The organism is Mycoplasma tullyi, assembly GCF_014068355.1.
Taxonomy (GTDB): domain Bacteria; phylum Bacillota_I; class Bacilli_A; order Mycoplasmatales; family Mycoplasmoidaceae; genus Mycoplasmoides; species Mycoplasmoides tullyi.
Genome location: NZ_CP059674.1, coordinates 692,059 through 807,401 on the forward strand (window position 1 = coordinate 692,059; position 115,343 = coordinate 807,401).

The window sequence follows — 115,343 nt, forward strand, 5'->3', positions numbered from 1 at the left end:
GTGTTGGTTGTTTAATTCAAACTTATCGTTTTGATAAACGATCATTTGGTTTTCAACTTCTTTAGCTGGAGATAATAATGGACTTGCTTTAGGAACAAAGTTGTTAAGTGTGATTAACTCGTTAGGTTTAGTAGTTTCTTGTTGAGCTTTAACTACTTCTTCTTTAATCTTAGCTACTTCTTGATCTTTTAATTTAGCTGACTCAAGGATTGCTTGTTGAGCCTTAGCTAGTTCTAATTCAAGTTCATGAATTCGTTGCTTTTGTAATTCATCTTCAATTAGTTTTTCAGATTTCTTAGTTGATGACTGATCTGGTACGAATTGATCATTTTCATCAAAGTAACCATTTCAAATTCAAACATTCTTATCATTGTAATATCCGAATTGTTCATTACCAATGAATTTGTTGAAGAATGGTTCACTAGCTTTTTCAGGTTCAACTGATTTAGCTTCAACTTCTTGAGATTCTTGAGGTTTAGAGCTTTCTTCTTGCTTACTGAATTCTTCGATTACTTCTTCAGATTTTGTAACTGAAGATTGATCTGGAACGAATTGATCATTTTCATCGAAGTAACCATTTCAAACTCAAACGTTCTTATCGTTGTAATAACCGTAATCTTCATTACCTATGAACTTATTGAAGAATGGTTCTTCTTCAACTAAAGTTACTTTGTCTTCTTTTTCGACTACAACTTCTTGAGATTCTTGAGATTTATTGATTTCTTCTTGTTTAGTGAATTCTTCAATTAGTAGATCAACTTTTTGAGTTTGAGTTTCTTTGTCTGAGACAAAATTATTTTCGTCATCGAAATAACCATTTCAAACTCAAACGTTCTTATCGTTGTAATAACCGTATTCTTCGTTACCAATGAACTTGTTGAAGAATGGTTCTTCCTCAACTAAAGTTACTTTGTCTTCTTTTTCAACTAAAACTTCTTCAACAGTTGGTTTAGGTGAATCGAATTCAACGATTTCTTTAACTGGTTGAGCATCAACGTCTATTACAGTAACTTGAAGACCTGTTTCAAATTTAGGTTCGTTTTCTGGTAAGTCTAGAGTTATAGTTTCAACTGGTTTAGCTTCAACATCAACTAAAGTAACAGTATCAACAGGTTGAGGTTCAACATCAACTACACTAACTTGAAGGTCGGTTTCAACTTTTACTTCATCTTTAGGTAGTTCTAAATTAACAACTTCAACTGGTTTAGTTTTTAAGATGTTGTTGATATCAAAATCAGAAACTTCATTAATTGTTGGAGTTACTTGAACAATTGTGTCAGTATCAAATGTTGGTTCATCAACTACATTAACACTTACAGGTAGCGTTTCATCAATATATGTTGGTTGTTGAATAGTTGAAACTGGTTTAGTAACAACTTCTGGCTGTTCAAAGATTTGAAGATCAATCTTTTCAGCTACTGGTTCAACGAATTCGATCTTCTTAACTTCTTCAACAGGTTTTTTAATAAAGAAATCTAATTTAGAAGCTTGAGATTCAACTTCTAAAGAAGGATTAATGTTAATTGGTTGAACATCAACATCAGATGATGCAACATTAACATCTACCTTGATTTCATCAGTTAGATGAGTAATCTGATCATATTTAGGTTGACTAATAATTGGCTGAATTACATCCTGTTGTACTAAATTGAATTGGTCTAGATTTATTGGTGTAGGAGCAAATGCTTGTTGAGATGCTTCTGGAACAAAGCTGTTTGTATCAACACTAATTACATCATCTGCTACAGCATCTTCTAAAACAACTGGAGCTTGAGCTAGTAATTGATCAGAGTCACTACGTTTTGAGAAATCAAATACTTGTTCTTGAGGTTGAAGATTAACTTCATTACCAGCAACTGGTAAGCTCAGTTTTTCTTCTTCAAAAACAGGTGTAATTTTTAGTTCTTCTGGTTGAGCTGGAGTAGCTGCAGGGTTTAATAAACCACGGATTTCAAATTCTTCACCAACATCGATCTGACTATCATCAATTTGTTGAATGATGTTTTCAGCATATTCTTCTGATTCAACAACAACTAAAGCGTTTTGAGAAGGATCAGTTGATTTTGGTACATCTCCTGGTAAAACACCTTGTTCTGGGGTGTAAATTAAATTACCATCGAAGTCATAGAAGTTACCTGCTTCGTCAAAGTGACCAGTTCAGATTCATTCAGATGATTCATCATAGTAACCAAAGTCAATGTTACCAATGAATTGTTGAATATCGAATCCAAATGACGGTTCTACAGTAGAACCATCGTCAATAACTGCTGGTAAAGCAGGTTCAACTGATTCAGATTCAACTTCCTCGTATTGAACAAACTCATCATCTGTAGCTGATTCTCCAACTACATCTTCTAGAGCTTGTTCAGCCATTTGTTCTACAGCTTGTTCATCTAATGATACCGAGTCGGTGTAATCTTCTTGTTGAGGAATGAACATTCCATATTCATTAAAGTACCCTCTTCAAACTCATTCATCGTCTTCGTTGTAGTATCCATAATACTCATCACCAACGTAGTGACTTCAGTTGATTTCATCACCTGAAACAACATCATCAGTTTGAATCAATCCTTTATCAATACCTTCGTCTTCAACGTGAGTGAATTCATCGTAGAACTGATTATCAGTATCGACCATAACATCTTCTGGATGTTGGTCGTATTGTTCAGCAAGAACTTCTTCGGGTTGTTGTTCTTCGTATTGAACTTCTTCTTCGTACTGTTCAGGTTGAGTTTCTTCGTATTGTTCAACTTGAACTTCTTCTGGCTGCTGATCGTATTCTTCAACAGCAACTTCTTCAGGTTGTTCCTCAGCCTGAGCTTCTTCGTATTCTTCTGCTTGAACTTCTTCAGCTTCAGGTTGTTGTTCGTATTCCTCGGCTACAGCTTCTTCAGATGCAACTTCAACTTGTTCTTCAGGCGCAGATTCTTCTACAACTTCTTGAGGTTGTTCAGTTGCTTCTTCAGCTACAACTTCTTCAGGTTGTTGTTCAACTACTGGTTGTTCAACAGCTTCTTCAGATTCAGCCTCTTGAGGTTGTTCTTCAACTTGAACTTCTTCTTCGTACTGTTCAGGTTGAGCTTCTTCTGGTTGTTGTTCAACTACTGGTTCTTCAACAACTTCTTCTGGTTGAGCAGGTTCTTCTACTGGTTGCTCTTCACTAGCAGCTACTTGTTCTTCACTTACAGGTTCAGCGTATTGTTCTTCACTAACTGGTTGACCTGATTCGTCATAGTATTCTGGAACGAAGTTGTTGTTTTCATCAAAGTAACCAGCTCAAACTCATTCATTGTTCTCGTCGTAGTAACCGTATCCTTCAACACCAATGAATTGTTCTCAGTATTCTCCTGATTCTGGTTGAGCTTGCTCAGGTTGTTGTTCGTATTGTTCAGCTGGAACTTCTTCAGGTGCAACTTCAACTTCTTCTTGAGGTGAAGATTCTTCAACAACTTCTTCAGGTTGTTCTTCAACTTCTTGAGCTTGAACTTCTTCTTCAACAGGTTGTTCTTCAGCAACAGGTTCTTCTACTGGTTGTTCTTCACTAGCAGCTACTTGTTCTTCACTTACAGGTTCAGCGTATTGTTCTTCACTAACTGGTTGACCTGATTCGTCATAGTATTCTGGAACGAAGTTGTTGTTTTCATCAAAGTAACCAGCTCAAACTCATTCATTGTTCTCGTCGTAGTATCCATATCCTTCAACACCAATGAATTGTTCTCAGTATTCACCTGATTCTGCTTGATCAGCTTCTTGCTCGTATTCTTCAGCTGGAACTTCTTCAGGTGCAGCTTCAACTTCTTCTTCAACAACTTCTTCAGGTTGTTCTTCAGCTTCAACTTGAACTTCCTCTTCTGGTTGTTCTTCTTCAGCAGGTTCTTCAACAACTTCTTCTGGCTGTTCTTCAGCTTCAGCTTCAACTTGTTCTTCTTCTTGTGACTCTTCTTCGACAACTTCTTCTGGTTGTTCTTCTTCTTGTGCTGCTTCTACTTCTTCTTCTACAGCCTCATCATCAACAACTTCATCTTCATTAGGGATAAAGTTATTATCTTCATCGAAGTAACCAGATCAAACTCATTCTTCGTTTTCATCGTAGTATCCATAACCTTCAACACCAATGAATTGTTCTCAGTATTCACCTGATTCTTCTTCTGCTTCAGCGCCTTCTACGTAATAATTGGCAAAGAAATCAAAAGGATTACCTTCTGCATCATATAAAGCAGATGCATCTAGTTCATACTTTTCATATGGCTCAATGAAAATTTCGTTCTCAGGATCATATGAAATATAATAAGCATTATCATCTGCATCAAAAGCTACCTGAATTGAACCATCTTCAGGTAATTGGCCGTTTTCATAGGCTAATGAAGCAGGTAAAACTTCTTCAGCACCGTCATAGAGGTTACCAAATATCGCTTCTGATTCTTCTTCGTTAATGCTTTCAGTAGTATCTATATCATCTTCGAAGTTGTCTTTTTTCTTATTTTTAGTCTTTTTAGCCACAATAAATTCCCTGCCTTATGTCATTTTAGGCAAAACGTTTAATATTATTATAATCTACTAAAATATTCGCTTAACCTAATTCTTGGATTGGTTTTTCTTTTTAAATATAAGATTTAAAAGATTTGAGTAAGAAAATTGGTTTGACTTGCTTGTTGTGATCAAGTCAACTGTTAAAGAAGTACAAGCTTAAACCTGCTAATACTATACCTATTAAAATGTATGAGATTACAGTATTAGATTTAACAAAGTCTGTAGAAATCTTATCTCTTATAAAGGTTGTAAAGAAGTTAGCTGATGTAATTGCAATCGATGCCATTGTTTGGTTAATTCCAATCGGGGTGATTTTATTCTTCTTAAAACCATATGATAGTGCATGAGCAATTAATAAGTTATATAAAACACCATAACCAAAACCTGAGATACCTTGAATTCCTAAATAGATTCCACCTTTAGTTAATGTTGGAACTGAAGTTGAATTAATTAACAAGATCATTGAAGTATTGTATAGAACAAAGAATAAACTACCAATTAGTGCTACCATTCATTTGTCGAAGTATTTAACACCAACAACACCCATTAATACCCCACCAAGTAATTGCGCAGCACTAAATACACTTGATAAATAACCTTCGTATGGGGCGCTATTACCATTACCTACAAGTTGTTGTAAAGTAATTTGGGCAATCCCATCAGCTATAGCAAATCTAGTAAAGATTACGATTCCTGCAAATAAGATAACTACAACAAAGCTATATATCTTCTTTGGAGAGCCATCTATAATGTCTTTTGGGTCTTCTTTTTTTAGACCAACAAATTGCGGATTTTCCCGTAAAAATCATCAAAAAACGATGTTCATTAAGATTACAATTACACCTATTAATCAAAGGTATTTTGTAATGTTTACATCTGCTGTTTTTTGATCTGTAATTGCTAGTGTTCTAACTAATGATTGAACAGGAGAAGCAACAAAATCAGCAATCAATGGCGGAATTGATAAGATTGAAATCGCTAAAAACGGTTTTTCTTTAGCGTGTTGCTCATTAAATCATAGTGAAAAAGACCCAATACACGATGCTGCAATTCCTACACCAATTGTTTGAATTAAATTAGTCGCAAAACTAGGCTTGATAATAATCGGTATGAAAGTTGCTAATTGTAATAAAAGCGCGGCAAAAACGACCTTTTTTCGCGATTTAAATTTAATACCTAAATAGTCAAATAATGGTCTGAAAAATATACCTACAAAACCATATAAACTTAATGGTAAAAATAATAAGCTTCGTTCGATTCCCAAATCGTTATGTAATGTTCCGCGATAACTGCGAACTAAAAAGATTGGTACTCAAAAAATCGAATAAAAAACAAAGAGTTTCTTATAACCTTTGTTTTCGAATTTAATTTTCCAGAAAAAGATGATACTTATACTTAATGCAAGCAAAAATAAAACCGCATTAATGATTAATGAGATCTTATACCTTTCTGATAAAACTATGCTTGCTTGATTAGTTAATTGTACTAATCATCAATCTATTTGATTATTCATCGTCTTGTAATAATTTTGAAAATGTTTCTTGTGGGATCTGCACTGATCCAATCGCTTTAAGGCGTTTTTTACCTTCTTTTTGTTGTTCTAAAAGTTTTTTCTTTCTAGAAACGTCACCACCATAACATTTAGCTAAAACGTTTTTACGCATTGCTTTAATTGTTTCTCTAGAGATTATCTTAGAACCAACTGCAGCTTGAATCGGGATTTCAAATAAGTGTCTTGGAATCAGATCTTTTAATTTTTCAACAATCTTCTTTGCTTTTTGATAAACAAACTGAGTGTGACTAATAAACGATAAAGCATCAACTTTTTGTCCATTTAATAAGATATCAACTTTTACTAAATTTGAATCTCGATAACCAATGAGTTCATAATCTAAAGATGCATAACCTTTAGTAACAGATTTAAGTTTATCAAAGAACGAATAGATAATTTCAGCTAAAGGGATCTCATAAACCAGGATCTTTCTAGAACTGTCAATCTCAGATAAATCCATGTATTCTCCGCGGAAATTTTGACATAATTCCATGATTGGTCCAATGAATTCATCAGGTGTTGAAATCTTTAATTTAACGTATGGTTCAAGCATACTTTTGATCCGGTTACGTTCAGGCATGTTTGCTGGATTATCAACTTTGATTTCTTGTCCATCAGTTAAAAAACATTTATACATAACTGATGGTGCTAATAGGATTAATGGAATATTGTATTCACGAACAATTCTTTCACGAATAACGTCCATATGCAATAAACCTAGAAAACCACAGCGCACCCCAAAGCCTAGAGCATTAGAAGTTTCATATTCATATTCTAGTGCAGCATCAGTTAAGACAATCTTTTCCATTGCTACCTTTAGATTTTGATAATCTGCAGTATCAACTGGATATAGACCAGCATAAACCATTGGACTTACTTTACGATATCCAGCTAATGGTTTATCACACGGATTGTTAGCGTTCGTAATCGTATCACCAACATGTACGTCTCGGATTGTTTTAATTGAAGCAGTTACATAACCTACTTCACCAGCTTCTAGATAATCTCGACTTTTCATGTTAGGGTTTTTAATCCCAACTTCGGTAACAATGTATTTCACATTGTTAGCCATAAATAAGATCTCATCACCAACCTTTAATTTACCATCAAAGATCCGAATAAAACATACAACTCCTTTGTGAGGATCGTAGTAACTATCAAATATTAATGCTTTTAGTGGATCATCATCATTTGCATTTTTAGGTGGTGGAACCTTATTAATAATTGCATCTAAAACTTGATCAATATTTAAACCAGTTTTAGCTGAAATCAACGGCACATCTGAACAATCAATTCCGATTTTGGTTTCGATCTCTCGCTTAACTCGATCAACATCAGCCGAAGGTAGATCAACCTTGTTAATAACTGGGATGATTTCAAGATTATTTTCAAGTGCTAGATAAACATTTGATAATGTTTGAGCTTGTACACCTTGAGTGGCATCAACAACTAATAAAGCAGCTTCACAAGCTGCTAAACTTCGTGAAACCTCATAAGTAAAGTCGACATGACCAGGTGTGTCAATTAAATGAAAAGTATAATCTTGATCGTTTCTTTTAAACTTTAGTTGAACTGCATTAAGCTTGATCGTGATCCCACGTTCACGTTCAAGTTCCATGCTATCTAAAAGTTGATTTTTCATCTCTCTTTTAGATACAGTTTCAGTAATCTCAATTAGTCTATCAGATAGGGTTGATTTACCGTGATCAATATGCGCAATAATACTAAAATTACGTATGTTTTTTTTATCCATATCTGTTAGCTAATAGATTATTTGTTAAATTCAAATTTAATGAATTGAATTGATTTCTTTCTTAATGATGCAGGGTTGTCTATATATTTCTTAGAGATTCTTACATAAGCAATTCAAACTGCAAAATAACTTAATGGGAAATAACCACACAATAATCCAATGATTGCAGCTCATGCAATCTTTGGATTATTAATTACATTAGTAACTCCACCATAAACTGAGTACACTGTACGATCAACAGTTTTATAAACATAAGGAACTGTGATTACATAGATTACATAGATAATTGGATAGATAATTCCTGGAATCAAGTAAGTATGAAACTTACCAATATTTCTAGCTGGTGAATATACAAAAGCTAAGAATCCCGCAATAATGAAAGCTACTGGATTAAATAAGTGAACAGTTAACCCTCTTGCTAATCTAATCGGATTGGTAATATGTTTATAACCCAAACTACCAAATTGTAAGATGACATTATAACCAAAAAAGGTAAATAAGATATAAACTATACTTGCTACTAAAAACTTATCTCTTTTAAGAAAACTATGTTTTGGTAAGAAAACATAGAAAAATGAAAAGACTACTAAGATAAAGTTACTTTGATTAGTAAACTTATCAAACGTTCTAAAAGCATCAGTAAAGCCCTTCATCGTATCAGAGTTTGATAATAGTTCAGCAACAACTCCTTCAACAATGAAGATTGCTGTAGCTAAATTTAACCAAAACACAAAAAAGAAGATCTTTTGTGCTGTAGTTAATTCGTATTTAAATCAATGACTAATACTTTTGGGTTTTTTATCAATTAAATTCATACTATCTTATCCTTTTTAAATTAGTTATGTGGATTGATCACCACTTGGTTTTGTTCATATTTCTTAGAGATCTTCCTAGCTCCAAACCAAGTGAGATAGGTCGTGACAGGAACTAAAACAAATAATAAGAACATAATAGCAGGGTAAGCAAATTGCGGATAATCCTTCGTATTTGTTGCCACATTATAAACCGAATACGTCATACCATTTGGTCGGTTGTATACAAACGGAGCCATAATCACATAAACACAATAAATGGCTGGATAGATCATTATTGGTAGTAGATAACTACTTAGTTTTTTTAATTTCAAGTTTGGATCATAAACAAACTTGAAGAAACCACAAACAATAAAAACGATCGGATTGATTAAGTGTTTAAATAGATCGATGAACAATAAAAAAGCAGTTGCTTTTGAACCATAACCAATCTTTGAATAACTAAAAGCTAAGATTGATTTAGGCGCAACGATTACTGCTATTGCATTAGATATACTTACCAAGTTATAAACAAAAAAAGTGATGAAAATATAAGTGATGCAGGCGATTAAAAACTTATCGTTTTTAAGAAAACTGTGTTTGGGAAAAAACACATAAAACAACGAAAAGAAAAAGATTAAAATGTTCGTTTGATTCGTAAACTTATCAAGCGATAAAAATCCATCACGACCTCTGAATAAAAGTGAAAAAAGACCGTGAAGTACTAATAAAACACTAATTGCATTAACAATAAAAGCAAATAGAAAAATTCTTTGCGACTTATTTAATTGGTTCTTGTATCAACTCCTAACGCTGATCTTTTTCAGTTCTAATCGATTCATCAGTTCTTATCAACTTTATGCATTCAGTTTGGCTTTTCTTTGAGCAATTTGGAAGTAATGATTATTTGTCTTTTTAATCAAGAAGATAATTAAGATAAACGATGCAGGGAAATATAAGAATGTCATTAACATACCAACTGTAATTGCCATATTACGATTGGTAACTACATTTGTGTAATTTCCATAAACTGAATAAATGGTATGATCTGGGGTTTTATAAATCAATGGAATGGTTAATACGTAGATCAGATAAATGATCGGATAGATCATTCCAGGTAAGATAAACTTCGAATAATTTTGAATCTTTTCAATTGGATTAAAGATGAATCTTAAATATCCAGCAAAAATGAAAACGATTGGGTTAATGATTTGTAAATAAATCCCAGAAGCTAAATAGCTTTGTGAAAAACTAGCACGGTTATTGGCTTGATCTACTAAATCTTTAAAGATTCCCCCTGTAAAAAATGTAAACAGGGTATACACCATACAAAAGACTAAGAATCTTTCATTTTTAAGTACGCTGTTATTTGGATAAAAAACAAAGAAAAATGAAAAGAAGAATAATAACACACTACTTTGGTTGGTAAAATTACCAATTGCGGTAAAACCATTGATAAATGGTGAACCAAAGTAATTAATATCTATACTAGAGTAGAAATTATAGATAACAAAACCTAAACCGATAATGTTAAATAAGAAGACTGTTAAAAACAGTCTTTGAGATTTTGTTAACGTTTGGTGATATCAATTTCTTAAACAGAATCTTTGTTTTGTATTAACCATATTTTATTACGACAACTTTCTACCAAAGATGGTTCCTAAAGCATTGTACAAGCGTTGATCAAATACAGTTAATTTATTATTAGCTGTTAAATGATTAATTGCTTGGATTTGTACTGTTGAATTACTTGCAGTCATCGCAATTACTGTTAATAATTCAGATGGGCTTAAACCTAATGCTTTAGTTGGATCATTTAATCAACCAGCTCCAAGATTGGTTAAATCGTTGTAACTTACTTGTTTAACATAAGCAGCCACTCTTCTTAAACTACCTTGTAGGAATAAACTGTGGTTTAATTCAAAGTTCTCTGATTTAGTTGTTCCGATATAACCAACATATCGTTCAAACGCTTGAGCAGGAATCATATCGATCATTTTCTTGATCTCAGTAACTCTTTCATCAAAGCTTAATGGTTTACCATCACTATTATTACCAAAGTAAGTATTGTTTGGTACTCTAGTTTCATTAGTAATTGAACGAGCCAGTTCATCTAATTCACGTTCAGTTTTAATGTTATCAACATAAGTTAATAAATTAGTTTTACTACCAAAACCATAGAAAGCACCTTGTTCACCTGATGAACCATAAGTTGAGAATAATGCTGATTTCAATTCATTACTAATCGGTGCAGATCCGTTTTTGAATACTAATCCAGCAAAACCATATTGAGGCATTGTTGGTGCGTTATTTGAATCTGAAACATTGTAAGTTAATGAACTGTTATCTCAGAAGTTAGCTGGTTTAATTTTCATTGCTTCTGAAGAGATCATGTTCTGTCAGTTAGCTACAGATGAACCTAAAATTCCATTTGGATTTTGATCAAAAGTAATTAATGGGTTTAATGTTTGATTATTAGTTGTTGCATCATCTAAAGGCTGACTATTAGATGCTGTAGTAACATTAGCATTGAAATTAATTGGCAATGATCATGTTGCAAATGCAACATCACCAGGACGCATATTTAACATTGCAATGTTCTTGAAGTTTTGTAAATTATTTCTTAATAATCATTGGAATGTGTATAAGAATCTATAGTAACTAAATGTTAGATCACTAGCTTGCTGAGGGTTTGATATTTGATCAGCTCAAGCTTTATCAACAACCTTGTTGAATGAATTGAAATCAGTATAAATTCCATAAGAAGTTTTGTCATTTAAGCTATTAAATGCACTTAGTTGGAAAACGTTTCTAATTACATTAGTTAATAGATCTTGACTAATTCCTTCAAAACTAGATACTTGGTTATTAGTAGTATTAAAGAATTGTCTGAAATTAGGATTTGATCTAATGTAGTCAATTCTAATTTCATTTGTTAATGTTGATGTTGAAATAATTGATCCAACAGCTAAATTAATTGCTAAATATAAACCATTTCATTGATTTAGATCTTGATCAGTTGAATTAACTTTAACAAAAGTGTTTTGACTTTGGTTATTTAATAATGTTGTTTCAACATTTAATTTAGTTAATAATTTATCAATCTCAGCATTTCTAGCTGCTCTTGTATCAGTTACATATTTATTAATTTCTGCAACTGTACCAGTGCTAGCATTTGTAGCAGTTAAACCATAAAGTGATAAGTAGTATTGTTCTAATCCATTGAATGAACCATCAGTTGCTCTTACATATGGTAATCTAGCTGCAATCCCATTGTTAGCAGTTTGGTTTGTTCTAGCATTATCTTCAAAACCTTTAGCACGGTCATAGATCTTAGCTCTGATGTTTTTAACTTCTGTATCTAAGTTAAGTGCATTTAGATAAGCAACTTGAGTTTTAACTAAATCATTAACTAGATCATAAACTTTTTTAAAGCTAGTTCTAAAACTGAAGTTTGCATTATCTTCAATATTGAAGATGTTGTTCTTATCCATTGGATTTTTCATGGCATCTTCATACATCTTACTTAATGCTAAGTAAAGATTTAGAGTTTGATTCTTAGTGAAATGATTTCTGATCTGAGAATTTAGATCAAAATCATATCTTTCATTCTCAGATAAGTTAACAGATGATCTTAATAATGAACGGTAAGCTAAAAATTGTTTTTGTTTGTTAATATCTCTAGCCATACCACTTTGGTTTAAGTAGTAATCTCCACCATCAATCGCCATTACATGGATACCATCTTTACCACGAGAAAAGATGAACTTGCTAGCGTTCATGTTTTTACTCATGACATTAGTTTTCATATTAGTTGATTCTGAAGAATCAACTGTTTCCATCCCGTTTCATTCAAAAATTTCGTGGATGTCTTTAGTTCCAGCAGCTAAATCTGCATAAGCATTATAGTATGGATCAGTAGTTCGACCCGCTTCACCAGTTTTTAATAATGAATTATTGTTAATCTTTTGTGAGAAAGTGTTGGTTGCTGTAGTCTCGTTATCACCTGCACCTGTACCAGTAGCTTTAGCTCTAATAAAGTTATTGATCAGATTAACATCATCAATATCAGATTGAACCATACCAACATTATCACGGTTGGTATTATTAGTTTGCTTTAGATATTGTTGAACATAAGCAGCACTAAATGATACGTCAAAACTATTAAACATATCAGAAGCAGTCATTAACAACTTACCACCAGAATCTGCTGAGAAGTTATTAGGAATATCAATTCCTTTAGTTGTATTATTTACATAACTATCCAACCCTCTAGTAATGAATTGGTTATAAGCTCTCATTCCCTTGTTTTCATCAAACGGTTGGTCTTTAGGATTTTTGAATGCTTGGAAATTATAACTAGCTACTAGTGCATTTGCACTTACAGTTCGATCATTAAAGATTGAATTAAGTCCATCTTTAGGAATTTCATTGGTAAATACAATTCTAGACACTAAATTAGGATTTTCATCAGTCACTCACTGATTGAAAGCAAACGCTTGGATTTGTGCTAAGAACTCATTATTAGTTTGTTCGTTATTAGATGCACTAAATCCACCATCAGTAAATCTAATGTTAGCTCAGTTAGCTGGATCGTTTAAGATTGCTCTTGAAGGAATCTTAGTTAAATTTGAATAAACAGTAAAACCATCAGCGTCAGTTGACATTGTTGGTGCATAGTTTAAATAAGAATCCTTAAATATCGAATCGAAGAAGTCGTTGCTAATTTTTTGATTAAGTTGGTTTTGAAGATAACTTTCTTTAGTTCCGCCATTAGGATCGAATAATTGAGTTTGGATTAGATCCATGAAGTTATTTCCATAGATCTTCTTATTATCTTCAATTGAAGTATTTAATTGATCATTAACATCATCACTAAAGTTTTGGTACTTATTACTTAAAACTGATGATTTAGAGTTTTTGTAATAGTTAGCTAAACTATCAGCTAATAAAGATGAAAGTAAGCTTTGGAATCCTTGATTGTTTTTAAGTGCAGTTGCAAGTACAGTTTTAGCTTGATCTTTTTGACCACCTAAAATGTTACTACTATCACCGCCAACAAACCCTAGGTTTTGATTATTACCATTGTTACTAAAACCAGTTTGGAATTTGTTCATTAGTAATTGGTTGGCATTATAAGCAGTTCCACAAGAACTTACAAGAACTCCAGCTAAAGAAATTAACGATAAAAATGAGACTTGTTTAACGATTCGATATTTTTTATTTTTACTATGAGACATTAGCTTTTCTCCGTTTAAAATTTTACTACTTTATTTAATTTATGAATTCCTCATCACCCATCTTAATCCCAGTGCATCATATAAGCGTTTATCATTAACATCAATTAAAGATTGCTGATTAATGATCGCTAATTCTGCATTGTTTTGGTAAGAACTATCAAATGCATATCGTGCAACAATTGATAGTAATTCATTAACTGATAAACCTAAACGATTTTCAGGTTTTGTTAATCATGATTCACCACCTAATTCAGCTACTTCTTTAAAGTTGATTTGCTTAATATAAGTCGTTCAGTTTAATAATGACTTAGCTGCTGTAAATGGAACAAAAGTTTCTGGTTGAGTTGTAAAATCAGTTGAAGCAACTTTGTTGTTTCCAACATAACCAACAAACTTCGTATAAACATCAGCTGGCAAGATCTTAGTATCACTTAATTGACTAATTAAGTTAGCTTTTCTTTGTTCAGCACTTAATGCCATTCCATTAGCATCTGTATCAAACAAGTTGATATTAACTTGCGCTCTTCTTAATAATTCAACAAACGCATCCAATTCACGGTTTGTTGTTAATGTGTTTACATAATTAACAACATCTTCAAGTGAACCACCAAATGCGTATAACACCCCGTTTTGACCAGATTGTTCGAAGTTATCAAATAATACAGATTTAACTTCACTGTTTAGATTTGTATTATTAGCATTAGCAATACTTAAACCATTAAATCCATATGCCGTAACATTGTTATCAGTAGTTGAATAATCAATATTATTAGCATTAGAATTAGGATTATTATTAGCTGCTTTATTTAAATTAGCAAAGTTTAAACTTGTTCCTTGTAAATAGTTAGGGTTGGCAATAAAGTTTGTAAAGTTAATCTTATCTTGAGTGCTTGCAATATTACCATTATCATCTAACTTAGTTCCATTAGTTAACGTTCATGAAACATTAGCACTAACACCTCTAGTGATTTGAGTTGATAAGATTCGCTTAAACTCAGCTAAATTATCTTGAATTAAGTATCTAAACGTATTTAGATATCTTAGATAATTTAATCTAGCATCATCATTAAGATTACTGATCATTCTTTCATTATCAAAGTAATTATTTAAGACAGTATCATACTCAGCTTTAGTAGTTCAAGAACCATACTTAACTTTATTAGTTTGACTTGCTCACGTACTTTGAATGAAATAGAAGTTGACAACACTTTTAATCTGATCAGCAGTTAAACCTTCAAAGTCTTTAAACTGATTGGTTTTAGGATCATAGAAGTTGGTAAAACGTTGATCATTTAGATAAAACTGACGTTTGAAATCATTTGTTGATGTAGGTAATGCGATTGTTGTGTTGATTGCTAGATTAGCTGCCAAACTATATTGCGGATCATATCTTGAATCAACAAAGACATTTTGTGAGAACTGATAAGAAGCTACACCATTTAGTAATAATCCTTCAGCTGCAACTTTAGCTGCTTGGAAATACTTAGTCTTAGTATCATTAACAACTTGATCAAATAATTTACTTAATCCTTGATCTTTAGTTGTTAATGTATCAGCTGGTAATAACTTATTCTCAATTAATAGATCTTTATAATAACTTTCAATTCCCACATAAGAACCATCTGCAGCTGCTGGGTGAGGTAACTTGCCTGCAATTCCAACTTCTGGGGTCTTATTATTTTTAATTAAGTTATCAAACATCCCCGCTCTTTCAATGATCTTTTCTCTAGCATTGATCGCATCGTTTCTTACTTTAAGAGCATAATCATAATCAACTTTAGATTTAACTAAATCTTTAAGAATTGATGAAGCTTTAGTTAAAGATGCTAATAAAGCTTCGTTTCCTGGTTTGTGTAAAAATGAATCTTTATTATCAATTGCATTTAATAAGAATTCAATTGTTAAAGTAACATTATGATCTTCATAGTATTTCTTAATTGGATCTAAGATGTTAAATTGGTAAGATTTTTCACTAAAGAATTTAGAGAAGTCGGGATTTTTAACTAATTGATTTCTAAATAATAAGAACTCTTTTTGCTTATCAACGTTTCTAGCATTACCAGTTAGATAGTAATTAGCCCCATCGATTGCCATGATGTGAATCCCATCTTTTCCACGAGATAAGATGAATTGTTTTTCGATATTATTTGCATCTGCATCAGATGAAGTTGGTCTGATGTATTCGTGAAGGCTAGCTTTACCTTCTGCGTATTGTTTGTATATGTCGTAGTAACTGTTATCAGCAATTTTATCAACTAAGATACTTGATTTAACTTTTTCTGAAAGTTCTTTTAATTGTGGATCATTAGAAGTTAAATCTAATGTCGTTGAATAAGCAGAATTTGCATCAGTTGAATTAGCAAAAATGAAATTCTTCATGATGTTGTTAGGATCTAATGTAACTGAAACAACCCCATTATCCTTATCAACATTATTAGTTAAATCTTGATATTGTTGAACATAAGCCGTGGTGAAAGCAACATCAAATGTGTTGAACATTTCACTTGCGCTCATTAACAACTTACCACCAGAGTCTGATGAAAATTGATTTAAGAAGTCAACAGTGAAGTTATCTTTGTTGTAATAGTTAACTAAACCATTGTTAGCTACTAATTGTCTAAATCCAGTTGATAGTTTAGGTGATGTTTGATCAACTACATCTTTAGGATCTGTAAATGCTTGGAAACTATAACTAGGTTTTAGTTCATCACCTAAAACTTTTTTATCAAAAATCTGATCTAAACCACCTTTGATATTTTCATTAGTAAATACGATCCGAGAAACTAAGTTCGGATTTTCTTTTTTAACTCATTGATCAAAAACGTATGCTTGGAAATCTGCAAACATTTGGTTATCGTTTAGAACTGATCTTCTATCAACATAACCTTCTGAATAAAACTTAAAGTTTTTTCAATTTTCAGGTTTACTGATTACATCAATTAAAGGGTTATCAACCTTTTTATTTTTGTCATCGAAATAACCTAAGTAGTTGTTTTGGAAAACCATTGATGAAAAATCAGTAAACACGTTAGTTAAAACTTGTCTACGTTTGTAACTATCAGCAGTTCCACCATTAGGGTCAAAAAGATCTGTTTGTCTTCTGATTTCAAAATTTCTTCTAAACTGATTTCTTAGTGAAGTTGTTTCAGATTCAAGTTTAGTTTCAGCATCTTTTTCTCAATCGCGATATTTTTGCATAATGCTGTTTGAAGCATTATTGCTGTATCAATCTGCTAGTGAGTTGGCGATTAGAAATCTAGCAAAATCATTGAAACCTTGATCAGTTTCTAATGAATTTTGCAAAACAGCATTAAACGAGCCTGCACTAGAGTTGCTAAAATTTTCGGGATGTTGTTTGGTTTTAAATAAACCTTCAACAACCGGATTGTTAGCAGCAACAGAACAACTACTAGCCACCATACTTATTACAGTTACACCACTTAATAAGAAGGAAGCTGCAAGAATTTTGTGTTTTTTGTTTTTAAACATAAAACTAGTTATCTACATATACAAATAAATGAAGAAACGCCAAGGATCCTTCAACTATATGCTTATAATTATACTACAATGCTTATTTTAAATGGATTTATCAACGTAAACGCGATAGGTTGAAAAAGTTCTGTAAATAAGGTTCTGAGATCTTAATTAGTGCAATCACACAGATAATTAAGATTGGTAATCTTAATGTCTCTTTAATTACTCTTGGAATTAAAAAGGCACTTAGAATAAAGTCTCTTGTTTTAGGTTTTTGGTGCACGACATTAATCAAGTATTCGTTAATAGCAATTGTTCCTAATACTAATGAATACAAGATCGATAAAGTTATCATCATCGTTGAAACATACAAGAACAACTTAATGGACTCTTTTGTTTTCCGGTTTTTTAGATATAGCAATCAACTTGTTATTTCTGAAAAAACAAAAAACAAAGCCATGAAAACCATACTTAAAGTGGTTCCAAATGAATTGTTTCTAACTAAGAAACGATTGGTTTCAGGATTGTTATATAAAGATAAGAAGATAAATCCAACTACACAAAAACCCAGGATTAAGATTTGTTGGAAAACAAAATCCCAGAAGTTTGAAGCATAGTTTCTTCTAATTCTATAAATCGAACCAAACAAGCCAGCTGTAAAAATAATCATCGGTTCTTGAATGGCAAACAATCAATACCAAACATCACCACCGCCTAAAAAGAACGATAATGCGTCAGTTAAAAAACCAATCGGTATGGCTGCTACTATCCCAAAAATCCAACCTATTAAAGCCAATCCAACTCAAGAAATCCCCAAACTAATTGTTGGTCCAATACGAACGACAAAAAGTCCTAAGATAACTTTAAGAGCAATAAAAATTGCTAAAAAAGAAATTAGGTAAATGTTGTATCTTAACTTAAGTGGTCAAAACGGTAAAAAAAACTTGATGATCGCTGTTTTGTTGATTGACTTTTTAGCGACACCTAGTTCTTCTTGCAATCTTATTTTTTGCAAATCTAGAAAACTCCTGATTTAGATGTATCTGTTGTACTTCCTTGATCAAATATAGAAGTAAAGTCGTTGGTAGCTTTTTTAATTTCTTCTGCGTATCTATTAGTTGTTTCTTCTAATCTTTCGTTATCAATTTTAGGTTTAAAGAAGAATGACATAACAATTAATAAAAGGATTGCAAAAGGCAATGTGATTAATGAAATTCAGATAACTTCAGTGATCTTGCTAACGATCTCTGGATTGATTGTTGCAGTTGTAACAAAATCAATTCGAGGAGGAACACTATGCAAACTAATAATTCCTTGAACTAATGAACCACCTGCAAATGGTGTTAAGAATGGTGAGAAAGAATAAACTAGTAAGAATAATAAGAAGAATACTAAAGATCTGATTTTGAAACTATATTTAATGTTGTCATTAATCTGAGGAACTTTAACTTCCTTATTCATATAGGTGCTAATCAAAGCTACTGCATTCTGCACTCTCTTAGGAGGCGTTTTACCTGTTGCTGAATTAATGTAAGAGACTGAAGTTAGCACACTAACACCAATCAAGACCGCAGATGAAACAAAATTAGGTGTTGAAAAGATTGGATATGAATTCTTATCAAATTGCGATATAAATGTTGGTACTGCTTGTCTTTGGAACAAGATGAAGTATCAAATCATCAAACTTGCACCCAATATTGCAAACAACAAACTTACCACAAAAGCTAGATAGTTTAATAACGGCATTAATTTAGATTTTTGTTTATAAAGAAAAATCTTACCGATATCAAGTTCTGATCTAACTACGATACTAGCAAACTGACGGTAATCAGGTTGACCAATAGTTGTAAAGATCTTTTCTAAATTATCTTTTAGATTATTTGCTGAATTAACTCCAACTCCAAAAGGAATAGATCTATTTGATTTAATCTCATCTTCTTCGATATCTGAAACTGTAGGAGTAGCAGCTTGAGCTTTACTATCTACTGAATCTTTAGAATCAGTAGATTTACTAGATGCTTTATCATTCTTAATAATTTCGTCAAAAGACAGATTAAAGGTGTTTAAAATGAAGATATCAAGATAACGAATGTCATCCATTGCGTCATCAACATCAGTATATTTAGCTAATTCATCTACAGTCTTTTTGTCAGACGAATGTTGATTTAATCTTTCTAAAGCTACATCAACATATTCTAAATTTTGTGATGCATTTTCTGTTTGAGTTGCTAAGTATTTATAAGCAGCTACTTGTTTGAACAAAACATCTCTAAAAGCTTTGTTCTTAAGTTCAGTAGCAAATTTCTCACTATTGAAGATAGTGTTGAGCTTATATTTAAGGTTATCTAACGTTGTATTAAGGTCTTTTGACATATTAATGAACACCTTTAATGATAAAGAACTTTAGGGTTTGATACGAATCAGATAAGTTCCTTTTATTATTAATATCTAATTTTAACAAATTAACAATAAAATTCTTGATAACGACTGCAGACCTAACGTAAAGATCTCTATAGGTATATTTTACCCAATAAAGATTAACACCCATTTTTTTAGCTATTTCTTCATCAGATAATTTCATACTTTTTCCCAGCAACATCAAGTAAATTTTGCTAAACATAGTTATTAGCATGGAAATAATCTCGGTGGGTTGTCGTTTATTTTCGATTAGATCTTCATAAATAATCAAGATTTCATCTACTTTGTTATTAATAATCTCTTTAGCAAGGTTGTATATCTTTTTATCTGAGTGATCGATAATGATCTTTTCGATTAATTCACTGTTATATAAAGTTTCTTTATCAACATATTGCAGTTTTTGTATTTCATTCGCTATTAATCTAGCATCTGAATTAGTCTTATCACTTATTAGGTAAACTAATCAATTTGGGTATTCTGTCAATAAATTATCTAATTGTTTTTTAATGAAACCAATTTTATATTCGTTATTTTTATCTAATGGTTTTATCTCATTTTTACCGGCTATTTTTAATAATTTTTCTTTTTTTGAATCATAATTTTTACTAACTAATAGATAAATGTTTTTAGGTGAATTATTGATGCTATTAATGATGATTTTGCTTTCATCTAAGTTGAAATCCTTATAAAGAAAAGTGGGGTTAATAATAGCCAAATCTTTGTTTGAATTGGTATCAAATAAACCAGAACTCAAATATGGAGCTAAATTGGTATTTTCATCATAATTAACTCACACAATGTTTTGTGGATTCAACTGTTGAGTTAAATAATCTTGGGATAAGTAAAAATCATCACAAATAACCAGGTAATTCATTAATTAAACCTTTTGATTCATATATAGCTGATAAATAGATAATAAATTAATAAATAGTAATAAGGTATTCAACTCGATAGTTGTTTAAAACTTATAAGTAGTACGTTTATTTGAAGAACTTTTACTACCTTAATAAATCATTCATGAATAATCGCTAAAAAAGGTCACAAGATACTAAATGGAAATAAAAATAGGTTTATGAAATACATACCTATAATCATTGGGCTTAGAATGATTGATCAAAATATTGTTAATAGATTAATTTTTCCATATCCATTAATTATCAATCCACCTAAAACGAAATTGATAGCTACACTAACTAATAAGGACTTCACAAAGTTATTTAGTTTTTTGATTTGAAAAATAGCATAAATCACCAAAATACTTAAATAGCTCAAGATATATGAATAGTTTCTAAAAGCATAAGGATTTAATAACAATAGGATGATTCCAGAACTAGCTATACTTATTAACCTATAGTTCTTGTTTCTTAAATACCTTTTGAAGATTAAGTTTAAAACTAAACATAATAAAACTCTGAGTACACCATAACTAAAACTTAATAGATAAGAATAAAATAATAAACATAAAAAAGCTACAAAATTACCGGCGATTTTGTAATTTTTAAATATTTTTAGGATTAATAAATTTATTAAAGATAAATGTAATCCACTAATTACTAATAGGTGTGCAACAGACAAGTTTAGGAACTGATTATATAGTGAACGGTTATCGCTGTTCTTAATATTAAATAACGTTAATAATAACAATCCTCTAGACTGCTTATTGGGATTAGATTTCAAATAATTTACTATGATAGCTCTTAAATCATATTGCTTGGGAATCTTATCTAGTAAATTCTTAATGTTAATCCCTTCAAGTCGAAAATATCCATAAACAAAGTAATAGATTACAAAAAGCAGAAAGACTAGAATAATAGGTACACTAATCCTGTAACTGAATAAGAACAGGTTTATGCCACAAAAGACAGCACCTAAAACTAATACTAGAATTAATTGCTGTCTAACAAAAACATATCCTAATAACCATATGGAAATTAAACAAAATAACAGAGCTAATCCGTAATTTTGTTTAATGCTTTCTTTTAAAGTCTGCTCCATATACAAGATATGGCAAAACTTCTTATTTTAAAGAATTTAGTTTATCTTGTTTTAGTTTAAGTTCTTCTTGATAATTACTTAACTTCTTTAATTCAGCTTCGTATTTTTCTTTTGGAGCTTTATTTTTAAAGTTCTCGTTGTTAACGATATTTAAGCTTCTTTCAACTTCTTTTTCGAGTTTAGATATTTCAAGAACTAACTTATCAATAATCTTAGTTTTATCTTGAGTATATACAACATAATACTCATTATCTTCAGATGAAATTAAGAATAGATCATCAAGTTTTTGATCAGATACTTTAATTAAGTTCACATTCTCAGCTTTTAAGTATTTAGTTAAATCTTTGATATAACTAACATCATTTTTATAAAGTAAATCTAAAGCATCTTTATTCTTAAGATCAAAACTTTGTTTAAAGTTTCTTATCTTGATAATAAGATTAAAGATCTGATCGAAATCAGTAGAACTAATCTCGGCCATAATTAAACTTGGTCATTGTTCAAGAATGATTGAAGGTTTAGGATCGTCAAACTCAAAAGTGTTGTAGATCTGTTCTGTAATAAATGGAACAGAAGGATGTAGCATGATTAAAAGCCTTCTAAAGATTTCGTTAGCTAACTCATACTTAGCTTTTGATCATTGCGCTTTTTTGTTTAGTTCAATATAAACATTAGCAAAATCATCTCAAATGAAATCACTTAATTGTTTGTTTGATAAAGCAAATCTGTATTCTTTTAATTTATCCTGAATTCCCGCATTAACTTCATTAAAACGATTAATGATTCAACGATCTAAACTGTCTAATGGTTCATTTGTTAATTTAGTTTGATCGATTAATTTTAGATATTTAGCTAAGTTTCACAACTTATTTAAGAATGAAGCCGCCGCTTTAATCTTTTCAACATTATATGAAACATCTTCACCAGGTGAAGTGTTTGATGTTAAAAATAATCTTAATGCATCAGCACCATACTCGTCAATGATCTTAATCGGATCAACTCCGTTATTCAAACTCTTAGACATCTTACGATTTTGTTCGTCTAAGATTAATCCGTGTAGCAATAAGTCATGAAATGGAATCGATTTCTTCAATAACCAAGACATGAAGATCATTCTTAAAACTCAGAAGAAAACGATATCATATGCAGTAACCAACAATGAGTTGGGATAATTAGCACTAAATTCTTTTTCATCTAAACCATCATCAAAACAGATTAATGGTCAAAGTGCTGACGAGAATCAAGTATCTAATACATCGCTATCTCTTATATAATCTTCACTAGGTGAGTTGATACTTACTACTAGATCTTCTGGATTGTCTTTATGATATCAAGCTGGAATCTGATGTCCTCAAACTAATTGTCTAGATATACATCAATCTTGATTGTGATCTAATCAGTTATTAATCGTATCTAAAAAACGTTTTGGATAAATCTTGATGTTATCTTCGTTATTAACCAGTTTTTTAATCTCATCAACAAACTTTGTTGTAATTAAAAACCATTGCTTAGATAACAATGGTTGAACGATCGCATTAGATCGATCTGAATAACCGATGTTACTGACAATATCTTCAAATTTAACGTATTTATCTTCGTCTATTAACTTCTTAACGATTAATTCTCTTGCTTCATAAAGATCTAATCCATTAAACTCTAAAGCTAGTTCGTTTAATGTTCCATCAAAGTTAATACAACTTAATTCTTCTAATTGATATTTCTTTGATAACGCATAGTCATTATGATCATGACCGGGAGTACACTTCATTACTGCACTACCAAATTCCATATCAATATATTCATCAACAAGAATAGGAATTAACTTGTTGTTTAATGGATTAATTACCTTCTTGTTGTGATACTTAAGATATCTTTGATCATTTGGATTAACAAAAACTGCAGTATCTGCATAAACCGTTTCAGGACGAGTGGTAGCGATCACTAAATAATCACTACTGTCTTCTAGATAGTACTTGATATAATGCAGTTTTTGTGGGGTTTCTTTATTAATTACCTCGATATTTGAGATTGCTGTATTTAATTTAGTATCTCAATTAACAAGGGTATATTTTTTAACTATATAACCTTGTTGATATAGTTTTACAAATACATCTAAAACGTATTTGTTTGATTGTTGAGATAATGTAAACTTTTCTTTTTTTCAATTAAGTGCTAAACCTAATGATTTGGCTTGATTCTTAATTGTTTTTGAAGATTCTTGTGATCACTCATAGATATTATTAAAGTGCGTAGTTCTATCATCTTTTTTGTAATCGATATTTTTAGCTCTTTGGATTGATTCAAACTTAGTTTGGGTAGCAATCCCAGCATGATCAGTTCCAGGGATCCAATTGACCTTTCCCATTAACAATTTTTGGTAACGAACAATTAAATCTTGAATTGATAAATTTCATGCGTGTCCAATGTGCAAGATTCCTGTTAGATTGGGTGGAGGCATGATAACACTGAAAGGTTTGGTGTTGGGATCACTAAAATCTGAATCTTGATTAGCATAATCAGTAGCTAATCAAAAATCCACCACTCCTTCACTTACAGTTTTATGATCGTATTTTTGATTCAAATCAATCTTTTTTAATTGCTTCATAATTTTTAAAAATATCTAAGAAATCACTTCAGTAATCTTAAGCATTAAATTATTTAAGTTTTGTTTGTTTTTAGCGCTGATTAGAAGAATTTTATCTTCATTAACTTTAAGAGTATCCAAAATCTTTACTTTGTTGTTAGCATAAGTAGATTTAGCGTGTTTATCAATCTTATTGAACACGATATAGTAATCAACATCTAATGTTGTTAATGTACGAGCAACATCAATATCTTGAGCAGTGATCACCCCAAGATCTAGGATTAAGAAAATGCCTGCTAAATTTTCTCGGTGGTTTAAGTAATCGGTTAAAAAAGATGAGATCTCATCTTTTTGTGACTTGTTAATCCGTGCATATCCATAACCAGGTAAATCAACAATTCGTTTATTGTTAATCTCATAAAAGTTAATCGTAACCGTTCTACCTGGTGTTTTAGATGTTTTAGCAATCTTTGTATTCGCTAAACCGTTAATAATTGTTGATTTACCAACATTAGAACGACCGATTAAACACACCTCTTTTTTAGAATCGTTAATGCAGTCTTTTAAATTAGTTGCACTTTTAATAAAACGATTCATGCTCGTTATTTAGTTTCCTTAGTATAAGCACGCATCATTTGTTTAACTTGTGCTTCAGAAGGCTTACGACCCATTTGAGCATATAAGCTACGGATTTGTGCTTCTGTAATCGGTGGATTCTTACGCATTTGACGTTTAAACACTTTCATTGATATGAAATAACCTAAAAACGCCCCTACAATTAAACATAAGGGGATGCTTATACCTAGCGCTAATCCTAATACCATCATTTTTTAACTCCCAATCATTACTTTAATTACCAAATTCACTATGGATTTGATAATTATATTTTTAGATTTTGTGAGCAACTTACATTTATTAAGCTAATGTAGATTTTTGTCCATCTTCTTTAGCTGCATTAAGTTGCTTGTTTGACTCTTCGTCTTTAATTTTATTATCTAATGTTTTAATTTTATTATTAGATTTTCGTGCTCGTCTTGGTTTTCTAACATAAGTCTTATGTTCAGTTGTTTTATGATCGACTTCTGGTCGGTTTTGTGACAAGACATCACCCCAAACTACTTTTTGTGCTCTTGAAATGAAATAGCTAGGCAGATTTTTTAATAATACTGATTTAGAAACCGCATCGATCTGATCAAAATCAGATAATGAGATTACTGAAACTATTCTTGCAGTAACATTATTTTCTAATAATTGTTGACGGAACTCTAATGCTTCAATTAGATCATTACCGGTGGTAACAATATTAACTGTCGAATAACTATCGCAATATAGTTCGTATCCACCAAAATTGATCTTGTCTGCTTTAACGTCAACTAAATCATCAGATGAAGGTAAGATGATGTATGTTTTATCTTTTTTCTTAGATCTAAAATTGCAAAGAGTATATTTTAATTCTTCGTTTGTTCCTGGTTGAAGAACAATCCCATCTTCTTCTGAGATAAGATCAAGAACCTTGTTAATGTAATTGTTAGGAAGTTTATTGCAATTATCCACTAGGTATAAAACATGATTTTGTTTATTATCTAATTTTAATCTATCAATCGCTTTATCAATTAGATTAATATCAAGATTAATTACAGGTAAGTGAATCTTATTATCACTAATTGCTTTGACAATGACAGATGATAACTCAATCCAATTCCCTAATAAAACGATTCGACTAGAATCGATTGCTCCAACTTCATCTTCTAATTGATCATCATGATCACTAACATTTAATAAAACACTATTATGCTGATGTTTGATCAGGTCAGCTTTAAATTTAACCAACGATTGATTAACATCAATTTGTTCTTCAGATAATTCTCAATCCTTAAAAGTAAACAAATAATCAGGTAACACAAGATTATTTTGTTTTAATCGATTAACTTGATCAGCAATTAGTTCTTTTAGTTTAGTGACACGTTCTTTAATATTAGGATAAAGATCATTAGCGCTTTCATAAAGCACCATGAACTCTTCTCCTGTATATTCAAACCGCTTAGTTAATCGATCAAGCTCGTCTTGAGTTAAGAAATTCTTGATTGCTTCTTTAGTTCCAGCTGAATTACATCCATGACCAACAATGGTGTTAATATCAACAAATGCAGGTTTTTTAGAATTTACAGCGTAATGAAAACCAGCATCGACTTTATCAACATTATTCCCGTTAAAGACATTGATATATTTAAAACCCATATCTTTAACTAATGAAGAAAAATCTGTTACTAAATAATCTTGGGTTTCACCTCGTTCTTCAAAATGATTATTATCATAGATAATAATAAGGTTATTTAGTTTTTGGTTAGCTGCTGTTTTTAAAGCTGCTAATCCATAACTAGAATTAAGATCTGCAGCACTAACGATACAATAAATTTTATTGGTAATCGTATCGTGAGATTCTTTATTTGTTAATTTAGCATCAATTGCTAAACCAACTGCGTAAGCTAAATTATATCCAGGTTGATAAGTTGAAAAATCATAAAGATTTCTAATTTGCTTTTCATAAGAAAAGCTCGTTAAGTCTTCAAGTTTAATATCAGGGTGTTTTAATAAATATAAACACGCTCTGATATTCGATCCACCAAGTTGTTTTGATACTACTAACTTATCATTATAATTAGCATCAATATCATCTAGATCCATAACAAAATAGTTACGGAACAATACATAAAGATAAGTAGCTGCACCAAACCCATATGCAGCTGAGCCAACAAAGTTAGTGTTGACTGTATCAAACATTAAAAATCTAAAGTTATTAACGATTGAATTGGAATTTTTAGGAAAGGGTTTATTTTGATAAATCGACTTAATAACCATCTTTAATAATTTAGTAATTATCTAAATAATCGTTTATTTTCACCACTTTTTAGTTTTTCTCTAAGGTTATTTGGCACCTTAAAAATGTAGTTAGAAGCCATATATTGGTTTCTTAGTGGAATGATAATATTGTTCTCAAATTGATCTCTTAAAGATGGAACTAAGCTACGATATTCGATTCTTACTTGATCTATTATACTGGTAATTATACTAGATTTAAAATCGTTCAATTGGTCTTTAATGGGTACGTAATTACTGAACCATTCCATCATTTTTGGGAATTCAAATAAGATGTAGCGATACTTAGCTTCTAAGAACTTAAAACTTTCAAAATCGTAATAATTATCAGACTCAATGAAATTGATCGTTGGCTTTCAGACTACTCTAAAGAAGTCACAGTTAGCTAACATATCGTATTTAATATAGAAGTCAGGAATATGTGGATTCTTGCCATATTTCATGCCTAGAGCTTCAAAGAATTTCTTCTTGATCAACATCCCTTGGGTATAAAAAGAATTACTGAAGATGTAATCGATTGGATTGCGGTCTGAAATTTTCTTGTCATTGGTTGGAATATCATAGATTCCCTTCATCGGGTTAGCGGTATTTCCCACCATCGTTCTACCAACAACAATCTCAGTAAATTGCTCAACTACAGAAACCATATTCTTAATTGCATCTTGATTTAGGGTATTAGGCGTTTCTAAAAACATGAAGAAATGCCCAGATGCATATTTGATCAACTGATCATAAACAGAACCTTTACCCTTTTTAACAGGATTACGATAGATTCTTATATTTTGTTCTAGTGTTTCAAAGCGTTTTAATACTTGATAAGAGTTATCTGTTGAACAATCATCAATACAGATGATTTCAATGTTTTTATAGCTTTGAAACAGAGCTGAACTGACAGTAATTTCTATATTCTTAGCATTATTATATATAGGAATAAGGATAGAAATTAAAGGGTTTTTTACATGATAAAACTCAGAAGATCTAGAATTGGTTTCATTCATACCGCGTTTTTTGGTGTGCTTATTAATTAAATTATAAAAGCAATTTCGTCAGTTTATTAGGATGTGCTAAACAATTTTTCTAATAATTTAATATATATTTAAATTATTGTTTTTGATGGACAGAAAAACGATTTTTCATATCGATTTTGACGCCTTTTTTGCTTCAGTCGAAGAGAATTTTAACCCACATTACCATAACAAACCATTAGTTGTTGGATCCAAATCTAATAGTTCTATCGTATCTAGTGCTAACTATATAGCTAGAAAATTCGGCATTAAGTCTGCAATGCCTATTTTTCAGGCTAAAAAATTATGTCCTTCATTAATCATTGCTGAAGTCGACTACCCTAAATATGAAAGGGTGTCAGCTTATGTTTTTTCTTATCTAAGGGATTTCGTTTCCAATAAAATGGAAGTTGCTTCAATTGACGAATGTTATATGGATGTAACCGACATATTAGAAAAAAATAGTGAGATGTCTGCAAGTGATCTAGCTAAAAAGATTCAAAAACAAATTTATGAATTGACTCAGTTAACTGTATCGATTGGAATAGGCTCAAATTTGTTTTTAGCTAAGATGGCATCTGATCAAAATAAACCGAATGGAGTATATGAAATTTGACCAGATGAAATTGAAGAGAAATTATGACCGATTGAAATCCATAAAATGTATTTAATCGGATCTAAAAAAATACCCATCCTACGTCAATTAAACATTAAAAACATCGGTAATTTCGCACAATTTGATAACAGAGAATTATTAATTGATGTTTTTAAAAATATGTATTGAGAACACTACAATCATGCTCACGGTAAAGGTAGTGATTTTGTAGACTACGAAAGAAACTCACGAAAGTCTGTGTCTGTTTCAAAAAATATCAAACACAAGGTTAGTAATTACGAATCTCTATTAAAATTGTTCAACGATTTATTCGATGAAGCTTATTTAAGACTGAAAAATCATAATTTACTGGCAAAAAATATTTCAGTTTCAATAAGAACAGAAAAAACTAGATCATTGTCACACAGTTTAAAACAATACAGCGATAAAAAAACGTCGTTTTACAACAAGGCACTGGATTTATTCGAGAGATTACATAATGATCAATTGGTTTCAAATATTAGTATTTCTTTTGGGAGTATTAAAAACAAATATAAATTTATACCCAACTTTAATATTTACGAAGAGTTATCTAGAGATCAAAAAGAAACAATTTTGTTAAAGAAAATTGTTAATCAAATAAATAAAGATTTCGACAAAGAATTAGTTAATATTGCCGATGATTTTGATTATTTTAAATTTCAGAAGTAAGAATCTCTAAATCGTGAAAATTCTTTTTTAATAGATTCAAATATCTAAATAAACTTTTGTTATTTCCATAAGGAATATTTAGTTTTTTACACAGTTCTAATCTCTTATTTTTAGTGTTTAGGTTTAAAGCTAAATATTCTTCTCAAGTTAGCGACTCACATCCGTCATCATTAGAACTAATTAAATTATTAAAAGCAGATAGAACCGCTTCATTACTCGCTTCAGCTATCCCTTTTTTCTTGGAATTCTTTAGTTCATTTAAATCGATAAAAGCTTCTTTATATTCTTTTAATTCTTTAATAAGTCTTGCTCTTATCTTTTTACCTTGATAATCTGGATCTAAAAATAAGATAACTCCTCTAGTCGAACTTAGCTCCTTAATCAAGTTAATAGTTTGATCAGAGATCTCTGATCCATTAGTTTCTATTGTTTCGCAATCAAAAAGCGACTTAAGTTTAACTGTATCAGTTTTACCTTCAACGACAATAATTTCGTTTATTCTATTTCTTTTAGAAATTTCTTTAGATCTGGTGATTTTACTCATTCTTGATAAAGGCTATAAACATCACTGATAGAACCACCATTGATGTATTTATCTAAAACTAAACTATAGAAGTGGTCTAACTTTACAACCTCAAATTGTGGTTTGTTATCTAGATTCTTTTGTGTTTGATCAATGGTGTCAGTAATGTAAACTTTATCGATCTCTTTATTTTGATAACATTGATCAAATAGTTCTATAGCATTTTTATTAAATAAACCATGCGTAGCCATAACTAAAACAGTTTTAGCATTATGTTTTTTAAGTAATTTGGCTGCTGAGATGATCGTACCACCGGTATCGATCATGTCATCAACGATAATACAGCATTTATTTTTAACTTCGCCTAAGATATTGATTGATTCAGCTACATTTGGTTTAGGTCGTCTTTTATCAATAATAGCTAAAGGAACATTAATTGATTCAGCAATCTTTCTAGCTCTTTTAACACCACCATAGTCCGGTGATACCACCACTAAGTCATCAATTTTATTATCCACTAATACGTGTGATAATAAAACAAAAGAAGCTTTTAGAGTATCAACTGGAATATTAAAGAAACCTTGAGTTTGGTCGCTGTGAATATCAGTTAATGTTACTCTAGTAGCTCCTGCTGTGGTTAGTAAATCTGCAACTAGTTTTGAAGTAATTGGTTCTCTTCCTGCAGATTTACGATCTTGTCTTGCATACCCATAATAAGGGATTAATGCAGTAATTGATTTTGCTGAAGCTCTTTTAGCGGAATCAATAGCAATTAACAATTCCATTAAATTATCATTTACTGGCGAGTTAGTTGATTGAATAAAAATAACATCTTTATTTCTTAGTGTGCAATCAGGTCTAACAAAGATTTCATCATCAGCAAATTTTTGAATCGCAATTTCACCTGGTTTCATTTTCAATCTTCTACAGATTGAATCAGTCAATTTTTTAGCGGCTGACAGACCAAAGATAATATGATTGGATTTAACGTTCATGATAATTGGTATTCTAACAACTTTAATCTTAATAAATTATCTTTATTGACGTCAAAAAAATAGTTAAAAAGAAAAACTTTTTGCTTTTGGAGCAAAAGAAATGAATAAGCAATCGCTTATTCATAATAGACATCATATAAGTATAACCCACTAGCAGGAGCTTTAGTTATTGCTTTACCTTTTTTGGGATTATCTAATAATCACTTAAGGTGATTGAGATCGTATTTTTTAATCCCAATATTATAAAGTGCACCTACAATCATTCTTACCATTGATCTTAAAAAACCATCACCAGTAACATAGATATAAACTTTATTATCCTCTTGTTTCAGATCAATCTTATGAACTGTTCTGACTCCTTTATCTTTATCAGCTGTTGAGAATGATCAAAAATTATGAGTTCCTTCAAGGATTGGAATTGCTTTTTTAATTAGATCAAAATCTAATTTGAAATTAACTATCCAAGCATGATCAAAAAATAAAGGATTGTTTGCACAATAATCAATTAGATAAAGATATGTTTTTGATTTTGCACTAAACCTAGCATGAAAACTACGATCAACTTCTTTGATCCATTTTATATATCACTTATTTTGACCATAACGATTTAAGATCTCTCGAAGTTTTTCTAAACTAATTCGATCATCAATATAAAAACTGATATATTGATTGATTGCATGAACACCTTTATCTGTTCTACCACTAGCATTCACATGAATCTTAGTTTCATAGATTCATTCTAATGCATCTTGTAGTTTAGATTGAACAGTATCATAATCGTTTTGAATTGCATAACCATGGAACTTGGTTCCATGGTAAGAAATATTAATTAAAACGTTTTTATGAAGCTTGGCCAACGTTCTCACCTAAACCAATCGTCATTCATTCTGGTGAACCAAACACACCAAATAAAACTTTAGAAACTGCTACATAGATGAAGAAACCTAATACAACCATTAAGAATGCAAATACAACTAGATCTAGTGCGTGAACTTTAAAGATTCGGTATCGTGTTCTAGCAAATCTTGGGTTGTAACTTCTTGCATCCATTGCGTTAGCTAATTCACCAGCATTTCTAAATGCAATTGAAACCATCGGAATAATCAATGAAACTAATGAACGCATTCTTTCTATCGTAGTTCCATTTTTAAAGTCGATTCCTCTTGATGCTTGTGCATTAAGAATTCTTTGTGATTCTAATAACAATGAAGGCACAAAACGAATCGAGATACTGATCGTCATTGCTAATGAGTTAACTGGAACTTTTAATAGTTTTAATGGAGATAATAGTTGTTCAATACCAAAAGTTAACTCAATTGAAGTGCTTGATGATGTTAAGATTGTTGCTAATAAGATCATCATGAAGATCTTTAAAACAATTGATAAGGTAATAAATAATGTTTTAAAACTTAATGCGTATCAATTAAACATTAAAACAGGTTTTAAAACTAAACTTCTAGGATTAAACTCAAATTGTTTTAATTCTGCTCCTGCAACTTTAGGTACAGCAATTCGATAATATTCTTGTAACTGAACGGGTGTTAAATCAGTTCTCTTCTCATGAACTAAACTTAAAACATCATCAAAACTGATGAACATCTTAGTTTGAGTGTTCATAATCATTGGTGAATAAGTTTTAAAGAAATTGTAATCATAAAGATTAGCTACAGACTGATCATTATAATTACCAACTAAGATGTAACTATTATTGTTAGCAAACATCGAGACATTTAAAAACCCAGGGTTCCGATAGGTAAACCAGTTGATCAAAAACAAGAACAAGAACATGATTATGATCGTCTTCAAGGTCGATCAATAGATTCTAAACGGTAGTTTAGAAATCATGAAAATTAATGTAATGATTCCTAATACAATCAACTGAAAAACTAATCCGGTTGGTAAAAAGATGATCACAACAAAAGCAATAAAGATTATCAATTTAATTGACGGATTAGTTTTATGGACAACCGAGTTGCTTAATATGTACCCATTAATTGCGTTCTTCATAGTTCTTGATTACTTCATTGATTGCTTTTGCTAATTCTTTTACTGTTCTTGGTTCGTATTCATACAGTTTTTTAAAGATTGGATTTCTTAATGACAAGTCATTAATGACTTGAACCACATGAGGTAGTGCAATTGATGTTGTTTGCATAATCTCAGGGTTGGTAAAGATCTGATATGGCGTTCCTGATGTTAAGATCTTACCTTTATCTAATAAGATGATCTCATCAGCGATCTCAAGTACCTTTTCCATTTGGTGCGTGATCACGATCACGGTTTTTCCTTCTGCTTTTGATTCTAGAATCAGATCAACCATTTCGCTTTCACCCTTAGGATCTAATCCAGCTGTTGGTTCATCAAAGATGATCATCTCTGATTGAATTGCTAAAATTCCCGCAATCGCTACCCGTCTTTTTTGTCCACCCGATAATTCAAATGGACTTACATCTAAATAAGAAGAATCAAGCCCCATTCGATTAAGATAGAATTTGGCTAGTTTTGCGGCTTCTTCTTTATGTACACCTAATGCAACCGGTCCAAACATGATATCTTTTTGGATCGTGTCTTTAAATAATTGGTATTCAGGAAATTGAAATACCATTGAGATAATCTTTCTTAACCGTTTGAAGTTCTTAATCTTTTTGGTATTAGGCGAAATCACGATATCGTGATTGTTCTTGAAATCACGAATCGATAACGTTCCATATTTTGAAGTTAATAACCCATTAAAATGGGTTACTAACGTTGATTTCCCACTACCAGAATTACCAATAATACAGTAAATTTTATTCTTTTTGAACGTAAAATCAATGCCATTTAGTGCTCAAAATTCTTCAGGTGTTTTTTCATCAAAAACACACTTAAGCCCTTGAGCACGTAAGGCTTCATCGTCCACTAAAGGAGTTGGTGCATACTTTAGTCTTTTTGATCAACTCTTGAACATATATTATCGATTAATTCATTATATCGTAAAGTGGTATTAATTTTGTCATCCAGCTTATTTAGTTGCATTGCTAAATCTAAACTAAAAGGGATGTCTAAATTAATGTCTTGTAAGAATTGTTTATCCTTAAAGATTTCATCAGGTCGACCTTGCTTGATCAGATTACCGTGATCCATAACCAAAACACGATCACAATTAACCACTTCTTCCATATCGTGAGTAATTGAAATCACGGTTTTACCTTGATTACGCAACTGTAACATAAAACTCTTAATATCTTTTTTACCCTTAGGATCTAACATTGATGTTGATTCATCAAACAAGATAATACTTGGGTTGATCGCTAGAACTGAAGCAATCGCCACACGTTGTTTTTGTCCACCAGATAATTTATGAGGCTCAAACTTTAAGATATCAGTAATTCCTACTTTATCAGCAACAGAATCAATAATTCTTTTAATCTCTTCTCTTGGAATTTTACGGTTTTCTAACCCAAAAGCAATATCATCTTCAGCCGTAATTCCAATAAATTGGTTATCTGGGTTTTGAAAAATAATTCCTACGTTATCACGTAAGAACTTTATGTTATCGCGTGAGATCGCATAACCAAATAAATAGATCGTACCTGCAAGTGGTTTTAAGATCCCCGTCAACAACTTTGACATTGTTGATTTACCAGATCCATTATGACCAACAATACAAACGTATTCTTTTTCATAAATTTCATAAGATACGTTTTTAAGTACTTGTTTTTTCGAGTTATATGAAAACGATACGTTTTCAAATTTAATTACTGAATTCTTGTTATCCATTTATCTAATTATAAAGACCAAACTAATGAATTAGTTTAAAAATGATTTAGATTAGTGGTTCTTGATCCATCTCTGATGGAATAGAGATATCTAGGTATTTTAGAATCGTTGGCGCAACGTTAGCTAAAATACCTTCATTCTTAGTAAATTTAACGTTTTGATCGGTGATTGTGAAAGGTACAACGTTAGTTGTGTGTTTAGTTACTTTTTGGTTATTTTCATCGATCATTTCTTCAGCATTACCATGATCAGCTGTAAAGAATACGGTTACATTATTCTTCTTAGCATCAGCTAGTAATCTTCCGATCTCATGATCTAACGCTTCAAGTCCTTTTAGGGTTGCTTCATAATTACCAGTATGACCAACCATATCAGGGTTTGCAAAATTCAACACAGTTACATCATAGTTCGTATAAACTTTTAGCAACTGATCAACGATTGCTGCAGCTGACATCTCAGGTGCTAGATCATACGTCTTAACATCTTTTCTAGAAGGTACTAAAACTTTATCTTCGTTATCATATTCTACTTCAACACCACCATCAAAGAAGAAGGTAACGTGGGCATATTTTTCAGTTTCAGCAATTCTTAATTGCTTCTTATTAGCATCTTTTAGTACTTCACCTAAAGTGTTCTTTTCAATCTTTGGAGGGTAACAGATTGCTGAAGGATTAATTCCTTCATATTGCATCATAATTACGAAGTAAAGATTATTTCTTCTTAGTTCTGGATTATGATCGTAATAATTAGAACCAAAGATGTAGTGACTTAATTGACGAGCTCGATCTGGTCTGAAATTAGCAAACACAACACTATCATTATCTTGAATAGTGATTTCATCACTCTTGTAGTTAGCATTATAAGCTGGAACAATGAACTCGTCAGTTACATTTTGATCGTACGAATCTTTTACATAAGTTTTGATATCATCAAAACCTTTACCAGTATTTGATAACAGATTGTTGTAAGCTAAATCAATTCGATCTCATCTTTGGTCACGATCCATTGCATAGAATCTACCAGAGATACTACCAATCTTAGTATTAGTTGCTTCTGCTTTTTTAATTAATTCATCTAGATCAGACAATAATTGTTTTGGAGGTACATCTCTTCCATCACCGAAGATATGTAAAACAGCCGGTACATTGTGTTGGTGTGCTAATTCCATAATAGCATAGATATGATTAATGTGTGAGTGCACACCACCATGAGATACTAATCCTAAGATATGTAGTTTGCTATTATTCTTCTTAGCGTGATCAATGGCATTTAGTAATGCTTGATTACTAAAAAACTTTTTGGTTTCGATCTCTTTATTAATTAAAGATAGACCAGTATAAATAATTCGCCCAGCTCCGATATTTAAATGACCAACTTCAGAGTTACCAATCTGACCATCAGGTAAACCAACAGCTTCACCACTAGCTTGAAGCATAATTGTTGGATTATCCTTCATTAAACTATCTAGATTAGGCGTCTTGGCGTTTTTAACGGCATTACCGTGGGTAGATGAACTAATTCCATAGCCATCAAGAATCATTAATAGTGCTTTTTTCATTGTGTTATTTTGCTTCAATAAGTTGAATAAATTTGCGCGGATCTAATGAAGCTCCACCAACTAGTGCTCCATTAATATCTTTTTGTGCTAATAGTTCAGACACATTTTCGGGGTTAACTGATCCACCGTATAGAATTGGCATCTCATTTGCGATTTCTTCAGATGCTAATGAACTTACAACAGATCTGATATAAGCAATTGCATCTTGAGCAGTTTGAGCTGAAGCAGTTTTACCAGTTCCAATCGCTCAGACTGGTTCATAAGCAATGATTAAAGACTTAAGTAAAGAACTATCAATTCCTTTAAGATCTTTTTCTAATTGTTCTTTTAATACAGCTTTGGTTTGATTAGCTTCGTATTGTTCTAATGTTTCACCAATACATAAGATTGGTGTCATTTTGTTCTGTAATAAAGTTTTTACTTTTTGGTTAATTAATTCATCAGATTCATGAAACAAGTTTCTTCTTTCAGAATGACCAATGATTACGTAATCAATACCAATGTCTTTTAGTTGTTCATAACTAACAGTTCCAGTGTTAGCTTTGTTCATTACATAATTAGCATCTTGAGCTAGAATAAAACATTCTTTTCTTTTTAATTCGTTTGCTAGTCCCAAGTGCACAAACACTGGCGCTACACCAAAAACTACTTCGTTTGTTTTGGTTAAATTTGCTTGATTTAAAACACTAAAAAACTCTTTGACTTCTGAAGTAGTTTTATATGTTTTTCAATTTCCAAAGATGTATCTTTTCATACTATTTATATTTCCATTTTCTAGGTTTATTTAATTAAACCGATGTATCGCTTAAGCGTTGCAGTAATCTCATCAGCTTCGTGACTTAATTGTTTTAGCGAATTACCATAAAAATTATAATAAAATTTAAATTTCGGCTCTGTACCCGACAGTCTAAATCTGATTCAAGAATCGCCTTCTAAAATCCAATCTAAACAATCTCCAGCTGGATTTCATTTGATCTCAACAATCTTACGATCATTAATATAAGGTTGATCGTAATTCTTTAATTGTTCCATAAAATCAGTTGCTTTTTTCTTTCAATCAAGACCATCGATTCAATTAGTAATCGTTGCATTGTGAATAAAGCCAAATTGTGGGTAGATTTCTCGTTCTAAGAAATCAACCATTGTGATTCCTCGTTTTAGACATTCATTATGAATTTCTAATGCAAGTGCAGCGGTTTGGAACGAATCCTTATCACAACCAAGTGTTGTTGGTAGTGCTCCAATTGCTTCTTCAAATCCTAAGATGAAATCTTCGTGATTTTTGTGATCTATTGCTTTATTACCAATTCACTTAAAACCTGTACCAACGCGATAAACAACACCGTTGTATTTAGCAATAATGCGATCAATTAAATTTGTTGATACGTATGATGAAACAATATAAGGACGTTTGGTTAATTGCTTATACTTCAAGATGTAATAAGCAAAGATAATCCCCATCTCATTACCATTAAAGTATCTAAACTCATTATTGTGTCTAACAGCAACTGCTAATCGGTCAGCATCAGGATCAGTTGCTAACATAATATCAGCACCGTAGTGTTCAGCATACTTAAGCGCTAAATCTCAAGATTCTCTAGCTTCTGGATTAGGTGATCTTGTATAAGTAAAATTCTCATCATACTTACATTGTTCTTTAACTGGAATAACATTGTAATTAAATTTTCTTAACATCTCTGGTAATCAGTATGATGCAGCTCCGTGTTGACCAGTAAAGACAATTTTAAAATCCTTAACTTCTTTATGATCGGTTGTATAAAGAGTTTTGTAGATATCAGCAAAATAAGAATCATAAATTGAATCTGGAATAAACTTAACCAAACGATCGTTTGGTTCGTATTCTAGATTTAAGATTTCATAACTCTTAGGCATGAATTCAATGATCTTTTTAGCATCATCATTCATTAATTGTGCACCCTTTTCGTTATAGGTCTTAAACCCATTATCAGTTTTAGGGTTATGAGACGCTGTTACATTAATTCCACCATCTGCATTATATCTAGGGATTGCATAAGATAAGATTGGTGTTGAGCTGATCTTATTAGATTCAAATAAGTAAACTTCAATACCCATTGAAGTCAATACATCAGTAATGATCCTGGTAAAGTGAACACCATTCTTACGGTTATCATGTGCAATCACACATCGTGGTGAATAACCAAATTTATCAATTAAAAAACGACCATAACCATATGCCATTTGAGCATAAGTAAAGTCATTTAAGTATTGATAACCAGGACCCATTTTTTGGCGGATACCAGCTGTTCCAAATCCTAATGGTTTTTCGTCAAATGCATATGCTAATTCTTCTTCAGACATTGCTTTGATTTGAGCTTTTAGTTCTTGACTCACTCTTGGGTGAGCTAATCAATATTTAACGATATTATTCATAATTATTAATCCCTTCAAATTATTTAGCACTCATTGCTTTGTGATTAAAACCTAATGGTAGTAGTTGATTTAAATAATAGGTCTTTTGGGTTTGATTTTTATAATAGATGGTTACTAAAGTTGAGTTATCACTAAACTCTCACAATGCTTGGCGACACATTCCACACGGCGAGGCATTAGGATCGTTTGAATCACTCATCAAATGGATCTGTTTGATAACAGGTAGATGATCAGAATCACTACTTGTAATCATACTTCCAATTGCATTTCGTTCAGCACATAAACTAATTGGATATGACGCACATTCAACATTCACACCACTATATTCCTTATTCTGATCATCTACTAAGATACAAGCTACATGAAAGTTGGAATAAACACAGTAAGCTTTATCTAATAGTTGTAATAATTCGTTATGTTTCATATCTAATTGTTTTCTTTGCTTTATCCATAATTGTTTGATCAATTGGTTTAGATGAATATAAACTCATGATCGGTTCATCTAAACTAACTTGATCATTATTCTTTTTGTGTAAGTAGATTCCAGCTTGGAAATCAATTGGTTGATCTTTAATCATTCTACCTGACCCTAGTTCAACAGAAACCATAGCTAGATCAACTGGTGAAGTGTAACTGATCTTTCCAGTTTTATTAGCTTTAATTTGATACTCATATTTTGGGTTAAAATATGAGTCGTTAAGAACTTCTTGTCAATTGCCGTTTTGAGACTTAATTCAACTGATGAATTTGTCAAATGGTTTAGGTGTTTTTAGTAGATTTTCTAAGCTTTTTAAAGCTTCTTCTCTATTAGCAAACTGTTTAGTTTCAACTAGAATTTCAGCGATCAGATTATCCATTAAGATTTTAAATGAATTGTTTTTAGGTAATTCATTTTTCAAGTAAGCTATCGCTTCTTTAATTTCAATTGCATTACCAATGCTATTACCTAAAACTTCATTCATATCATTTAGTTCACACTTTAAGTGACGATTGAATTTTTTAGCTAAATTTAGCATTCGCTTTTTTAATTCATTAGCTTCATCGATTGTTTTACAAAAAGCACCTGAACCATACTTAATATCAATAAAAATGTAATCTGAATTGAGTGCAAATTTCTTAGAAATAATTGATGAAGCAATCAGATCTAAACAATCTGTTGTTGAAGTAACATCTCTTAATGCGTATAAGATTTTATCTGCCAAAACTAAATCATTAGTTTGAGCAATAATAAACATATCATTGGTTTTAAGAATTTGTTTAGCTTGATCAAGACTAATAAAACAATCAACACCAATTGATTCAAGTTTATCAATCGTTCCACCAGTATGAGCTAACCCTCTCCCTGACATCTTAGCAACTTTAAAATTAAAGCAAGCTAGGATTGGTGCTAGTGCGATTGATACCTTATCACCAACACCCCCGGTGGAATGCTTATCAATTAACTTTTTTTGATCTGATTCAAAGTTTAATGTTTTACCTGATTTAATCATGAAATCAGTTAGATAATACAACTCATCATCATTTAAGCCATTAAATCAGATCGCCATTAATAATGCACTGATCTGATAATCGGGAATCGTTTTTTTCACACAACCATCAATGAAAAAACCGATCTCTTCTCTAGTTAAAATTTGCTTTGTTTTCTTCTTCTCAATGATATCAATAATGTTCATAGATTTGTTTAGATTATTTAGCTAAATCCATGGTTTTTAATTCTTGCATTAATTTAACTGAACGAGAAGTGCCGATACGATCAGCACCAGCTTGAACAAATTCGATTAGTTCTCTAGCAGTAGAAATCCCCCCACTAGCTTTGATTTGAATCTTGTCTTGAGAAGCTTGTTGCATAATCTTAATGTCATTTAAACTAGCACCACGAGTTGAAAACCCAGTTGAAGTTTTAATAAAATCAGCTCCACCATCAATACAAGCTAAAGTAGCTTTTGCAATCTGTTCATCTGTTAATAATGCAGTTTCTACGATCACTTTTAAAACTTTTTCACCACAAGCTTTTTTAACTTGTCTGATCTCATCAATCACACAAGCACAACCATTAATTAGTTCTGGAATATTGATCACCATATCAATTTCATCAGCACCCATCTTAATCGAAGTTTTAGCTTCATGAACCTTTTGTTCACTAAAAGTTTGACCTAAAGGAAAACCAACTACCGTACAAACTTTTACGGGTGATTTAGCTAAGATCTTTTTTGCAGTTTTGATATAAGCTGGATTTACGCAAACACTAAAAAAACCATATTCAATCGCTTCATGACATAATCTTTCGATCTCCTCATATGTCGCGTTTGGTTTTAAATTAGTGTGATCAATTAATTTGTTGAAATTTAGAATACTCATAATTTTTTATAGTTTAGTAGCTACATTAAGCGCTAATTCAACCATATTCTTAAAGGTTGTTTGACGCTTATCTGGACTCATTGATTCGTGTGTAACTAATGAATCTGATACTGTTAAGATTGTCATTGAATGTTTTTTAGCTTTTTGTGCATTAGCGTTCAAAGCAAAACCTTCCATCTCTACAGCAATCGCGTTTCATTTCTCATTAGCTTGTTTTGGAGTGTATAAAGTTTGATAAAACGCATCTTCACAGATAACTAACCCTTCGTGGTAGTTAATCTTTAATTCAACTGCTGTTTTTTTTGATAGTTCTAATAACTTTTGTGAAGGGTAATTAGTTTTATTTTGTACATCCACCCCGATTAACATCGCATAAGGTGATTCACTATAAGCCTTACTTTCTAGAATCACATCACCCAAATTAACGTTCTCAACTAATGCACCACATGAACCTACACGAATAATGTTTTCAACATCATAAAAATTATAAAGTTCATGAGTGTAGATCCCAATTGAAGGATTACCCATCCCATGACCCATAACTGTAACTTCTGTACCTTTATATTTACCTGTAAAAGCAAACATATTTCTTACTTCATTAACTAGTTTGTAGTCTTCTAGAAATGTTTCTGCGATCCATTTAGCTCTTAATGGATCACCAGGCATAATTACAGTCTTTGCGATCTCTTCTTTTTTTGCTTTAATATGTGGAGTCATTCTTTAATTACCTATCTTTTTCGAATTTGTCTATATATATTTAATTATCTAACTTATAAAACTGATTGTTAAGATTATTTTTTTCTACCTTAGTCCTTTATCAAAATGGTTTCCGACATTCTTAGGCCCAATTGAGAACTTACCAAGTAATAACATTGTTGCTAATGTTAATGCATATGGAATAGTTCTAATTAAATAAACCTGTGATTGGGGAACTTCTGTAGTTGAAGTTGAATAAACTAATAGTGAACTGAATACCAAACCAATGACAGTGATTGGTAGTAATTTCCATCCACTAACGATTAAGATTGCTAAAGCAATAAACCCAATGCCATCAACATCTCCAGCAAATGATCTACCAGATTGGTAGTAACCAAATAAAGCACCACCAGATCCAGCTACAACACTAGCTAGAATAATCCCAATTCATTGGTATTTAGTAACATTAATTCCTTGTGAATCAACAGCATTAGGGTTTTCACCTACTGCTCGATATCTTAATCCAATCTTTGAAAAGTTCATCACTACATATAGAATGATGAAAAAGATAACGAATAAAACAAAGATGATTATTGCTTCAGTACTAACACTATTTGATCTTAATGTTCGATTATAAACATTATCAAGACTTGGTCTTCCAAATAGTGTAGTAGCACGGTCTGATAAGATCTGTCCAATTCCAGTTGCTAATAAGTTAATTCCAGTACCTGCAATCACATGATCAGCTTTTAATTTAATCGTGGCAAATCCAAATAAGATTCCTACAGGAACTGATAATAAAGCAGATAATAATATGGAAGCTAAAAACGTTCAGTTGTATGTGGTTGATAATACTCCACCCATTGCTCTAAAAAAGATATTTGAGAATAAAACAAAGAACGTTGCACCAAACGTCATTGTTCCATTAATGGCAATATTAACAATCCCGACACGTTCAGATAAATAACCACCAAAAACACCAAGAATAAGGGCAGGGGCTAGAATTAATCATTGATCTAGTTGTGTTGGTGAAAACATTATCTAGCCTCCTTATTAATGTTTAGATTACTAATCTTTTCATTTATTGATTTGATGTGTTTATCAACTTGTACCTTCATATCATCTTGCAATGTCGTAGCAAGTTTTTGAATTCTTCTTTCTTCTTTATTTCACTTACTTAATTTATTTAATAGTTTTTGGTTTTTAGAACTATCATAATCTTGAATTATTTTTTCAGTAGCAAGAATTGAGTTAAACACACAACTGTGATAAAACTCATTAACGATGTTAATGCGTTCTTGCACGTATTCATTTTTGTAGATGTTTACCTGATCCTTATATTCTTTTAAGAAAAGAATTTTAATCGGGTTAACTAAACTCATCAAGAAAACTTTAAGCTTGCTATTATATTGTTCGTTTAGTTGATGACTTAAATCTTTTTGTAGTTTCTTAACTTTGAATAGATGCTTCTCAGATAAAGCAGCCATATTGTTCTCTAAGTTTTGATATTCGGTTATATTTTTATCTCCATAGATCTTGATGATTATTCATCTTCATGGTTTTAAGTAATTCATCAAACCATAAACCGAGATAATGTACATCAATACACCTAGAGTTAAAGATAACGTTTGTGGAGTTGGTAAGTTTGCTGGACCTTGACCTACTGAGATCAATGAAAACAACATTGATACGATCACAATTCCTCAAGGGTTGTTTAAGGCAATTAATGAAATCGCAATACCATTAAACCCTTCAATCGGAACAGAAGATAAACCAAATCTTCCTACTGAACTAAAATCAATTGCTTGAGAAGCTTGACCACTATAAACAACAACACCTAAGATTCCTGCAATTGCTCCTGAAATTGCAAAAGAACTTAATTGTAATAAGTTCTTATTGTATCCAAAGTATTCAGCTGAACTGCTAGATAAACCTGTAGTTTTTAGTTTGTGTCCAAACACCGTAAATCTTAATAATACTCAAACGATTACAACACAAACTGCAGTTACTGCAATTGTTCAAACTCAACCCGTATTACTAGTAAAGAATGTTGGACCATCAACAACATAGAATGCATATTGATCAGGGAATTTAACAGATAAGAAATTACCATTTAATCTTTGAGCACTATCAATGAAGTGATTATTAATAATCGTGCCTACGATTAATAAAATAATTCAGTTTAATAAGATCGCAGATACTACTTCATTGATCTTCAAGTAGATCTTAAATATTCCAGTTAATACTGAAACAAATGCAGCCACAAACATCGATAAGATGATTGTGATTAATTGTCCCCCTACTGCTGGTGTAAAACCTGCTTGTGCTAAATAATGGGTAATAATGAAAGCAAAGCTAGCACCAGCAAGCATCTGACCCGAAATTCCAATATTAAAGATTTTTACTTGCATAGCAAAACCAAAAGATAGTCCTGCTAAAGTAAAAATCCCAATATTGGTAATGAAATCTTGTTGTTGTTTTTGATCTCTTAATCCTCTAGTAAATAAAGATATAAATGCAAAAGGGTTTACGTTTGTAGCTACTAGAATTCCATAAATTACTAACAAAGCAACCAGAATTAAAACAATAATACTTAAAACTCTTCTTCTGGTTGATTTATGTTCTGTACGATAAAATAATCGATCAAAACCGATCAAAAAATTCGGATACTTTTTAAACTGATTCATTCATTGCTTCTCCTGCTAACAATTGACCGATTTTGGATCTTGTCATCTCTTCTTTAGAACCAACACCAATGAAATTATTACGACTAATAACTGCAATCGTATCAGCTAGTGCCATAATTTCATCTAGTTCATAAGAAACTAATAAAACTGCTTTACCTTGTTTTTTAGCTTCAATAATTTGACCGTGGATGTATTGGATCGCTCCTACATCAAGACCTCTTGTTGGTTGAGCTAAGATTAACAACTCGTGTTTTTTGCTCATTTCTCGACCAATAATTAACTTTTGTTGGTTACCACCAGATAATGATCTTGATAATGCTGTTCCGTTGGCTGTTCCTCGAACATCGAACTTATCAATGATGTCCTGAGCGTATTTTGCAATTTCAAACGGAACAATAAAACCTTTATCTGAGAAAGGTTTTTTATCAATTAAATTATTAACTGAGTTTAGTCTGACATTCTCATCCAAAGTCAAACCATGTTTGTGTCGGTCTTCTGGAACAAAAGAGATCCCTAATCTTGATCGTTTCTTAATAGATAGTTTTGAAATGTCTACTAATTTGTTATCATCTCTAAAAAAGATCTTGTTTGATTCAGATTTCTTCAAACCTGAGATAAGTTCAATTAGTTTAGATTGCCCATTACCCTCAACACCAGCTACTGCAAAAATCTCACCTTTTTTAATCTCAAAATTAATATATTTCTTTTGGTGTTCAGAATGACTAAGCTTTTCTCATGTTTGCTTAGCTGTCTGTCATCCTTTAGTAAAAGTTGTCTTAGTTACTGAAGAAGCTTTATTTAATAATTCATCATATTTTTCTTCAGCTGTCTTAGTATCTAAATTTAGATCTCTAACACTTAGAACAACTTCATCACTTGTCACAGGTGATTCATTGATTGAAGGAATAATAGTTCTACCAACCATTAGTTCAGCCATATCTTCTATAGAAGTGTTCTTTACATCAACTGAATCAACATATACACCTTTTCTAATGATAGTTGCATTATCAGCAATCGCTTTAATCTCATGTAACTTATGACTAATAATAAGGATCGTTTTATTTTTAGCTTTAAACTCTTTTAAGATTTCTAGAAAACTTTCAATCTCATTATCTGATAATACAGCTGTAGGTTCATCAAAAATTAAAAGATCAGCATCACGATAAAGAACTTTTAAGATTTCGACTTTTTGCTGTTCACCAACAGTTAAAGAAGATACCTTGGCATTTAGATCAATCTTAAAATTATATTCATCAATGATCTTCTTTAATTTATTAACACTCTTCTTATAGTGAATAATTCCAAATTTTGTAGATTCAGATCCTAAGATGATATTATCAATCACCTTAAAGTTATCTATCAACTTAAAGTGCTGGTGAACCATTCCGATCTTTGCCTTTGAAGCATCTTTAGAAGATTTAAAGTTAACTTCTTTACCCCAAACATAAATCTGCCCTTCATCTTGTTTGTAAAGTCCAAACAAGATTGACATAAGAGTTGATTTACCTGCTCCATTCTCACCGATAATGGCGTGTATTTCATTCCTCTTAACTGACAGATTAATTCCTGAGTTAGCTTTTATCTGGCCGTTATTAAAGGATTTATGGATATCAACCATTCGCAATGCATATTCTTGTGTATCCAAACTAAGATCCTCTCATTTTATTTTGTTTTATTTTAACTAAAATTAAAGAAAACTAACCCAATTCTCCAATTATTAATAATAGTTCTTTGTTTAGATAAATTTTTATAAATATACATATTTATTTTGCGATTATTTCTGGAATAAAAAAGTGATTACAACTTAACTTTTTCAGTAATTTTATGTTGTGCGTAGGTTATTTGGAAATTGATTTACATATCTAGTAACATACCTTATTTATTAAAGATATGTATTTTTATCGAGAAAAGAATAAAAAAATAAACAAAGCTTTAAATCAACAATTAAAACTTCATTTAATTTTTCATAACTTAATATGTTTATCTAACTAACTTCGTCCTTGTTTATTTACAAACTTTAAGATTGTGAACTACCTGAAGTAGAAGCAGTAGCAACCGCATCACCTTGTGCAGCACTATTTAAAGTAAATGTTAAATTCCCTATGTACGGAGTATCACCAGTGTTTATACCAGCTAAAAGAATTTTGTTTAAGCCTTTTTGTAAACTTAAAGTTTTATTAGAATTTGTTGAACTACGAGCAGTAGTCATGTTATCCATTGTGTTAAAGTTCCCCACAGTATTTCAATCAGCTTGTTTATTCGCTATGAAATCTACAGCATGAGTACTATCATTGTCTTTATAGAATCTTATGCTTCTTGTTGCATTAGCCATACTACTTGAAAAAATGTAAGACCCACTAATAGAATAGTTACCAGCTTGCGGAGCATTCACATAGATTGTGTATGTTCTATGATCGCCATCCAGATTAGTACCAGAAGGAGTACTATTGAAATTTGGATACATACGCATTACCGTATCTGTAATAGTTCCAAGTCGACTCTGATTACCACCGATAAATCCAACAAAATAAGCTGGACTAGAAATTTGCGCACTATTAGTACTTCTTGGGTTAGTTAATTGATAAAACAACATGCTGTAGTTTGCAGCTAACCCATAACCTTTCAAGAGATCAACTGAAACAGATTTTTGATTATTATCTTCTGATAAAGTATTACCAAAAATACTATCGTAAATCTTATTTTTATTAGTTTCATCATCTGATGAAGTTATGTACATGTTTCCGATTAAAGGTGCTACTTTAGATGCACTTTCACCATTCATTGTCGGAACGCTAAACTCAACTGTGTTTTGACCAAAAATTAAATCAGTTAACTTAATTTTAGCTACATTAATATCAGCTACTGTTGGAGTTTCATTCATTGTAGCAGTTTGATTCATTGCTGGGTCAGCATTTTCTAAAGCCATAGGCGGAGCAGCTTCTGTTGCACGACTAGTGCCTGCTGATTGAGTTGCTGGTTTAAATTCAACAGTTTGTGCCTCTTTATTATTCAGTTTATACTGTAACCCAACGTTATCACTAGTTTTAATTAACTTATAAGGGAAATATAAATAACCTGTTGATGGTCCGTAATTATTAAATGTTAGGGTGTATTTTCCGTCTGTTCCAGTTAAACTATAGATTCATGATACATCACTCACTGGTTGTGTTTGATTTAGTATTGCTGTATTACTTGTTCAAGCTTTTCTTTGTGCAAAACTTCAATTAGGACGATCGCTTCCACTTGTACCTGTACCAACATCTACACTATAACCAACAAAGCTATAGTTTCCTGGTTGTTGTTGATTACTACTATCAACACCTGTTAATTTAGTTTTATCTAAAACTTCTTTAAGAAAACCTGTTGATAAAGTTTCTGCGTTACTCTTTCAATCATTAAGTTTAGAAAGGGCATCCGTAATCTTAGTATTAGCACCAGCTACATCTTCTGCTTTTAATGTTACACTTCCATCCATTGTTTCTAATGGTTGGTTGGTAAGCGTCTTACCAGATTCATATAGAGTTGTTAAATTATTTTTAATTGTTTCAAAATAAGTCTCTGTTAAACCACCTAAAACATTATTCTCGTTTTTTACCGTTAATTTTAATGAATTGTATGCAGTGACTAAGGGTTGATTGGCACTATCAAAAGTTCGTTTATTGTTAGCAGCTGTGTCAATAGCTGTTTGTAAAGTTGATGTGGCATTTTTAACTTGTTCTACAGTAGCATTCTCATTGTCTAATGTAGATTTAGAAGTTGAGTATGCAGATGTTAAAGTTGCTTTTATTTTTGCATAATCAGCATAAAGACTGATATTATTAGTTTCAGAATCAATTAATGTTGTTAAAACTTGCCTAGCAGCTGCTAATTGTTGATCAACATTGTTAGCTTCAGTACCACCGCTTGGGGCATCATTCATTTCTGCGCCACTATTTGAATTGGTGTTTTTATTGAGGGTGGTGTTAGATGGATTTTCGCTATTACTTGAAGAACTTGAATTCGGAACAAGTGATATTGCTTGAGTACAGCTTGCAGCTGCTAACATTACAAATGAACCCATACCCAATAAACTAACAAACTTAATAATGTTTTTTCTTTTCATAAACAATAAAAATAAAGAATTATATCTAACTTAAATAAATTAAGAAAAATACATGAAATTAAATAAAAATCGAATTAATTTAACTTCATTTTCGTTTATTGACAAGTGGGTAATGATTCGTAACCTTCTAAGAGCTTCTTCTTCTTCTTCTTCTTCTTCTTCTTCTTCTTCTTCTAGAAAATAAGGGTTTTAGAGTCTTGCCACTCAGATACATATACGTTACTTTAGGTTTTTTACATAAAAAACACCAGAACTATAATCCTGGTGTTAATGATTTTAATAACTAACCTAAAAACTTATTATAAATAAGGATCTTATTATCTAGATTCAGGCATCGTCGAAGCTACAGTTGTACTTGGGTTTGCATTCTCTTGCGGAGTATCACTCAAAGTAAATGTTAAATTGCCTATATAAGGAGTATCACCACTTACTTGACTGACAATAACTTTATTTAAACCTTGTTGTAAATTCAAGGTTCTTTTAGAACCTGTTGTGATACCACTAGTCTCACTAGAACTTGTATCAATTTGTCCTAATTTACTTCAACTACCTAAACTTTTAACAGTAATGCTTACCGCATTAGAATCATTACTACTATCTGTAGAGAATTTTATGCTTCTAGTTGTAGTAGTATCACTACTACCAGCTGAATAAATATAAGTACTATGAATACTGTATTCACCAGTTTTTGGAACATTAACATAAATTGTTAATGTTCTACTATCATTATCTTGAGCTGGAGATGTATTATTGTTGCTTGGAGTTGGACTAACGTTTCTTATTTGAGCACCACCGATAAATCCAACTAAATAAGCGGGTTCAGATGTTGGCATTGCATCATTCACAGTGTAATTACTTAGTTGGTAAAATAACATACTATAGTTAGTACCCAAACTATAACCGTTTAATAGATTAACTGTAACAGAATTATCGCTGGTTACATCATTACCAAAAATGCTATTAGAGATCTTGTTAGCATTATCTGAATTAGAGGTTAAGTACATATTCCCAATCATAGGAGCTACTTTTGCAGGATCACCTGTTGGAAGACTAAATTCGATCTTGTTTGCACCAAACTTTAAATCTGTTAATGTGATTTTCGCTACATTAATATCACTAACAGATGGAGTTTTACCATTATAAGTATCACCTTCATCAAAAGTAATAGCAGTTGCTTCTGGTGCATCATTTAATTTATATTGAAGCGCGACATTACCTGAATCACCTGATTTAACTAATTTATAAGGGAAATATAAATAACCTGTTGAAGGACCGTAATAATTAAATGTTAAGGTATATTTTGCATCAGTCCCAACTAAACCATAAATTCATGAAACATCAGTTACCGGTTTATCTGTATTAAGAATATTATCGTTAGATGTTCAAGCTTTTCTTTGAGCAAAACTCCAGTTAGGAGTCATATTAGATCCTGATGTTACATCAACACTGTAACCTACAAAACTGTAGTTACCAGGTTGATCCATATTGTTAGTTACACCTGTCAGTTGAGTTTTAACTAAAGCTTGTTTAACATAACTTGTGGCTAAAGCGTCAGCATTAGTCTTTCACCCATCAAGTGCACTAAGAGCATCTTTGATATCTTTATTTGCTTTACTAACATTATCAGCAGCAAGACTAGTGGTTCTAGAAATAGAATCTAATTTTTGATCAATTATTCCAGTACCTACATCAAACAATGAAATTAATTTATTTTTAATAGCACTGTATTTATCTTCAGACAATCCATCTAAAGTAGTTGCTTTAGATTGTAATGTAACTTTTAATTCATTATATGCAGTTACTAAAGCTTGGTTATTATTGTCAAAAGCTTTTTTATCGGTTGCAGCTTTATCAATTGCTGCTTGTAATGCAGTTTGTAATGACTTCACTTCGTCTAAAGATGCGTTAGTATTTTCTGATGCATCTTTAGTTGTTTTATATGCTGTTTTTAATGCATTTTGAATTTGAGCATAGTCAGAATATAAATTAACGTTATTGTTTTCGGTGTCAAGCAAATTGTTTAATGCTTGCCTAGCAGAAGCTAATTGTTGGGCAGGATCGTTCGCCTTTGCACCACCACTTGAAGGATTGTTCATTCCTGCACCACTTTTTGAAGTAGCATTTTCATTTGGTGTCTCGCCTGACATATTTCTACTATTACTAGAAGAGTTCTGGTTAGTATTAGTAGAACTTGACTTAGTAACCTGTGAAACTCTTTGGGTACAGCTTGCAGCCGCTAACATAACAAACGAACCAACACCTAATAAACCAACGAACTTTATAATATTTTTATTTTTCATAAGAATAAGATCGATTTAGCTTTATTTTCCTTACGGATGTCTTTCTTTCCTTAACTTTAGCGTCTAAGAGATTCTTCTTCTTCTTCTTCTTCTTCTTCTTCTTCTTCTTCTAGAAAATAAGGGTTTTGGCTTATAACTGTCAACTTTTAAAAAAGTAACTTCCCTTTTTAAATAAAAAAAGCACCAGAACTGTTAATGCTGATGCTTACAATTCATAACTTACTTAGAATCTTGTCAAAGATAAATAATTTTTTTATCTAGATTCAGGAGTAACTGAACCTCCCTCTGCATTATTCTCATTCGTATTATTTACTGCATTCACTTGCGGAGTATCACTTAAAGTAAATGTTAAATTGCCTATATAAGGAGTATCACCACTTACTTGACTGACAATAACTTTATTTAAACCTTGTTGTAAATTTAAGGTTCTTTTAGAACCTGTTGTGATACCACTAGTATCACTAGAGCTTGTATCAATTTTTCCTAATATACTTCAACTACCTAAACTCTTAACAGTGATACTTACAGCATTAGTATCATTACTACTGTCTGTAGAGAATTTTATACTTCTTGTTCCAGTAGTGTTGTTATTTCCTGCTGAATAAATATAAGTACTATGAATACTATACTCACCTGTTTTTGGAGCATTAACATAAATTGTTAATGTTCTACTTGAACCATTAGTTATCGGATTTCTATTGAAATTGACATAATTTGATTGTGCAGTAGTATTATTAGCAATACGTTCCCCCGAACCACCAATAAATCCAACTAAATAAGCAGGCTTATTAGTTTGCATTACACTGTTTTCAGTGTAATTACTAAGTCGATAAAATAGCATACTATAGTTAGCACCAAGACTATAGCCATTTAATAGATCAACTGAAACAGAATCATCTTGTGATGTATTGTTACCAAAGATGTTGTCATAAATCTGATCAGCATTATCTGAATTAGAAGTTAGATACATGTTACCAATCATTGGAGCTACTTTAGTAGAATCACTTGTTGGAACACTAAATTCAATGGTGTTTGCACCAAAGTTTAAGTTAGGTAATGCAACTTTAGCTACATTAATATCACCAACTGTTGGAGTTTTACCATTATCAGTTCCCATATCTCCAAAAGTAATCTCAGTTGGATTAGGTGCATTATTTAACTTGTATTGCAATCCAACATTATCACCAGTTTTAACTAACTTATAAGGAAAATATAAGTAACCTGTTGAAGATCCGTAGTAATTAAAAGTTAAAGTATATTTTGCATTAGTTCCAGCTATCCCATAAATCCATGAGATATCAGTTACTGGTTGAGGTGAATTAAAAATATTCTCATTACTCGTTCAAGCTTTTCTTTGGGCAAAACTTCAGTTAGGGTGAGCACTTGAATCGCTTGTTACATCAACACTATAACCAGCAAAGCTGTAATTACCAGGTTGAACCGTATTATTAGAATCAATACCTGTTAGTTTATCCTTAACTAAAGCTTGTTTGATATAGCTCGTAGCTAAAGCATTAGCATTAGTCTTTCAACTATCAAGTGCGCTAAGAGCATCCTTGATATCTTTGTTTGCTTTAACAACAGTATTTGCAGCTAGATTAGTTCCAGAAATAGAATCTAATTTTTGATTGATTATTCCAGCACCTACATCATACAATGAATCTAATTCATGTTTAATACCACTGTATCGTTCTTCAGTCAATCCTTCTAATGTTGTTGTTTTAGATTGTAATGTAGTCTTTAGTTCATTATATGCAGTTACTAAAGCGCGATTATTATTATCAAAAGTTTGTTTATCAGTTGCAGCTTTATTAATAGCTGCTTGTAGTGTTGTTTCTATAGATTTAATTTCAGCTAATGTTGCATTGGTATTTTTAGATGCATTTTTAGCAGTTTTATATGCTGATCTTAAATCACTTAGAATTTGGCCATAATCAGAATACAAGTTAATGTTGTTATTTTCAGTGCCAATTAAATCGATTAGTGTTTGTCTAGGAGTTGCTAATGGTTGATCAGTAGTATTAGTTTTTGCACCACTGCGCGAAACATTATTCATTTCTGCACTACTACCTGAATTAGTGTTGTTATTAGACGATGTGTTAGAAGTGTTGTCTGTATCACTTGTAGTTTTTGAATTAGAGGTTAGGGTAATATTTTTAGTACAACTTGTAGCTGCTAACATTACAAATGAACCAACACCTAATAAACTAACGAACTTGATAATGTTCTTTTTATTCATGAAAGTTAAATTGAAGGTTTAATATAACTCGAATCTATTAATTTAAATATACAAAATTTAATAAAACAAATTTATTTACTTTGTTCTGCTTATAGAAGTTCACTTTTAGTTTTCAATAAAAAACATCAGAATTATTGATTCTGATGTTAATTACTTAGCTTAACTAATCTAACTTCTTATTCTGAAATAAACGATTTTATCAACAATCCTATGAAGGATTTAAACTACATTTGATTAGGTTCTGCATTCCCTTGTGTAGAGTTTTTTAAAGTAAATACTAGATTACCAATATAAGGAGTGTCACCACTACTTACTCCACCGATATCAATTTTGTTTAAACCTTTTTTAAGGTTTAAAGTCATATTTGTTGTACTTGATCCATTAGCAATATTTGTATTATTAGATGTATCAAATTTCCCTAAAGTGTTTCAGTCGGTTTGTCCCATAATATTTAACATTAAAGAATTACTACTAGCTTCACCAGTACTCTTGTTAGAGAAACTTATCATTCTGTTTTGATTTGTTAAATACGAACCACCAACATAATAATCTCCATCTTTTGGAGCATTAACATATACAGTTAATGATCTATTAGCACCATTGGTGTTAGGTAATCTATTAGATCCTGAAATAGCTGGTTGATCTTCACGACCTGCACTACCACCAATATAACCAACTAAATAAATAGGGTTATTAGATGGAGCTTGGTGTAAACCAGTAAACTGTCTAACATATATCGAATAGCTTGCAGATAAACTATATCCATTTAATATGTCTACAGTTACAGAATTGTTATCAGACAAACTGTTACCAAAGATACTATCGTAGATCTCATCTGTACTATTTTGATTAGAGGTTAAGTACATATTTCCAATCATTGGAGCTACCATATTATCACCATTAGGAACACTAAACTCAACAGTGTTTTTACCAAATTTTAAGTTTGTTAAAGTGATTTTAGCAACTTTAATGTCGTCTACTGTTGGTGTTGGGTTTGTTTGGGTAGCAACAGCCATGTTTTGATTTGAATCTGAAGCTTGATCAGAAGAAGGCGCTTCCGCTGCTCTACTAGCTGGTTGAGCAGATGTAGCAGTTGGCATAAATGAAATTGGTGTTTCACTACCTTCATTTAATTTATATTGAAGACCTACTTTAGTACTTTGACTATTGTCAACTAATTTATAAGGGAAGTATAAATAACCTGTAGATGGTCCATAATAAGTAAAATCTAACGTATATTTAGTCCCCATTCCATTTAGGTTATAGATTCATGAAACATCTGTAAGAGGAATAGATTCTTGATTTTCACCTGTAGTAGTTTGTGTTGCTAATGGAGCAGTCAGAGTACCCCAAACTTTTCTTTGTGCAAAGTTTCAACCTGGTGGCGTGGTGTTGGCAGAAGTTGGGTTAGCACTAAAAGCGACAAAACTGTAATTACCTGGTTGTTGACTAGTATTACTCGCACCAGTTCCTGTAGTTATTTGAGTTTTAGATAACGGATTCTTTTCATAGTTAGAGAACTTGTCAGCATTTTGCATCCATTCTTGCAGTTTACCAAGATCATCTTTTATATCTTGATCTGCTTTAACAATAGTGTCTGCGGCAAGATCAGTTCCAGGAATAGAATCTAATTTTTGACTTATTATTCCACTACCTATATCTAATGCTTTAATAACATGATCTTTGATACCACTATATTTATCTACAGATAAAGTTGATAAAGTAGTTTCTTTAGATAACAATGTAGTTTTTAAATCATTGTAAGCAGTTACTAAAGCTTTGTTTTCATTATCAAAAGTTTGTTTATTAGTTGCAGCTGTCTGAAGCGCAGTTCGCAGTGATGCTTCTGCAGATTTCAGATTCTCTAATGTTGAATCTGAGTTATTTGCTACATTTTTTGCATTATCATATGCTGATTTTAAAGCACTTTCAATTTTGGCATAATCAGAATATGTAGTAATGTTAGTAGTTTCTGTATTAAGTAAATCAGTTAATGATTTTTTAGCAGATGCTAATTGTTGAATAGAAGGATCAACCATACCTTGATCGTTTGTTGGATTACTATTTACTCCAGACATGTTGTCTGTCATATCTCTACCATTATTAGAAGAGTTTGGGTTAGTAGCATTTGGGTCGGAAGTAGTAGTACCAGATTTTGGAACCGGCGTAATTGCTTGAGTACAGCTAGCAGCTGCTAGCATAACAAAAGATCCAATACCTAATAAACTAACAAACTTTAATACGTTTTTTCTTTTCATGTTAAGTTAAACTAATTAATTTCGTAAACTTAAATAAATTAAGTAAACGATATTGAAAGTTCAATAAAGAACAAATTTAGATTTATTGTCTTTATTATCGCTTAAGAAAATTTGTTCGCAACTCCCAATTTTCCTAGGAACTTCTTCTTCTTCTTCTTCTTCTAGAAAATAAGGGTTTTGTAGTTTACTTCTGAGCTCAAAAATGACACTTTCAGTTCACAAAAGAACAAAAAAAACTATTTACAAGTTCTTGTAATAATAATTATTTTTTAGTTACTTGTTTGAACTCTTATTTAATTACCATTATTAGCAGACGGATTAGCAGCTTCACCCATCAACGTAAATGTTAAGTTGCCTATAAAAGGTGTATCTTTACCATCAACACTCGTTATAACAATTTTATTTAAACCTTTCTGTAAGTTTAAGGTTTTATTAGAGTTCTGTGAAATAACAGTCGTAAGTGTTGATGAAGTATCAAAAGTTTTTAATGTCTCAAAGTTTGTATCTGACATTACAGTAATTGCTACAGAATTAGTAGACTTATCTTTAGCTTCAAATCTTACTGATCTTGGTTCTCTTTGAGTAGTAATATATGATCCACTAATATAATAATTTCCAGCTTGTGGAGCATTTACATAGATTGTGAATGTTCTTTCTCCATCATTCTTGTTTGGATTATCTTTAGAGTTAGTAAACTCTGATATCATTTTGTTTTGAAAACGCGTTTGAGCACCACCAATAAACCCTACTAAATAAACAGGTTTAGAGATTTGGTTATTGTCTTGCATTAAATTTTTGAATTGTTGAACAAAAATATTGTAGCTAGTAGCAAGACTATAACCTTTTAATAAATCAACAGTTACAGCTGTTGGATCGGTTTCCTTGTTATAGGTGTTACCAAACATATCAGAATAGATCTTATCTTTATTCTCTACTTTATCAGATGAAGTAATATACATATTACCAATCATTGGAGCTACCTTACCTGATGGAACACTAAATTCAACTGTGTTTGAATTGAATTTTAGATTTGATAAAGCGATTTTAGCGACCTTAATATCATCAACCGTTGGTGTTGAATTCATGTGAGCGGAACTAGGCATAGCTTGGCTTTCGCCACCAGAATCATCACTTGCACCAGCCCCTGAACTTTCTGCAAAACTAATTTGCTGAGCTTCACCACCATTTAAGCTATATTGAAGTCCGACAGTACTTGAATCTCCAGTTTTAACCAACTTATAAGGGAAATATAAATAAGCCGTTTGTTGCTGAGCTCCAAAGTAACGGAAGTTCAATGTATATTTAGCATTATCACCAGCCAAACTGTAAATTCAAGAAACATCTGTTAAAGGAGTAACTGGTTTATTTTCATCATCAGCTACTGCAGGTGCTAAATGATCAACTAAACTACTTCATACTTGTCTTTTAGCAAAACTTCAATTTGCATTATCTACATCAACACTATAACCAACAAAACTGTAATTACCAGGTTGTTCTGCAGTTTGACTAACTCCAGTTAAATCTTTTTTAACTAGAGTTTGTTTAATAAAACTATTAACTAAATTATCAGCATTTTGTTTTCAAGCATTATTTCTCATAATGGCATTAGCAAGAGGTTGACTAATGTCCATTACACTCTTAGCTTGGGGAATGTTGCCTGTAATAGGGTCTAAAGTGGTTTTAACAATAGCTTTAGCTTGAGAATATAAGGCAACAAGGTTTTCTTTAATTGCAGAATAGTTAGCTTCTTCAACAGAAGCTAAAATAGTATCTTCTACCTTTAGTGATTCTTTTAAACTATTATATGCAGTTACTAATGCACTGTTTTTAGTATCAAAATCTGTTTTAGCTTTCTCAGCAGTAGAAATGGCCGATTCTAGTACTGTTGTAGCATCTTTAAGATTTTGAGTAGTTGAAGCTGTATCGTCTAGAACGTCTTTAGCAGTATCATATGCTTTTATTAAAGTATCTTGAATCTTTGCATAATCAACATACATTTGAATATTCTGATTTTTGGTATCAAGTAATAATGATAAAGCAGTTTTAGCAGCTGCTAATTCTTGACTAGGATCAGTAGGAGTTGTAGGAGTTGATCCTGAATTAGGATTTTGATTTGTATTGTTAGGTTGAGTACAGCTTGCAGCTGCTAACATCACAAAAGAACCAGCACTTAATAAACTAACAAACTTCAATATATTTCTTCTTTTCATTTCTAGTTAAACCAATTAATTGAAAATAATTCGAAAACGTTAAAGTTAGTATATATTAAGTTCAGTGAAAAGTATCTTTAATTCTTTTTTCTCTATAGAGAACTTATCTTAGCTTTAGATTCCAAGGAATCCTCCTTTTAAAATAAGAAGTTTTTCTTTTCGTTTTTTTATCCAAAAAGCTCTATTTAGCTTTTTATACAAAGCATCACCAAAATCCTTTTACAGATTCTGGTGATGTTAAAACTATATATTTTGCAAGGTCCCAAGAGCTCATCTACATGAAACTACACCTACAAAACTATTGATAAGTTATTAATAATTAATTTGAAGAAATGCTTATGATTCCATTCCCATTTTCATTCGCATTCGTCTAAGACCTTTTAGCGCTTTAAGACCTTTAAGACCTTTATTAAGCGTATTAAGACCTTTAAGTCCTTCAAATACATTCGCTAATTTAAGTCCAGCAATTGATTTTGAAAGACCTTCACTAACTATAGTCACCTGAATAACTCCAGGAGAGTTCCCATCAATAGGAACTAGAGTCTTATCAACAATATTCTTAGCTTGTTTAAACAAAGCAACTAGTGCTAGTTTAACTTTTGCATCTTTAACAGTTTCTAAAATTGTTGTTTCTTGTTCTAATGCGGTCTTTAAATCTTCATATTCATCTACTAATTTACTATTAGCTCTGTCAAAATCAGATTTATCTTTAGCTGCATTGTTAATTTCTGTTTGTAAAACACTAGTAGCGTCGATAAGATTTTGTGTAGTTGAACTAGAACTATCAAGAACGCGTCTAGCTGAATCATATGCTCTTGATAGTTTATCTTTGATTTTTGCATAATCATCATACAGTCCAGTGTTTTGAGCTTTAGAAGCAAGTAGTGTTACTAAAGAACTTCTAGCAGCTGTTGCATCTCTTTCAGAAGTGTCCATTCTTCTTTCAAAACTAGGTTCATTAGCACGACTACTAGGTTCAGTAGCAGAAGTGGTGTTTTGAGACGGAGCAGTTTCTTTAGTACAGCTTGCAGCTGTTAAGGTTACAAACGAACCAATACTTAATAAACTAACAAATTTTAATACGTTTTTTCTTTTCATTTTCACTTAAAGATAAAGCAATAAAATACGCTTATACGTATTAAACAAATTACGTATGTTGCGTAAATTATTGATTTAAAAATATATAAAGTTATATAGACTTGATTATCATCTAGAAGCTCTAAAATTCGCATCTAAACGAATAAGAGCTTCTTCTTCTTCTTCTTCTTCTTCTTCTAGAAATAAAGGGTTTTACGATTTTTGGGGTGTGTACATGGTTAAATTGTTCCTCTTTTAATAAATAAAAATACCAGAATCTTTTATGGTTCTGGTATTTATTATTTTGGATAACTAGCTTGTTACTTTATTTGAATATAAATATTAGGCTAATATTTGTGATCCCACTTACATGTTCTCACTTCCAGCATCATTTGTTGGAGCATTATTTAAAGTAAATGTTAAATTACCTATAAAAGGAGTATCATTATTTCCACTAATAATTATCTTATTAAGACCTTTCTTAAGGTTTAAAGCACTCTTTTGATTACTCATAACAACACTAGTACCCATATCACCTGTATTAAATCTTTCTAATGTACTAAAACTTGTTGTTGATGTAACATTAATTGTTACTGCATTAGCAGTATCACCTGTTTGAAATTTTAATGATCTTTGCATCATAGATGATATATAAGATCCACTAATATAATAATCACCAACTTGTGGGGCATTTACATAGATTGTATAAGTTCTATTTTGTCTCATTCCTGCTGGAGTTTTAATTGGACTTCTGACACTAGAGGCTAGAACTCTTTCACTAGGTCCAGCAATAAATCCAACTAAATAACTTGGAGTGTCAGTATGTGAATTTGAAGATGATTCACCTGCTCTCATTAGATTTTTAAATTCACCTACATATATTGATCAAGCAGAAGTAAGACCATATCCTTTTAATAGATCAACTGTTACAGAGGTATCGTTTTCGTTTGTATTTCCAAAGATTTCATTATATATTTTATCTTCACTTTCAGAATTTGAAGTAAGATACATATTACCGATCATTGGAGATACTTTAGCGGGCATATCTGTTGGAAGGCTAAATTCTAATGTATTTTCACCAAAGATTAAATCTGTTAATTTAATTTTTGCTACATTGATATCACTTACTGTTGGAATAGGATTTGTTGCATTATTAGAAGTTGTCATTTCATCAGCAACTGGAGTTTCGGGTGTCATTCCAGATTCAGGAGCGCTATCAGGAGAAGTTTCACCATGGCTTGGAACAGAATTAGCAGAGGCAGTTTGAGTGGATTGGAAATTTATAGCTTTTGGGTTAGAATCATTTAATTTGTATTGAAGCGCTAGAGAACTTGAATCAGCATTTTTAACTAATTTATAAGGAAAATATAAATAGGCTATCGATGGTCCATAATAAGTAAACTTTAATGTGTATTTAGTTCCTTCTCCAGCGAAACTATAGATTCAAGAAACATCAGTAGATAAAACAGGAGAGGCAACTGGACTAGTTGTACCTCTGTCGCTCATTCAAACTTTTCTTTGAACAAAACTTAAGTTTTGTAAATTTGATCCAGTTACGTCTGCACTATAACCTACAAAACTTCAGTTTGATGGTTGAGCTTGATTTTGTGCTGAATCAGTCCCTCTTGTTAATTGAGCTTCAGATAACCGGTTCTTTTTAAAATTATCAAACTCGTCTGCGTTTTGCTTTCATTTCGCTAAATTTTCAAGAGCATCTTTTATATCTTGATTAGCTTTAGTAATATTTTCAACTCCAAGGTTTTCTCCCATCAAAGAATCTAATTTATGAGTTAATATTCCACTACCTACATCAAATACTGAACTAACTTTATTTTTAATAGCGCTGTATTTATTTTCAGACAATCCATCTAATGAAACTTTATTAGATTGCAATGTAGTCTTTAGTTCGTTGTACGCAGTTACTAAAGGTTGATTAGCGCTATCAAATGCTCGTTTTTCGCTTTCTGCCTTACTAATAGCTGTCTTTAGAGTAGTTTCTACAGATTTAATATCTTCTAATGTAGCGTTAGCATTTTCTGACTCTTTTTTAGCAGTTTCATACGCTGATTTTAAAGTATTTTGAATCACAGCATAATCTGAATACAAGGCGATGTTGTTAGATTCTGTATTCAGTAAATCTGTTAATGCTTGCCTAGCAGCTGCTAATTGTTGTTCGGGGGTATTCATTTCTTGACTATCGCCTGAACTAGGATCGCTGTCAGACATTCTGTCAGTCATGGTTGTTCTGCTACTAGATGAATCTTGATTACTAGTGGATGTGCTTGAATTAGTGACAGGTACAATCGATTGAGTACAACTTGCAGCAGCTAAGGAAACAAACGAACCTACACCTAATAAACTAACGAACTTTAAAATGCTTTTACTTTTCACTTAAAGTTAAATTAACGACTCTGCGGATATCGCAAATTCATTAAAAGTAAATATATAAGTTCAATAAGGAACAAATTTAGCTTTATTGTCTTTTGAGGGGGGATTGTCCGTGTCGCTAAGCCGTCTAAGAGCTTCTTCTTCTTCTTCTTCTTCTTCTTCTTCTTCTTCTAGAAAATAAAGGTTTTAAATGTTTTAAATTGTATACAAAATCCAGACGTCCATAAAATAAGGTTTTTCACAAAATTAAAAAACATGAAACTTGTACTTAAACAAATTTCATGTTTTATTGATTAATATTCGTATTAAATTATCTTAATTTTTTGAAAACGAATTGTTTACCTGCTTGACTTAATAAAGTACCTTCAGCTTGTTGGAATGAACCAGCAATAATAGCTGATTTATGACTTAAAGCTGTATCAGGATTATTATCAGTTGTTAGAATAGGTAATAATTTAGAATCACCTTCTACAGAACTCTTAAATGTTCTTAATTCATCACCTTTAATTTTTCAATTCATTCTAGTAGCTTCTGGTAATAAAGTAGAAGTTCCTGCTAAAACACCAACGTATTGCATGATTACAGCAGCTTTGTTAGCTTCTGTAGTTGTCACTAATTGTTCGGCTGAAATTTGTTTCATAGTTGTTGCAGCTGCTGCTGGAGTTGGAGTAGGCGCAACAGGTGATCCTTCTGCTTCTTTCATCATCACTGTTTCCATCATTGGTGACATATTGTTCATAGCTTCCCCGTTCATAGTTCCAGTTGTTCCCGGAGTTCCAGGTGATTGATCTCCTGATGGTTGACCATTTGCTGGAGTTTCGCCTGGTTTTTCAGCCATTTCTTCTTTAGCAGCAGCACCTTGACCTTCAACTGCAGTTTGTTTAGTTTTCTCAAACAAATCGTTTAAGTTAGGTAGATAAGCTAACCCTGCATTTGATAATGAAACACCACCATTAGCTAAAGTAGCTAAGTTATTTCATCCATATCCATAAAAACCATTAACTGGTTGACCTTTTTCAATTGCTTGAAGTGTTGAATCAACAGCAACATCTAAAGCTTTAATAGTTGAAAAAGCAATTGTCTTACCACCAGGTGCACCCGCTAATAATTGAGTTGTTGCTAAATTTTCTTGAGCTGTATCAACCCCAATTAATTGTGCGTGGTGAGTGTCTCTATTAGATAAAATAACGTTTTGACTAATGGCTGTTTGAGGTCCAGCAATTGGATAAATTAATGAAGCACCATTTTGTAACAATTGCGTAGTAATTGTTGTTGCTCTTTGTTCTGTTGCATTAAATGAAGTAGATATATCAGCTGGTAAACTATCACGATTACCACTATTAGCCATAGCATTAGAACTTACTCAAGATAGTTTCTTAAATCCTTCAACTCTTGGTTGAATGTAAGTGTTAAAAAATAATGCACCCATTCTAAAACCATTTAAAAAACTAATTGTTGATGGTAATGGTAAACCTACATAAGCACCAATTCCATAAGTATCTTCATTATCAACTTTTGTAGTTCTAAAGAAGTTGCTATTCTTATTTACTAAAACCCCAGCAGCAACACCTGTTAAAAAGGCAGCACTTTCAGTTTGGAAAGTGATCGCTGAAATATTAGTACCATTTTTCTTACTAATAACACCATCAACAAAGATAAAACCAAAGTCTTTGAATTCATTATATAAAGCTCTGTTATCAAGAATTTGGTTTAATGCTGGTTCTTGGTTGAAACCAGTAGCTACAGCTACAAATGAACCTTCATTTTTAATTTGTCGATAAGTATTAATTCTTGAGTCATCTGTAGTACCTGGTCGTTTTCAAACCCCATTATTAACTGATAAACTAGTATCATTAGCTGGAGGAAGAGTGATATTATATACAGATTTATAGAAGTCTCTAATTCCATTATATGAAGTTTCTGAGAAAGATTGGTCAGCTAAAGTTGAGCTATTATCTGACACTACTAACTGAACAGAAGATTCATATGTTAATGATGAAGCAGCACCACAAGAAGCTAGCAAACCTCCAGTGATCGAAGCTACACCAGCAATACCTAAAGCAATCGTGATCTTTTTAACTTTAGTTTTATTTGTCATAAAATTTTATCTACCTTAATTAAATTAAAATTTAAATCTAATCAAGGTTATAGATGTCTATAACTCAATTAGATTAAATTAACTATATTATGTAATATATTTCGTATTTTGATCAAGAAAAAAGTAAATGAGTTCAAATTTTGGCTTATTGCTTTTTGTTTTTAATTAGTTGCTTATTTTCAAAAGCACCTTTTAAACTAAACGAATCAGCATAATCGATTGAAGAATTGTATGGTAAACCCATACCCAAACGATAGATTTCTAACTCGAAATCATTTAGTAAAAAACGTAAATAATTCGCTGTTGTTTGTCCATCTTGGGTAAAGTTGGTAGCTATAATCACCTTTTGAATTTTTTGCTTTCTTATTTGATCTATTAATAGATCAAAATTGATCTCTTCAACGATTCTTTTATTCTTTTTAGAAATCTCATGATTAAGAATAAAATACTTACCATGGTAAGCTTGAGATTCTTCAATCACATTTAAATCATCAAAAAAACTAACGATGCACAGTTCATCGTTATTTCTTGATTCATCTGAACAGATACTACAGATCGAGCGATTACTTCAACCCTGACACATCTCACAGATCTTGATTGATAACTTCGCTCTTTTTAAGACATCAATCAGATCATAAACATAACGATCTGATTTAGTCATTAAGTATTGAGTGATCTTTTTAGCTTGTTTCTTACTAACACTTGGTAGATCACTAATCTGTTCTACTAGATTATTAAACTCGTTCAGATCTAGATCTGATGCCATATTTACTAAAATCCAGGGAATTTAATTGGTGGAGTAATTGAGTTAGATAACTCATCTCTTTTCTTTTCAAGATCAGATACTGCTTCATTGATTGCTTCAGTTATCATATCTTGTAAAGTATCTGGATCTTCTGGATCAATTAGATCTTTATTGATATCAAGTTTCACAATTTTTAAATTGCCTTTAAGAGTTGTTTTAATTAATTTCTTGTATTCGTATTCGTATTCTTTTTCTTCAAATTCTGCAAGCTTCTTTTCCATTTCGCGTTGCATCTTTTTCATTTGGTTAGCTAAATTTTGAAAGTTCATATTTTTCTTTTTAATTAATATTTAAGAATTACTTATCTAATAATTCACTTAAGATTTCAGCTTGAGTTTTTTGCTTTTTAATTGTTCTTAATTTGTTAACATCAAGCGACTCATACAGATCATTATAATAGTTTATTATATCTAAATCTTTAATCTTTTGTGTTTGCTTAAAGATTGGTTTCATAACATCTTCTGTTACAGCAAACACATAGATCTCTTTATCAAAGATATGGTTAATCGTATGAACTTTGCTATTGTTATAGCTTTGTTCATTAATTAGTTCTTCAACGTTTGGATCCTCTAAAAGAACTATAGCGGCTTTATCAGTTACCATAAACACTTTTGATCCAGTTAAATATAGATCAACATTGTCATAAAAGGAATCTTCTTTGTTATCACCCTTTTTAAATTTATCTTGAGCATTTAAGAAGTTTTGTTGAAGTTCTTTGTTAAATAAATTCTTATCCTTTAAAACGTTAAAGATAATTGCCATTAAATAATCTTTTGTTTTGTTTGGATCTAGACTAATGTCTAATTCAGTATCAGGTGTTGGTTCTGGTAAGACTTGTTCATCTTTAGAAGATGAATTTTTAGTTTTCTTGGTTTTAGGTTGTTCATCAGCTTGGTCAACTTTGACAACTTTTTCTTTTTTATCTTCTGTCTTGGTTGCTATTTGCGGTTGAACTTCTTCTACTTTTTCAAGTTCCTTGGATTCTTCAATTGGTTTTACTTTTGTAACAGACTTACTTTTAACTGTAACTTCAGGAGTAACTGAACTTTTTAAGTTGCTGGCTTCTACATTCCCTGAACTTTGTTGAATTGGATTTTGTTCTAGATAATCAAACACTGCTAACAACAAACTTTCTTTAATATTACTTTGCAAAGTTCTTGTTGATAATAACCCATTGATCATCTCAGACAAACCTAAAAGTTTAATGTTTCTTAAACTAATCGTTTTAACTTGTTCTTCATTTAAAACTTTTAACAAACTAACCTTCTTAGTTTTTTGATAGACTAACAGATCGATTAAAATCGCTAATACATCTTGAATAAATAAAACGAAGTTACTTCCTTTAGCTTCAATATCGTTTAATAGATTAATTAGTTTTTCAACATCACCTTGATTAATCAGTTCTAAAAACTCTAATTTAACTTCTAAGTTAATAAGTCCAAATGTTTCATTAATTTTATCTACAGTTATCTTCTTAGTTTTTTCATAAGCAAGTTGTTGCAAAATACTTAATGCATCACGAGCAGATCCAGCAGCAAAATCAGCAATCTTGTCAATTGCCGCATCTTCAATCTTAATCTTTTCTTGCTTAACAACATTGTTTAAAACATCAACAAGATCATTTCTATCTAACTTCTTAAAATTAAAACTTTGACAACGTGAAACAACTGTTAATGGAATCTTATGAAATTCTGTTGTGGCAAAAATAAACACAACATGTTTAGGAGGTTCTTCTAATGTTTTTAATAAAGCATTTCATGCCCCATTACTTAACATATGTCCTTCATCTAAGATGTACACTTTCTTAGATAAATTAATTGGTGCATAATTGATTGCATCAATGATCTTTCTAATCTCATCAACACCGTTATTAGTAGCAGCATCTAATTCATAAATATCTTGAGACTTATTCTCATTAATTAATTCACAAGCAGAACATTGATTACATACATCACCATCTTTTTTATTTAAACAGTTATATGCTTTAGCTAATATCTTTGAGATTGATGTTTTACCAATTCCTCTTGAACCTTGAAAGATATAAGCAGTAGCTAATTGGTCATTAGCACTTGCTTTTAATAAGATATTGGTAATGTGTGATTGACCAATAATACTTGATAAATTATTAGGTCGATATTTTTGATAGAAATTTATCATAGATTTTTTAGAGTTTTTTAGTTAAGTATTAAGAGCGAAGATATTTTAGAGCTCTCTTATTAATAATTATTGTTATTCTCGACATATAAGAAAATTAGCTTTAACTAAGCTAATTTTCTATAGATATTAATTATTCAAGTAATTTGATTGCTTTTGAAATTCTTGAAAGTAGAACTGGGTAAGAAACTAAGCTAACGATTTCAAAGAAAACACTGAATGATAAGAATGTTTTTAATGAATCGAAGTCGTAACTGTAAACCTTCTTGAGCGATCCGATTTGACTGCTTGTAAGTACACACGCTAGTGCTAAGAACCGATAAGTTGAACTTACAACCACATAAACTATCACCACTGCAACAAGGATTGCGTTAAACATATCTAAGCTGATCTTTAAAGTTGTGGTAATGTCAAGTACTTTAAAGTGGTGAAGGATAAATAATACAGCTAGAGCTAATACCCCTAATGAAAGAAGTAGTGAGAAGATTCCAACAAAGATTGATCCAATCCCAAATTTCTTTAATCTAGTTAATCTTCAGATTTCATATTGATTATCGAATCTAGATACTTCGTAATCTGCGGTTGGTTCTTCTTGTTGAACTGTTTGTTGAGTTACAGCAAGAACAGCTTTAGATTCTTTTTTCTCTTGTTGTTTTTCAAGTTCAGCCTCATCTACAGGCACTAGATTAGTTGCTTGCTTTTTACGCATGAACTCTTCAAGCGTCATTCCACTAGGATGAGTAGCAACTTTTTTAGTCGGTTCAACCTTATCAGTTGGTTTAGTTTCAGCAGTAGGTTGAACTTCTTCAGTTGGTTCAGGTTCTGGACTAACAGCTGGTTCTTCTTGTTTTACCTCTTCAGCTGGTTGAGTTTCTACCGCAGGTGCTTGTTCTGTTGCGCTTGGTTCATTTTGACTTGGTGAACTTTGTTCGCTTAAACTTGAATTTAAGTCTTTTAAACTAGCTTGTTGATTTTGATTATTTGAAAAATCACGAAGTGATGTGATTGGTGCTTCGTTTTGTGCTTCCTCATCAACTGAAGTAGTTTCATCTTGAGGAACAAAATCTCTTAATGATGAAGCTGGTTTTGGATTTGGTTTAGGTTGATTTAAAGGTTGTTGATTTGCACTCTGTGGAGTTCTAGGTTGTTGCCCTGGTTTTGGCCCTGTACCTAACTTATTTAAAATGTTAAGTGTATTGTTAGGATTAGGGTTTGGATTAATTGTTCTATTATTATTTAAAGGTTGACCATTTAAATTTGGATTAGGTCTTGGATTTAAATTACGATTTAAATTGTTAGGATTTAAATTACCTGGTTGGCTAGGTAACCTATTTTGAGGATTTGGATTTGGTCTAGGACCATTTGGGTTTGGATTTGGACCAACTTTAGCATTAGGTTGTTGTGGTTGAGGATTTAAACCTGGAGCAGGTTTAGCCGGCATACGGTTTGCTGCTGGCACTCCTTCTTTTTTAGCATTAGTTCTAACAATTTGTGCCTGAGCTTGATAAATATTGTTATTAGGTCCAGCTGGCTGCTTATTAGCTAAATTTACTGATGGCCTAATAACTTGTTGTAGATTACTATTTTTATCCAATGCAGGGTTCGTTTTTTGATTCATATACTTAGAACAACTAATATTACTATATATTAAATTAATTAAAAAATAAGACAATTAGTCTCCTAATTATCTTTAAAATATTGAATTGCTTTTTGTGTTATCTGACGCCCCTTGGAGGTTTTTTTAATCAGATTCATTTTAAGTAAATATGGCTCGATTTTGGACTCGATTGTAAAACAATCAATTCCACTTATTAATGAAAGCGATTTTAAACCAAGATAGAGCTTTGGATTATCGTCAAACGACTTAAGGTATTCTAGATCTAGATTTGATAAACCAAACTGATAGATGTTCAATTTTTCAAGAATTGATTTAATTGAAATCTTTTTATCAAACAACTTAAAATCAATCACACGCTTATAGATTCTTAAAGCATTTCGCGGTGTTCCTTTAGAATGTTCTGCAATTTGAATCATTTCATCTTGTGTTAACTTAATTTTTTCTTTAGCGTTTATTGATTTGATAATCTCAAAGATCTCATCATCTTGATAATAATCAAGTTGTAACAGAATTCCAAACCGTTCTTCTAATGGATCGATGATTCTTCCATACATAGTTGTTGCACCAATTAATGTAAATGGAGGTAATTTCATCCTTGTAAATTTCGAATTAAATTCTTTACCGATCAAAATATCAACAACATAATCTTCCATGATTGGAAACAACAATTCCATAATTGTTGGTGGCAATGAATGAATCTCGTCAATAAACAAAACATCATTTTTTGATAACAACGAAAACGCATTTAGCAAATCTGCAGGTTTTTGAATCTGTGATGCTTGCAAAATCTTGATTTTAGATTTTAATTCATTAGCAATAATCTGAGCCAACGATGTTTTGCCAACACCAGGAGGTCCATAAAATAGCACATGGTCTAATGCTTTATTTTGACTAATCGAGGCATTAATAAAAGTTAATAGCTTTTGTTTTAGTTCATTCTTACCAATAAATTCATCGAAATTATTTGGTCTAGCTAATTTCACTTGTTCTTAAGCCTATTTGTTTAATGATTACTGCTACTAGATCTGCTGAATCATTAATTGATTCATTTTTTAAATCAAGTTCAGCTAGTGCTGTTTTAATTTGATCTTCTTTATAACCTAGATTAATTAAACAATCAATTGCTTCAATCACAAGTTCAGATAACAATTCATCATCACTTGAGTCTTTATTATCATTATCGTCTAAACCATCATCTCTAGAAGGTGAGCCTTTATCAGTACCCATAATCTGATTCTTAAAATAATGTTTATCAGCAACATCTGAAGCTAACAACATTGTTGCCACCTTCTTATTAATGTTTTCTAATCTTAATAAACCATTTAAGTCATTATTCTTAATTAAGGCTAATACATCTTCTTGTTTATTAACCATGACATTCATGGCAGTCTTAGGTCCTACTCCATTAATTGATAAGAGTGCTTTAAATCATTCTTTTTCTTTTAAACTCTTGAATGCATACAGTTCCTTATTAATAGCATTGTTTTGCGCTAAAAATGTCATCTCGTGTAAGAAGACTAAAACATTATTATCAGTTCGACTAAAACCACTATTTGGTTTTACATTTACCCAATAACCTCAGTTATTGGCAACAAACAACATCTTTGTGTTGGTAACGTATTCTATTTTTGCGTATACAGAAGTGATCATATCTTACTCCTGTAATAAGATATGTCAAAAGTTTTAAGAAAGCACAATTTGATTTTGTCTAGCAGCTTGTTTCATCTTATTTAATAAGATGATTTGGTTAGTTAAACACTCTTCGTATAAGCCGTTATCAAACAACCGTTTTCTAAAATCAAAAACAAAGTTCTTGATCTCAACTGATTCATAAATATATTTATGTAAGAACATAAAGGTATGTTCGCATAACTCTTTTAGAGCAACTTGTTTGATACTAGTTTTAAGTGCTTCTAAAAAGCTCTTTTCCATATTTGAATGTAGTTGATCAAACTTGATAATATTCTCTTTATAGTTCTTATTTAGGTTTTGTTCTAATTCAACAAGTTGATTAATATTATCTGAAATTAGTTTATATAACTTATCATTTTTAAGTTCATTTGCTTGATAATAGTTCTTAAGCATTACGAACTGTAATTTCAGATTGTTCGTATTAAATAAGAAGTTTTCATAAACAGCAATATTATCAAGAATTGTTTTAACTAAGATCTCTAAACTATCGTTTAGATTAGTTGCATTACTAGCTATATTACTAATTAAGAATAAGTAATCTTTGTGACTTAACTTCTTTTGATTTTCTTCATTAATCTCGTTGATCATTAGTTTTAATTGATCAGATCGATAACTTAGTTTTCTAATCTGTTCAAGTAACATATGATCTTTTTCAAAATTAGTATTAAAGATTGTTAATTTATTTTTTAGTTGTTCGAAGTTTTTTAAATAATGATCAATTCAATATTTAAATGCTTGATAGATAACTGCAATCGTATTTTTAGATTTAGTCTCTAACTCTAACTCATTTTTAAGTGGCACGATCAGATTGAACTTATCAGCTAACAACATCTGGGTTTGCTTAAAGTTACGTTGCATCAACAATCGATGAACGGTCTCTAAATCTTTATTCGTATATTTAATGATTGTATTAATCTTTTGTTTCTTTTCTTCAGTAAAGTTTGGATCCTGAACCAAGATACCAAATGAATAATAGATATCTTCAATGAAGTACTTTAATCTTACCCTTCATTTGTTTAGTACGAAGTAGGTTTTTGCCATCTTAATTAAAGCGGGTAGATTCTTTAACCAGTGCTCGATGATGGCAATCAACCGATTGTTGAGTAACTTCGTGGCGGACTCTTCTAAATGGAATAAACAATCTGAAAAACTATTAACCATTCTTAATAGTTCTTCATTGTCAAATGTTGGTAAAATGTATTTTTCTAAAAACTTAATTAGATTGTCAAATAATTCTTTAAAACTAACTATCAACTCAGATGAGTGATTCTTATAACCTGAGATATCACCCTTAATTTGGGTAAATGAACCATCCAACATCTCAATCTTATTTAGATACAGATTGATCTGTTTAGTTGTTTGTTTAACGTAATTGAAATCAAAATGATAATCAAAATTACATAATTCGTTAATTGGTTCATAAACCGAATTAATCTGTTCACGATAATAATTATTAAATTTATTAACATATTGAACAACATGTTTTAATCCAGTTTGATCATTAGCCAATTTAGCTAATCTTTGAATCGTTAAATTATAGTTTTTTGCCGATAAAACATTATATTTTTCTCGGAACTTATAGTTTTTATTAACTGATCTGCGCACCCTGATAAAGATCACAAAATAGATAGCATACATAACAACTACAAGCGTTGTTATTACTGCTAACACAATAATTAAGATTGATTGGGTATTAAGATTAAGTGATTTTAATGCGGTGCGAATAATGTTCATCTAATAAAATCTAACTGTGTTTTTGTATTAACTGCGTCAATACTTTAATACTAACATTTGGGTTGGCTTGTCCATTGGTTTTTTTCATTAATAAACCAATTAATAATTTTTCCACTCGTTCTTTGCGTTGATCATAATCTTTTAAGATGGAAATGTTTTCAAGTAAGATTGGTTCTAGCAATGAAATAATTTCATTTTCATCTTTAATCTGTTTCATATTTAAACGATCAACGATTTCAGAAACTGTTTCATCAGTTTTAAGAATTTCGTCTAAAACAACTTTAGCTTGTTTTTGGTTTAGATCTTCGTTTTTAATTAAAACTAAAAGATCAGCTAAATTATCAAACCACTTGGGATTAATTAATTCTAGTTGTAACTTCAACTTATTAATTCGACCAATAAACTCAATCAATAATCATTTACTTACAAAAGCTAGATCATTTATTCTTTGATTAATCTCATTAATCTTTTTATATAAAAAGACATTATCTAATAATAGATCGACAAATTGTTGATCCACTCCTTCAGATAACAGTTTATTTTCAAGTTCCTTAATATTAAACACTTGCATTTGATCTACTTCAGATAAGAATTCTTGATCAAGATTAATTCCAATAATGTTTGGCTCAAACATATAGCGATAATCAATCGCATTAGTTTTCTCACGCATAAACACAGTTTGATTTAATTGATCATCATAACGCATTGTTGCTTGAACAACTTTTTTGTTTGATAACAACAGCTCTTGTTGGCGTGAGATCTCGTAATTAATCGCCTTTTCAACATTATTAATTGAGTTAATGTTTTTAATCTCAACTCTTGTTCCATAATTAGGAGCACCAGTTGGTCTAATAGAAACATTAACATCAACACGCATTGAACCTTCTTCTAATTTAGCATCACTAATATCATTAAAGATTAAGATTCTTCTTAGATTAGTTAAGTATTCCTTAACTTCTTTACCACTATCAAACACTGGATCAGTAACGATCTCAATTAATGGTGAACCAGCACGGTTGTAATCTAATAAGATTTGGTTATTTTCATTCAGTTGTTTAGCAGTATCTTCTTCAATATGAAAACGTTGGATTGGTACTCTTTTATTTGAGATATCTAAATAACCGTCAGTAGCAATTGGATGGTGTTGTTGAGTTATTTGATAACCTTTTGGTAAATCTTGATAAAAGTAATTCTTGCGATCAAATCTTAAGTAATGATCGACGTTTTGCATATTTAAAGCTTTAGCTAATACTAAAGCTTTTTTTACAACCAACGCATTCGGTTCAGGCATTGTTCCTGGTAAACCTAAATCGATTGGGTGAACATTAACATTAGGATCTGATCTGTGTGAGTTAGCTGATGGTGAAAACATCTTGGTTTTAGAATTCACCGCAACATGAACTTCAATTCCAATGATTGGTTGAAAATTATGCATTAATGCTTCCTCCATTATTATCTAATTCAGTTTCAATTAGATAAGCAGTTTTAATGATGAGATCATCATTAAACTGGTTTGAAACTAAATTTAATCCCACGGTTAGATTATCACGATTCTTAATCATTGGAATCGTGATAGAAGGATGACCACCAAAGTTAGCGATTGATAAGAAATCATCAATTAAATTAGTGTCAGCTAATCCTTGATTGTGATCTTCAATACTAGCTGCAAAATTACTTGCACCAAGACTGAATACAACATCGACATCTTTTTTGGATTGTTCAAAATGATCAACGATCATTCTTCGTGCTTTTTGCGCTTTTTTAAATAATGGTTCGTAGTTTTCAGCTAGCGTAATATAAGCTCCGATTGTAAATCTTCTTTTAATCTGATCACCTAGTAATTTGGTTCTGGCATTAATTACTTTTTGTTCGTAATTATCACCATCAACTTTTTCACCAAACGGAATACCTGTTAAGTTTGCATAACAACTATTAGCCTCTGAAAAACTTAAGATCTGATAAGTTGGTGAAACTGCTTTTAGTAATTCGATATCAAACTCAAGTTCAACAATCTCAAACTTATTAGTTTTATTTAAGAAATCAATAACCTTTTTTCATGCAGTTAAGATATCTTCATACATGTAAGGTTCAAGATTCTTATAATAACCTAATCTGATTTTTTTCTCGCCAAGATCTGGTTCTAATAAATGGTTTAATAAACCTTTAGAGCGTTTTTGGGAAGTGAAATCTTTAGGATCGAATTGGCTTAATGCGTCAGTAACGATCGCAACATCTGTAACATTTCTTGTAAAGATTGCCACATGATCCATAGATGGCGCATAAGGATATACTCCATATCTTGAGATTGATCCATAGGTTGGTTTAAATCCAACAATTCCAACTAAACTTGCTGGACGACGAACTGAATCACCTGTATCAGTAGCTACACTAAAAACGACTGAATTGTTTGCCACACTAATAGCACTTCCAGAAGAAGAACCTCCGGGTGCATATTTTTTAGAAATCGGGTGATGGGTATAACCAAACCCAGAATATAGACCTGTTCCACCAAGACCAAATTCGTCCATATTTACTTTAGCAACCATCAACGCATTTAAGCTTTCTAAGATCTTGTAAACGGTTGCATCATACGGAGGAGTATAATGTTCAAGAAATCTTGAACCACCAGTAGTAGTTATCCCTTTAGTCGAAATATTATCTTTCAAACTATAAGGAATGTAAGCTAACAATGAATTATTAGCCAAATTCTCATCAAAGTTTTTAACTTGCTCATTTACCCCTTGTTCATTTACATATAAATAAGCATTGGTTCAATGATACTTATGAATTAATTTAAGTGAATTATTAACTAACTGATCAGGAGTAATTTCTTTTTTTCTTAGTTGACTATTAAACTTTAAGATATCAGATTTCATAGTTATACTTTGACAAAGTCTCCTAAAGTTTCTTTAGCGGTTTTTTGGGCAATCTTCTGATCAGATTGATAAATCTCATTATCATCCCTTAGTTTGTTTGAACTATTCGAAATCGGATAGTTCATCGCTTTAACATCGTTCGTATCAAGCTTTTCAATCTGTTTAAAATTACTTAAAATATCTTCAAACTCAACTTGAAGTTTTTCAAGTTGATTATCATCTAATTCAAACATCATCAAACGTGATAGTCTTTTTAGATCATCTTTATTAATTTTCATCTCTCCCCCTTCTTTTCTAGTTGTTCAGTGTTTAACAAACAATGGTGTATTAAGATCCTCAGTCAATTCATCCTCATAGTTGTATTTCATGATTGGTTGGATGATCATGATGACTGGAAAGATCACAACAATATCAATCATGAATAATGCTGGGTTGGCAATCAATCTTACTGAGATTCATAATGCGTAAGGTTGACCTGTGATCTCCTTATCAAAGATTGGTAAGAAGAATAAGTTTACCAATACAGCATTAACTCCAGCTAACACAACTAATGAGCTTAGTGAAGAATATCAGTTTTGCTTGGCATCAATTGTAATAATATTCTTGTGGTTACAGTGAATCTGTCGTTTGTGCACAAACCCACTTAATGAATAAGCATTACTTGGTGTGGTTAGTTTATATATTAAAAAGGTTATTCAGATAAATGCGATGATGCCGATTCCAAACCCAAGAACGATTCAAGTAAATACTACTGATGATATTCTGGTTTGACTAACCCCTGGGATTGATAGATCAAACCCACCATTCATTCTGATCTGAGGCATGCTAGTGATTAAAAAGATCGTTAATAAGAAACTAGCAATTACTAACAAGCTTAAATAAACTGATAGTGAGAAGTTGCGATATTTGGAATATTTTGATGTTGTTAGTAATGATCGAATCATTCCTGCCAACATCCCTGTTAGGATCGCAACTACGAAATATCCATAGTGGAAAAAACCAGCTGAAAGCGTTACTGCTAATAGATCAATAATGATCCCTGAGATCATCCCGATAATTGGTCCAAATAATAAGCCTGAGATCTTAACTAAGATTGTTTCAATTGAAACTCTAGTACCTGGATAGACTCTGAATAAGATAGAAGCCAATCCACCCGTTATTGCACTAATTAATAAGATGATCGCTACTGCGATGGCTATAACCATCGCAACGTTAGTCATCCCGATTACGGAAAATCGGGGAATAGTGTAATAACGTTTCTTTCTAAATAGGTAATAATACAACTTCTTAGTTAAAGATAAAACAAGCACCAACCCAACAATGATTGCAAAAACAACCATAGCAAATGAACTTGATGGTTGGATAAATGATTCTTTCATAACGCTTTTTGTCTATTTGTTATTATAAATTACATTATTTATTATGTTTAATTCATTGTATGGGTTGTTGATTCTTAGATTTAAGCAACTCATTAATTAAATTAAAGTGGTTATTGTTGAAGAATTGTTTGGCACTAAAAAAGCTAGGATGAGCTGATTTTAGTACATGTTTTAAGTCGTAAGGTTCTAGAAACTCCTGGGCTTTCTTTCCTCATAGTACAAAGATCGGATCAATTTTTTCTTCAAGCAACTTAACAATTAAGAACTTAATCAATTCTTCCCAACCTAGATTTTGATCACTTAGTGGGTTTTGCTTTCTTACAGTTAAAATCGTATTGATCAACAAGACACCTTGATTTGCCCAATTTTTTAGAGAATAATCAAAATTATCAAGTTGTTGTTCATCTAACTTTAGGTTATTACTGAACTCCTTAATAATATTTCTTAACGACACTGGCGGTTTATTATTATCAACACCAAAAGCTAAGCCATTGGCTTTTTTAATATCAGCATAAGGATCTTGACCAATAATTACAACCTTAGTTTTTTGATAATCAAAAAAGTTGAAGGCATTAAAAATTAATTCCTTTTTAGGAATTAATTCATTATCTTCACTTCTAGTTTTAATCAATTGATCTAATCTAGAATAAATTGTTTTGTGCGTAACAAAAAATTGATTGATTAAATCTTTTCAATTAGTTTTAATCTCACTAATAAGTTGTTCTAACATTAGTTTTGGTTGTTAGTTGGTTGAGGTGTCGTTTCACCATTCATTCCGTTAGTTGATGGATTCATCGTCCCGCCATTTGTATTATCAGTTGGTTGGGGTTCCATCATGCCGTTCATACCATTAGATGCTGGAGGCATCATTTTACCGTTTGCATTACTATCTGATTGAGGGGACATACCATCCTTCATTTCATTCATTGAAGGAGACATCATCTCAGTCTTCATGTCAGTAGCTGATGAACTCATCAACGTCTTAATTTGAGGATCGTTGTTTGGTGGAACTAGATCGATCTTTGAATAATCTTCAACTTGAGTTAATTTATCAAAATATCAGTTGTAATATTTAGCTAAATTCGCACCAAATGCATTATTATCAACAACATCATTCTGATTAATAATTCTAAAGTGAGTGTTGCTTAATAAATTAAAGAATAAACCAGTATTTTGACGAATATTACTAATCTGATTAGTTAATGTATCAGCATTCATATCTTGAGTGTTGATATATTGATCAGCACTTAAAATCTTAGATAAATCAACTAATGAATCATTTCATTCTTGTTTAAAACCAATTCTTTGATCTTTTAAATTACCTGATTGATAAACTAAGTTATCAGGATTAGATAAGATTTTTAATGGAATAATGCTATCAATTGCAGTTGGTCTAATTACGTAATCAGCTGGATTGGTTGATAACATAGCATTAGTGGTATTACTAGCTCTTTGTTCAACGTTGTATCTTACAACTACACCTAAATCATTAAGCTTTAAATTAAATACTGGAGCAGTTAATTGATGTTTATAAATTGATTGGAACTTGTTGGCTAACGCTTGGAATCTTACATCACTAGTTGAAGTAATATAAGAATCTCTTGTAGGAGCCACATCACTATTTAATCCAACAATATAATAAGCAAATGAGATATTAACATTTGAAAGCACAAATAACTTAGTTAAATAATTTGAAGTATTTAACAAGTTATTTGCTTCAATCTCATTAGCTTTTAATTTGTAATCAACGTTGTAAGCACGTGGATCATAAATGCCGTTTTTAGCCGTTAATTCTGGAGTTAATTCTTTGAATTCAAATTTAATATCAATTGGCGTAAAGATATAATTATCTGTCTCGTTACCAGTTAATAATCCATTTGCCATTGATTCATAGAATGATCTAATCAAACCAGCTTGATTATTTTCAGTTGAAAATAAACTAGCTGCTCAGTTATCTAACTTATTAACTTCTAGATAGTTATACAAATTACTAGAATAATGAATTGCTGGTAAACTAATTGAATTTAAAAGTGTGATGAATGCTTGATCATAGAACAACTTAAATGTTAGATCAATTGAACTATCATTGTTATTAACAAAAGTTGGGGTGTCATTGCTATCATATGCTCCTACAGCATATGAAAAATTATTAAAGGTGTTGTTTGGATTAGCATTCATTCCTTGTTGAGGAGCAGGTTGTCTAATCTCATTTTGATTTCAACCTAAATAAACAACTTCCTTAGCCGAAGTTTTTGGATTTTGGGGATCTTTTAAGACATCTAAAAACTTCGCATAAGTCATGTTGTTACGTCTAAAGATAGCAGACGAACATGAACTTAATGCAACCGTACTAGCTAACACTAATGTTGGTATTAATAGGATTTTTTTCTTCATTATTAATTTTGATCCTCTAAGAATTTAGAATGCTCTTTATCAAAGACAAACTTAACTTGTCCAGTTGGTCCTGAACGGTTTTTAGCAATATGCATTACGACATCAATTTTGTTTTCCACTTCTTGGAAATCTTCTTCATTTTGTCGTTTATTAGGTGTTGAAGAATGAATGAAGATTACGATATCAGCATCTTGTTCAATACTTCCGCTTTCTCTTAAGTCAGATAAGATCGGAATTGAATCTGTTCCTTTACGTTCTTCAATTCTTCTAGACAATTGCGCAAGCGCAATTACTGGAACGTTATATTGTTTAGCAATTCGTTTTAAACTTCCAGAGATATAACCAATTGCTTCGTGTCTCGAACGATTTTTAGTACTATCTAGATCATCTGTACTGATTAATTGTAAGTAGTCAACAATAATTAATCGAGGTATTTTATTAATACTAGCTAGATAGTTTAAATCGTTATAAATTGTTTTGATTGATGTTTGGGGCGAAGAGTTAATGAATAAAGGTAATTGTTTTAATTCATTAATTCCCTTAGCAAAATTATGATAGTTTGTGTGACGTTTGATAAAAACTTCAAGTGCATTTGATAGTTTAAAACTAATAGTTGAATGCAAACTACCAAGTCTAGCTAAGATCTCATCTGCATTCATTTCAATTGAATAGAATAAACAGATTTCATCATCTTTGTTCGCATCAATATCTTCGTTTTCAGATTCTCTTTGCAGTTTTAATGATCTTAATTCGTTTGCTAAGTTATACAAGATGTTGATCGCAAAAGCAGTTTTACCACGTCCAGGACGTGCAGCTATTACTAACAAGTTACCTGGAACTAAACCACTTAAATATTTATCTAAACCAGGATAACCTGTTGAATAAATATTATTGTTCTTATTAATAACAAGGTTATTAATTTTTTCTAGAAAATTATCCGCAATTATATCGATCGAATCTAGATCGGTTTGAATCGAACGGTTAACGATTTCGTTAATCCGTTTTTCAAACTTATTTAATGGCACTAATGGACCATTAAGGTTTTTATTATCAAAGTTAACTTCTTGAGTGAAGTCATAAGATAGATAAAAAACTGATCTAAATTTACTGTGCTCAACTAATTGTTTTAAGTATTTAGCAAAGTTTTCTGGACTGATGTTTGAGTTCGCTCTAATATAAGAACAAGATTCATTTAATGAATCTAGTTCTTTATTTTCTAAAGTGAAGTTTTCATTAATCCAAGATTGAATACTATCAATAGAACCATCAGTTTCACCAAGATATAAATCTGTAGTTAAACACTTAAAGATGTAACGATTAATCCCAGTGAAATCAGAATCATCTAGAACTCTTCTAGCCATCTCATAACCTTGAATTCGATGAACAAGACAACTTAAAACTAGCAGTTCTAATCGATAACACTTATAGAAAAATAACTGATTTTTCTTATAAAGTTCACTTTGTGCTGGATTGAAATTAACGATATTTTCATTGTAAATATCGCTAATACTTTCAATTTCACTAGCAATAGCCAACTCTTCGTTGGTTATAATGTCAGAATCATCATCACTGTCGGATTCAATTTCATCATCTAATGATTGGTTAAATTGATTGATCAACATGTATTATTGTGCTTTAGATACTTTAACTAGAATTGTTGATTGAATCCCTTCAAAAATATTAATTTTTACTTGGTGTTCACCAATATCTAGCTTCATTTTGCTATCAAGCATATCTTTGGTAACAAAGATGTGTTTTTTACTTAAATCATCCACAATATGCTTGTAGCCAATTGTTCCAAACGCTTTATCTTCTTCGTTAGTACGAACGCTGTATTCTAAGACAACGCCTTCAAGTTGTTTAGCTAAATTTTTAGCTTCTAGAGCTAATAAATCATGTTGTTCGTTACGCTTAACAACTTTAAGATCTAAGCGTTTTTGTCCTCTTTCAGAATATGGTTCTGCTAACTTGTTTTTAAATAAATAGTTTTTTGCATAACCATCTGCTACATTAACTACGCTGTCGGCTTTACCTAAACTAGGTACATCTTTAAGTAAGATAACTTTCATACTATATCACCTCGTAGTTTAATTTTATTAAATTAATCTTTAACAAAAGGTAGCAAAGCCATAATTCTAGCTTTTTTGATCGCGTTAGAAACGTGTCTTTGGTGTAAGTTACAGTTACCTGATTGACGTCTAGAAACGATCTTAGCGTAAGAGTTTAGGTTCTTTCTTAAAGTGTTAACGTCTTTGTAATCAACTTTTAAGATTCCTTTAGCACAGAAGTGACAAAGTTTTCTTGAACGACTTTTGTAAAAAGTTTTTCTTTTAGCTCCATCTACAGAAGGCTTAGCATTAGTTTTTGTAGCTTCTTTCTTGTCGTCACTACTAATGTTGTTTGCTGGTTGTTTTGTAATATCACTCATGGTGTTTTATCCTTAATAAAAATGTTTTGATAATATTTCTTTATTTATTTTCGTTCATTCAAGTATCCATATCGATCGTCATATCATCATCGTCATCATCATCTAATAGACTATGATCTGGTTTGAAATTAGATGGTGTACTGAATTTAGCAAAATCTTTTGGTTCGATCTTTTGAATATCTTCAATATCGTAGTTTTCACGATAGCCTTTGATTTCAGTAGTCGCAGGTGGATCGAACGAGTCATCATTAGAGTAAGAATTATTGTAATTACCATATGAAGATGAACCCATTCGATTAAATCTGTTTTCTTTAGGTAATGATCGATATCCCGATTTATTGAATGATAACGGGATTTTTCTAATTCGATCGGTTACGATTGATAATCGTAAATATTCACGACCATTTTGACTTACCTGTAATTCAGATTTAAGATGACCTTCTATTGAAACCAGATCACCTTTTTCTAAACTGTTTAATGCATAATCAGCATTTTTGTTCCAAACATTAATGCTGAAATGATACGGTTCTCTTGGATACATTTGTTGAGAAAAATCTGCTTGATGAACTATTAACTTTAATTCGCAACCATAATTGTCGCGATAATCAATCTTAGATGGATCATCAGTTAATATTCCAATGAGAATTACTTTATTCATCGCTCTTTAATTAAGCTTGTTTTTCTACTTTTTGCTTGTTTTCTGGTTGTTTGTTAGAAGCAGGTTTTCTTGTTAAATTAACTTTTCTTAAAACAGGAATCTTTTGTTCTGGTAAATCTTCACCAAATTTTTCTCTTAAGATCCAAACTTCTCTAGCTCCAGCTTTTTCAACTTTAGAGTTACGTTTGCTTCCTTTAATTTGGAAGTAACCGTTCTCTTGAACTTGTTTCATGATATCGTTGTATCTTGCTTGTTTTTGTTTAGAAAGCGCAACTTTTTTAGCATTTTGGCTAGCTCTGTAACCAAATTCTTTTTCAGTGTTAAGAATTAATGTTCTTAAAACATCATTTCTAATACCAGCTAAACGCTTGTATTCGTGAACAGATTTACCATCACTAGTTAAAAATAAATTAAAGTAGTGAGCTGTTACTTCTTTTTTAATAGGGTATTCTAAAGTTTTTTGCCCTAAGTATTCTTCTGTGATTTCAGTTTTACCAAACACAGCTTTTAATTCATCATTTACAGACTGTGCTTGATTTTGGTTAAGCTGACCGCTTACCATTAGCATGATTTCATATTTTGCCATTTGTTATTTTAATCCTTGGGTATGAAAATTTCGACTTATTTATTTTCTGATTAATTAATTAAATTTTAATTACATTAGACAAAGCAAATATGTCTTGTATATTTTACCATTTTTATCTAATTTCAGAACCGCTAAAAGTTTTTTATAAAATTATTTAAGATTAAATAACAAAGATTAATTATGAAGAAATTAACATTGCTGGAAACGGAATTAGCCATCAAATATATAAAGGATCTGTTTCAAAATGCATTATCAAATGAACTAAATCTTATAAGAGTGAGTGCTCCTTTAATTGTGTCTCCTAACTCAGGATTAAATGATAATCTAAACGGCTGAGAAGCTCCAGTTTCATTCACATCAAAAACTAATGGCGTTAGTTCCCAAGTTGTGCAATCTTTAGCAAAATGAAAAAGATATTCAGTTGCTAGATATGAAATCCCTCTTTATCAAGGTTTATATGCTGATATGAATGCAATTAGAATGGATGAAAACCTTGATGAAACGCATTCGATGTATGTCGATCAATGAGATTGAGAATTAAGAATAAATGAAAGTGATCGTAATGTCGAATTCCTAAAAAATACCGTTAATAAAGTTTACAAAGTTCTTAAAGATGCACAACAAAAAGTTAACGAAAAGTACGGTATTTTTGAGCAAAATGATTTGTTACCTGAACAAATTCATTTTATAACTACTCAAGAATTATTAGATCTTTATCCAGATAAAAATCCATCTGAAAGAGAACAACTTATATGTGAAAAATACAGAGCAGTATTTTTAATGCAAATAGGTAAGAAACTGTCGAATAATCAGGTTCATGATGGTAGATCTCCAGACTATGATGATTGGTCTCTAAACGGTGATATCTTAGTTTATAACCCTAGATCTAAACAAGCATTAGAATTATCTTCAATGGGAATTCGTGTAAATAAAGAAGTTTTACTTAAACAATTAGAAGAATCTAATCAAAATCAACGTTTGGAATTAATGTTCCATAAGAAATTAGTTAATGGCGAACTGCACCAAACGATCGGCGGTGGAATTGGTCAATCTAGATTATGTTACTTCTTCTTACAAAAAGATCACATAGGTGAAGTTCAAGTTTCAAATTGAAGCGATGAAATTATTGCTGAAGCTAAAGCAAAAGGTATCAAATTACTTTAATAGATTCTTACTAAATCTTCGCTAAAGAATCGCCCGGTTAAAGACTCCTTAGACTGATCAGTCTTAGGAGTTTTTTTAATATTAAATCACTCGAATTTACCGTCGATTTCTTTTTCTATAGCCGTTAATTTTATTACAAATCCTAGTGTATCTCTAGTTGATGCTTGATATGTTGTAGCACCTACACCAAATACTATATTATTAGATGCATATTTTTGTTTTTCAAGTTCAGCTAAAATCATTTCACTTCTTGTTAAAGTTATGGCATCACCATATATGATTCCCACTTTTTTATTAAGCTCTTTATAGCCTTTAGAATTTACTTTACTACCGAAATGGTGATCTAAATAATGAATTGTTCCTCACGTAGATTTATCTTCAGGATCGTAATTCTTACCACATATAACTTCGATAGGATCTCCACTGTCAGGTCGTACGACTAGTTTTCCATTTCTAGAAAGGATTTTATCTTTAAATGTTGGTAAGATGTTATCTAAAACATTTCAAATATCTCATGAATCGATAACTAAAGATAATATCCCTTCTTTAAATTGATTTAATAATCTTTCGTAAGTTTCAGCTTCATGATCTATTCCATCAGCACACATCACGCTGTGTTCAGAAGCTATTACAGATACTGCATTATCTCCACCTAGGATCGAGTCGCTTCCATTAAAATATTGAAGATGCGCATTTGCAGAATATATTGATGATTTAAATGAACTCATTCCACGCATCGAAAAATCGTGGCATTGATAATTTAAAAATTCAATAGAATCTGTCGTTTTTACCGCGTATTTTTTACATAAGTCGTAAAACTCTCGAGCAATTGTCAACGATGTTTGATATTGTCAAATGTTCTGTAAAAGTATTGTTTCAAAATAATTAATTAATCAAACGTGTTTTTTATCGATTCCTTGTTCACCGTAGATAGTTAGTAACGGTTCATTGAATTTAATGTATTGATCAGATTTTCTAACTGAAATAACTAAAGGTAATCTATTGTTCTTATTAGCGTATTCAGCCATATCTATTAGTGCATTGGTAAAATCATCGCTAAATTCCTTATTACCAAATACAGAAAACAATTTGTTTTCAACTAATTTTCTTATTTCACCATCTTTTTCGTTGTGTAATTCTATTAACGAATATACAAAACGATCCATGATATCGCATACAACTTTAGTTGTTAATTCTGCGTTCCATGCATGAGTTGTAATATTTTCTAGAGATGTTTTTCTTGCTGTTAGTGTTGAGAATAGATTAGTAGTATTTTCTGGATACATTAATCTATGACACAATTTATAAGCGTCAACTGGTATTAAGTTGATTAAATGCTCGTTAATTTCATCAGAAACTAACACGCGTTTTTGGTGTTTAGACATATCAAATTTAATCTGTTATTATTATTATAATAAGTTTGATTTTTATGGGCAAAACGATCAAAGGTGTTGATCTTAATCATTTAAAGGTCATTAAAAAAATTAACAAAAACGCCGAAATAAATTTGATTTTTTGTCATGGGATTACTGCTGAACCTGGATTACATTATAAGATCGTTAAACAGATAAAAAATGTTAATCATTATAGCTTAGCTTTTCCTGCTCATTTTGAAACAGAAGAAAAGTTCAAGTTCAAGCATTTAAATCTAGAGTATTTTTCAAAATTATTAGTTACTTTTTTTAGAGAAAACTCAGATTTAAAAAACATTGTATTAATAGGACACTCCATGGGGTGTGCTGTTATTATGATGGCTCTTCACCTTATGAACAAAGAAGAACGAACTAGAATTAAGCAAATTCTTTTAGGTGCTCCACTTACAATAAATACCGCTTTTACCGCATTAAACTTCACAAAATACTTAACTGCTGATGCATATAAAGCGGATGAAAAAATGATCAAAAGAATATTTAAGGATCTATTTTATAAACCCGATAAATTCATTAAAGAATTTGATAAATGATTTGATTTGGATTTCTATAAAAAAAATCAAAATAATCAAAAGAAATTAGCCATATCAATCATGACACCAATAACAGTTAAAAACATCTTACAAGCATATCATTCTTTTAAAGAATATGAGAAGGTGACGTTTATAACTGCTGATAAGGACACTCTAGTCCCTTTTAGAATAACTAGAGCTTATGTAAAACTCTACTTTAAAGATGCTAAGCATATGGAGATTAAAAAAGCAGGTCATTGCTTTTATCTTGAACGCAAAAAAGAATACATTGAAATCTTAAGAGGAATTATTAAAAGTGCAAAAGAAACTATATAACTATATCTCTAATCTTAAAGAGATTTTATCTGAAATCAATTTAGAAAAATTGATTAATAACTATAACGTAATATTTGAAAACTCAACTCATACTAGAATTATGTATGACGATGATGATTATGAAGAAATTGACTTCTTTGAAAAAAGCATTGAAGGAGAACTTGATTACACCAAAAAGAAGTTAATTCAAGAAGTTAATGATCATATCGAAGATGTATTAAAAACTAAGTTTGATGACGATAAAAAATTAGCGGTATTGCATGATCAATTTTTTAATTTGACTCAAGCAATAGCGCTAACTAAAAATATTAGCATTAAGCGATTAAATAAGTTATTAGAGAGCGAATAATTCAATCGCATCAGCAACTACATCAGATGCTTTGACATCAAGCACATTAGTTGCATTATTTTGCACTTCTTTGTGTGATGATTCTAACGTTACACTTACCCCTGTTACTTTAAACATCGGGATATCATTAAATGAATCTCCAATACTTAGTGTTTTAGTTAAATCCTTTTTAAGAATTTTATTTAATTCTAAGATTGCATTACCTTTGTTACAATCTGCAGAATTTAATTCAAACGACATTGGTGAAGTGACAACACAGTCATTTGCATCAATTTTGGTTAATTTAATGAATTTAGCTAAGTAATCGGTAATGTCTTCATTCATTGAACTTTTCTTGTAGAAGAAGATCAATTTAATCAGATCATCACGCTCATTTAAATCAGTAATATTGATGTAATTATTTGATGAAAATGAACCTTCATAAGATGTAAGCTCTTTTACAAGACTTTGATTAGGTTCTCCGTTTGGATCATAGAGATAGATATTGTTATTAATGTCATAAGACAATAATAAGAAATCTTGACTCATCTCTTTGAATTCATCAAAGCGTTTCATTACAGCTGATTTAACTTTTTTAGTTAAATAGCTGTTTTGAATAATCTTGTCTTCTTGAATATCATAGATCACTGCACCATTGCAAGCAATTGCATAACGAATCATTCCGCCAAGATTATATTTCTTAACGATATTAACTAGATCTGATTGTTTACGTCCAGTAGCAATCGTAAAGGTAATATCTCTAGCAGCTAGTTTTTCAATCGCATTGATTGCTGCAGGTTCTATGATATGTTGATTATTTTCAAAACGAATAAGCGTGCCATCTAGATCGCTGATGACTCATTCTATATTGTTTCTCATTTTATTAAGCTACAGCTTGACAAGCAGTAATGATAGCTACTGAGTAAATTTCGTGAGCATTAGCACCACGACTTAGATCGTTTACTGGTTTAGCTAATCCAGTTAATGATGGACCGATTGCGTCATATCCACCTAAACGTTGAGCAATCTTGTAACCAATATTACCAGCGTCGATATTAGGGAAGATGAATACATTTGCACCTTTTTCTCAGTCTAATGAAGGCGCTTTTTGTTTTCTTACTTCTTCAACATAAGCTGCATCAAATTGCATTGGGCCTGAAACTGAAGCTAATTTACCAACTTCTGATTCTTGTACTAATCTAGTTGCCTCTTTAACTTTATCTACAGATTCACCTGCACCTGAGTTGAATGTTGAATAGCTTAACATTGCTAAATTGATCTTTTCAATGTTTAAAACATCTTTAGCAAACTTAATTGTTGATTTAGCCACTTCAGCTAATTCTTCAGCTGTTGGGTATACATTAATTGCACAGTCAGCAAAGATTAAACGTTCTTGGTCTTTTTCAAGAACCATTACTGAAGAAACAAGTTTAGCATGTTCTGAAGTTTTAATGATTTGTAAAGCTGGTTTAAGCGTGTCTTTAGTTGTGTATTCTTTACCACACACTTCACCATCAACTTCATCAAGTTTTACTAATAAAGAAGCTAACACATTAGGTTTTTTCACTTCTTGATTAGCTACTTCTAATGTCATTCCTTTCTTTTCACGTAATTTAAATAAGTATGTTGCATACTTAGATAAATCCATTTTTTCAATTACGTAACGTTTGATTCTTGGATCAAAATCAGCGGGAATTTCATCAACTGTTCTAAACATTAGAACTGGTTTAACTAGTTTTTCAGCAAGTAGTTGTTTAGCAGCTTGTTGTACGTAAGCGTTTCATCCTTCTACTAAAAGGATTTGTGGAACTTTTTTAGAATTCTTGATTCTATTCTTTAATTCTTCTATTAATGTACTCATATTTTCACCATTGCTAAATTATAAAAAAATTAATTTTTTTCGTAATTTACTTTAGCTATTTTAGCTAAAGATATGTCTTGATAAAAATTCATGTAAGTAGCATTTAAATCAATCGTATTGTTCTTGTTTAAAAAACCCTTCTTATGAGCATATTGCTCAATAAAGTCGTGAAATTGTTCAGGGATTATTTCCTGATCAGATCATTCAACAAGTTGCTTATGATAATGCTTATTTAAATAGTGATAAGCAAAGCTTAACACTTCTTGCATCGGTATGACTTCGAGATTAATCACGTTTAACAAACTTAGTTTAGCACCTAAAGTGAAATCATCGATTCTCTTATACAACACTCCTGGAGTATCGTATAAGGTGAAATTTTTATTCAACTTAACAAAAGTTTGTCGTTTGGTTACCCCGGCTTTGTTTTCAACTTTATTATGATTCTTTTTAATTAATTTATTAATTAAAGACGATTTACCAATATTAGGCAAACCAATAACCATAATGTTGAAATGAGGCGTAACAAGACCTTTGGCTTGTAATCGCTTAATCTTATCACTAAGGATCTGGTGCAATTTATTTAATAAAAAATTGCTGAACTGATGATTTTTAATGTTGGTAACAATCGTATCAGAATCATACGTATAACTTAAATCAGCTAAATCTGATTTAAGCGCAACATTAATGATCTTTTTTTGATTAAAGATTCCTAATAAATCAGGATTCGAAGTTAAATTAATTGCCCTAGCATCTAAGACTTGGATCACTAAATCAATATGTTTTTTGACTTTATTGATATCATCCAAGGTCTTTTTCATATGACCTGGGAATCAATTAATTTTGGAATGGTTCATTCTAATTATTAATTATTCTTCAGTGATATAGATATAACCATCAATTCCCTTGATCTGACTGATTGTAATCAAACAGTCCTTATCAACTGATCTAATTAAACGAATAATTCTAGGGATTTCAACGAACAAGGTTGTTGTTGTAATCATTTCACGCTCAGTTCTTTGGAATCCACCAGTAATCTTAGAGATCGACATCGTGTGCGAGTGATGATCAGATAATAAAGTTTGTCTGATCTTTTCACAATCTGATGAATAGATCTCAACTTTAGCCATCTTATATCTAGGGAATAGTGCATCTAAGAAAGCAGATACCACCATCGCTGAAACAATCGAACCAATGAAGTTTGGTGAGAACAGTAATGAAACATTTCAAGATAAATCCTTGAAATGAATGTTTGAATTTGGAATCATGATCTCTTGTGGAATCTCACGTAAAACTACAGAAGCTGGAACATACGAACCAATCGTAACTGAAACTAATAGTGTCAAGATGTTCGTATAAAAGATGATTGATGCAATCGATCTTCTTTTTGTTTTAGCAACATATTGAGAGATGAAATCCATCCCTCCACTAGATGAACCAATTACGAATAAAACCGTATAAACTAATGAAGATAATGCTCCAGCGATACTTGCATATAAGAATAACGAGATAATCTTATTTACTTCGCTATTGTTTTCTCAAATTAATGGAATATAAGCGATCTTTTGTGCAAGATCGGTAAACTTACCATCAGGGGTAAAAAACAGACTATAGATTTGAGGGTTGGTATCTTTGAACTTTGTTGCTTCAAAGATGATTGTACTGTTTTCAGTGGTGTTAATCGTAAATAAACCTACGTTTTGCACCCCAGGAATCAACCCGATTAAAAACCCAACAACATTCGCCATAACAACATAAACTGTTGTTAAGATTGAGAACCTTTTCCCAACTTTGAAATAAGCAAAAATGATCAACGGAATGTTGATCACAATATACAATATCCAGAACGTCAGATCAAAGATCAGCGTTTTTGGTAGATTTGCAGGTAAGAAAACAAAAAGCGTTCTCGCTAACCCTTGGGTTATCGAAGAAACACCTAAATTATACAAACCTGAGTTACGAATGAAAAATAAACTGATAGCACCTTGAAATACTGAGATTAACGCAATCAAAGCGATACGAATCCACAGTTTTTTAGGGCCATATAAACCAACAAAAATTAGTAATGAAGTTCGTAGTCTTGTTCTTGTTACGGTAATTTCATTAAGTGATTCACTAAACTTTGCTAGTTTATCTTTTGAGTTTCTTAAGGACATAAAATAACTCTGATTAAATTAAAAGTTAACTACTTAGTATTAACAACTTTTTCTTTAATACGAGCAGATTTACCTGAACGTTGTCTCATGTATGAGATATAAGCTCTTCTAACTTTACCTTTTCTTTTAAGTTCGATCTCAATATTTGGGTTGTGAACGTGGAAGTTCTTTTCAACACCCACACCACTAGATTCTTTACGAACGATGAAAGTTTCAGATAAACCTGAACCTTTTCTTCTTAAAACTAAACCGTCGAATTTTTGAATTCTGGTTCTTTTTTCATCAGCAATCTTAATTGATACTGAAACTGTATCACCAACTTGGAAGTTAGGTACAGATTTTTTTAATTGTAGGTTATTAACGTGGTTAATAATATTTTGTTTGTTTAACTTATTCATATTGCTACTTAAGATTTGATTTGTATTTAAGATACAGATCTGGTCGTTTAGTCTTTGTATTATTAATTGCTTCTTGTTGATTGAATGCTGCAATCGCTTGGTGATTGCCACTTAATAAAACATCAGGAACTTTATAACCTTCAAAATCATAAGGTTTAGTGTACATTGGGTAATCTAAGAGGTAATTATTAAATGATTCGTTTGATAAACTATCCTTATTAATTACATTAGGTAACAACCTAACGATGCTATCTACCACAATTAGTGCAGCTAACTCTCCACCAGTAATTACGAAATCACCAACAGAGAATGCACCATCAACATAGTGATAAATGCGTTCGTCAAACCCTTCGTACCGTCCTGCGATCAAAATTAGATCGTTATCAGATTGAGATAAAGCAACTGCTTTATTTTGATCATATACTTTACCTTGAGGTGAGAGCAAATAAGTTCTAATTTTGTTGGGGTCTTTAAATTTATTTTGTTTGATATCTCTTAAACAGTTTACTAATGGTTCAACTTTTAATAGCATTCCAGCAGATCCACCATAGATTGTGTCATCTACAGTTTTATGCTTATCATTAGCATACTGTCTAAAATTAATTACTTCTAGTTCAACAGCTTTTTTATCAAGAGCGTTTTTGATGATTGAAAAATCATAATAAGATCTGACAAAATCATCAAATAACGTTAATATAACAATTTTCATTTACGAATACTAAGCTTTTTTAGAAGCTGCGTATTGTTTTCAGATACCTTCTTTTGAAAGAATAGATTTAACGGTATCAGTTGGTTGAGCACCTTTTTTTAATCATTCGATTGCAAGTGCACCATTTAGTTTGTTAGTACCGTTAATTGGGTCAATATGACCAATTAATTCGATATAACTACCGTCTCTTTTAACTCTAGAGTCAACCACTACCATACGATATGATGGTAACTTGTGACGACCTAGACGCATTAGTCTAATTTTTACCAAGTTATTTGTCCTTAAAATTTTGTAACTGAAATATTATAACATATCGTTAAGTAAAATTACTTAACTGATTGTTCAGTGCTAGCAGCAGGTTTAGTTGGTTTAACTTCCACTTTTGGAGTAGCAGGTTTTTCTGCTTTTTTAGTTTTTTTAACAGTTTTAACAGTGAATTTTGGCACCTTGTCAACAAACTGTAAGATTGCCATTTCAGTAGCATCACCCATTCTAGCACCTAGTTTAATTACTCTAGTATAACCACCGTGACGGTCTTTAAATACAGGAGCAACTTTGCTAAATAAGTGAGCTACTAATTGATCAGCGGTTCCTACTTGTGTATTTAATAGTTTTGCTTTAGCTCTTCTTCTATTAGCAACTGTGTTGTCCTTAGCACTTGTAATTAATCTTTCTAAGTGTTTTTGGGTTTCTTTTGCTTTAGTTAAAGTTGTTCTGATTTCGTTATAACTTAAGCAATCACTAAGTTGTTGACGAATGATCATCAAACGAGTTGATGTAGTTTTACCTTTTTTATTAATGTATGACATAGCTTAATTAGTTATTCTTAAGTTTTAAATCGTACAGTTCGCTAAGTTTTTTATTAATTTCACGAACTGACTTCTTTCCTAGATTACGAATGTTTTCAATTTCAGATTTTGAACGTGTAACAAGTTCTTCAACTGTTTGAATTCCATGTCTTTTTAGACAGTTATAAGAACGAACAGTTAGATCTAATTGTTCAATTGGAATTGATAACTTCTTGTTTTTTTCTTCAACATTTTTTTCATTAAGCACTTGAATATCGTGTAATGATCGATTAATGTCGATTAATGGTTTTAAGTGATCAGATAAAATCTTAGAAGCAATCGCGATTGCATCACCTGATTTGATTAGACCATTAGTTCCCACTTCAATAATTAATTTATCAGTAATCACATCTGAAGTTTCTTCTTCAACGTGATAACCTACTTTAATGATTGGGTTGAAGTTTGAATCAATCGGAATGATTGATAATGAACCGATTTCTGAACGGTTTTCAGCTGCAGTTTTAAATCCACGACCTCTAGTTACATAGATATCGATAGCTACTTCAGCATCTTCAGATAAAGTACAGATTTCTAAATCTTTATTGAATACTTCAAAACCTAGTGGACATTCAATATCACCAGCTCTAATGATTCCAGCTTTGTTAGCACGGATTGTCATTACTGGTCATTTTTCAATTGGAGTTTCAGCTAGTGTTTCATCAGTGATCATATTATCACTAATTCAAACAACTAGGTTTTTAATATTTAAGATGATTTGAGTAACGTCTTCTTTAACACCAGGAATAAACCCAAATTCATGTGAAATGCCTTTGATTTTTAAAGCAAACACAGATGAACCAGGAAGATGGCTTAACATTACTCTTCTAAGTGCATTACCTAGGGTGATTCCAAACCCTTTTTCTAATGGTTTAACGATGTATTTACCATAGTTCTTGTCGTTATCTTCTTTAATAACGTTAATGTTGTATCGCAAAAATTGTTGCATGTATTGCTCCTGGATAATTAACGAGGTTTTTTGGGAGGACGACAACCGTTATGTGGAATCGGTGTTACATCGTGAATTTCAGTAATCGTTAAACCACAAGCAGCTAATGATCTGATTGCAGTTTCTTTACCACGACCAACACCATTAACATAAATCTTAATGGTTGATAATCCCATTGCCATAGCTTCTTTAGCAGCTTTTTCAGCAGCTACACCCGCTGAGTAAGGTGTTTTTTTCTTAGCACCTTTGTACCCAATTGCTCCTGAAGATGATCAAGTTATAGCATTACCATTAACGTCGGTAATTGTGATAATTGAGTTATTTGAAGTTGCGTGAATGTGTGCAATACCATTGCTGGCAACTGTTTTTTTCTTCTTAGCCATATTTTCTTATTACTTACTTTCGATTTTCTTGTTAGCAACGGTTTTTCTTGGACCCTTACGAGTTCTTGCGTTTGATTTGGTTCTTTGACCTCTTACAGGTAAACCTCTTCTGTGACGTAGTCCAGCGTATGAACCTACTTCCATTAAACGTTTAATGTTTAATGCAACATCACGTCTTAAGTCCCCTTCAAGTACATAAGTACTAGCAACTGAACGAATTAAAGCTAATTCTTCGTCAGTTAAGTCTTTTACTCTTTTGTCGAAGTCAATCTTTGCTTTTCTTAAAATTTCTTGAGCACGAGGTTTTCCAATTCCATAAATATATGTTAATGAAATTTCAACGCGCTTATTATTTGGGATGTCAATACCTAAAATACGAGCCATATTCTATCCTTGTCTTTGCTTGTGCTTAGGGGTTTTGCAGATAACTCTTACAACCCTTTGGCGTCTAATAACTTTGCAATCCTTGCAAATTGGTTTTACTGATGATCTTACTTTCATTGTTTATTGTTGATTAATGACGATAAATAATTCGTCCTTTTGTTAAATCATAAGGACTGAATTCTACTTCCACACTATCACCTGGTAAGATACGGATCTTATGCATTCGGATCTTACCTGATACGTGTGCTTCAATTAAAAGATTATTTTCTAGTAATACTTTAAATTTATCACCTTTGATAATCTCTTTCACAACACCTTTAATACTGAGGTTTGTTTCTTTCATTTATAGTTTTTGTTTAATTATTTTTTAGAAATTTAGCTATTTAAATAAGTGTGTAATTTTTATTTGGATATGGATAAACAATCGTTAAAAAATTGTTCAAACACGTTCAAATACATCAGAATTAAATCTTATATTGATGAAGATAATCAATATTTAAACAGCCACTATCTATTTTATCATAAAATCCCTCTTTTATAGCAATAAAAATAGTCTAGAAGCAGATCTAGACTAAAAATATTTTTAGAGACTTTTTTTATGAAAACAGTTTATGAAATGCAACTTGAGAACTGAATAGAATCCGACCAACAATTTTTAAGTTATAAATTTGCTTTAATGGGTTTAACTTGTCTTGCTGGGTTTTAATTGTTTCACCGTTATATGTAACAGGTGTATATCGTGTTAGTGTATTAATATACTCCATAGAAAGGAGGTAATCCACCCCCACGTTCTCGTAGGGGTACCTTGTTACGACTTAACTCCAATCACCGGCCCTACCCTAGACATGCGCTTCCTTGCGGTTAGCAACACGGTTTTAGATATTACCAGCTCTCATAGTTTGACGGGCGGTGTGTACAAGACCCGAGAACGTATTCACCGCGACATGGCTGATTCGCGATTACTAGTGATTCCGACTTCATGAGGGCGAATTGCAGCCCTCAATCCGAACTGAGACCAACTTTACAGATTAGCTCCACCTTACGGATTTGCAACTGTTTGTATTGGCCATTGTAGCACGTTTGCAGCCCTAGACATAAGGGGCATGATGATTTGACGTCATCCCCACCTTCCTCCAACTTACGTTGGCAGTCTCGTTAGACAAAGTAACTAACGATAAGGGTTGCGCTCGTTGCGGGACTTAACCCAACATCTCACGACACGAGCTGACGACAACCATGCACCACCTGTCATTGGGTTAACCTCCACTATATTTCTATAGCTTCGCCCAAGATGTCAAGTCTAGGTAAGGTTTTTCGTGTACCGTCGAATTAAGCAACATGCTCCACCACTTGTGCGGGTCCCCGTCAATTCCGTTTGAGTTTCATTCTTGCGAATGTACTACTCAGGCAGGATGTTTAATGTGTTAACTGCAGCACCGAAGTATTCGCTCCGACACTTAACATCCATCGTTTACAGTGTGGACTACTAGGGTATCTAATCCTATTTGCTCCCCACACTTTCAAGCCTAAGCGTCAGTATTGGCCCAAGTCCTCGCCTTCGCCTCTGGTGTTCTTCCATATATCTACGCATTTCACCGCTCCACATGGAGTTCCAGGACTCTCTACCAAACTCTAGACTAGAAGTTTCCAATGCATACAATCGTTAAGCAATTGCTTTTAACACCAGACTTTCTAATCCGCCTGCGCTTGTTTTACGCCCAATAAATCCGGATAACGCTTGCAACCTATGTATTACCGCGACTGCTGGCACATAGTTAGTCGTTACTTATTCAAATGGTACAGTCAAATTAATAGCTTTCCACTCTATTAACTGTTCTTCCCAAATAAAAGAACTTTACAATCTAAAAAGACCTTCATCGTTCACGCGGCATTGCTCCATCAGACTTTCGTCCATTGTGAAAAATTCCCTACTGCTGCCTCCCGTAGGAGTATGGGCCGTGTCTCAGTCCCATTGTGGTTATTCTACCTCTCAGCATAACTACACGTCATCGCCTTGGTGGGCCATTACCCTCACCAACTAGCTGATATGCCGCACCCTCATCTTATAGCGAAGCAGTTGCTCCTTTAAAGTTATTCTCATGCGATAGGTAACTTGTTATGCGGTATTAGCTAATCTTTCGACTAGTTATCCCCCACTATAAGGCAGATTGGATACGTGTTACTCACCCGTTCGCCTCTAATGTATTGCTACATCCGATCGACTTGCATGTATTAGGCATGCCGCCAGCGTTAATCCTGAGCCAGGATCAAACTCTCAGAAAATGACAGATTCTATTCAGTTTTCAAGAAGCATTTCTCGGTGCCACGCAATCAGTAATGAACCTACACACATTTAGTTCATTAAAGTTGATCAAGAAGCCAACTTTTATTTGGTGACAACCGCAAATTATTTTAACACAGAAAATTAATTTGAAAAAAATTATTTCAACATTTCTTTTAATTCGTTCTTAGGAATGAATCCAATTCTCTTGTCAGTCATATTTCCATCTTGGAAGAAAATAACAGTTGGAATTGATCTAATTTCGAATTCTGCAGATAGTTCAGCTGCTTGGTCTACGTTTACTTTAACAAAAGTTCATTCTTGGTTATCTTGAGAAACTTCTTCAAAGATTGGACCTAAGATTTTACAAGGACCACATCAGTCAGCGTAAAAGTCAACAACAACTTTTTTGTTACTGCTTAATAATTGTTCTAATTCTGCTTTGTTACTTATATGTTTCATTATTCTTAAAATTTACTAAAAAATTGTGTTTCCACCCTATAACTATAATTTAAAAGCTAAATTATTGTTGAATCTCGAATGATTCTTTCTTTTTCAGAATCAAGACTCTTGGTGTATTTACATTTAGGGAAGTTTGAACAACCTAAGAAGGTGCTATCTTTATTTCGTCCCTTTTTCTTAGACACTCTACGAACAAGTTTTGCATGACATAACTCACACTCAACACCTTCTTCATAAACGATCACTTTAGGTTTTTTCTCAGACTTCTCAATGAATTTACATTTAGGGAAATTTGAACACCCTACAAAAGGACCATATCTTCCTTCACGTCTTACAAGTTGTGAACTACAGTTAGGACAGTTTTTGCCTTCAATGTATTCAATCTTTTTAACGATGTTGTTTTTAGCTTCGTTTAAAACTTCAGAAAAATCATTTCAGAATGCTTGAAGATAACTTACATCATTAACAGTTCCTTGAGCAATCTCATCCAAAGTTGATTCCATATTTTTGGTGAACTCTTTGTTGATGATCGTTGGGAAATTCTTATCTAGTTCAAAAGCTAACTTTTGACCTAGATCGGTAGTTTTATAATACCGACCGTTTAATAATTCGGCATAATTTCTCTTTAAAACGATATCAAGAATTGTTGAATACGTACTAGGACGACCAATCCCTTCAGTTTCAAGCGCCTCAATTAAAGTAGCTTGAGTAAATCTTGCTGGCGGTTTTGTTTGGTGTTCGTTAATTAAAACATCTTTTGATTCAAATTCTTTGTCAATCGCAAAGTGATTTAAATTAAGTTTTCTTAGATGATCCTTATCATCGTAATGGGTATAAATCTTTTTATAACCATCAAACTTTAAGGTGTTGTTTACTGCATAGAACTTATTGTTGTTATTGATAAAACGAATATTAACATGTTCATAGATTGCTGCAGCCATATAATGAGCTACAGTTCTAGTTCAGATGAGTTTGTATAAACTGTATTGATCAGCACTAATCTTACCTTTAACAGAATCTGGAGTAATGGTGATGTCAATTGGGTGGATCGCTTCGTGAGCATCTTGCACCTTAGCTTTTTGTTTTTTAGATGTTTTACCTTCACCATTTAATTGGGATTCTGTAGCTAAATATTCTTTACCATAAGTTTTAGAAACAAAATCTAAAACAGTCTTACCATATTCTGGACTAAGACGAGTACTATCTGTTCTTGGATAAGAGATTAAAGCGATTTGTTCATCATCAATTGTTACTCCTTCGTATAACTCTTGAGCTACAGAAGTGATCTTCATCGATCTTCACTTCAATTTGTTGATTGCGTCTTGTTGTAAAGTTGATGTTTTATAAACTTCTTTGGGATAAGAATTTTTAAGTTTAGGCGTATCAATCGCATAAACACGATATTTATCAGATAAGTGTTGCTTAACTAATTCAGCATCTTCTTTGGTGTTGAAGTCAATTCCACTGACTTCTTCAAGTTCTTTGAATCCTAACTTATCCTTAAGTTTGTCATCGATTTTACGCAACATTAGTTCGGTGCCATCTTCTAGAATAACATCTAAAGTTCATCAGTATCGTGGTACAAACTTGTTAATTAATTCTTCGCGTTCAGTAATAAACTTAAGCGCAATTGATTGTACTCTACCAGCTGAATCAGCATTAATCTTTGATTTCATCAAACTTGATAGTTTAAACCCAATTAAACGATCAAGTCTTCTTCTGGTAATTTGTGAGCTAACTCAATCCTTTTGAATCTCTCTAGGATTGGCAATCGCGTTTTTTACTGCTTTTTCACTAATTTCATTAAAGATAATCCGTTTACACTTATCAACGTCAACACCTTTTTGTTTTAAGACGTCATAAACGTGTCAAGAGATCGCTTCACCTTCACGATCAGGGTCGGTTGCTAGATAAATTTCATCAGCTTTTTTAGCTTTATCTACCAATTCGTCAATAATCTCTTTTTTGTTCTTAACAGCTTTCTTAGTTGTTTTAGCTTTTTTGCTAGCACTTGCTCCCTTAGCTGGCTTCTTATCTTGAATGATCTCTCATTTGGGAACAAAATCTTCGGTGTTAAATCCTAAGGTGTATTTAGGTAAATCACGAATATGACCAACTGTTGCAACAATTTCATAGTCGTCAGGTAAATACTTCTTGATCGTTTTAACCTTGTTAGGTGACTCGATCACTAAAATTTTTGAGCTATGATTCGTCATGGATTATCCTTTTTTATTATTAGTAGCAATACTTTAATTATTTTAATCTTAAAAACAAGAAAGCAAGTAAATAGCTTTATTTATATATGTATATATAAAGATATGTCGAATTTATTAAAAAGAAGGAAATTTATTAACTAAAAGATCGGATCTTTTCAAGCATTCCTAACTTATCTTGATCTGATAATTTATAAAAGTAAGAACCTGAAACAAAGCCAGAAACTAGTCCTTTTAGTTCGATTGCTTTTTCTAAAGTAATCCCACCATCGATCTCAATCTCAAGATTGGGATTAAACTTGATTAGTTTAGCAATATTGCGATAAACTAAAGGATCAAAAGCTTGACCACCTTTTCCTGGTTCAACCGACATTAATGTCACATAATCAACTAATTTAATCTGATCAAAATAATCATTAACATCGGTATTAAATTTAAAGGCTAAACCCGATTTCTTATTATGGGTTTTAATGTAAGCTAAATATTTATTAATTAGTTGTTTGTTGTTGGCTAATGGTTCAACATGAAAACTAATTTGATCACATTTGGTTTTGGCATAAACCAAGATGTGATTAGCTATCTTATTAACCATTAAATGCACATTAACGTGATACCCTAGATCTTTTAAACTATCAACATAGCGTTCATCAAATGCTTTGTTGTTAACAAACTCATCCATTACGTCGTAATGAATCTTATTTAAACCTAATTGCTTGTAACTAATTAATTTATCTTGATCATAGTTATCAAGCATTGGTAAAATCGAAAATAATAAATCACTCATTATGCTTTTAGTAATTTAAACATTCTTTGTTTGTAATCTTCAACCCCAGGTTGATCATAAGGATCGTGGCCTAATAGTAATGCTGATACTGAAGTTGCGATACATAATCAGTAGTATACATAACCAAATCCATAAGCATTGTTTTGTTCAACATCGATCTCGATGATTGGAACACCTGCAGAAGCATGAGCTTGCTTTGTTGCTTCACACGCAACATAGTTAAGTTGGTTAACTGATTTGTTGGTTAAATAATCTAGTTGGTCATCGTTACCAAATTGAGAATTTTGCAATTTTAACGCGTTTTTATTCGCTTTTTCAAATGAGAAAACTGTTTCAAAGAAAATCTTTTTACCGTCTTGATATAGTTGTCCCATTGAGTGTAGATCAGTCGTAAACACAGAATATGTTGGGAACAACGAATTTAATGATTTACCTTCGCTTTCACCAAATAGTTGACGGTGTTGAAGCATTAAGTATTCATGTTGTTCTTCATAAGTGATTGCAATTTCTACATCTTTTTTCATTTCTGTGTAAAGATAATGTCTTAATGCTGCATAAGTATAAGCTGTGTTTTTTTCTAGTTGACTTGAACTAAACAAATCAGCTTTAGCTTTTTTAGCACCTTCAATTAATTGCTTGTAGTCAGCACCTACTAAACCAGCAATTAACAACCCACTTGGTGTAAGTGTTGAAAATCTTCCTCCGATATCAGAGTAGATTGGTAACATCTCATATTTATTTTTAACAGCAATATCATGCAACACACCTTTTTTAGGATCTGTAATCGCAACAATTCTTTTTTGTGCTTGTTCACCGTATTGTTTATACAAAGCTTCACGGAATAATTTAAATCCAACTGAAGGTTCTAGGGTTGTTCCTGATTTGGAAATCACAACAATTCCCCAGTTTTTATCTTTAACTGCTTCTAGTGTTCTTAAGAATGAATTTTCACTTAAACTGCGAATAAAGTGAATCTGTCTTTTTTGTTCACTTGGTAAATAAGCAACAACATCTAAGATTGCTTTAATACCTGTAAATGATCCACCAATTCCAATAACAACAACATCTGTTACATTTAATTGATCTCATTCAGCAATTTTATTATCAATGCTTTTATATATCTCAGTGTGATCTTGATCAACATAATCAATTCAACCCAACATATTAGCACTTGGGGTTGTTTTATTCTTTAGTTGATTAAGGATTTCATTCAGTTTAGTTTGATAGTTTTCTTCTAATTTTTTATAGTCTAAACCTTTGATTAGGTTAAAGGTTAATTTAATCATAATAGCTTTTTCACTTGTTTTGCTTTAATTCTAAATTATGGACTTAACCACATCTAAATATATTTGGTAGATTAATGAATTAATCTTTTTCTTAAGATAACAATCAGCACTATTTTCAAGGTGCAAACAGTCGTTAAATTTGCATTTAGTTTGGTATTGTGAGAACTCAATTAAGCCACAACTTAGTTGTTGTTTTGTTAGGTTTAGATCATAAATAGAGAACCCAGGAGAATCAACAAGATAACCATCCAAAAACTTGTAAAGTTTGGTTGATGTTGTTGTGTTTTTACCTCTTTTTAGTTTGGTTGAAACTGCTTGAGTTCAGATATCAAGTGAAGTGTCCAAGCGTTTAAGTAGAGTTGATTTACCAACTCCGCTGTGACCACAGAAGATTGAGACTTTGTTGGCTAATAAATTTTTCAAACGATCAAAATCGTTAGGTTTATTTAACCTAAATACTTGATAGTTCATTTCTATCAAAGCATCAATGATCTTTTTAAATTCATCTTGATCGTGATCTAGATCTAATTTAGAAAAAACAATCAAAGGTTTGAATCCCAATTGCGATTCAAAATAAACCATGAATTTAAATAGTTGTCTTAAATTTAGTTGAGGATCTTTAATCGAAAAAACTAAAACAACATAATCAAGGTTAGCCACCTTAGGTCGATTCAAATAATTCTTACGTTCAATTAACTTAATGATTTCACCTTGATCATTAAGTTCTAATAAATCATTAGGTGCTAAATTAATTTTTTGATGCTTTCACTTTCCAGGAGCATGAAGTTTTTTAAGTTCATTATCTACTTCACAAAATAAATCGTTTGCATTAATACTTATAATTCTTGCAATCATTATTTGATAGCACCTGAAAAATTAAAGATGATTAATCCTAAAGTTAATAACACGACAACAATTACTAATGCTGTAATTGTTCAAAATGTTCAGTATTTAAAAATTATTGGTTCTTTATCAACTGCAATTTCAGTTGGCATAAACTGACGGTCTTTTTGCAAAACCCGTTTTTCTAACGGTTTTAATAAAGTTTGCTCTTTATCAACTTTATCAAGATCAGCTAAAATCTCCTCACATGATTGATAGCGAAACTTACGATCTTCTTTTTTAGATGCCATGCATCTAAAAACAATATTTTCCACAGAATTAGGCACATCAAAACCCATTGCTTTCATCAATGGCACGTCAAACTTATTAGGCAAATTAATAATATCTTGAGGACGTTCTAATTTCTTATCATCAATCTTTTTATTAAACGGCTTTTGCCCTGTTAACATCTCAAACAAGATCACGCCAAACGCATAAAAATCATATTGCACTGTCGGTGCTTTTCAACGCATTAATGGTGTATTGGTTTTGGGATTAATAACAGCTTTGCCGTTCTCATCCAAAACTGGTTCTTTTTGTAGTGCATCTGGACACATGTATTCATGTGTTCCATATAATGCTTTTTCGTTTGTCAAAACCTTTAGAACCGATTCATTACTAATTGATGTTGAAATCCCAAAATCGATGATTTTTAATTCCCGATAATCTTTTGACAACATCAGATTTTCAGGTTTTAAATCTCGGTGAATAATCTGGTGAGAATAATTATGTAATTTCTGAATCCCTTCCACCATTCTTCTAAAGTAATATAGCGCTTCTTTAACTGAAAGATTACCCTTGCTAATAATGTAATTGCGTAACGTCGTCCCTTGGACGTATTCCATTACGATAACAAGAATATCATTAATTCTGATCACGCGATTATTACGTTCGATCAGAATTCCCTTGTCGTCAGTTTCATAAGTGGCAATCAGATTAGGGTGACTAATCCGCGAAGACGTAATTAATTCTTGTTGTAGTTTAGCTCACTTGTCATCAGTGTCTTCTGGAGCTCTCTTAACAATCTTAATAACAACAGTGCTTTTTTTGGAATCATTCAGTTTAGTTGAATCTGCCATGATGTTTTTGGCAGTATAAATCACTGAATTCATTCCTCCTGTGGTTAATTTACTTAAAATGACATACCGATTAAACAGTTTGTCATTAATCATTAAATAGCCTTCGGAGTTTGGTTTATTTTTTTTCTTATTAACTTGCTGGTTGTTATTAGCCATTAATAACCTCAGTTAGTTTCACCACTACCACACTTAAGTTATCATTAGACATAGCATTCATTCCGTTTTGAATTAGATTGTCAGCAACTTTTTGCATATCATTAGTAAGACTTAATAGGTCGTGAAACTGTTCAGGCATAACAAAGTTATAAAACCCATCTGATGATAATAATAGGTATTCATCACCCTTATTAATAAAATCAAATGAGGTGTCGAAATCAACTTTAGACGTATCTTTAGATACGATATTTGTTAGTGCTAATAGTTCTTTTTCATTAGCCTTGAATGTAACTGCTGAAGCATTAATCTTTTTTAAGTAATTATAAAGATTGTGATCGTTGGTGATTTGACTTACAGATTTATCTTTAGATATTAAATAAGCACGTGAGTCTCCCACTCAAAAAGTGTAGATTTTTTCATTAGCAACGATTGATAAAACAATCGTTGTCGCCATCTGTCTTAATGAAAAACCATCATGTTCTTTTTGGAATTTTTTATCGTTATCATCGATGTATTTAGCAATTTGTTTCTTACATTTAAGTAAAACTTTCTTGAACCAATCTTCCATCTTTTCATCACTAAGATTGTTAAAATTAGTTGATAAAAAATTATCGCGAATTAGATCACGGGTTAAGGTACTGGCAATTGCTCCACCTTTGTAACCACCCAAACCATCGCATACTAATGCGATGATATTATGATACTGGTTGGTGCCAACAAAAACAGCATCTTGATTTTCTTCACGGACAATCCCTACATGGGTCGAACTTGCATATACTTTTTTCATTATTGACTATACTTACGAATTAATTCTTTAATATCTTCGATCGTTTTTTCTAGATCATCATTAATGATCGTATGATCATATATTTCTTGATGCGCATATTCTTTCACAGCTTGTTCTAATCGATCTTTAATCACTTGGTCGTTTTCAGTTCCTCGTTTTTTTAATCGAGCAACTAGTTCATCTTCAGAAGGGGGAAGCACAAAGATACTTAGAGTTTTAAAACCCTTTTTTAAAACTTGAAGTACCCCTTGGTATTCAATTTCTAAAATCAAGTTTTCATTTTTATCTAAGATTTCTTTAACTAATGAAAGCGGTGTTCCATAATAGTTATTAACGTAGTTAGCATATTCTAACAATTGGTTGTTAGCAATCATTGCTTCAAACTCATCTTTAGTTTTGAAAAAATAATGAACTCCTTCAACTTCAGATTCACGTTTTTTTCTTGTTGTAGCTGATATTGAAACGTTCAGTTTTAACTTGTCATCAGTTAAAAGCCTACTAACTATCGTGCCCTTACCAACCCCACTAGGACCTGATATTAAGATGATTAAACCCTGCTTGTTACTCATAATATATATAACTACCATCAAGGGTAGTCGTTATTATTAATTTTACTTTTTAATATTTTAATATTTATATTTGATAAGAACATTTTTAAAATGAAAAGCAAATTAAAACCTAGTAATGACTGATTAGTAACTGATGACAACCCCAAAATGCGTGAAGTATGCACTGAGGTAAAGTTCCCTTTAGATCAAGAAGTGCTTGATGTCATTGATAAGATGTTAGCTTATGTTGATGAAAGCTTTGATGATAATGCTGAGAAGTATGACATCCGTCCAGGGATTGGGATCGCAGCTAACCAATTAGGGTTAAATCAAAGATTTTTTTACATTCATTTTACCGATTTTTGTAATAAAGAACACCGATACTTACTTATCAATCCCGAATGGATTGATAAGAGTCTTAACAAAGCTTACTTAAGTATTGGTGAAGGTTGTTTATCAGTTCCTAAAGACAAGGATGGTTATGTAATTAGAAATGAAAAAGTCAAACTCAAAGGTTTTGATTACTTAACGAATAAAGATGTTGAAATTGAAGCACATGGATTGTTAGCAATGTGCTTACAACATGAGATGGATCATTTAGAAGGTAAGTTTTATTATGATTCAATCAACATGATGAAACCATTCTTTAAAAAAGACGAATGGGTAAGCATTGATCAAAAAGCATGTGATCAATGTAAGTAGTAGAGTTTAAAAAATAAAATAAGGATTAACGCATGTTAATCCTTATTTTATATATCTATTTTTGTTTATCGATTATTTAAAAATATCACCTTTGTAGAAGTTGTATGACATGAATGGTCATTTATCAGTTAATGGAACTCATTCACCATTTACAATACGTCCAGATTTAGGTAATATTTTAGCAACCACTGCAAATATCATTGCGATTACTACATACATCACGAATGCAGTTATACCAGCTGGGTTAAGTTGTCCTGTGAAGTCTTTACCTGCAAGTCCAGGTGCGTTTACAACAACTGATAGTAAGATGTCAGATAATGTATAGATCATGTATCCTACACCTCATAAAACACCAAATTGTGTACCAACTTTAGAAGGTGAAGCGCCTTTAAATTCGTGAGGAATTAATAAGAAGGTACCTTGAAGTCCTCATAAGAACACACCAGCCAAGAATGATGCAATTATTTGACCAGCAGCTAGACCTTCGTTTTTATTTGCACCTAAGAAACCGAACACGAACGAAACAATAACGAACAATATTCCTAATGAGTATTGTGTCATCAAGAATGTGCTTCTGTCATATCTTGTTTTATTAAATGGAGAGATTAAGAATAGTCCACCTACTAAACCTAATACGAAGGCAACTCTAGAAGTATTTCCTACTCATGCTAATCCACCAGTTTCACCTTTTTTGATGAAATTGAATGGAGAAGCACCAATAACACCATTAGCATATGTACCAGTTAAGATTCACACTACAGCTACTAATCATGCACCATACATTAAGCATAATTTCAGAATCTTTTTATCTTTTAATGTAGATAAAATTGTTACTTCTGGCTCCATTTTGGTATGTTTATCTTTAGGTAAAACAGTTTCTTTACCAAAGATGAAGTATAGAGTGAAAGTCGCAAAAATGATTACGATGAAAGTAGCACAAACGATGTATCAACTTTCTTGTGCTTGCATTCTTAATGTTCGACTGTAAGCAAATAATCCTAATGAGAAAGCTGCACCAATGTTGAATCCAAATGGGTTAACAACACTTAACGCACTTTTCTTTTGGATTGTAGAAAGTTTTGCAATAACAGGTTGAGTATAACTAATTAAAGCAGTACCACCAACAGCCAATAAAGTTCTGAAAATAATGAATAAGCTGTAACCTAAAGCTGTTAATTTAGTTAAGCTTCCACCACTAATAAGATCTCCTTTAGCTTCGTAGAAAAGATTACTTTGAGATAAAACTAGTGCGTTCCCATTAAACGGAAATGCTACTATGATGAACGGGAACGAGAATCCCATCAGTGCTAGCATTGTTAGAACAGTTTTTCTGTGACCCAATCTTCCGATGAATCAACCTGCTACGAATGAACCTACTCCTCTAAAGAAGGTAATTGTCCAGTTAGTTGCAGCTGTTGCAATTGAACCTGGGTTCTTAAAGAAGAATGATTGAGATCATCCAGCTCGTATATCATTACCATCTGGGTTAAACGTGAAATTACCAGCTACTTGGTCGATTAAAAACCAGTTAACAACAAACAAGAAATACCCGAACAGGATAATCATCCAGGTAATAAATAGTTCCTTATCTGTTACTTTACTAATCTTTTCAAGTTTCTGCTCACGCGTCAATCCTGATTTTAAACTAAGTTTCATATTTAAATTTTGATTGTTAAATTAACATTTGCTAATTCTGTCTGTACGACATAATTAGTCAATAAAAACGCTGAAATTTATCTATTAAATGTAAATAGTTGTTGATCTAATATGCAAATTTAAACGAAGTTATTTTGTCATTAGTTCAATATTTTAAGTGTAGATATTTTCCTTACAAAAAATACTAAACTACAATTATATTTTATAAATTTATAAAGCCTATTGTTAATTTTCTTAAAAATATTAATCTATTTTTATACTTAAAAGTCGGACTTTATATAACTAAAACACCCATGAATAAATTTATCGTAGTAGGAGCAGGCCACGCTGGTCTAGAAGCTGCTTTTATACTTTCAAAGCTAAAAAATAAGGTTTATCTTTGTGTTTTAGACAGAAAATACGTAGCTAATTGTCCATGTAACCCTTCAGTAGGAGGTCCTGCTAAAGGAATTGTAACAAGAGAGATAGATGCTTTAGGTGGAATGCAAGCAGTAGCTGCTGATAGCGCTGCACTACAAAGAAAAATTTTAAATTCTTCAAAAGGACCAGGGGTTCAATGTTTACGATTTCAAATCGATAAGGTTCATTACAAAAAGTGATTCTTAGAACAAATAGATAATAACGAGAATATTGAACTAGTTGAAGGTGAAGTAACAGAAGTAATTAAGGATGGTGATACAGCTACTGGAGTAGTTATCAATGATGTTAAAAAAATAGAGGCAGATGCTGTAATAATAACTACAGGTACATATTTGAAATCGTTAACATTTAGCGGTAAAAACGTTAAAAACGAAGGTCCAGAAGGTTTTAAAAATTCTAATAATTTATCTGAGTGGTTTAAATTAAATGGCTTTGAATTAATTAGATTGAAAACTGGAACACCTCCAAGAATTAAAAAAGATTCAATCGATTATTCAGATCTGCAAATAGAACCAGGAAACGGAACAGATTTATATTTTTCGCACTGATCTAAAAATAAATATATTGATTACGAATTACCTTGTTATTTAATTCATACAACAGAAGAAATACATAAGATTATTAACGATAATTTACATTTATCTGCCATGTATTCGGGAAATATAACTGGTGTTGGTCCTAGATATTGTCCTAGTATTGAAGATAAAATAGTTAGATTTTCTAATAAACCAAGACATCAGATATTTATTGAGCCAGAATCTTTAGAACTTGATACTGTTTATTTAGGTGGTTTTTCTACTTCTTTAGATGTTTCTGTTCAAGATAAGATTATTCGTCTTTTACCTGGATTAAAAAATGCTGAGGTTATTAAGTATGGATATGCAATTGAATACGATGCAATAGATCCAATACAACTATATCCTTCTCTAGAATCTAAACTAATAAAAAACCTCTTTTTTGCCGGACAAATTAACGGAACTAGCGGTTATGAAGAAGCTGCTGGGCAAGGTTTAATAGCAGGTATAAATGCTAATCAGAAGGTTAAAAATAAAGAACCTTTAATCTTGTCTAGAGATGAATCATATATTGGAGTTATGATTGACGATATTGTAACTAAGGGGATATCTGATCCTTATCGTTTATTAACATCTCGTGCTGAATATAGATTATTATTAAGAAATGATAATGTTTTAGACAGATTATTAAAAAAAGGTTATGAAATTGGCACTATATCTAAAGAACAAATGGATTTGTATAACCAAAACCTAGAAAAGAAAAACAAGTTAATTGAATTATTAAAGGATAAAAAGGTAGGTAGGTATACGCTATTAAGAGCACATACTAACAACACTAATTTTTCTCTTTATGAATTTTTAAAACGTCCAGAAATCAAACTAGTAGATTTGTTAAATACGATCGAATTTGATTATAGTGAGTACGATATTGAACTATTAAAAAATGTCGAAATTACCGTAAAATATGAAGGTTATATAAAAAAAGAAATTAGAATTGTTAATTCGTTAAAGAACTTAGAAAACATTAAAATTCCTCAAGATATTGTTTATGATACAGTGCAAAATCTTTCGATCGAAGCGATTGATAAATTGAACAAAATAAGGCCACTGAATTTAGCTCAAGCGCAACGCATAAGTGGTATCAACTTAGCTGACATTATCTCTTTAAAAACTCATCTGGAACAAAATGCTTAAACTGATTAAAAATTCCTTAAACGAACTTAATATTTTATTAACTGATAAACAAATCGAAGATATCGCCTTCTTTTTAGAAGAAATACATCATAATAATCAACTTTTTAATTTAACAGGGTACAAGACTAAAGAATTGATAGCTGAAATGCTAGGCGTTAAAACAATATTGCTAGCACAAAGTTTAAGCGAAACATTTTCTAATAAAACATTAAACGTTCTCGATATTGGAACGGGTGCAGGCATTCCAGGATTAATCATCAAAATAATATATCCACAACTTAATGTTTATTTGGTTGATTCAAATGCTAAGAAAATTACTTTTATTAGTGAAGTGATAAAAAAGTTAAATTTTACCGGTGTTTTTGCAATTTCGTCTAGAATTGAAGATAGTTCTTTTTTAGAAAAATATCGTGGGTATTTTGTTTACGTGTTTTCTCAAGCCGTTTCAAAAATTGCGGTTTTGAATGAACTAGGAACACAATTACTAAAGTTAAATGGACAAATTATTCATTTTAAATCTAGAGATTATCTAGAAGAAATGGAGTTTGCAAAGAAGTATTTATCAGACCTTGGTTTGGTTTTCAATAATTGATACGAATATAAATTTAACAATTATTTTTTAGTTAATGTTTTTTATAATAAAAAAGCTATAGTTTCACTGAAATATCCTAGAGAATGAAGCAAAATTAAAAAAGAATTGATTGATAATGCAAAACACTAAATATATAACGGTCACTTCGACCATTAAACATTCAGGTAAAACTTCTACCGCAATTGGATTAGTTATTTCATTAGTTACTGAAGGTTATAGAGTATTATATTTGGGTTTTGATAACAAATATAACGCTCTTCCTCATTTTGATGATGATGCAGATTTAGCAAAAGATTATATTTTAGAAAAAATCATTCTTGGAAGAGCAGTTAGACATTTCTACTCATTTTATCCATTTGACATGCTTAATATCAATGCGGATTTGGTTAAGTTATTCCAAAATGCAACTGATAAACAACAAGCTAGAATTATTAGCAAACTATTTAAGGATTTTAAAACGGAACGTTACCACTACGTAGTCATTGATCTAAACTACAAAGACAAACCAGTTCATAACACAATTATCAAATTGAGCGATCATTGTTTTTACACAATTAATGCTAAACGTTATGAAGAAGAAAAGAATCATCTTGACATCAACTCTTTCTTAACTATTATTCCTAAAAAAGAACATGTTAAATTACTAGTTATTCAATTTAACCGATTTATGGTTGATCACCATAAGTTTATAGAAAACTTAAAATACATATATGGTGATTATGTCTTTGATTATCAAATAGATAGCTCGCGAACAATGAGAAATCGAATTGATCACGCTTACAACTATCTCAGAGTAGATAAGTTGTGCAAACCAATTAAGAAGTACATTTTGGATAGTAAATAAAAAAGTAGATCAATTGATCTACCTTTTTTATTCTTCTTTAGCTTCAACAAGTTCTCTAGAGTTGCTCTTTAATTGCTCGTTAGGCTTGACATCTACATCATTAATATTGATCTCAGATTTCTTTTTAACTAAATCAGCTTGCAATTCTACTCAAATTTCATCTGCTTTTTTTAGAATCCTAAAGCAAGCAATCAACCCGATGAAGGGAGCATAACCACCGACTCGCACAACTTTATTAAGACGAGTAAATTTATCTGGATAAAACTCGTTTAATTGCTGGTTTTTTTGATAAAAAACATTGCTCAAAATAACCTTAATTAAGAGCAAAATAAGATTAATCGTACTCAATAAAATAATCGTAATAATCCAGAACAATTTTTGGTTTTCTAAAACCTGCTCAGTTATCATACCCTTAGTAAACTCCAACATTTTTTGTTGGTATTGAGCTGACGAAATCGCTACTGCTAAAATTAAAATCAGATTCAAGATAATTCAAATTAATGAATAAGATATTAAGAACTTCGTTCTTCTTCTTAATCTTGAGATTTTTCTTGAAACGATATCAAATTTTGTATCATTAATTCCCATATTATGGAATTGAGTAAGATGACTTAAACTGAAAGTTTAAGTTGTTTTTTATTAAGTTTAACGCTAACTAGTTTACCTAGAATTTGAACATCAACAATATATTCGTCGTTGTCAATAATTCTAGAGATCTGACCACTAAGACCTGAATAATCACCTGAGTTGATATCTACCATATGACCAACTTTGAATTCCATGGCTTTATCAACTTGTTCTTTTTCAGTTGACATATCCCCATACTTATCAGCTGAATCAGATTTTTTCTTATGAACAATTGTTTTAGTTGCATTCTCATCTAGAATCAGCTCACCACGTTCGTTGAATAAAGTACGATCCATTTCAATAATCGCATTAGGTGTAATTACAATACGATAATTAGGGTCAAAAGCTTCCCCATTTAATAAGTCTAATTCTTCTGAAGAAGAGATCGGAATTGGTTTAGCTCCTTTACCAGATGAACCCACAATTCCAGTAATATTAACGGTGTTTCTAACAGCAAACCAAGCCGCTTCATTCATCTCCATCTTGATGTAGATGTATCCAGGATATTTATTAGTATCAGTTATCTTATATTTCTTATAAACACCATTATCAACAGTTACCCATTTAATATAGGTACTATTACGCATTGTAGCGGGAATATTATGTGTGGGATTATTACTATCAAAGATAGTTTCTTCCACACTTCTAAACTTAATAACCTTACAGTCCAAGATTTGGTCTTCAAAGTGAAGTGCTCTAACTTTAGCTTTTAAAGTTTTAATAACAGAATCTTCGTTTCCATTAGTGGTTGTGGCAATATATCATTGCGCAGTAGATTTCTTACTCATTGTTTAATATAGTTTTGTTAAAAAAAATTATTTTAAGATCCCGATCGCATTAAAGATTTGGTCTATACCAAATAATGCACCAGTTAAAAAAGCCACAATCGCAATTACGATTAAGAAGTTGGTAATCAACAACTTAGGAGTGCATCAAGTAATTCTTCTTGATTCTTTTTCCATTCCAAATCACCAACGCTTTAGTCTAAGTCCAATCGAACCCTTGTTCTTCTTTTCTCTTTGAACTTGTTCGCGGTATTCTTGTTCTTCTCGTTCTTCTTTAAGCTTTTTTTGTTCTAAAGCTTCTTCTTTAATCTTTTGTTGTTCTTTTTTAATGTTATCGTCTTGATAACTTTCAAGAATAACCTTTGGATTTTTTCTTAGATTAATATTTTTATTCTTATTATCCATAATCTTACCCAATATCTTAGTGCGATTCTTTATGAACGGTCTTTTGATTACAACTAGAACAATATTTATTAAGAACTAATCTTGTTGTTTCAAGTTTAGATCTTGTTGTTGTGTAGTTACGATTTAAGCAGTGCTCACAAATCAAAATAATCTTTTTTCGCATTATGGCAAATATTAAAAAAATGCTTTTAATAAAGCACTTATCATTATTATATATCAATTAATTATCTTGGTTGTTGATATTATTTTAAATCAAAATACCAGGTTTAGTTTTATTTATATATAGGGCGGAAATAGAGTGTTGTTGGGGTGGCTTTGGTAAATCAAAGAGATTTTGAGTCAAAAATCAACAAACTTAATCATATGATTAAATTATCAATCTAGCAAATAATAACAAAATCCCCTATTAATATAAAAGCCTGTATATTAAAATATATATTAAGGATAGTTGTATTTCTTAATAGTTATTAAAACCTAAAAAGACTAATTAATAAAGATTTTAGGGTTACATAATTATTATTTTTCGTTATAATTTATCAATATAAACAATTAATTGCTGATAAGCCTATATTGATATAGCTGGGTGAGATCTAGTTTATCATTAAAATGTGAAGATTGATCACGTTGAGCTTATTAGGTAAATCTAAATGTCTGTTAAAAAATTATCAATTAATTTAGATAAGTTTAAAAGATTATTTAAGATACCAAACAATAACATATTTTACGAACTAAAATCTGAAGTTGTTTCGATAAAACAAAACGCTAAACTCGTTTTGTTTTATCGTTTATTAATCTTTTTAATCTTATTTTCATTTAGTGTTGGTTTTATTATGTTGCCTGAGCGATTGTTCTTGGTGAACTTGCTTCCCCAAAGAGATGCTATGGGTAACGCGATGCAAGCTGGGATTGATCCCAATCGGTTTCCAATCACAGCACTGTTTCAGTTTCAAAACCCAACATTTCAAAGTATTAACTTCTATGTCCTATTAAGATTAATAGGTTTATATTTAGTTTTTATTACTTCATTATGATGAAATTATCAAAACGTTAGTTCGATCAATCACCGAATTAAACGTTACTGAATTTGATTCATTATTTACACTGCTTTAAGTGTGATTAGTGGAGCATTACTATTAGGATGAACAAACAACCAAAGCAGTTTAGCAACTGTTTTAGGTGTTTGTTCATTAAATGTCTTATTAGTAATTCTTAACTATGCTTACTGATTAATCGGTTATTTCTTAAATAAGAAGATTCAACCAATTAGTAATAAAAACTTATATATTATCCTAATTACTTACTCAGCTAAAGTAATTAGTTGAATCATCTTATTTATCTTCTTAGATCAATTAATTAAAGGTGGTCAAAACCCAAGAGTCATCTTTAATGACAATAAGGTACTTAACTTTATCAACTCATTAACAACTGGTTTATCACCTGCTAGAGTTGTTTTATTATTCGTTTTAATTACCTTATCAATTACATTATTCATCTTATCTAACCTATACACTTTATTAAACTTAAAGTTGTTCTTTGTGAAACTGATTAATGATGATTTGAAGAGCAAAGCTTATGGAACAATCGCTTTTTCTTTCATCATCTTAATCACTTTAGTGTTTGGTATCATCAAAGTTTTAGCTGATGGTAAGTACCCAGATAATAATGTTATTGTTACCAACAACGTTGATCTAGGTACTAACTGATTCTGAATTGTGGGAACATTATTGTTCTTAACTTACTGATTAGTTTATTTCTTTGTAATTAGAAGAAACAAAACTCCAGTTATCAATAATATTTATCATTCAGGTTCATTGTTATTAATCTGAGCTACATTTATTGCTTCAGATTTCAACCGTACTAACTTTGATACAGCTAATGGTTATATCAGTTTATTAATCATTACTTTAATTACATTGTTGGTAATCCTAACTTACATTGTTAGTGCTAACAAACAATCAGCTGGGATTATCGTAAGCTTAAGTTTAGTATCTGTATTTATTGTTGCTAGTGTATTCTTAATTACGTTTAACAACACTTTAGTTAACAATCAAAACTTCTCACTAAAATCATTAAACTCTGATCTATCAATCAATCAGATCTTATATGCATTACTTGCAATCATCTTAAGTCTTAACTTTATCTATGTAGTATTAAGTATTTACTTTATCTACTTCTTTATTAATAAGAACACAATCTTTAACTTTAATAAGGTTAAGATCTCTCAAACCCAAGAAGAATACAACCAAAAAGATACTAATCAATCTAATCAAGAATTAAATAATCAATCAGGAGTTAATTCATAATGAAAAACAAAAATAAAAATAACCACGCACAAGAAGAAATTATTGAAACAAGTTATCCTTCTTTAGTTCAACACCATGACTTTGTTGAGTTCTCTCAACTATTCAACACAGCTTTGTTACAAACCAACACAGATGAAAACTCACATCAAGCTAAGATGTTTATTGAAAAGCTTAAGCATGCTGTAGCTAACCACCTACAAATCATTTATGATAACTTCATCATTTCTTGAACTAAAAACATTCGTTTTTCTTTCACGAAATTGATTCCTGCAGTAACTACAGTTGAATCTTCTCAATCTGATGGGGTTAATCTTAAATCTGATTTAACTGAAAATGAAGAATTAAAAATCTTAGCTGAAAGATTCAATCTATTAATGAATCATCAGTTATTTGATGAAAACAAGATTGTCGAAGTTGTTGATGGAATTATTGTTTATCGTTCTAAAGAAACTAACCAATTAAAGGTTGTGTTTTCTAATGAGATCATTAACGCGTAATTTCTTATGGACATTAAAAAACTCGAGCGTAAACAAGCTAGTTTAAAAAACATTTACACCCTAGTAAGTTCGAAACGTGATATTGCTTTAATTAAGATCTTTAAGTTATCTAAACGATTTGAATACTTTTATAAAAGAGCAATCCATTCAAAAACATTATTAGATATCTTACACAAGAAATTTAATTTAAAGAATCCTTTTTATGAAGAAAGCACTTCATTAGTTGATAACAAGATCATTAATCTTACTTTAGATAAGGTTGAAGACATGTTCTTTGTTAGCAAAAAGCGTTTATGGATTTATGTAACAGAAACTCAAAACGCTGCTGCTGATAACTATTCAAGATATGATCGTGCGATTCTAAGACAAGAAAATGTTCAAGAAGACCAATTCATCACAATTGGTGAACATGCTAAAAACTTCTGTCTTAAGAATAATCTTGAAGTTGTTCAACATTATGATGAGAATGATTTCAGTGCATTAAGTAAAACGATTCCTGAAATCATTCGTCTGAAGATCGAATCTGGTGATATTATTGATATCAACTTCGTAATTAATTCGAATAAGATTAAAAATAAATTCTTAAAGATCTTACCAATCAAGCATTTTGAATTAGATACTTCTTATTATGAAAAGGCTGATACGATCGTAGAAAACATTGAAAACTACAAGTTGTATAACAACTTACAAGAATTCATAGTTAATGAGATTAATTCTTATCTAAGAAACGTAGTTACTTCATTACTAGTTGAATCATCACTGATAGTTGCTAAAAACAGTCTTGTTCAATACAACAAAACATTAAGTGATCTAGATGACACCTTACTTAATCTAAGGCGCGAGATCTTAAAACAAAAACGTGAACTTGAAATCCAAGAACTACAAATGTTAACAAGAAGCAGCGAATCCTTAATTAAGATGGAATCAAAAAAGGATGGAGACATGGATTAGATTATGGCAAAACACAACTTTAAAACTGTTCCATCAGAAATCGAATTCATTCGATACAACAACAAACTATTCGGTTACAAGCAAGGTTATTTCATGCTTAATGTTAACCAGATTGATGAATGGGACTTAATTCAAGATAATTCATTAATTAGTATTGAAAACGTTTTCTTTAAGATCTATGATCCAGTTGCTGATGAAGAAGATTACTACATTATCCGTAACTCGTTTATCAAGATTGAAAACAACAAAGTCACGATTTATAGTGATGATAAATTCAAACCACTAAGAATCGATTACAAATTCAGGATCAAAAAATATGATGATAAGATTGCTGAATTTAATAAGAAATTATCATATTACGAATCTAAGATTAATTTAGGTTTAAACTTCCAAGAGTTGATTGATTACAATGCT

At 31.4% G+C, this 115,343-nt stretch carries 98 protein-coding genes and 1 rRNA gene (2 of these 99 only partly in view); 13 read left to right on the forward strand and 86 right to left on the reverse strand.

The genetic code is table 4. The features are described from left to right. From H3143_RS02755 to H3143_RS02835, 17 genes are all read right to left on the reverse strand, one after another. Positions 1 to 4,500, reverse strand: partial view of an EAGR box-containing protein gene (locus H3143_RS02755; protein WP_267128820.1) — the 5' portion only. Its footprint begins 2,601 nt before the window's first position; only the first 4,500 of its 7,101 coding nucleotides appear in the window; its start codon is at positions 4,498 to 4,500; its stop codon lies off the left edge, out of view. A 100-nt stretch (positions 4,501 to 4,600) separates the two neighbouring features. Then, positions 4,601 to 6,043, reverse strand: coding sequence for an MFS transporter (locus H3143_RS02760; protein ID WP_182078683.1), 1,443 nt, complete (start codon positions 6,041 to 6,043; stop codon positions 4,601 to 4,603). Continuing rightward, on the reverse strand, positions 6,036 to 7,835 hold the full coding sequence (gene lepA, locus H3143_RS02765) for a translation elongation factor 4 (RefSeq protein WP_182078684.1): 1,800 nt from the start codon (positions 7,833 to 7,835) through the stop codon (positions 6,036 to 6,038). Before lepA ends, H3143_RS02760 begins: the two co-directional genes overlap by 8 nt. A 17-nt stretch (positions 7,836 to 7,852) precedes the next feature. Next, positions 7,853 to 8,650 carry a DUF1600 domain-containing protein gene (locus tag H3143_RS02770; RefSeq protein WP_182078685.1) on the reverse strand — a complete coding sequence of 266 codons (798 nt, stop codon included), beginning with the start codon at positions 8,648 to 8,650 and terminating at the stop codon, positions 7,853 to 7,855. A gap of 20 nt (positions 8,651 to 8,670) precedes the next feature. Then, positions 8,671 to 9,468 (reverse strand): DUF1600 domain-containing protein, encoded by a 798-nt coding sequence (locus tag H3143_RS02775; RefSeq protein WP_182078686.1) that lies wholly within the window; start codon positions 9,466 to 9,468, stop codon positions 8,671 to 8,673. 15 nt (positions 9,469 to 9,483) lie between these two features. After that, positions 9,484 to 10,251 (reverse strand): DUF1600 domain-containing protein, encoded by a 768-nt coding sequence (locus H3143_RS02780; protein ID WP_182078687.1) that lies wholly within the window; start codon positions 10,249 to 10,251, stop codon positions 9,484 to 9,486. Positions 10,252 to 10,257: 6 nt separating this feature from the next. Beyond that, a complete protein-coding gene (locus tag H3143_RS02785) occupies positions 10,258 to 13,866 on the reverse strand; it encodes a DUF3713 domain-containing protein (RefSeq protein WP_182078688.1) in 3,609 nt (1,202 codons plus the stop codon). A 39-nt stretch (positions 13,867 to 13,905) separates the two neighbouring features. Next, a complete protein-coding gene (locus H3143_RS02790) occupies positions 13,906 to 17,355 on the reverse strand; it encodes a DUF3713 domain-containing protein (RefSeq protein WP_182078689.1) in 3,450 nt (1,149 codons plus the stop codon). A 97-nt stretch (positions 17,356 to 17,452) separates the two neighbouring features. Continuing rightward, complete coding sequence (locus H3143_RS02795) at positions 17,453 to 18,355, reverse strand: ECF transporter S component family protein (RefSeq protein WP_182078690.1); 903 nt, start codon at positions 18,353 to 18,355, stop codon at positions 17,453 to 17,455. A gap of 2 nt (positions 18,356 to 18,357) precedes the next feature. After that, positions 18,358 to 19,713: a hypothetical protein gene (locus tag H3143_RS02800; RefSeq protein ID WP_228444775.1), complete on the reverse strand. Its 1,356-nt coding sequence runs from the start codon at positions 19,711 to 19,713 to the stop codon at positions 18,358 to 18,360. 1 nt (position 19,714) lies between these two features. Then, entirely contained in the window at positions 19,715 to 20,632 is a 918-nt protein-coding gene (gene holA / locus H3143_RS02805) for a DNA polymerase III subunit delta (RefSeq protein WP_182078692.1), read from the reverse strand. Beyond that, entirely contained in the window at positions 20,632 to 21,753 is a 1,122-nt protein-coding gene (locus tag H3143_RS03575) for a ComEC/Rec2 family competence protein (protein WP_228444776.1), read from the reverse strand. The genes holA and H3143_RS03575 overlap by 1 nt, the downstream gene beginning before the upstream one ends. Before the next feature lie 22 nt (positions 21,754 to 21,775). Beyond that, positions 21,776 to 24,358: a valine--tRNA ligase gene (valS, locus tag H3143_RS02815; protein WP_182078694.1), complete on the reverse strand. Its 2,583-nt coding sequence runs from the start codon at positions 24,356 to 24,358 to the stop codon at positions 21,776 to 21,778. Positions 24,359 to 24,373: 15 nt separating this feature from the next. Beyond that, positions 24,374 to 24,934 (reverse strand): ribosome biogenesis GTP-binding protein YihA/YsxC, encoded by a 561-nt coding sequence (gene yihA / locus H3143_RS02820; RefSeq protein ID WP_182078695.1) that lies wholly within the window; start codon positions 24,932 to 24,934, stop codon positions 24,374 to 24,376. A 5-nt stretch (positions 24,935 to 24,939) separates the two neighbouring features. Then, positions 24,940 to 25,164: a YneF family protein gene (locus H3143_RS02825; protein ID WP_323368751.1), complete on the reverse strand. Its 225-nt coding sequence runs from the start codon at positions 25,162 to 25,164 to the stop codon at positions 24,940 to 24,942. An 88-nt stretch (positions 25,165 to 25,252) separates the two neighbouring features. Next, entirely contained in the window at positions 25,253 to 27,196 is a 1,944-nt protein-coding gene (locus H3143_RS02830; RefSeq protein WP_182078696.1) for a transketolase-like TK C-terminal-containing protein, read from the reverse strand. A gap of 17 nt (positions 27,197 to 27,213) precedes the next feature. Beyond that, positions 27,214 to 28,212 carry a glycosyltransferase family 2 protein gene (locus tag H3143_RS02835; protein WP_182078697.1) on the reverse strand — a complete coding sequence of 333 codons (999 nt, stop codon included), beginning with the start codon at positions 28,210 to 28,212 and terminating at the stop codon, positions 27,214 to 27,216. Positions 28,213 to 28,327: 115 nt separating this feature from the next. Here H3143_RS02835 and H3143_RS02840 point away from each other — a divergent pair, with 115 nt between their 5' ends. Next, positions 28,328 to 29,524, forward strand: coding sequence for a Y-family DNA polymerase (locus H3143_RS02840; protein ID WP_228444777.1), 1,197 nt, complete (start codon positions 28,328 to 28,330; stop codon positions 29,522 to 29,524). On the opposite strand, the gene rnmV is transcribed toward H3143_RS02840, so the two are convergent. The 17 genes from rnmV to H3143_RS02925 all read right to left on the reverse strand — a co-directional run bounded on the left by rnmV (position 29,508) and on the right by H3143_RS02925 (position 48,614). Beyond that, positions 29,508 to 30,068 carry a ribonuclease M5 gene (rnmV, locus tag H3143_RS02845; RefSeq protein WP_182078699.1) on the reverse strand — a complete coding sequence of 187 codons (561 nt, stop codon included), beginning with the start codon at positions 30,066 to 30,068 and terminating at the stop codon, positions 29,508 to 29,510. The two genes, H3143_RS02840 and rnmV, sit on opposite strands and share 17 nt — an antisense overlap. Then, complete coding sequence (locus tag H3143_RS02850; protein WP_182078700.1) at positions 30,020 to 31,042, reverse strand: ribose-phosphate diphosphokinase; 1,023 nt, start codon at positions 31,040 to 31,042, stop codon at positions 30,020 to 30,022. Before H3143_RS02850 ends, rnmV begins: the two co-directional genes overlap by 49 nt. A gap of 116 nt (positions 31,043 to 31,158) precedes the next feature. Continuing rightward, positions 31,159 to 31,899, reverse strand: a complete 741-nt coding sequence (gene truA / locus H3143_RS02855; RefSeq protein ID WP_182078701.1) for a tRNA pseudouridine(38-40) synthase TruA — start codon at positions 31,897 to 31,899, stop codon at positions 31,159 to 31,161. Beyond that, positions 31,883 to 33,049 (reverse strand): energy-coupling factor transporter transmembrane component T, encoded by a 1,167-nt coding sequence (locus H3143_RS02860; protein WP_182078702.1) that lies wholly within the window; start codon positions 33,047 to 33,049, stop codon positions 31,883 to 31,885. Before H3143_RS02860 ends, truA begins: the two co-directional genes overlap by 17 nt. Further along, entirely contained in the window at positions 33,033 to 33,989 is a 957-nt protein-coding gene (locus H3143_RS02865) for an ATP-binding cassette domain-containing protein (RefSeq protein ID WP_182078703.1), read from the reverse strand. Before H3143_RS02865 ends, H3143_RS02860 begins: the two co-directional genes overlap by 17 nt. Next, complete coding sequence (locus H3143_RS02870; protein ID WP_182078704.1) at positions 33,962 to 34,801, reverse strand: energy-coupling factor transporter ATPase; 840 nt, start codon at positions 34,799 to 34,801, stop codon at positions 33,962 to 33,964. The genes H3143_RS02865 and H3143_RS02870 overlap by 28 nt, the downstream gene beginning before the upstream one ends. Before the next feature lie 46 nt (positions 34,802 to 34,847). After that, complete coding sequence (gene gpmI / locus H3143_RS02875; RefSeq protein WP_182078705.1) at positions 34,848 to 36,359, reverse strand: 2,3-bisphosphoglycerate-independent phosphoglycerate mutase; 1,512 nt, start codon at positions 36,357 to 36,359, stop codon at positions 34,848 to 34,850. A 4-nt stretch (positions 36,360 to 36,363) separates the two neighbouring features. Further along, entirely contained in the window at positions 36,364 to 37,113 is a 750-nt protein-coding gene (tpiA, locus tag H3143_RS02880; protein WP_267128821.1) for a triose-phosphate isomerase, read from the reverse strand. Positions 37,114 to 37,139: 26 nt separating this feature from the next. Beyond that, positions 37,140 to 38,771: a phospho-sugar mutase gene (locus H3143_RS02885; protein ID WP_228444778.1), complete on the reverse strand. Its 1,632-nt coding sequence runs from the start codon at positions 38,769 to 38,771 to the stop codon at positions 37,140 to 37,142. Between the two features lie 19 nt (positions 38,772 to 38,790). Beyond that, entirely contained in the window at positions 38,791 to 39,195 is a 405-nt protein-coding gene (gene cdd, locus H3143_RS02890; RefSeq protein WP_182078706.1) for a cytidine deaminase, read from the reverse strand. After that, on the reverse strand, positions 39,185 to 40,444 hold the full coding sequence (locus H3143_RS02895; protein WP_182078707.1) for a thymidine phosphorylase: 1,260 nt from the start codon (positions 40,442 to 40,444) through the stop codon (positions 39,185 to 39,187). The genes cdd and H3143_RS02895 overlap by 11 nt, the downstream gene beginning before the upstream one ends. 13 nt (positions 40,445 to 40,457) lie before the next feature. Next, complete coding sequence (deoC, locus tag H3143_RS02900) at positions 40,458 to 41,129, reverse strand: deoxyribose-phosphate aldolase (protein WP_182078708.1); 672 nt, start codon at positions 41,127 to 41,129, stop codon at positions 40,458 to 40,460. Between the two features lie 6 nt (positions 41,130 to 41,135). Further along, positions 41,136 to 41,846, reverse strand: a complete 711-nt coding sequence (gene deoD, locus H3143_RS02905; protein ID WP_182078709.1) for a purine-nucleoside phosphorylase — start codon at positions 41,844 to 41,846, stop codon at positions 41,136 to 41,138. A gap of 84 nt (positions 41,847 to 41,930) precedes the next feature. Further along, positions 41,931 to 42,863 carry an ABC transporter permease gene (locus H3143_RS02910; protein WP_182078710.1) on the reverse strand — a complete coding sequence of 311 codons (933 nt, stop codon included), beginning with the start codon at positions 42,861 to 42,863 and terminating at the stop codon, positions 41,931 to 41,933. Further along, entirely contained in the window at positions 42,863 to 44,512 is a 1,650-nt protein-coding gene (locus tag H3143_RS02915) for an ABC transporter permease (RefSeq protein ID WP_182078711.1), read from the reverse strand. Before H3143_RS02915 ends, H3143_RS02910 begins: the two co-directional genes overlap by 1 nt. Further along, entirely contained in the window at positions 44,499 to 46,157 is a 1,659-nt protein-coding gene (locus tag H3143_RS02920; protein WP_182078712.1) for an ABC transporter ATP-binding protein, read from the reverse strand. The genes H3143_RS02915 and H3143_RS02920 overlap by 14 nt, the downstream gene beginning before the upstream one ends. A 372-nt stretch (positions 46,158 to 46,529) precedes the next feature. Continuing rightward, entirely contained in the window at positions 46,530 to 48,614 is a 2,085-nt protein-coding gene (locus H3143_RS02925; RefSeq protein ID WP_182078713.1) for an FIVAR domain-containing protein, read from the reverse strand. 52 nt (positions 48,615 to 48,666) lie between these two features. Here H3143_RS02925 and H3143_RS03525 point away from each other — a divergent pair, with 52 nt between their 5' ends. Further along, positions 48,667 to 48,798: a hypothetical protein gene (locus H3143_RS03525; RefSeq protein ID WP_267128822.1), complete on the forward strand. Its 132-nt coding sequence runs from the start codon at positions 48,667 to 48,669 to the stop codon at positions 48,796 to 48,798. A gap of 133 nt (positions 48,799 to 48,931) precedes the next feature. On the opposite strand, the gene H3143_RS02930 is transcribed toward H3143_RS03525, so the two are convergent. The 24 genes from H3143_RS02930 to rpsF form a co-directional block, all read right to left on the reverse strand. Further along, a complete protein-coding gene (locus tag H3143_RS02930) occupies positions 48,932 to 50,914 on the reverse strand; it encodes a hypothetical protein (protein ID WP_182078714.1) in 1,983 nt (660 codons plus the stop codon). A 253-nt stretch (positions 50,915 to 51,167) separates the two neighbouring features. Continuing rightward, complete coding sequence (locus H3143_RS02935; RefSeq protein WP_182078715.1) at positions 51,168 to 53,153, reverse strand: FIVAR domain-containing protein; 1,986 nt, start codon at positions 53,151 to 53,153, stop codon at positions 51,168 to 51,170. A gap of 224 nt (positions 53,154 to 53,377) precedes the next feature. Further along, positions 53,378 to 55,411 carry a hypothetical protein gene (locus tag H3143_RS02940; protein WP_182078716.1) on the reverse strand — a complete coding sequence of 678 codons (2,034 nt, stop codon included), beginning with the start codon at positions 55,409 to 55,411 and terminating at the stop codon, positions 53,378 to 53,380. Between the two features lie 293 nt (positions 55,412 to 55,704). Then, positions 55,705 to 57,621 carry an FIVAR domain-containing protein gene (locus H3143_RS02945; RefSeq protein WP_182078717.1) on the reverse strand — a complete coding sequence of 639 codons (1,917 nt, stop codon included), beginning with the start codon at positions 57,619 to 57,621 and terminating at the stop codon, positions 55,705 to 55,707. Between the two features lie 336 nt (positions 57,622 to 57,957). After that, positions 57,958 to 58,719, reverse strand: coding sequence for an FIVAR domain-containing protein (locus H3143_RS02950; RefSeq protein ID WP_182078718.1), 762 nt, complete (start codon positions 58,717 to 58,719; stop codon positions 57,958 to 57,960). A 345-nt stretch (positions 58,720 to 59,064) separates the two neighbouring features. After that, positions 59,065 to 61,089 carry an FIVAR domain-containing protein gene (locus tag H3143_RS02955; protein ID WP_182078719.1) on the reverse strand — a complete coding sequence of 675 codons (2,025 nt, stop codon included), beginning with the start codon at positions 61,087 to 61,089 and terminating at the stop codon, positions 59,065 to 59,067. 307 nt (positions 61,090 to 61,396) lie between these two features. Next, the gene (locus tag H3143_RS02960; RefSeq protein WP_182078720.1) at positions 61,397 to 63,184 is read right to left on the reverse strand and encodes a BMP family ABC transporter substrate-binding protein; all 1,788 of its coding nucleotides are present in this window, start codon (positions 63,182 to 63,184) and stop codon (positions 61,397 to 61,399) included. Between the two features lie 145 nt (positions 63,185 to 63,329). Continuing rightward, positions 63,330 to 63,950, reverse strand: coding sequence for a toprim domain-containing protein (locus H3143_RS02965; protein WP_182078721.1), 621 nt, complete (start codon positions 63,948 to 63,950; stop codon positions 63,330 to 63,332). A 5-nt stretch (positions 63,951 to 63,955) separates the two neighbouring features. Beyond that, positions 63,956 to 64,258 (reverse strand): YbaB/EbfC family nucleoid-associated protein, encoded by a 303-nt coding sequence (locus tag H3143_RS02970; RefSeq protein WP_182078722.1) that lies wholly within the window; start codon positions 64,256 to 64,258, stop codon positions 63,956 to 63,958. Positions 64,259 to 64,286: 28 nt separating this feature from the next. After that, complete coding sequence (dnaX, locus tag H3143_RS02975; protein WP_182078723.1) at positions 64,287 to 66,146, reverse strand: DNA polymerase III subunit gamma/tau; 1,860 nt, start codon at positions 66,144 to 66,146, stop codon at positions 64,287 to 64,289. A 130-nt stretch (positions 66,147 to 66,276) separates the two neighbouring features. Further along, positions 66,277 to 67,761, reverse strand: coding sequence for a hypothetical protein (locus tag H3143_RS02980; RefSeq protein WP_228444780.1), 1,485 nt, complete (start codon positions 67,759 to 67,761; stop codon positions 66,277 to 66,279). A gap of 62 nt (positions 67,762 to 67,823) precedes the next feature. Continuing rightward, a complete protein-coding gene (ruvB, locus tag H3143_RS02985; RefSeq protein ID WP_182078725.1) occupies positions 67,824 to 68,744 on the reverse strand; it encodes a Holliday junction branch migration DNA helicase RuvB in 921 nt (306 codons plus the stop codon). Next, positions 68,731 to 69,411 carry a Holliday junction branch migration protein RuvA gene (gene ruvA / locus H3143_RS02990; RefSeq protein WP_182078726.1) on the reverse strand — a complete coding sequence of 227 codons (681 nt, stop codon included), beginning with the start codon at positions 69,409 to 69,411 and terminating at the stop codon, positions 68,731 to 68,733. The genes ruvB and ruvA overlap by 14 nt, the downstream gene beginning before the upstream one ends. A gap of 33 nt (positions 69,412 to 69,444) precedes the next feature. Then, positions 69,445 to 71,187, reverse strand: coding sequence for a hypothetical protein (locus H3143_RS02995; RefSeq protein ID WP_182078727.1), 1,743 nt, complete (start codon positions 71,185 to 71,187; stop codon positions 69,445 to 69,447). A 10-nt stretch (positions 71,188 to 71,197) separates the two neighbouring features. Next, positions 71,198 to 72,622, reverse strand: coding sequence for an Asp-tRNA(Asn)/Glu-tRNA(Gln) amidotransferase subunit GatB (gene gatB / locus H3143_RS03000; RefSeq protein WP_267128823.1), 1,425 nt, complete (start codon positions 72,620 to 72,622; stop codon positions 71,198 to 71,200). Then, on the reverse strand, positions 72,615 to 74,063 hold the full coding sequence (locus tag H3143_RS03005; RefSeq protein ID WP_182078729.1) for an amidase family protein: 1,449 nt from the start codon (positions 74,061 to 74,063) through the stop codon (positions 72,615 to 72,617). The genes gatB and H3143_RS03005 overlap by 8 nt, the downstream gene beginning before the upstream one ends. 2 nt (positions 74,064 to 74,065) lie before the next feature. Beyond that, positions 74,066 to 75,442, reverse strand: a complete 1,377-nt coding sequence (gatC, locus tag H3143_RS03010; RefSeq protein ID WP_182078730.1) for an Asp-tRNA(Asn)/Glu-tRNA(Gln) amidotransferase subunit GatC — start codon at positions 75,440 to 75,442, stop codon at positions 74,066 to 74,068. Positions 75,443 to 75,476: 34 nt separating this feature from the next. Further along, positions 75,477 to 76,172 carry a uracil-DNA glycosylase gene (locus H3143_RS03015; RefSeq protein ID WP_182078731.1) on the reverse strand — a complete coding sequence of 232 codons (696 nt, stop codon included), beginning with the start codon at positions 76,170 to 76,172 and terminating at the stop codon, positions 75,477 to 75,479. Continuing rightward, positions 76,172 to 77,836, reverse strand: a complete 1,665-nt coding sequence (locus H3143_RS03020) for a hypothetical protein (protein ID WP_228444781.1) — start codon at positions 77,834 to 77,836, stop codon at positions 76,172 to 76,174. Before H3143_RS03020 ends, H3143_RS03015 begins: the two co-directional genes overlap by 1 nt. A 2-nt stretch (positions 77,837 to 77,838) precedes the next feature. After that, the gene (locus tag H3143_RS03025; protein ID WP_182078732.1) at positions 77,839 to 79,458 is read right to left on the reverse strand and encodes a DnaB-like helicase C-terminal domain-containing protein; all 1,620 of its coding nucleotides are present in this window, start codon (positions 79,456 to 79,458) and stop codon (positions 77,839 to 77,841) included. 3 nt (positions 79,459 to 79,461) lie between these two features. Next, positions 79,462 to 79,905: a 50S ribosomal protein L9 gene (rplI, locus tag H3143_RS03030; RefSeq protein ID WP_182078733.1), complete on the reverse strand. Its 444-nt coding sequence runs from the start codon at positions 79,903 to 79,905 to the stop codon at positions 79,462 to 79,464. A gap of 32 nt (positions 79,906 to 79,937) precedes the next feature. Then, positions 79,938 to 80,264, reverse strand: coding sequence for a 30S ribosomal protein S18 (rpsR, locus tag H3143_RS03035; RefSeq protein WP_182078734.1), 327 nt, complete (start codon positions 80,262 to 80,264; stop codon positions 79,938 to 79,940). Between the two features lie 40 nt (positions 80,265 to 80,304). Beyond that, a complete protein-coding gene (locus tag H3143_RS03040; protein WP_182078735.1) occupies positions 80,305 to 80,922 on the reverse strand; it encodes a single-stranded DNA-binding protein in 618 nt (205 codons plus the stop codon). Positions 80,923 to 80,932: 10 nt separating this feature from the next. Next, complete coding sequence (gene rpsF / locus H3143_RS03045; protein ID WP_182078736.1) at positions 80,933 to 81,508, reverse strand: 30S ribosomal protein S6; 576 nt, start codon at positions 81,506 to 81,508, stop codon at positions 80,933 to 80,935. Positions 81,509 to 81,688: 180 nt separating this feature from the next. Between rpsF and asnA the strand changes: the two genes are divergently transcribed. After that, positions 81,689 to 82,672 (forward strand): aspartate--ammonia ligase, encoded by a 984-nt coding sequence (gene asnA / locus H3143_RS03050; protein WP_182078737.1) that lies wholly within the window; start codon positions 81,689 to 81,691, stop codon positions 82,670 to 82,672. Here asnA and H3143_RS03055 read toward each other — a convergent pair. Continuing rightward, a complete protein-coding gene (locus H3143_RS03055; RefSeq protein WP_182078738.1) occupies positions 82,669 to 84,057 on the reverse strand; it encodes a nicotinate phosphoribosyltransferase in 1,389 nt (462 codons plus the stop codon). The genes asnA and H3143_RS03055 overlap by 4 nt on opposite strands. A gap of 44 nt (positions 84,058 to 84,101) precedes the next feature. Between H3143_RS03055 and H3143_RS03060 the strand changes: the two genes are divergently transcribed. Beyond that, entirely contained in the window at positions 84,102 to 84,950 is an 849-nt protein-coding gene (locus H3143_RS03060) for an alpha/beta fold hydrolase (RefSeq protein ID WP_182078739.1), read from the forward strand. Continuing rightward, positions 84,931 to 85,299, forward strand: coding sequence for an MG296/MPN423 family protein (locus H3143_RS03065; RefSeq protein ID WP_228444782.1), 369 nt, complete (start codon positions 84,931 to 84,933; stop codon positions 85,297 to 85,299). The genes H3143_RS03060 and H3143_RS03065 overlap by 20 nt, the downstream gene beginning before the upstream one ends. On the opposite strand, the gene H3143_RS03070 is transcribed toward H3143_RS03065, so the two are convergent. The 22 genes from H3143_RS03070 to gmk all read right to left on the reverse strand — a co-directional run bounded on the left by H3143_RS03070 (position 85,285) and on the right by gmk (position 103,459). Then, a complete protein-coding gene (locus tag H3143_RS03070; RefSeq protein WP_182078740.1) occupies positions 85,285 to 86,157 on the reverse strand; it encodes an HAD family hydrolase in 873 nt (290 codons plus the stop codon). The genes H3143_RS03065 and H3143_RS03070 overlap by 15 nt on opposite strands. 4 nt (positions 86,158 to 86,161) lie before the next feature. Beyond that, entirely contained in the window at positions 86,162 to 87,139 is a 978-nt protein-coding gene (gene pta / locus H3143_RS03075; RefSeq protein ID WP_182078741.1) for a phosphate acetyltransferase, read from the reverse strand. A gap of 29 nt (positions 87,140 to 87,168) precedes the next feature. After that, positions 87,169 to 87,957, reverse strand: coding sequence for a ribosome biogenesis GTPase YlqF (ylqF, locus tag H3143_RS03080; RefSeq protein ID WP_267128824.1), 789 nt, complete (start codon positions 87,955 to 87,957; stop codon positions 87,169 to 87,171). A 48-nt stretch (positions 87,958 to 88,005) separates the two neighbouring features. Continuing rightward, the gene (locus H3143_RS03085) at positions 88,006 to 89,292 is read right to left on the reverse strand and encodes a YitT family protein (RefSeq protein ID WP_182078743.1); all 1,287 of its coding nucleotides are present in this window, start codon (positions 89,290 to 89,292) and stop codon (positions 88,006 to 88,008) included. A gap of 29 nt (positions 89,293 to 89,321) precedes the next feature. Further along, complete coding sequence (rplS, locus tag H3143_RS03090) at positions 89,322 to 89,690, reverse strand: 50S ribosomal protein L19 (RefSeq protein WP_182078744.1); 369 nt, start codon at positions 89,688 to 89,690, stop codon at positions 89,322 to 89,324. Positions 89,691 to 89,694: 4 nt separating this feature from the next. Further along, a complete protein-coding gene (gene trmD, locus H3143_RS03095; protein WP_182078745.1) occupies positions 89,695 to 90,399 on the reverse strand; it encodes a tRNA (guanosine(37)-N1)-methyltransferase TrmD in 705 nt (234 codons plus the stop codon). 9 nt (positions 90,400 to 90,408) lie between these two features. Beyond that, positions 90,409 to 90,669 (reverse strand): 30S ribosomal protein S16, encoded by a 261-nt coding sequence (rpsP, locus tag H3143_RS03100; protein WP_011113885.1) that lies wholly within the window; start codon positions 90,667 to 90,669, stop codon positions 90,409 to 90,411. Between the two features lie 56 nt (positions 90,670 to 90,725). Next, positions 90,726 to 91,208: a 50S ribosomal protein L17 gene (gene rplQ / locus H3143_RS03105; RefSeq protein ID WP_182078746.1), complete on the reverse strand. Its 483-nt coding sequence runs from the start codon at positions 91,206 to 91,208 to the stop codon at positions 90,726 to 90,728. Positions 91,209 to 91,215: 7 nt separating this feature from the next. Further along, the gene (locus H3143_RS03110) at positions 91,216 to 92,193 is read right to left on the reverse strand and encodes a DNA-directed RNA polymerase subunit alpha (protein ID WP_182078747.1); all 978 of its coding nucleotides are present in this window, start codon (positions 92,191 to 92,193) and stop codon (positions 91,216 to 91,218) included. A 17-nt stretch (positions 92,194 to 92,210) separates the two neighbouring features. Then, a complete protein-coding gene (rpsK, locus tag H3143_RS03115; RefSeq protein ID WP_151059826.1) occupies positions 92,211 to 92,576 on the reverse strand; it encodes a 30S ribosomal protein S11 in 366 nt (121 codons plus the stop codon). Between the two features lie 9 nt (positions 92,577 to 92,585). Beyond that, on the reverse strand, positions 92,586 to 92,960 hold the full coding sequence (gene rpsM, locus H3143_RS03120; protein WP_182078748.1) for a 30S ribosomal protein S13: 375 nt from the start codon (positions 92,958 to 92,960) through the stop codon (positions 92,586 to 92,588). Positions 92,961 to 92,963: 3 nt separating this feature from the next. Continuing rightward, positions 92,964 to 93,077, reverse strand: a complete 114-nt coding sequence (rpmJ, locus tag H3143_RS03125; protein ID WP_011113890.1) for a 50S ribosomal protein L36 — start codon at positions 93,075 to 93,077, stop codon at positions 92,964 to 92,966. 13 nt (positions 93,078 to 93,090) lie between these two features. Next, positions 93,091 to 93,303, reverse strand: coding sequence for a translation initiation factor IF-1 (infA, locus tag H3143_RS03130; protein WP_011113891.1), 213 nt, complete (start codon positions 93,301 to 93,303; stop codon positions 93,091 to 93,093). Between the two features lie 423 nt (positions 93,304 to 93,726). Further along, a 16S ribosomal RNA gene (locus H3143_RS03135) occupies positions 93,727 to 95,243 on the reverse strand. Positions 95,244 to 95,400: 157 nt separating this feature from the next. Next, on the reverse strand, positions 95,401 to 95,703 hold the full coding sequence (gene trxA, locus H3143_RS03140) for a thioredoxin (RefSeq protein WP_182078749.1): 303 nt from the start codon (positions 95,701 to 95,703) through the stop codon (positions 95,401 to 95,403). Positions 95,704 to 95,759: 56 nt separating this feature from the next. Further along, complete coding sequence (gene topA, locus H3143_RS03145; protein WP_182078750.1) at positions 95,760 to 97,919, reverse strand: type I DNA topoisomerase; 2,160 nt, start codon at positions 97,917 to 97,919, stop codon at positions 95,760 to 95,762. A 133-nt stretch (positions 97,920 to 98,052) separates the two neighbouring features. Then, positions 98,053 to 98,700 carry a ribulose-phosphate 3-epimerase gene (locus H3143_RS03150; protein ID WP_182078751.1) on the reverse strand — a complete coding sequence of 216 codons (648 nt, stop codon included), beginning with the start codon at positions 98,698 to 98,700 and terminating at the stop codon, positions 98,053 to 98,055. Continuing rightward, a complete protein-coding gene (locus tag H3143_RS03155) occupies positions 98,700 to 99,986 on the reverse strand; it encodes a glucose-6-phosphate isomerase (RefSeq protein WP_182078752.1) in 1,287 nt (428 codons plus the stop codon). Before H3143_RS03155 ends, H3143_RS03150 begins: the two co-directional genes overlap by 1 nt. Before the next feature lie 30 nt (positions 99,987 to 100,016). Further along, positions 100,017 to 100,841 carry a ribosome small subunit-dependent GTPase A gene (rsgA, locus tag H3143_RS03160; protein WP_182078753.1) on the reverse strand — a complete coding sequence of 275 codons (825 nt, stop codon included), beginning with the start codon at positions 100,839 to 100,841 and terminating at the stop codon, positions 100,017 to 100,019. Continuing rightward, the gene (locus H3143_RS03165; protein ID WP_182078754.1) at positions 100,841 to 102,103 is read right to left on the reverse strand and encodes a serine/threonine protein kinase; all 1,263 of its coding nucleotides are present in this window, start codon (positions 102,101 to 102,103) and stop codon (positions 100,841 to 100,843) included. Before H3143_RS03165 ends, rsgA begins: the two co-directional genes overlap by 1 nt. Beyond that, positions 102,096 to 102,890: a PP2C family serine/threonine-protein phosphatase gene (locus H3143_RS03170; protein WP_182078755.1), complete on the reverse strand. Its 795-nt coding sequence runs from the start codon at positions 102,888 to 102,890 to the stop codon at positions 102,096 to 102,098. The genes H3143_RS03165 and H3143_RS03170 overlap by 8 nt, the downstream gene beginning before the upstream one ends. Beyond that, positions 102,890 to 103,459: a guanylate kinase gene (gmk, locus tag H3143_RS03175; protein WP_228444783.1), complete on the reverse strand. Its 570-nt coding sequence runs from the start codon at positions 103,457 to 103,459 to the stop codon at positions 102,890 to 102,892. Before gmk ends, H3143_RS03170 begins: the two co-directional genes overlap by 1 nt. A 90-nt stretch (positions 103,460 to 103,549) precedes the next feature. Between gmk and def the strand changes: the two genes are divergently transcribed. After that, entirely contained in the window at positions 103,550 to 104,140 is a 591-nt protein-coding gene (gene def / locus H3143_RS03180; RefSeq protein ID WP_182078757.1) for a peptide deformylase, read from the forward strand. 72 nt (positions 104,141 to 104,212) lie between these two features. On the opposite strand, the gene H3143_RS03185 is transcribed toward def, so the two are convergent. Continuing rightward, entirely contained in the window at positions 104,213 to 105,796 is a 1,584-nt protein-coding gene (locus tag H3143_RS03185; protein ID WP_182078758.1) for an MFS transporter, read from the reverse strand. A gap of 293 nt (positions 105,797 to 106,089) precedes the next feature. Here H3143_RS03185 and mnmG point away from each other — a divergent pair, with 293 nt between their 5' ends. From mnmG to H3143_RS03200, 3 genes are read left to right on the forward strand one after another with little or no spacing between them, the layout of a single operon-like run. Further along, positions 106,090 to 107,925: a tRNA uridine-5-carboxymethylaminomethyl(34) synthesis enzyme MnmG gene (mnmG, locus tag H3143_RS03190; protein ID WP_182078759.1), complete on the forward strand. Its 1,836-nt coding sequence runs from the start codon at positions 106,090 to 106,092 to the stop codon at positions 107,923 to 107,925. Next, positions 107,918 to 108,646 carry a 16S rRNA (guanine(527)-N(7))-methyltransferase RsmG gene (rsmG, locus tag H3143_RS03195; RefSeq protein WP_182078760.1) on the forward strand — a complete coding sequence of 243 codons (729 nt, stop codon included), beginning with the start codon at positions 107,918 to 107,920 and terminating at the stop codon, positions 108,644 to 108,646. The genes mnmG and rsmG overlap by 8 nt, the downstream gene beginning before the upstream one ends. Beyond that, entirely contained in the window at positions 108,633 to 109,361 is a 729-nt protein-coding gene (locus tag H3143_RS03200; RefSeq protein ID WP_182078761.1) for an AAA family ATPase, read from the forward strand. Before rsmG ends, H3143_RS03200 begins: the two co-directional genes overlap by 14 nt. A gap of 27 nt (positions 109,362 to 109,388) precedes the next feature. On the opposite strand, the gene H3143_RS03205 is transcribed toward H3143_RS03200, so the two are convergent. Genes H3143_RS03205 through rpmG form a run of 4 tightly spaced genes read right to left on the reverse strand, consistent with a single transcriptional unit; the run spans position 109,389 to position 111,341 of the window. Then, the gene (locus H3143_RS03205) at positions 109,389 to 109,949 is read right to left on the reverse strand and encodes a hypothetical protein (RefSeq protein WP_182078762.1); all 561 of its coding nucleotides are present in this window, start codon (positions 109,947 to 109,949) and stop codon (positions 109,389 to 109,391) included. Positions 109,950 to 109,972: 23 nt separating this feature from the next. Continuing rightward, positions 109,973 to 110,776 carry a transcription termination/antitermination protein NusG gene (gene nusG / locus H3143_RS03210; RefSeq protein ID WP_182078763.1) on the reverse strand — a complete coding sequence of 268 codons (804 nt, stop codon included), beginning with the start codon at positions 110,774 to 110,776 and terminating at the stop codon, positions 109,973 to 109,975. A gap of 27 nt (positions 110,777 to 110,803) precedes the next feature. After that, complete coding sequence (secE, locus tag H3143_RS03215) at positions 110,804 to 111,178, reverse strand: preprotein translocase subunit SecE (RefSeq protein ID WP_228444784.1); 375 nt, start codon at positions 111,176 to 111,178, stop codon at positions 110,804 to 110,806. A gap of 16 nt (positions 111,179 to 111,194) precedes the next feature. Then, positions 111,195 to 111,341 (reverse strand): 50S ribosomal protein L33, encoded by a 147-nt coding sequence (rpmG, locus tag H3143_RS03220; RefSeq protein WP_011113909.1) that lies wholly within the window; start codon positions 111,339 to 111,341, stop codon positions 111,195 to 111,197. Positions 111,342 to 111,825: 484 nt separating this feature from the next. Here rpmG and H3143_RS03225 point away from each other — a divergent pair, with 484 nt between their 5' ends. The 4 genes in view from H3143_RS03225 to H3143_RS03240 are tightly spaced (at most 6 nt apart) and all read left to right on the forward strand, a layout consistent with a single transcriptional unit that may run on beyond the window. After that, positions 111,826 to 113,481, forward strand: coding sequence for an MSC_0624 family F1-like ATPase-associated membrane protein (locus H3143_RS03225; protein WP_182078765.1), 1,656 nt, complete (start codon positions 111,826 to 111,828; stop codon positions 113,479 to 113,481). Then, on the forward strand, positions 113,481 to 113,978 hold the full coding sequence (locus tag H3143_RS03230) for a DUF2714 domain-containing protein (RefSeq protein WP_182078766.1): 498 nt from the start codon (positions 113,481 to 113,483) through the stop codon (positions 113,976 to 113,978). The genes H3143_RS03225 and H3143_RS03230 overlap by 1 nt, the downstream gene beginning before the upstream one ends. A 6-nt stretch (positions 113,979 to 113,984) precedes the next feature. Continuing rightward, positions 113,985 to 114,929 carry an MSC_0622 family F1-like ATPase gamma subunit gene (locus H3143_RS03235; RefSeq protein WP_182078767.1) on the forward strand — a complete coding sequence of 315 codons (945 nt, stop codon included), beginning with the start codon at positions 113,985 to 113,987 and terminating at the stop codon, positions 114,927 to 114,929. Between the two features lie 3 nt (positions 114,930 to 114,932). Beyond that, positions 114,933 to 115,343, forward strand: partial view of an MSC_0621 family F1-like ATPase epsilon subunit gene (locus tag H3143_RS03240; RefSeq protein WP_182078768.1) — the 5' portion only. It continues 81 nt past the right edge of the window; only the first 411 of its 492 coding nucleotides appear in the window; it begins with the start codon at positions 114,933 to 114,935; its stop codon lies beyond the right edge, outside the window.